Below are 112,033 nucleotides of genomic sequence, written 5' to 3'. Positions count from 1 at the left end.
GTTCTCACGATAGACGTAGATGCCTTGCGTCTTATTGCCGAGGCGAGCCAGGGCTGGGGCTCCCTCTCCGTGGGCTGCTTGGAGCTCTGTCTTTCGGGGCATCACGAAGGCTTTGAGGTGCATCGTCGTTGTCTTGTCCCCCAGATCCACGGGGATAGCCACGTCAAGAAGTCTGTCAGACCCAAATCCGAAAGGGTCCCAAGCATCGATAGGTATCTGATTCAGGGAAATTTTTACATTGCTCGCCCGGGTGTCGGCAGGATCGAGAAATCGCTGAAATACCATTGCCAAGTGGTCGCGGAGGGAAGATACATGTCTCTTAATAGCGCCTTGAGCTCGGTCTCCGGCAGGATCCTTGTAGTCGCGGATCAATCGGTCGATCTTCTCCCAGCGCACAACGGTACCTGTCCCTACGGTGTGCCTCTCCAGCAAACCAGCATCAATGGGGTCAGCCTTGGAATCGACGGATACTTGCCACCCCTGGCTTGGGACAAGGTCCAAGTCCCAGATAGCCGTGGCGGCTGGGGTACCGTTTCCTGATTTTGAAGTTAGCTTGAGTCGCCGTGCGAAAGAAGTGGAGGCAGTCTTGAGTCCTAGGCCGAATTTACCAAGGCTGGATGGATCGGGACGCCGCGCTGATCCGTATTTGAGAGCATTCACCAACCCGTTCCGATCCATTCCGACTCCATTGTCGGTGACGCTGAAGCGCACATTCCCTCGGGGGTCGAGTTTGAGTTCGACAGAAATAGAGTCGGCACCCGCGGCAATTGAATTATCGACAATGTCAGCAACGGCTGTGTTCAGAATGTATCCCGTGTCTCGCAGCGACTCAGTGATGCGTTCGGGATCGGGTGTGACTTCGAATAGTTCAGCAGACACTATTTCTTCCTCCTTGAAACGGCACTCCATGTGCCGGAGAGTCTGATTGTTTCATAGACGAAAGACGATTCTTGGACCGTCTCGACAGGGTGTGAACCTGAACTTTCGTGCGTCTCGGCTAGTGCCTTTGAGTGGACTATCTCGATCGTCCATCGTCCTGTGATTGTTCGACCAAGATGCAACGTATCCCCGACCGAGACTTCGTGCTTCTTGAAGTAAGGTGTTAGGCCGGTCAGCCGGTACTCGTTCCGAGTGGAACGACCATGAAGTTTCCCGTTGTAGTAGATAAAGTTCAGCGGCCACTCATCTATGCCGCCGGTTTCTCTGAATAGAAGCGCCTGCCTTGGATTGTATTCAGCCGCATCGAGGGAGGGAAAGAACGACAGCATGGCATCTTGTCTCGGGACAGCAATGCCCGCTTGGTGGGAGCCTGTCGTACCTATGTCATTGGGTGTCAGCACTTTGCTCACAGAAGTCGTCAACCCAACCGTCATATCGCACTCTCCTTTGGACTCCTCATGATCATTTCTTCAAGTTCGAGGTTACTCGGTAATTCCTCGGCCCCTTTCAACCCATGTGCAGAGAGAACTCGTTTTGCGTGGACACGTTCCAACATCAACTCTTCGATGGTGTCTTTATAATAGAGGGAATAAACAAATACGGGTTTGCCTTGGCCTCGTCTATATGAGCGCGCGGATGCTTGGTCGATGGTTGCGGGGTTCCATTCTGGGGTGAAGTGGATGACGTAGTTAGCCGCCTGAATATTTATTCCGACTCCAGCAGCTTTTGGATTGAGCACCAATATTGCAGGGCCCGCATAACGCGTAAATTCATCGATTGTCGGCTGTCGTGCACGGATTGGAACCTGGCCGTCGAGTCGAGATACGAAGGCAGAGGGAAAGCGGTTCTGTAGATCCGATTGAATCTCGTCGATGGTCGATGTGTAGGAGGCGAAGAGGAGGACTTTACAGTCGCGGCTGAACGCTTCGGAAATGATCTGTAAAGCCTGCTCGTACTTGGGGTTTCCGGTGGTTATAGGTGGGAAGCTGCCGTCCAAACACCGCAAAGTTGAGCAAATTTGTCGAAGGTAGCCGACCTTGGCTAAAGGGGGTATCGACCCGTCGAGTCGGATTCGTTCGTACTCTAGCGCGAGCAAGTTGCTGACGTGGATTGGTACCACAGAGTCGGTCCGCGTCGGAAGGTCACCGGCAACGTCGGTCACTCTCCTCCTGATAATCAGGGGAGCTACTCTTCGGCCCAGCTCGAGAGCGGCGTGAGCCTCGTCCGGATAGTGCCTTTTGAAGTCGTCAAGAGACGAAAGATGATCAGGGGCGACTAGCGCCATGATGGACCAAAGGTCGGTGAGCGAGTTCTCTATTGGTGTGCCCGTAATTGCGATGATCGTTCTTGAATCGAGACGTTTCAAAATCTGAGACCGCTGAGCTAGAGGATTCTTGACATTTTGCGCTTCATCAACCGATACCGACATCCATTTTATCGCTCGCAGAAGAAATTCATCACGAATCATAAGGTCAAATGACGTCACTACGACATCGAAGCCCATTAGAACCGACGGATCGCCTGTTCGTTTGGAACCCGTGTGTTCGTACGTGCTGAGATGGGGCGCAAATCGACTGAGCTCTCGGCACCAATTCGCCGTTGTAGACGACGGAGCTACGACCAATGATGGCGATCCACTGTTCTTTGTCATCCATGACATCAGGCCGATTGCTTGGATGGTCTTTCCTAGGCCCATCTCATCGGCAAGTAGACAACCTAGGTCTTGGGCGGCCATAGACGTGAGTTTTGCTATTCCCGTGGCTTGATAAGGGTACAAAGCGGCATCAACCAGCTGGCCGGGCGTACTCCGCACTTCGTCCGCCCTCGGCTGAACCACCACTCCAGGGTGTTCACCCTCGAAGTAATCGACGCCAAGATCGCTATGCCAGAGCAGCCACATTTCCTGCGCTTCGCTGAGTTCCAGTAACAGCTCAATTCCATGGGATCTAAGGGCTTTTGCCGTACGTTCGGTGTGATCCTGGCCGGTGGCGAACCATTGATTTCCGATAATTATTTGGTCCGCCGTTGGCCAATAGTCCAAAATAGGTTGACCAGCGGCATTTATTACGCGCAGAGCAACGCAAGTTCGTCCGGAGGCTGTGGAAAGCAGGACCGGCTGAAGCTCCAGCAGGTCGGCTGATAACTCCAGATGTGGCAGGTCGGACGACGGCCTGTTGCACTCGCTGCCCGCAATCTCGTTGAGGCCCTCGTATTCGGCCGACCAGACATCGATTCCTTTGACATCGACGACGCCAGACGCAGTCCTGAGCACCAACCTTTTGCCGTCAACGGTCTCCCATGTCCCCCCAATAGTCATTGCCTACGACGCCTCCGCTAGCCTATTTTTCGTGGCCATGATATCGAGATGCTGAACCATCTGTGTTGCCAGTGACTCTATGACGGGTACGACGACTGAGTTGCCGAACTGACGGTAGGCTTGCGTGTCGCTGACTGGGATCCGGAACGTATCAGGAAAACCCATGAGGCGAGCACATTCACGGGGGGTGAGCCGCCTCGGGTTCTCTCGCGGACCCCGCGATACGAGTATTTCGGACCCATCTTTGTGGTACCGAGCTGATAAGGTCCTGGTCGTGTTGCGGGGCTCTACAAGTCCGTAGCCAAATCCGTTGCCGGCAAGACGATGCTTTTCTGCGTAGGCCTGCAGGTACGACCAAAGATTGTCACTGAGAGTGTACCGATCGATTACTCCTCCAGTATCAGTATCGACATACGGCAGGTCCGCCTCCCCGGGGTTGCTCTCGGGGTGCAGGATCTGGCCCACTTCACCAACTCGATTTTGGGGCTTAATCATATTCCAGTCCCAATCGACTGAGGATTCAAATCCGACAATGTAGATTCGTTCTCTGTGCTGCGGTACGAATCCCTTTGCATCAACGACCTTGTACTGGACTGAATATCCCAGGTCTTTCTCAAGAACTTCTTTGATTACTGCAAAAGTGCGGCCCTTGTCGTGGCTAATTAGGTTTTTGACGTTCTCCAGCAAGAACGCTTTGGGTCGTTTTTTCTCTATTAGCTCCGCAACATTGAAGAATAGCGTTCCTTGTGTCTTGTCCAAGAATCCGTGATCACGTCCTAGCGAATTTTTCTTAGAGACGCCAGCTAGGGAGAAGGGCTGGCAAGGAAAGCCAGCGGCAAGTATTTCGTGGTCGGGGACGTCGGCGGCGTTAACTGAGTTAATGTCACCTAGGACCTGGTGACGAGAGTCGTGGTTGGCCATATATGTCTTGACGGCGAACTTGTCCCATTCACTCGTGAAGACGCATTCGGCGCCGGCGCGTTCGAGCCCGAGTCGGATTCCGCCAATCCCGGCAAAAAGGTCGACGAATCTGTACGTGCCAGGGGTGCTGGGAACGTCTGTAGGCCAAACGCCGTAGAAGCTGTCCAGCGCGGGGGCCAACAGAGCAGGAACCGGGGTTGTGTCAGCAATCCACCGCTCCACAGTCCTCGTGGAGTGCCCGAGTACTTGGGCGACCTCGCGGGTTCCATGTAGTTTCGCAAGGGTAGTGAGTCTCTGACGTGTTGCCGCGGATAGTTCGCTCTTCATAGTCATCTATTCTGGGCCCATGATCCGACATAATGTCGCAAGACGCTCCCAGCGTCGGCGTAACATTCGGTGATGCGCGTCTCGTAGGCGAGCAGGGGGAGATCGCGGTGCCAGAACTCCGTCCAGCCAGCGCCGCGAAACCATTTGACTTGGGTGAGACCCAAGGCGTCCCATCTGGTGTTTCCGCGGTAGCAGGCTAATGCATAACCTAGCTAGTCAGCAGACGGCGGCCGAACGCTCCTCCTGGCGGCTCGACTTATTAATCTCAGGACCCGGCCAGGAATCAACCACGAGCATTGTTGAAAACGGTTGTTATTAACTGGTCAACGTCCAAAGCTGTTCTTGGAAACGGCTTTCACTGTCAGCTACTGCCTGCCGACGGTCCAAAAAGCGTGTCAAAACTTTCGTGCCATCTCCGCAAACAAGTGTGGTCTAACCGACCTCCAGCCAGGATCCGTGCCGCGCCTGGCCGTGGTGCTTGCCTGCGCAGGCGCAGGCGCAGTCGTCCCCCTCTGCCGTTCGATAGCGCCGGTCGCTCTTCTCGGTTTGGCTGTAGTGCATGCAAATATCCAGGCGGCCATCACGAATGGCGATCGACTCTGCGACCTCAGTCAAGTGTTGTTCGGTTACTGGTTCAATAACCTGCCCAACCCGGTTGCCCCCTCCTCCGCCTCTAGCCAATTCGGCCGTATGGCTGCTCCGGCAGCATCCTCGAGTCGGATGCTGACCTAAAGTTGCAGGGAGATGCGGTGACGATGCCGCGTGCTGGAGCGCTAGCAATCCGCGCCTCGGCCTCGAAGAGATTTCGTTCACCTGCGGGCCGACGAGCGTGGTGTGCTGTCACATTGCAAAAAACTAGTGGTGGGGGATCGCCGAGAAATGATAGAACGAATAATCGTCCGAGGATATCGCTTGATCCGCGATTTCGAGATGGAACCGAATGCGGGTCTGAACATAGTTGTTGGTGGCAACGAGGCTGGAAAGTCGACGCTGTTGGAGGCAATTTCGCTCGGTCTGACAGGTCGGGTCAACGGCCGACGCGCTGAGGAAGAGTTGAACCCATACTGGTTCAACCGGAACATGGTGGATGAGTATTTTGCAGCCATCGCGGCGGGTGAGTCCCCCGCGCCACCTGAAATCCTCATAGAACTGTATCTGGACGACACGACTCCGGACGTACAGATGCTCCGCGCTGTTTACAACTCTCGCGCTCAGGATGCTCCGGGGGTGAGCGTGCGCATCATGCCATCGCCGGACTACGCCCAAGAGTTCTCGGCGTACATTCAGGCCGAGAACCGACCCGACATCATTCCTGTGGAGTACTACGAAGTGGTGTGGAAGGACTTTTCCGGCGCATCGATTCAACGTCGGCCCAAGGGCCTGGGAGTCTCGTTCATCGATGCTCGAACGATCCGCTCGAGTTGGGGCATGGATTACCACACGCGCGAAATGCTGGGCGACTTCGTAGAAGCGAAAGAGAGAGCAGCTATTTCTGTTGCGCATCGGAGTGCGCGCCACGAGATTTCTGCGACTGCACTCGCCAGTGTCAACAAACGCATCGCGGCCCAAGGAACCAGGCTGCACGACAAGAACCTTGGACTCCAGATGGATCAGTCGGCGGGCGCCTCCTGGGAAGCCAGCATCGTGCCCCACGTTGGTGACGTCCCGTTCGCTCTGTCGGGGCAGGGGCAGCAGGCTGCGATAAAAGTCGCTTTGGCGATGAACCGCTCGGCCGCTGACACTTCCTACGTGTTGATCGAGGAACCGGAGAACCACCTTTCGCACACCAGCCTCACTCGTTTGATTGCTCGTATCGAGACGCTCGCGGGTGGACGGCAAGTATTCATCACGACCCACAGCTCATACGTCCTCAACCGCCTCGGACTGGATAAGCTCCGTCTGCTCCATGCCGGCACTCCGACGTCGTTCTCTGCCATCTCCCAGGACACGGTGCGCTACTTCAAACGCCTGTCAGGATTCGACACATTGCGCATCGTCTTAGCTGCCAAACTCGTTCTTGCTGAAGGACCGTCCGACGAGATGCTCTTTGAGCGAGCGTTCGTTGACAAGCATGGAAAGACGCCCAGCGACGCGGGCATCGACGTGATGTCAATGTCCGGAGTTGCCCTAGCTCGGGCGTTGGAGCTGTCCGCGGTCTTGGAACGGCAGGTAGCCGGCATCCGAGACAACGACGGCAAACCGCCGACGCATTGGGAAAGCAAGGTGGCACAGTACCTCAAGCTCGGGAAGCGACAGCTTTTTATCGGCGATCCCGCGCTCGGGAAGACCCTCGAGCCCCAACTGCTTCATGTCAATGGCGATCCGACCTTGCGTGCGCTCTTTGACATTAAAGACACGACGAAGACCACGCTTGACTGGATGACAGACCACAAAACGGAGAGCGCACTACTGCTCGCCGAGTCAACAACAGCTATCACGTACCCCAACTACCTGATGAACGCTATCGAGTTCGTCGAATGAACCGGCTCACCCTTGCGGTTGCTGGTTCCCGTAAGACGCAATCAATTGTTGACGCCTGCGCTCTGGGTGCACCCGAGAAGCGCCGTCTCGTAATCACGTTCACGCAGACCGGGCAAGCCGAGCTCGAACGTCGCCTCAAAGCCGAGTGTCCGCCAGGATCCGCCCCAGAGGTGCTGGGTTGGTTCGCGTTTCTCCTGAGTCATTGTGTCCGTCCCTACTTGCCATTGCTGTTCCCGGATCGGCAGCTGCGTGGCCTCAACTTCGACGGGAAACCTGTTGGTGGCCGATACGCAACCGGCGTCACACGCTACTTTGACGCTGGAGGTCGCGCATACAAGCTGCACCTGTCCAAGCTGGCCTTGGACGTCCTTAAGAAGAGCGCAGGTTCAGTCACGGACCGGATCTCCCACATCTACGACGAGATATACATTGACGAGGTTCAGGATCTGACCGGATGTGATCTTCACATCCTTGAGCAGCTCATGCGGGCCCAGTCTACGGACCTTCATATGGTGGGCGACGTCCGGCAATCGGTGTTCGATACCAATCCCGAGGATCCCAACCTCAGGAAGTATCGAGGCGTCGCGATGCTGAACTGGTTCGCGCTGTACGAAAAGACGGGGCTACTCGATGTCTCACAGAAGGTCGAAACGTGGCGTTCGAATCAAGCCATTGCCGACTTCTCCGACCATGTCTTTCCGGCCGAGTTCACGTTTGCTTCAACAGTCTCACGACAGGATGCGACGACCGGCCACGATGGCGTGTTTGCCATCACCGCCGCCGACCTGCCTTCGTACATGCGCCAGTTTCAACCACAGCCTCTGCGGGAAAGCAAAACCATTGCTCGAAGCTCCAATTTGCCGTTTCGGAACTTCGGCAAGGTCAAAGGACTCACCTTCGACCGCGTGCTGATCTACCCGACGGGTCCAATTACCAAGTACCTGACGGATGGGACGGAGCTCAAGCCGAAAACCGCGTGCGGCCTGTATGTGGCAGTCACGCGCGCAAAGCACTCCGTGGCGTTCGTCGTGCCCAACCCAACCGCGACAGGGCTCACACCGTGGAGCGCCAGTGCTTAGTGTGACTTAGATTGACCCGCTAGATTGGGCGACTGCAAGGCGACAGAAGTCAGAGGCCGGAAGTTGGCGAAGGGCGATCTGTCGCGTAACTGAGGTGGGTCCGTAACTACATGGGTTACGTGACAGCCAGACGGGAATTCCTGGTAGCTACGAACAATCCACATCTTGGGGCCTAGCAGGGGCGTCTCGCTGAGTCGGAGCAACAACTTCGAATGAAGAAACGATTGTTCACACATAAATCTCGCTCGGTGGCGGGTTCGAAGCGCTTCTTAGAAGTCGACGCCGTGAGGGTCTTAGTCGCGTCCTCCGCGGCAAATCGGAGCGCGATCGGATCGAACAGCAAAACGATGTGTTGGGAACTGGGTGTGCGCTTCGCTTGGCTCTACCGAAGTATTCAAGCGTGCCTTCCCGGGCGACGAATGGCGTCAGCCCAGCGGACGTGCGCCCAGACGGTGGCCTCCTCCGCTCGCGACCGCAGCTCTCTTCCAACGACTCCGCTTCACCGAAGCGTATAGATGAGCCTCCCGGCCTTGACAAGTATGATCCCTGCAAACATGCTTGAGTTACCCGGAAGCCTTATCAATCGCTTTCAACCCAGGAGCGTCAGTGCTGCACATTACCGTCACTGCCAAGAAGTCTGTCAATCCTGAACAGGACGGTCTCGGCCGCCCGTACGTCGGTTATGAAGCCGGCATGACCCAGGATGAAATGTACGAGGCAAACCACGGCGAATGGGCGATAGGTGTCCGCGGTCAGAATGAGCGGTACGCACTGTTCTCCTTCGGACGGACGGTTATCCAAGCCGTAGAAATCGACTCACTGGAACGCACTACTCTGTACGGGCGGGATCCCGAGGAGAAGCGCGATGACCGCTATACGATTCACGGCAAGATCCTCAGCAAGGGGCACCCGGTCTTTGACAAGTACGTCGGCAGTGCGACCCCAGTCAGCATCGCCCGGAACCCCGTTCGGTACTTCGAGGACGCTGAATTTGACAGCGTAGCCGGACGGCCTTGCCGGTGCGGATGCGGTGAGATTTCGACCGGAGGCGACTTTGTTCCTGGTCACGATCAGAAGGCCATCCACGAGCGCATCGCGCGGATCGGGACTGTCGCCGAGTTCCTGGACTGGATGGACGTTGTTCGGCCGGCTTCCCTCAGTCGCTAGGACTAGAAAGGCACGCTGAAAGTGCGGTTGGTTCCGGCAAACGATCACCGGATTTGTTGGACAACTAGGACGCAGTATTCCCAGAACGCCCAGCCGGGCAGACCCGGCTGGACGTTCGACTGGCCCAACCACAGATGTGCCCCGGCACCCAGTGGCGGTTCGCGTCGCTGGTGAGGACAACGGAATTGCGGTCGTCCGCTTCAATCCAGCCTTGGGTGATGCGGGCGGCGCGAGGCGGCGAAGTTGTCCCGTCCATGAAGACGTGGTCGATCTGGGCGCGGCGTGCCTGTCTTTGAAGAAGACCTCAGTTGGCCGGCAAATTGATGTGGCTGCCTAGAACGTCTTTGATGTGGTCGCGCAGAAGCTTACTCCGCTGCTCGAAGAAGTCATTGAAATCCCGGACGTCCACGGGCAATGTCGGCAGCTTGTGGAGTTCCATATGCGTGCCAACATGTTCTGGTGAGTACCTAGACCTCAACCAAGTCGCGGGGTCGACGTCGGACTTGCCAATGTTTTCGGGTCCCTCGAGTAGCTCTAGATTGGCTAACATGTTGGTGCGCTGCTGTATGAGTTCAATTTCGTGGTCAGTTAGGCCAGCTTTCTTGAGACGGGGTCTGGCCAATAGAGCTCGAGGGTACACATGATCTACATGGTGAACATTTCTAGTGTTTACATGCGGAAACAGTATTGCCAGTGCTGCAAAAGTTCGTTGGTGCCCGTACGCCAGGCTAAGGAGATCATCGATTTCTTCATCATTCATGATGAGCGACTTGTTTCTTGCAGCCATTCGTTTCTCGATTTCGGCGACCGGATAACCGCCACCGGAGGCGCCGTCAATGGCACTGCGAAGGTCCCGCAGCAATGTATCCAGTCCTGCGCCCCATATCCCGCCGCTGACCTGACTGCGAAGCACCCATGATTTCAGCAAGGATCTGTCACCCCTATCTACGTTACTGGCGCGGTAGCTCTCCGAGAGCTGGCGCGTATGAACGTAATACGCGACCGGAATCAGCACCGAGGCGGCCGGCAACGTTTGCGATGATAGACCGAAATCGTAAAGCAGCTCAGTTGCTAGGGCCAGCGAGGCGCTGATTCCGTCCCACTCAGCTTCTAGCCGATCCATGTTTTCTGCGTTGAAGTTTTGGACTTTGAAACTAAAATCGGTGATGCCGGCAAGAACAAGGCCAGCTTTGAGGATCAAGTCTCGACGAAAATTGAAACCTGCCCCGATCCTGTTTAGACGATCAATCAGCGTGTTTATTTCCTTGCGTGCATCGCGAGTCTCCCATTGTGCAGTCGCAATCGAAAGCAGGAGGTCGGAGTGGGAAAGAACTGCACCCTGGGAGTTTACCCGAACGAAGATGTCGAGGACGCGCTCAATTTCTTGGGATTCCTCCTGATAGAAGGTAATGGATTGCTCTGTGTGTACCGCGCGGTGAAGCTCGTACACGCGCCTTCCTGCAGCCGCATCGTTACCGAGGCCGTGGTTGATCAGTAACTCGTGAACTTTCATCATCTCTATGTCGAAAACTTCACTGACCGGGATAAGTTGGCAGTCGCTGGTGCGGCTCGCGGCAACAGCCTGCTTCTCAGTCAGCATTCTGAAGTCGAATTCGCGGCCTCGCTCGTCCTGCTGAAGCTCGGCGAGTGCATTAAGATACAAGCGGCGCACAGGATATGAAGAGCCTTTTCCAACCCACTTGCCGGGGGTTCGGTCGGCAAATGATCCGCGGAGCCCAATGTTGAGAGCTGTGAGTCGTTGCTGGCCATCTAGCACCGCGACGACGGATTGTGTAGGTAGATCGAGCTGCTCATTATGTGGAGTATCCCACTCGTGAAAATTTCTCATGAAATCATAGAATTTGAACAGTCGTGAAGTGTCCGGTTCGACTTTCCACGAGAGGAACTGCCCGATTGGATATCCCCGCATGATTGAGTCAAAAAGCATCTCGATTTGAGAAGCATCCCATACAAATTCGCGTTGTATCGCAGGAAGGACGAGTTCCTTTTTCTGGATATCATTCAAAACTCGTTTAATGGTTGTTGACGGCTGGAACGGCACAGTATCTCCAATGAAAGTGGGACCTTGACTTGATTGTGCCAAACTCCGATCTGTTTCTGGCACAGGCACGCAAAAAATAATTTGTGATCTTGGTGTTCGCGTTGCCGTGCTGTTGTTGTAGGACGTCAAGTGCGGGCTCCAAGCCTCGCCGGATTCGCGGTAGTCGACCTTGAGGTCGTTGCCTCAGCTCCGGTGCACGTCGCCGTAAGCGAACGGGTCCCCACTTGCGGCGACCTCGAACTGCTCGGACGGTTCTGGAGTAACGTGCTCGGCGACCTCGAGCTGGACCGCAGGACGGTGCGATCGAGATCGGGCCTCCTGACGCAGGGTTCGGCGGTATGCAGCACACGATCGTCCTAAGCCCCAGCAACGACCTGCGGACTGGAAGACTCCCTCTGCACATTGACGTCGATCCCGTGGACCGGGACCGGGACCAGGACGCGGAGCTGGAGCGCTTGCTCGCCCAGGGCGCCCATCCTGCCGACGTCGGGCAGAGCGGCGATGAGCAATGGCACGTCTTGGCACGATCGGAGGGCAACGGGTTCTACCTCCTGCGCAGGCGGCAAGACCCCTGATCCGATTCGGCAACGCCGCTGGCCTGCACGGCAGATCCGACGGCCAGGTCCAGCTGGTCCCGCAGCAGCTGCACCGCCAGGACACCAGGTCGGCTATGCAGGGAAAGCGGCTTACGCCCCCAGCGCCTCCCCAACCCGCCCGTCACACATCAGCCGCAGCACCCGCGCTCATGGACGTCCCGCCGTCGTGCGTTCCCAACAGGGCCTCCGCCACCCGCACGGCGCACGACACCATCCGCAGCGTGTCCTCACTGAGGGTGTCCAGCGGCCCCGAGACTCGAGCACACCCAGCAGCCGGCCCGTGGCGGGGGCTGTGATGGGCGCCGCCGTGCAGGCCCACTCGTGGTGGGTGCGGACCAGGTGCTCGGCGGAAAACAACTGCACCGGCCGGCCGGTGACCAGCGACTCGCTAACGCCTGCCGATCCCTGCCTAAGACCAGTCGGCCCTTCGGAGAACTCCAGCCGGTCAGCCCTCCGCAGCACGTCCGGGTTGCCCACCCGCCACAGGATCTCGCCGAAGGCGTCAGTGAGCACCAGCCGGTGCTGGCGGTAACTGGAATCGTCGGCCAGCAGGCCGTGCAGCTGCCGCCGGCTGTGCTAGTCCGGGCTGATGCCCAGCGCCATGGACCGCCGCCAGGACTTCGCCAGCGGCATGGGGATCTCCGGGCGCGGGACGCCTGAGATGACTAGCACGTGCGCGCGGAGCGGGCACTGACTCGATAATCAGCCGAGCACGCAGCGGCGCTTGATCTCATTTGAAAAGCCCAGACGGCGTGCCTCAAACAGTTTCAGGCTGTCAAGGCGGTAACGCGCGTACGTTGGCAGGTCGGAGGGCAGCGCTGGCGATTCGGAGTTGTCGAAGGGGAGTAACAAGCGCACTGCACCACCCTCATCCAAGAAGTCGCCCAAAACGAAATGATCGACGTATCCCTAAAGGAGCCGAATAGCTCGAAGAAGTCCGCATGACGGTCAATGGTTAAAGCCAAGGGACTCGTGCCACCATCGTAAAAGCGCCGGATGGCTTCGAGAGTCAAGTCCCATCGGTCCTGTATCCGCGGATGAATGCCTCGAGTTTGGTTGAGACCGCCGCGCGAGACTGGGAAGACCATGAAGCCGCAGATGGTGTACGAGCGTCGCAGAAACACGTCATTGACCTTATCGGGCAGTTGCGCGTAGAGGCGGTGAAGTTTCCTTCGATGCCGCGTCGCAATCGTGTCGCTTCCGAGGACGAATCTCGTGCCGTTCGCTTGGTACACAAGATACGGTGACCGGGTGCGTCCGGCATGGAGTTCAAACGGTCGCCCATCAGGCAGAGGCTTGCTCCATGGGAGCTGGTGGTACCGCCGGAGTGTGGGACTGTGACTCTCGGGGTCCCTACCCGCCGGAGTGTCCTTGAAGAAGTTGTAGTCGACGTCAATCTCACAAAGATCCTCCATGGGGTGAAATAGCAGAGGCTGTGGCAAGCGAGCGGCTGCTGCCCTGGACACGCCGCACGTATTCGGTGCTGGATCTGACCGGCGGCACCGGGGTAGACGTCGCCTTCGAATGCGCCGGGGTGAATGCGGTGCTGGACACCATGCTCGACGCCGTCCGGCCCGGCGCCGTGGTGGTCAACGTGTCCATCTGGGTGGTCCCGTCACCATCGACATGCAGAAGCTGGTGCTCAAGGAGATCGACCTGCGCGGCACCATCGCCTACGTCCACGACCATCCGCGGTGATCAAGATGGAGCAGGCGGGCAAGGTGGACGTCAAGCCGCAAGTGCCGCTGTCGTCCTTCCCCTTCCTTCGCCTGGGGCGCCGTTGTAGTGTCGTGGCGTGATCGTCCCCGATATTTCCCAGAACGCCGTGGCGGTCGCGGATCACTACGACGAGCTCGATCCCATTTACCGCCGGGTGTGGGGCGAGCATGTCCATCACGGGCTGTGGACGACGGGCCGCGAGACACCCGGCGAGGCCGTCGAGGCGCTCGTGGATACGGTCGGCGACAGGCTGGGCCTTCTGCCCGGCCAGGCGTGCGTCGACATCGGCTGCGGCTACGGCTCCACCGCAAGGCGGCTCGCTGTGACGCGCGGGGTCCGCGTCACCGGCTTCACGCTGTCGACTGAGCAGGCCCGCTACGCCGCCGCGCATGCCGCACCGGAGGTAGACATCCAGGTCCGCGACTGGCTTGTCAACGGGCTGGCCGATGCCTGGGCCGATGCCGCCTGGGCGATCGAGTCGAGCGAGCACATGGTCGATAAGCCCCGGTTCTTCGCCGAGGCGCACCGCGTGCTCCCGCCCGGCGGCCGCTTCGTCATTTGCGCGTGGCTCGCCGAGACCGGTGCCAGCGGATGGAAGGTCCGCCACCTGCTCGAGCCGATCTGCCGCGAAGGGCGCCTGCCCTCGATGGGCACGCGCGAGGAGTACGAGGAGATGGCAAGGCAGGCCGGCTTTACGGTCACAGGCTATGAGGATGTCAGCCGCCGGGTCGCCCGCACCTGGCCGATCTGCGCCGGCCGCCTCATGAAGGCTTTGTTCACCGACCGCGGGACACGGCGGCTCGCCCTGGGCGCACGCAACCGCAGCTCGTTTCTGGGCATTCCCCGCCTGATCCTCGCCTACCGCACCGGAGCCATGCGCTACGGCATATTCACGCTTACCAAGGCTGGGGAGAACGGGCAGTAACCAGGCGCACACCGCAGCGGCGGGTTGATCGCGAGCAACCTGTTGGAGCTCTGCCTCAGGGCAGCGGCTGCCGTTCGCCCACGCTGACGGAGGACGGCGGCGGTGCGTACTCACGCCGTCGTCGTTCCATCCCGGCGCTGCTGGCCCGGCGATGGGATCCGGGCACGCTTGGCGCGGTTGCACCTGGCACAGGCCGCAACGAAGTTCTGCAGACTGGTGGAACCGCCCTCAGACCGTGGGTAAAAGTGGTCGCCGTGCTCGGCCGGGCGGGGCGCAGCGACGCCCGAACCCGGCTTCCAGCTCGCACCGGTCGCCTGCGCGGGCCATGCCTTCGCGGCGCTGCTGGCGCGTGAAACGGCGTGCAGGATCCCGGCGCCGGACGTCCCGGCCGGTGATGACGGCGGCGGCAACTTGAATCCTGAATCCGCCATCCTGCACCAGAGCCGCATTGTTCGTCGTATCTGGCCCTGCAGAGCTCAAGGCCCGGATGGAAGGGCTGCAGACCCGTGTACGAACTGCAGGCGAGCAACCACACCCCAGTCACCCGGACTGCCGTGGTTGGGCACAGCCGATACGTCTGCACCCAGCCCCGACAGGCCGCCGTCGACCCCTCAAACGCTCTATCATTTAAAGCAGGTTTCCTCAGGACCCTCTCGCACTTTAGCCGCCCGGCCAGCGTCGGGCACCCTGCCTCCAGTGAGTGCCGCTACTCCCGTTCCCGGCACGGACAGCCAGCCGCGGAGACTACAGCGTCTCGGGAATCGGCCTTCCCGGGAAGAGTGTCGCGTACTGCTTGCGGTACATCCTGCGGCCGATGAGGCGGTAGCCGAGACGGGCGGGGGCAGGAATCTCCGCAAAGAATATCTCCCTTCTGTCTTCGGGCGGGTTCGTCGCCAGAATCATTCCGAGGTAGGTGACCAGGAACTTCTTGTCGTGCTGCTTGACCCCGTGCTGAATCATCGCTTTCAGTTCCTCTTCCGTCATCACCCGGTCGACGGCGGGCATCACCTCGGTGACCTCGCGGCGCAGATGCTCCTTGAGAACGGACTGCACGTCTTCGTAGCCTTTTGCGAGGGCTTCCCTGTCCTCTGCGTCTGCGGTCTGCATCCAACGCCTACGGACGGGCTCGATACTCTGCACGCGTTCTCGAATCCGCCCGTGATGGTCAAGCATCTGCTCTACGTGTGGCGTACTTGCCGGTGCCCGCTCGGCCAGTTGCGGGTACATGAGCAGGTCCTGGCCCTCCTGGTGGATCAGGAGCACCTTGTCGAAGTTCCCGAGCACTTCCCCCACGTAGGCGGCGCGGGAGGTGTCTCCAGGGGCGGTGGAACGCACCAAGTTGGGCGCCTCTCCGTAGGCCCAGAGGAGGAAGCGGTGAACCCGCCGAATGCCAGTGGAGCCTGACGACAGGACCGGTCCCGGTGGCACAGGAACTGCGGTTTCGCCGGGATGCATGGTGAAGAAGTCGGTCATTTTGGTGATCTCCATTTCCAGAAATCAGACGAGACCCCCGTTCCCTCCGGGAGCATTCCAGGAAAGCTGGGCCAGACGGCGGATCAGCCGCGGTCTACGCCGCCATCCCCGGCACCGTACCGGATTGGGTCTCGGTCACATTGTGGTGGTTTTGTCCGGGCGTGCTGAGGACGCCGGTATGCGCCGCGGGCTCCTGATCGGACGAGCAGTTTATGACCCGCGGGAGTGCCCGGGCGCTGCACGGGAGGTGAGCACTGCGGGCTTCAGGATGACAGCTAAGCCTGCCATGGAGACAGGTTACTACTTATGTAGTGGAGATGTCACTACTTTTGTAGTATGGAGTATGTCCACTCGCGCACGGATCCTGGAAGCTGCCGTAGAGCTGCTTGGCACGCAGGGCCTGAAAGCCCTCACCCATATCAGGGTTGATGTGCTGGCAGGGGTTCCGAAGGGTTCGACGTCGAACTATTTCCGCACTCGTGCCGCGCTCCTGACTGGGGTGGTCGAGTGGCTTGCGGAACAGGACCTGGCCGAGCTGGTCAGCCCGCCAAGCCCGCCGGCTGATATTGAAGCCTTCGTCGCTCTGCTGGCCCACGCCGTCGAAACCGCAACCACCGCATCCCGGACCCGGACCATTGCCCGGTATGTCCTCTTCCTCGAAGGCACGCACAACGAAGACGTCCGCCGCCCCCTGCTCGCCGGACGCGCGCACTTCCGGTCCTTCGTCGAAACCACAATGGAGCGCCTCGGAGCGCATGATCCCGGGGCGGCGGCGACTGCCATCATGGCAGTGGGCGAAGGCATGATCATCCAGCGGGTGACTGTAGACCCGGATGCAGACGTGCTCGCACCGATTGATGCCGTCGTACAGGCGTTTGTACCGCGTCGGCACAACCGGGCATCGGACTGATACGCCGCCTGGCGCTGATACGGCGCACCGTCGATACCCTCGACGCGCCGTCGCCAACGCCCCGGAGGAGCGCCCCGCGTCAACTAGCATTGCCCCAATTGGCCAGCAACGGAAGGAAACCGTGTCATGCACTATGTCGTCCTGCAGGTGATTCTTAAAGAGAAACTCTGGGGAACCGGCTCGGGCAACCTGACCGCCCTGGAGAAGACGATCAACGATCAGGCCGCAAAGGGCTACCGACTCCACACCATCACCACCGCGAGTAGCGGGAGCAAGGGAATGATCGGCGGCGGTGACCGCATCCAGGCAACTCTTGTGTTCGAGAGCCTCGGATAATCGCACTCGTGGAAAGGTGGACCATGCTGCCTCGTCAACCGGCGGAGATCGGTATGGAGGACTACGCGGGTTTCTTGCCGCCTTCCCGAAGGAAGGCACTCGTGCCCCCTGCCTCGGAGTGGTGGCCGTGGCGGAACCATCGGGTCCACCTCCTCCGGTTACGGGATGCCAACGCCCCGGTTCGGATACTCGTCGTCCACGGCGCGGGAGCCCATGCGGCGGCGCTCTGGCCTGTTGCGTCCCTCCTGGCAGGCCGGGGCGTCGATCTGACTGCTGTGGACTTGCCTCTCTACGGGCGTACGGTGACAACATCGCGCGGAAAAGTGACCTACGAGGATTGGGTCGACTTACTGGTGGACCTCATTTCAGCTGACGACGACGGCCGTCCCGTCGTCCTCCTCGGGGCCAGCATCGGTGGCTTGCTCACGGTGGAGGCAGCGGCCCGTTCACGCCGCGTCGCGGCCGTGGTCGCTACTTGCCTGCTCGACCCACGCGAGAGGCGCGCCCGGTCAGTGATGACGCGGCTCGGCTCTTTCGCGCTGGCTTTCATGCCACTGCTCAAGCTGGTCCGCGGGCCGATCGCCAGGTTGCCCGTCAAGGTCTCCTGGATCGCCGATCTCAGGAGAATGGGGCGCGACCCCAAGCTGGGGCGGCTCTGCGCGAAAGATGCACGCGGAGGCGGCGCGTGGGTCCCTCTCGGGTTCCTCGCCAGCTATATGCAGCATGCACATTCCGAGGCCCGCACAGCACTCTTCCCGGTCCACCTGATGCACCCCGAGCTAGACAAGTGGACCCCAGTGGAACTCAGCGAGGGCACTCTGCGAACCTTGCCCGGCCCCACCACCAGCCAACTGCTGCGTGGGTGCGGCCACTTCCCCCTTGAAGATCCCGGTTTGCAGGATCTCCTGACCGGCCTCGAAAAGGTGGCAGCCGACGCAGGGTCAAGCATCGCGGGGTCGCCAAACTGACGGTGCAAGCGCTGCGGAGCCGGCACGCCGCCGTCGACCGCTCCAACGCTCTTGCCATCGGTGTTCTGACTGGAACGGAGAGGACGACGGCGGCGCGCACCCGCGTGCGTGCCGCCGTCGTCCGCGGGAAACCATTGCCCGGTCTCCTCGGGTGGCGGTACGCTCTTCGTCCCGGCCATGCCCTTGGAAGGATCGATGATGAAAGTCCTGGCTGCAGTCTCGCTGACAGAGCTGATTCTCCAGCTCATCGGAGCGCGGAAAGCCATCCGGGGCGGGATCCCCTACGACGCGCCGATTGGCCGGGGCAAGCCCGAGGACGTGGCGCGCGACATGTGGGCCACCGGCAGCGGGCTGTCGGCGCCGTGGCATACGCTGGCCGCCCACGCGGCAGGGACCGCTTTGCTGATTGCCAGGCCGCGGCCGTGGGTCAGGCAGGCGGTCGGCTTGCTGGGCGTCCTCTACATCCTGGGCATCTCGTGGGAGCGGATCACGCGGGAGTCGTTCCGGCACCCGGACCGGGAGACCACCCCGCTGATAGCTTCAGGACTTGCGTTGTCCGTTGCCATGGCACTGCTGGGGCTCAGACGGAAGCGGCGCTAGCCAGCCACACCCTTCGGCCTTCGCGCCGCCCCGGGGTTTTCAGAGGTCGTGTGGACAAATTTCAGTGCCCGCCAGCCCAGGCGTTCCTTGTCCGTATGCGGGCTCGTCCTCGCTTCCGGCCCAGACGATACCGCCTCCGGGGCAGGGCATTACCTCGAAGGCCAGGCCCTCATGGTGGGCCCGCAGGTGGCGCCCGTCATCCTCAACCACTTCCCAGCCCGCCTCCGGCAGCGCTGACCGATAGTGCTGCAGCACATCGACGTCTTCTGAGATCGCAAACCCGCGGCTACAGCCGACCACACCGCTCATGCCGCCACCGCTGTAAAGGCCAATGTGTTCGATGGAATCGAACGCTCGCTGGGCTTCGCGGTCTGCGCTGGCCATGGGCTCATCCGTGCCTTCGGTCACGCACTGGGGAGAGGAGTCGTACTTGCCGATCTTCTGCGCCAGGGCCAAGGGGGTGACAGCGAGCATCACGAGCAGCAGGAGGACCGGGATCGCCACTGCTGTCAGCCGCATCCACAGCCGTGGTGAGAGGACCAGACCGACCACGGCTACCACCGCGACCAGACCGAGCGCCATTCCGGAAGGACCCGCCGTCAAACCCCAAGTGAGCCCCTCGAACGCGGTATCGGCAACACGGCCGTACACCGCCATGAAGCCGCTGTGGATCAGCACGGCCAGCAGTGCCAGTCCTGCCTCGACGGCGAGCAGTACCACAACAGAGACAGCTCGGCCGGTCATGGGCATGGCTCATTGTAGGATTCGCCTGACCTGCTGTATATGGGCCGATGCTCAGCGAACACCGCCAGCCTGGTACAAGATATGTTGCAACCCCTCTTGACGTCTGTGCTGCTTGAGGCGACACTGGAATCACCAACCTCTCTTGCAACCTATCTTGGAGTCCAAACGTTCATTCCGATCACCGTCCACGTCCCCGAACACCGCGTTGAGGAGTTCTACATCCGATTTGGAGAATTCATCGCCGACGTCCCTGATCCGGATGCGCCCACCCGGCTGCCTTCGGGCACCGTCCCTTCATGGGTTGAGACCAACGAAGCACCCGCCCTCGCCGCCACCCTCTGGGAGAAGATCTCGCCGCAGGGACAAGAAGTTCTCCTTCACTTGGTCCAGGCGACCGAAGACGAAACCATGCACTTCCTTCCAGGGGAGATCGCCAAGGCGATCTCGCACCCGAAAGGCGCGTCTGGCGTCGCAGGCACTCTCGGTGGCGTGGGAAAGGCCATCCGTCGCGCGGGGCTTCCGATGTACACCACCCCCAAGGGCAAGTCCTGGCACTACATCTGGGATTGGGACGGTCAGCGGTACTACATGACCCCCGAGGTTGCCCGACTCTTGCGCGCGGCCGCCGGTAATTGACAGTAGTGAACCTTCCGGTGTGGTTGGCGGCATGGCCGCCAACCACATCCTCTTGCATACTCAACCAGGCCGGAAGCAATGTCCGCCCTGACGCGGGGCTTCTATGACCTATTCCTGGCCGAAGGAGGCAATTCGCTACGATGAGCCCGAGCCCGGACATGGCGGGTACCGATCTGCTTCGCCAAGTCGCGGCCCTGGGTGTGTGACCAGCCGGTGAATCAAGCGGTCAGGGGGGCGGCTGCCGTTCGCCGGCGCTGACGATCTCGCGATCTGTAGGGCCTGCGCGCCGCGGTCCAATTGGGCCAGGCGTAGTTCGATTCCTCCTTCGTGCTGACGAGGCATCACGGTGCCCTTGGCGGAGTGCGCGAGGCTTAGGTCGGTGGCTCGGGCAGGAGATTCGCTGCCAGGGTTCTGGCGATAAAGCGGCCGTAGCGCTCGACGCTCCAGCCGCGCTTGAGAACAAGGTTTTCGTAGAGCTCCGCCGAGGTGCACGTGAACATAACGTCGGCTACCTCCTCCTCTGTCAGGTCCGCCCTCAGGAACTTCCTGGCGAGGACCTGCCGGGCGTTGTGCAGCATCCGGCGGTAGCGCGCGTCGTCGACGTCGAGCAGGAGCGCGGCCATGTCCGGATCACCGCTCGCGGCGGCGTCCCTGATGAGAAGGAAGACCGGGGATCCGAGCGGGCTGACTTCGGTGGTGAACCGGCCGAGCCGCTCCATGAGTTCACGGGGGTCGGTGACGGTGGTTTGCGCGTTGTCCGACCGTTCCTCAGCAGGTGGCCCTCCGGCACCGAGCAAGCTCTGCTCGTAGATTGCCCGCACCAGCCCCGGCTTTCCGCCGAAGCCCTTATAGACGGATTCCTTCGAGACCCCGGCAGCCCGGGCGATCGCGGCAATCGTGGTCCGGCCGTACCCGCCCGCCAGGAACAATGTGCGCGACTCCGCGAGCACCCGCTTCCTCGCCTCCTCGGCTGCTTCCTGGCGACGGCGGGAGTCATAGGCGCGAGGATGGGGTGCCTGGCTGCGCGATTCGTTGACCACGGGTACCACCGGGTTTAGACTCCTTGTATCAGTTAATTACAGCTGACTGTATCAAATTAAGCATACCGGCGTCCCCGTCCAAACCGACGGATGAGCAAAGGAGCAGATAGTGGACGCTTCAGGAGTTGACCGCCTTCCCGAAGGCCCGGTGAAGCGCATGATGGCGGCCGCGAACCGCCACGACCTCGAGGAAATGGTGGCCGAGTTCGCCGAGGACTATGAGAACACCACCCCCGCCCACCCCGCCCGGAGTTTCACGGGCTCCGCCCAGGTGCGGAAGAACTGGGCAGCGCTCTTCGCCGGACTGCCGGACCTGACACTTACCGTGCACGACGCGACGACGGGAGCCAGCAATACGGTCTGGATGGAATGGAGCAATCGGGGTACCCGGCCGGATGGCTCGGTGACGTCCTCCGCGGGGGTGGCAATCTTCACCGTCCGGGATGACAGAATCGCTGCGGCGCACTTCTACCTTGAACCGGTGGAGCACGAGTCCGGGGACGTGAACGCCGCGGTGGCTATGGCTGTCCGCGGGGCAGCCGGAAGCGGTGACCGGTCATGATCCTCGTGGTGGGCGGTACGGGCCGGCTTGGCCGCGCGCTGGTTCCCCTGCTGGTGGAGGCCGGGCATCGGGTCCGCGTCATGGCCCGCGGCTCTTCCCAGCCCTTCCCCGATACTGCGGACGACGGCGTCGAGCTCCTGAGGGGCGACCTCGCCTCCGAAGCGGACTGTCGGGAAGCGGTGTCTGGCTGCACCGCGGTGGTGTTCGCAGCCTCCGGGTTTGGCATCAAGGACTCTGATCCACGCACCGTTGACCGTGATGGCGCCATCCGGCTCGTTCGCGCGGCGGACGCCGCCGGAGCCGAGCGCATAGTCATGATGTCGATGCACGGTGCCGCCCCCGACGCACCGATCGAGTACTTGCGCTGCAAAGCCGCGGCCGAGGAAGCCGTCCGCAATTCCGGCATGGTGTGGACAGTCATCCGGATGGGGGCACTCCTTGAGCAGCGCCTCGAGACTATGACTGCCCCGCTTGAGTCCAAGGGCAAGGTGCTGGTCTTCGGTTCAGGTTCTGCGCCGGTCACCTTCACAGCTGTCCAGGACGCAGCGACCCTTGTGGTCCGTGCGCTTTCGGATCCCGCCCTGGAGAACCGTGTCCTCGAATGGGGTTCGCAGACACTCACCGCTAACGAACTTGCCGAGGCTGTGCTCAGCCGGGCCGGCCACGGGTCAGTCCAGCGGATCCCGGTCGCGGCCGAGCGCGTCCTGTCCGTCGCAGCGAAGCCCTTCTCGCCCTTCCTCGCCCGGGTCGCACGGGCCGGGATTCTGGAGGAAACGGGAGCCGCTGGCTTCCAGTGGGCACCAGCGAGGGCGGAATTCCCCGACGTTCCCGTCACCGGCCTGCAACAGGTCCTCGAAACCGCGGTCCAGGGAAGGTAACGCCTCCGGCGGACCCTGGCTGGCAATGCCTAGTGTAGGCGTTGCCCGGTCCGGGGGACGCTCTTGGTCCCGGCCGTGCCCTTGGAAGGGTCAATCATGAAAGTCTTGGCCCCAGTCTCGCTGGCGCAACTGATCCGCTAACAAATTCATCGCAGCGAGCATGTATCGGCTAAGAAACAGAACCCATTTCCCTGCTGGTGCGACACACTTGGTCGGATGGGGGACAGGTATAGGGCATGAGGCACTTTTCGCATTCTCCCGATCGGGAGCGGACCTTCAGATCGACCTATGAAGCGGTCTATCCGGACCTGATCCGGTTCGTTCAGCGCCGGGCTCACCCGGACCACGCCGAAGATGTGGTGGCTGACGCGTTCCTTGTTGTCTGGCGCCGCCTCGATGACTTGCCGGTACTGCCTGAGGATGCCAGGGCATGGATCTATGGCATCGCCCGGAACATTCTGCTGAACACTAGCCGGGGCGAACAACGCCGCTCCACGCTCAGCGTGCGTCTGGCTGACGCCGCGGCCATGACGTACCCGGACGGGGACACTGACCCGATCATGAACCGCGTAGACCTCGCCAGAGCATGGCGCCTCCTCTCCGAAGTCCACCAGGAAGCGCTGAGCCTCGCTGTCTTTGAAGACCTCAATGCACCGCAGGCTGCGGCCGTGCTCGGCATTTCGCCGGTCGCGTTCCGTTTGCGGCTGAGCCGTGCCCGCCGGGCACTTCGGCTCCTTCTCGACCACCTCCCGCAGCCCTCCCGCACGCCAGAACCCTCCATTGGAAGGACAACCAGGCCATGACACGCAACCAAGACATCGACACCCTGCTCCGAACCATGGACGCCGCTGACCACGGTGGTTCAGCAGACTCGCAGCGGGCCCGCACTGACTTTCAACGCATCATCTCCACCGACCCGGCGCCCAAACGGTCAGGGCACGCTGACGCGTCAACCGTCGTCGATGTTGGTCGCCAGCCGGGAAACACCAGACCGACTGTCCGCAGGGTCGCATGGGTTGGAGGGATGGTCGCCGTAGCCACCGCGGGCCTGCTCCTCCTGCCGCCCATGTCCGGCGGGGACCCTGCCTTCGCCACGTGGACTGCCGCCCCCGCAGGCATGTCCGAAACGGACCGCGCCCGCGCAGCTGACCAATGCCGCGTGCACCAGAAGGACGTGGGCGGCGGCATGTACGCGGATGACGCGGAGGGTGCTGCCGTGGCGGTCGCTGAGCGCCGCGGAGTGTGGACAACGGTTGTGCTCGCCGGTGAGGACGGGTTTTCCGCCTTGTGCATCACCGATGATGCTGTTCACCTGTTCAGCAAGGGCATGATCGGTTCAGTGGGTAAACCCGCTGGTTACACCACGCCCGGACCCCGTGAACTGATGGCGACGGATCTGGGGAGCGGCAGCATGGGCGCCGGGGAAATCTCCTTGGCGGCCGGCGCGGCCGGGGCCGACATTATGGGCGTCATTTACAAGAGCCAGACCCGCGAGGACGTGACCGCAACCGTATCGCAGGGCCGCTTCGCTCTGTGGCTCCCCGGAGACGAACTGCAGGACGCCTCACGTACCGGCGTCGAGGTCGAAGTGACTTACGGGGACGGCACCACGGGAACCAGCCGCCTGAGTTTCTGAATGCTCGAAACAGACGTGGCCCCGTGGCCATTCTGGAGCGCGCCGCCGACTTCAGCACCGCAAATTAGAAGCCGAACAGTTGGGCTGCCAGCGAGTAGATTCCCCACAACCCAGCCGCTAACAGGATGCCCAGGTAGGCCAGGACCAGTCTCGTATCGCGGAGGTAGCACTTCGACTTCGTCAGGCCCCGCCGTCGCGCTTTCCAATAGCCGGCGAAGCCGACTGCGGCGAACACGGCCAGTGCCACCGGACCGGCTGCCCAGCCGAGCAGGGCAATGGTCGCGAAGATGCAGAGCCGCAGCGGATCGAAGGCAGGAGGGGACTGCGGATCTGTTTCAGGGTCGGGACTGTGTCCGCGCCGGCCTGCGAGCTTGGAGCGCACCAGCTGCGACGGCGACGGCCCGGCTGCGATGCGACGGGCGTCAGAAGCGGAACTCATGATTCCTCCCTATCGCTGACTTAGACCTGGCGGACTGGGAGAAGCTCCCGGCCTGTTGCTGTGCTCATTCGTTGCCTGGCCAGGGCCGGCCACGCCTGGACGGCACAGAACGGAGCGCACTGGTGATCGCCGGCGTCGCTCTTGGTGCCCACGTGGACGCAGCATTGGGTGAGCCGTTCCTCGATCATGGTGGAGATGTCCATGAAGGGTTTGACCATGATGCGGGTGATCCGTTCGGCGAGGAGCCTGCGCAGCCGCTGTTGCTGCCCTGGAAGCTTGCCGGCAGCCAGCGTGGTGAGCGTGCCGATGCCGAGGTCGCACTGGGTGCAGATGTTCTTCCAAAGGTCCATGGTCCGCGGGTGTGACAGCGAGGACTGTTCGCTCAGCAGGTCCAGCAGGGAGGACTTCATGAGGTTGCGCAGCTCGAGCGGGATCGCGCTGTCGGCGATGCGGTTGGCGATGCTGTCAGGGTTGAGTTCCAGCCAGGCGAGCAGCTGGTCGTGCCCGATGAGGGCTGTCAGTGAACGCCAGACTCCTGAGTCGTCCTTCAGCATGTAGCCCACGGACGCGCAGTGCGGATGCGAGCAGGGGAGTGCTGTCAGGTCGTGCCATGAGACCACCCCTCCGGTTTGCTCGGCGAGCCGTTCGAGGACGCCGGTGTGGGTGAGCCTGTCCGTGGGGTCGATGCCGTGGCCGCGTCCTGAACCGAACACCGGCTGCAGCGCAACCCCACCCACGAACGGGGTTTCCAAGGCCCTCATGACGACGGCGCCGACCTCACCGTCGTTGACGCCGAGTGTCGCTGTCATCGTCAGGGTGGTGAATACACCTGCCTCGGACAGGCGCGCGATGGCCATGTCTTTGAAGCGGGTCAGGTCTCCGCCTCGGTGGTGGATGGACGCTTCTTTGGACGGGCCGTCGTATTGGAGATACACCTCCACGCGGTCCCGGTGCCTGGCCAGCAGTGCGAGCAGTTCGTCGTCGGTGGCCATGAGCATGCCGTTGCTGTTCACCATGATCCGGACGATCGGCCGGGCGACGAGTTCATCCAGAAGTTCGGCCAGATGGGGATAAAGCGTCGGCTCGCCGCCGGAGAGCATCAGTACGTCCAGCCGTCCGTTTTCGCGGGCAAGCCGGGTGTCGATATTCTCGAGTACCTCGCTGAGCGGCGCCACTCCCTGCAGTTGGGGGCCGGAGGCGGTGAAGCAGGTGGGGCAGCGCAGGTTGCAGTGCTCGATGATGTCCTGCAGGAGGATGCACGTGTGCTGGGTCTGCATGGCGGGCAGCCCGTAGGCGTAGGCCTCCGGTATCTGGCGGTAGTTGCCGGCCTGGTCCGGGATGTGTTGCTTGGTCGGCGCCTGCCACTTCTCCAGGTAGCGCAGGATTTCCGGTGACTCGTCGTACAAGGTGCTGACGAGTCCGTGATCCGGGCAGCCGCGCTCGAGCCAGACCCGGTCATCGCGGACCAGCAGCACGCCGGAGAGGCGTCGCACCTGCGCGAGCGGAGGGTTTGACTCGTGGCAGCGGGGACAGAACGCTGTGACGTACCGGTGGATGCGGTCCCCGCGCAGCGGCTGGCCAGGGCCAGGCAGCGCCTGCCGGGAAGGGAACGGTAAAGGGTTCATCTCAGCCTCCCATCTGCACGAGGGCGCCGACGCAGACCCCACCGCCGAGCAGGGTGAATATCCCCAGGCCAATCAGCAGCCCCGCACCCCACCGGGATGTGGGCGGCCAGACCGCCAATATAATCGCTATCGCCAGATAGCCGGCGATGGGAACGAAGGCGGACGGCCCGGCCAGGAAACGCATGTTGTACGGTCCACCGAAAACTAGCGGTACCACGAGATAGAGGGCATAAAGGGCAGCAGTCCCCAACAGGATGCCGAACCCCATGGGGCCGAGCGCTGGTTCTGGGGGCTCCTCCTCTTCTTTTTGGCGCGGTGGGTTGTCCTTGCTCATGCCACTCTTCCTTCCACCTTCGGGCGGAGTGGTTTCCCGAAGACCCGCAGCATCCGCCAGGACAGCAGGGGGAGAATCATGAGGAGGAACCATTGGGGCCGGCTCATCCCCAGCCAGAGCACCTCGTTGCCGCGGACGAATTCGACTCCGAACCGGAACAAGGCGTAGGAAGTCACGTAGCAGATGAAGAGGTCGCCAGGACCAGGCAGGCGGTCCCGATAACGCCACATGAGCGCGAATGCTGCAACGTGGAACACGATTTCATAGGCAAAGGACGGATGGAGCCCTACACCGGGAAGTCCGCCCAACATCGCAGCCTGCCCGGGCGTGAGCGATATCCCCCACGCGCCGCCAGTCGGGGTGCCGGGCAGTTCCGTGAGGAGGCAGCCCACCCGCCCGATGACCATCGCCAAGGCGACCGCGGGCGCCAGCAGATCCCCGGTGGATTCGCGGTAACCTGTCAGCCGTTTACCCAAATGAACGCCCAGCCACGCGCCCACAAGGCCCGCGAGGATGCTGCGGTCGCCGTTGCCCCACCAGTCCGCCAAGGAGACCTGCCGGGAAACATCCCACGTGAGAACCCTAGAACCGATGGCCCCGAAGGCGACAGCGAAACCGGCAATGGGCCACAACCGTGGGTCGGACAGGCCACGCCGGCGCTTCTCATAGGCGTAGAACAGCAAGGCTGCGAGGATTCCCAGCCCTAACAGGCCGGCGTGCACCAGCCCGTCTCCCGCGAAGGGAAGCCCGATCATGAGCAGAGTGTAGCAGTGGCAATTCCTGCCCCTTCGGTCCTACATCTGGAGGTTCGCGGGCCATCCGGCGGTACGCTCCATGGGAGACATCTCTACTGGCGGGGGTGTGGGTGTTGAAGCGCCTGGAGGGTCCGTTGACTTCAACGGTCATGAGGTCCAGTCTCGCCTCATGAGAAGGCTCCAACTGGAAACGCGCACCGAGCTGCAGGCTCCGGCTTCAAAGGTCTTCGACTTCGTCGCAGACCACACGAACGCGCCCCGATGGCAAAGCGGCATCGATGAAATACACCGCATCACGCCGGGTCCGATCGGCGTTGGCACGGAGCATGAATTAACGCGGAGATTCGCAGGGATGAAGGTCGTCGCCCGTAACCGCTTCATCGCCTACGAGCCTGGCCGCTTCGTCGCCTTCGAGATTCCCTCCGGCAAGATGACCGGAGTCGCCTCCTATCTGGTCGAGCCCACTGGTGCCAACACCTGTCGGCTCATCAGCAACGTGGATTTCCAAGTGGCCGGGCTGGCCCGGTTCGCAGTTCCCCTTCTGAAGCTGATCTTCAAGCGAGACGACGAGAAGGCCCTGGCCAGACTCAAGGACTTGATGGAGCACCCGTGAGGCGTTGACCGATTCCGGTTTCGACGTACTACCACCTAGAAAGCCGACTCTGGGAGGCACACACGTCGGCAGATCCGGGCGTTGTGGCTGTTCTCCGCGGCGGAGCGGAGCCCGATCGGATCGAACCGCAATAGTTGGGTGAGAGGTCGAGCCGATGAACGAGGCTTGATGCGGAAGGGGGGAAACCGTGATCGCACTTCTGAACCAAGTCCTCGGTTACATCGAGGAGCATCTCACCGAGGAGATCGACGTCGCCGGTCTGACAAGCGGCCTCGGTACCACGGAGTATCACGTCCGCCGGATGTTCTCGTCGCTGGCTGGCATGCCGCTGTCCGGGTAAATCCGGCGACGGCGCATGACCGTCGCCGCGGCCGATGTCCTTGGAGGCAGCGATCTGTTGGGGACTGCGGTGCGCTTCGGCTATGGCTCCACTGAGGCATTCAACCGGGCTTTCCGTGCGGTGCATGGCGTCAGCCCGTCCGATGTGCGCCGGGACGGTGGCCCCCTTCGGACACAACCACAGCTCAGGTTCCGCCTGACGATCGAAGGGAACACCACGATGGACACCCGCACTGCAGATCAACCGGCCTTCCGGCTCGTCGGCCACACGGCCCGTGTGCCGCTCATTCACGAAGGCGCCAACCCGCACATCCAGGCGCATATCGCCGCGCTGCCCGATGCGGAGCACGTTCGCCTCAAAGAGCTGAGCAACACCGAGCCCGCCGGGCTGCTTCAGGTGAGCGCCGACGTCGACCCCGACTACACCGAGGTGAGCGAGCTGACCTACCTGCACGGCGTCGCCGTCAGCGAGGGAACGCCGGTGCCCGAGGACCTCGATGCGATCGACGTCCCGGCCGGCACCTGGGCGGTGTTCCGCACCGCCGGACCCTACCCGGCCGCCCTCCAGTCCACGTGGGCGGCGACGGCCTCCGATTGGTTCCCCTCCAACCCCTGGCGGCTACGGCCCGGGCCATCGGTCGTGGCCATTCTCGAACGCGCCGCCGACTTCAGCACAACCACCGAGTTGTGGCTGCCGGTGGAACGCGCCTAGCGGCGAGAGCCACGCGCCAGTCCGCGGGATCGAGCTGGAATGACGATGGCCCCGATTGCAGCCGAAGCTGCCATCGGGGCCATTGCCCTGCGTATGTTGGTGCGGGATTACGCCCGAGCCCTGGCATGCCCCTTCGTAAGCACCAGCGCCAGTGCCACCATGCCGACGCCGAGCAGTAGGTGCAGTCCGTTGTCGAAGCCGTTGAGCGGCACGAAGTTCCCGGCCGAATCCTGGGGGACCACCAGGCCGTAGACGAACAGGACCAGGTAGATGATGCCGCCGTAGAGCAGGAAGGAGCGGGCGCCGGCGGCGGTTCTGGCCAGGGCGATGCCTGCCGCGCCGAACAGCAGGTGGACGATGTTGTGCAGAGCCGAGACCTGGAAGAGGCCCAGCAGCATGGCCTCGGAGTGGTGGCCAGCGAAGTGCAGCTGGTCGAAGTTGGCCGTGATGCCCGGGACGAAGCCTAGGACGCCGACCAGCAGGAATACCGCGCCCACTGCCAGAGATGCCTTCTGGACGTTGCTGCGGGCCGCGATGCCAGTGCTGGTGTGTGTTGCCATGGTGATCTCCTGAATGCGATATGTGTTCCTGGGCCGGCCAGTTTCTGGTGCCAACCCAAGGGGTTATGCCAGCTATTCGGGCGATATCGCATGTCGGATGGGTTCGTTCGGCAAAGAAATTCCAAGCCAATGGCGGGCGGAGCACTCAAGGCGCGTGCCGCCGTCGTGCGTTACAGCTCCAGCCGGAACACCCACAGCACCGCCGACCCCTAGGGCCTGATCAGCGGCACCTAGATTTCAAAACTCCGCCCTTAGATTCACGTTTTCCGGCACCTAATTTTCCCCTTTCTCCACGTGGGCCCGTTCTCGCGGCTATAGCCTCGACGCACTCGCTCAAACCGGAAAGGGGGATGATTCTGTGCCAGTTAGCATCGTGGCTCCGAGTTATGATCCGCATACTGCAGGGAAATGCGTAAAACGAGGGACAGCGGTTTTGTTGGCGGGGGCCATATTCTTATCGGCTCCCGCCTCGGTCCGGTCAATGGGCAGCAGCTCGGTGGGGGCCGGTCCACAATCGGTGTCCGCAATAGCAGCGTCGCCTTCGAGTGTGCTTCAGCACGCGGGACCGGCCGCTGGCACAGGCGTACCTGTGACGGCTGGGGTTCTGGGGTCCGAAGTCCAGAAGCGTCTCAACATCCGACCGCTTATGGACTGGATTTGGAATAACGCGCGTTGGCTTTGGAACCAGCTTGCCAATGCTGCCGCATGGGGTTGGAACGCGTTCATCAACTGGTGGAACGGCCTGGCCGGATGGATCAGGACGACCATCAATTTCTTCATTAGCGGTGCGCTGTGGGATGCCTTCGTGGAAATCCGCCGGTATTTCGGCTGGTGGTGACTCGCTAATTTCAAGGCCCCCGTGGGGCGGGGTGGATACTTTTCCTTGCTTCGCTCCACGGGCGACAGACCTCAAGGACGATATTGAATTCTTCCGACTCAGGACCGCTTCGGCTGTCCGTCTGTTTGACCGGCTTCTTTCTTTCATTCGTAAGCGTCTACACCGTGGTGGCACTGTTCTTCGAGGCTTTCGGCGTTTTGAGCGGAGCGGTCGATATTGCAGCTGCGGCCTTGGCGGCGGCCGCATGCCTGGTGTTATGGAAGATACCGATACGGGGCGGATGCAGGCTCTTCAGCTACCGAGGCTCTACGTTCGGCGCCGCCATCTGCTGCATGGCGGCGACAATAGCCTGCGCACTGCAATGGCCTTCAGCCGGGCTGGCCCTGATCCCGGCAGTAGTGACGGCCGCGCACTCGGCGGTTCTCGAAGAGCTCGTATTTCGCCGGGCACCCGTAGAGATGCTGAAGCGTTCCGGTGGCCAGCGTATGGTCGCCAAGGCAGCGGTGGGAGCCATTTCGACAGGAGCCTTCGTTCTCTTACATCAGAATGCCGACTACTGGCTCGTCGCAGACAAAGTGATCTTTGGGCTGATTGCCTTTTGCCTAACGCTTATCACGACGAGCCTGCTGCTGCCGGTCCTACTCCACCTGACCTCCAACCTCGTGCTGCAATCCGCAGTGCAATTTGATCTGGGCGCAGGAAGCGGCGCACTACTGGCCATAGACAGTTTGCTCATGGGGGCCGTGGTCGCCGCGCTGTTTCTGAGAACCCGAATGCCGGAATACCTACCGAGGATGACAAGAACCCGATGAGCATAAAAGTCGAACAGGTTTCCAAAAGCTACGGATCCAAAACGGTACTTGACGAGGTTTCTTTCGAATGTCAGAAGGGGAAAATCACTGGTTTTCTGGGGCCGAACGGATCGGGGAAGTCGACCACGATGAGGATTATTTCGAATCTAACTTATGCGGACGTGGGACGCGTGACCATTGATGGTTCCTCATACTCGGGTTTACCTAACCCCGGACGCCGGATCGGACTGCTTCTGGACGCCTCAGCGCACCATCCGGGCCGGACCGTCTATGAAACCGTCCGGCTGGCCTCACTCATCATTGGGGCCGACCGGGAACGGGTTCATACTGTCCTCGGTGTGATGGGCCTGGACTCAGTTCGCAAGAACCGTGTCAAGGGCCTCTCTCTGGGTATGCGCCAGCGCCTCGGACTCGCAATGGCGTTCCTCGGCCAGCCAGACTATTTGGTACTTGACGAGCCCGCGAACGGCCTGGACGTGGAAGGAATCAGCTGGTTACGCGCGTTCTTGACGACCTACGCACACAATGGCGGCACCGTGCTCATCTCCAGCCATCTGCTCCACGAACTGCAGTCGTTCGTGGACCGCATTGTCATCATCGACCGGGGCAGAATCGTATCCGAAGGCGAAATCTCCGGGATACTCGATCACACCAGCGCGGAGGTTTCGACCCCGGACCCGGCAGGCTTGCAGGCCGCCCTCGCTCAGAAGGACATCTATTCGTCCCCCGGCTTCCACCCGGGCAGCCTGACGGTACAGGCGACACCAGAGGTGGTTGGCCGGACGGCACTGGAATCAGGCATCCTCATCACGCGCATCACGACCGGCGCTGGCAATTCACTGGAGCGTTTCTACCTGGGTCTGACCACTGGCGAATTTTCGGCCGGGGACGCCTCGTCACTTTTCCCGTCACGTCATGTAGACGCGAAAAACGGGCACTGACGTGAACAGTATGGGCAGGCTCGTCCTGATCGAGGCCCGCAAGATGACAGACACGCGCAGCACACGGATGATCATGCTTCTGATGCTGGTGGTGGGGTTGTGCACAGCCGTCCTGGTTATGGTCATTTCGGGATCCCGCAGTTTGGATCTGGAATTCTCAATGATTGTGACGACCCTTGCCTTTCCCGCGGCCCTCGGCGCGCCGATCATCGGGATTTTAGGCATGGTGGGGGACTGGCACCACCGGGATGTCATGACGTTTTTCGCACTGGTCTCCCGTCGATGGAGGCTTTTCGTGGCGAAGATTGCCGGTACGCTCGTGGTGTCGCTGGCGATCGTTCTCGCGGTCCTGACGCTGTCGATGTTGCTGTCAATGGTGATCGCACCGACCATGGAAATCGGCTGGACAGCGGGTGAGCTCGGCAACGCCATTTGGCTCCTGCTGTGCGCTACGGTTCTGGGCTCAGTGTGTGGGGCAGCGATCTCATCGGCGTTTCTCTCTGCGCCGCTGTCAATGGTCTTCATTATCTTGCAGACACTCCTTTTTGACACCCTGATAGGTCTCATCCCAGGGGACATTGCACCGTTCCTGCAGTCCGCGAGCCTAATTAATCACCTTACGGGCGACGGGCCCGTCGCGCCGGCGCTGACCTCACTGGTGCTGTGGATCGTCGTGCCCCTGTGCATTGGGTTCTGGCGCAACCAGCGCAAGGAAGTGTCCTGACTAGATAGCTACACAGACTAGTCGGTGTTACGATCTAGCTATGAGCGATGATCTGAAGTGGCCCAGCGATTGGACCCGGGCTGTCCTGGCACCCTGCGTTCTGCAGCTTGTGCGGAACCGGGACGAGTCCTATGGCTATCAGATTGTGCAGGACCTGAACGTACATGGCCTGCCCGGAATCGGCGGCGGCACCGTCTATCCCGTGCTGAACCGACTCGAGGCCGATGGTCGCGTTTGCTCCGAATGGCGCGAGGGGAATGGCGGCCCGGGCCGCAAGTTCTACAGGATCACTAAGGAAGGGGAAATTTGGCTGAGAGAGACGGCCGGGTCCTGGCAGGACTTCACGGCAAGGGTAGCGGCAGTACTGACATTGGAGGGAAGCCCGGCATGACGACATTGGGCTATTTCAAGAGCTTGGCCATGGAACTGCGCAAGCGCCGGCTTAGCGAGGACCACGTAGCCGACGTGCTTCGGGAACTGCAGAGCCACGTGCTGGAGACAGGAGAGGAGCCGGCAGAGGCCTTCGGTAGTGCGAGGGAATACGCAGCCCGGTTCCCACGCGGGACGACTGTCTCCCGAGGGTCCCGGATCGGCAACCTAGCCGCCGCCGTGCTGATTGTCCTTGTCGGCGTGAAGGTCGTCCTCGGACTCGTCCTCGGCATTTCCTTTGGTATCGCAGCGACGGTCATCTACCTTGCGGCGACCCTCCTCGTGACGGCCGTTCTGATCGGGTGGAGTGCCGCCCTGCAGCGGGAGCTTCCCGAGTCGATGACGCAGGAACTCAGTCGGTAAAATTGTCACCATCGTTCAACCGGTGAGGCGTCTTCAGAGGTCGTGTGGACAAATTTCAGTACCCGCGAGCCCAGGCGTTCCTTGTCCGAAGGCGGGCTCGTCCTCACTTCCGGCCCAGATAGCGCCGCCGCCAGGGCAGGGCATCACCTCGAACGCCAGGCCCTCATGCTCGGCCCGCAGGTGGTGTCCGTCATCCTCAACCACTTCCCAGCCCGCCTCAGGCAGCGCTGCACGATAATGCTGCAGCACATCCACGTCTTCTGAGATCACTAACCACCGGACACAACCGCCCACACCACTTACGCCGCCACCGCTGAAAAGGCCGATGTGTTCGATGGAATCGAACGCCCGCTGGGACTCGCGGTCTGCGCTGGCCATGGGCTCAGCCGTTCCCTCCATCACGCACTGCGGAGAGGAGTCGTACTTCCCCACCTTCTGCGCCAGGGCCAAGGGGGTGACAGCGAGCATCACGAGCAGCATAACTACTGGGATAGCCACGGCCGTCAGCCGCATCCACAGCCGTGGCGAGAGGACCAAACCGACCACGGCAACCACAACGACCACACCGAGCGCCATTCCGGAGGGACCGGCCGTCAACCCCCAGGTGAGCGCCTCAAGCGCGGTATCGGTGACATTGCCGTATACGGACATGAAGCCCTGGTGGACCAGTACAGCCAGCAGGGCCAGTCCTGCCTCGACGGCGAGCAGTACCACAACAGAGACAGCTCGGCCGGTCATGGGCATGGCTTATTGTAGGGTCCGACTGACCAGCTGTACATGGGTCGACGACTCGCGGGAGCGCGATCATCCCCCGATCAGATCCGCTCAGGCAAGGCGGGCGCCGTCGAGCAACTCGACGGAGAGCAGGTCACCGGTGGCGGTGCCGGGGAGGGCATGGACAGCGAATACGAGTGTCCCGGACTCTTCAGTCCTTGCCTCTGCGGGGACGGCGTAATCGGTAACCTCGGCCCCATGCTCGATACCGGAGCGCAAGGCCTCCGTCAGCGGCACTCCGTTGAGGCTGATCCGCTGTCCGCCTCCGGTGTCTGGCCGCATCCTCACCCGGACAATGGCAGCTTTGCCGCCGGAATCCTTAAGGACATAGGAGAACCAGCCCGTCGCGTTGCGCCAGTGCACTCCGTCCTGACCGCCTGCCCGTGTGGCATTGCCCGCGAAGAAGTGGTCGGACTCCGGCTGCTGCTCACCCGCGGCCACGGCATCGATAACATCGCCGCTCTTGCCCGCTGCCGCATCAATTGCGGCAAGCTCTGCCGTGCGCACCTCGGCGGAGGCACCTGTGGGCCAGTACACGGTGTAGCGCTCGTCGTGGATCCCGGCAAACGGCTCGAGCTTTAGCCGAACGGTTGCGCCGTCCCGGACGGCGGTCAGTTCCGCGGTGATGGCGGCCCGGTTGGACAGTTCGACGGCGGCCGCCGGGTCAGCTGAAACTACCACCGGTGTGCCGGCCAGGGGATCCAGGGGACCGGATGCAACATGGCCCATCCGCTCGTCCGGCGCCTCCACGGCCTGCACGCCGGCGGTTCCCTCCCGCGCGGCGAGGACCACGGGCCCGTAGAGGAAGGAAACCCAGGGAGAACCGTCAGGCAGGGCTTCCGCCAGGATTTCGGCCTGAAGCCGGACGGAGACAGTGGTGGTTCCCTCCCACACGCGATGGATGGTGTTTCGGCCCACCGCCTGTGGCGGCCCCCCGCCGGCCGGATGCACACTGACCTCCATGGCCGTTGCCCATTCCGGGCGGCGGAGCTGCAGGATGAAGTCTGTGGGGTTGTCCGCCGTGACGGTCAGCTGGACGGTGTCCGAGTAAGGAAAATCTGTCTCCATCCGGACCTTCACAGCGCGTTCGGCCCAGTTGAGTTCCGAGGCGATGTACAGGTTCACTGCCAGGTTGCCGCCGCTGTGGCTGTAGATCAGCTCGCCATAGCGGGCATGGTTTTCCAGGCCGGAGCCCACGCAGCACCACATGGATTCATGGACGGTGGAGTACACACGGTAGTGGGACGGACGCATCGGTGTGAAGTACACGAACCCGCCGCGCTCAGGGTGCTGCGAGGAAAGGATGTGGTTGAAGGTGGCGCGCTCGTAGAACGCCATCGCTGCGGGGTCGCCGGACCGCTCGAAGCGCAGCTTGGCGAGCTTGAGCATGTTGTAGGTGTTGCAGGTTTCCGGCCCTTCGACGTCGAGGATCATGGTCGTGAAATCGCGGGACGGGTGGAAATGCTCCCGGACGCTGTTGCCCCCGATCGACACCGTGCGCTCACGGGTGACGGTCTGCCAGAAGTAGTCGGACGCCTTGAGGTGCTCCTGGCTGCCCGTGGCCTGTGCGTACCGTTCGTACCCCACCACCTTGGGTATCTGCGTGTTGGCGTGGAGCCCGTCCAGCCGGTCAAGGCCTGCAGCAAGGGGTTCCAGGATGGCGCGGTGCGAAAAACGGCGGGCCTCGCGCAGGTAGTCACCCCGCCCTGTCAGCTCGGCAAGGGATGTCAGGGTGTCGTTCATTCCGCCGAACTCAGTGACCAGGACATCCTCGAATGCATCATCGTCCAGGCCGGCGGAAACCGTGAGCCACCAGTCCGCCAGTCGGGTGAGCATGTGCAGGGCGGATTCGGCCCCGGCATACATGTAGGCATCCAGGAGCCCGGCAAAGGTCTTGTGGAGGCTGTAAAGCGGGACCCAGCGTCCGTTAAGCGTGAAAACATCAGCATCAATTTCTCCGGCCCGGAGCTCTTCGCCGAGGCGGCGGCCGCCGGGAACCCCGCCCAGGTACCCGGTGCCCGCCGCGTTCTGGCACTCTTCGAACACATCCAGGACGTACTGCAGCCGCCCAAGCAAACGGGCATCGCCCGTTGCCGCAAACAATTGCGCACAGGCCGAGACGTAGTGCCCGCCGATGTGTCCTGCCAAGCCGTCCGATTCCCACCCGCCGTACGCCGCCGCCGTCGTCGGAAGTCCTGCTTCCCTGCGGTAGGGAGCACAGAGGCGGTCAGCATCCAGTGCCAGCACATAACGGATGCTGGTGTCCTGCGCGTTCTTGAAGTCGCTGGCCAGCAGCCGGACGCTGTTCAAGGCAAAGGACGACGGCGGCGCGGTGGTTTCCGCGGTGGCGGTGGTGGGGTGCATGGGAAGTGCGGCTTTCTTGGCTTGGGTCTGTGGAGAACGGGATGGCGTGATTCTTAGCTCTTGACGGCCCCCGCCACGAGGCCCCGCACGTAGTAGCGCTGGACGGCTGCGTAGAGGATGAGGCAGGGGAGCATGAGCAACACCGCGCCTGCGATCACGTAACCGTAATTCACCGTTCCGAACGCGCCGGAGGCGACGTTCTCCACCGCGACGGGCAGGGTGAAGAGCTCCTGCCTGGTCAGGAAAGTCAGTGCTCCCAGGAAGTCTCCCCAGGCGCCGAGGAACGCGAACAGGAAAACGGTCACGGCCCCGGGGACAATCATGGGCCTCAGCACCGAGAATAGAATCCGGAGGGGACCCGCGCCGTCGATCCGTGCCGCTTCCACAACCTCTGCCGGGATCTGGGCGAATGAGTTCCTCATCAGGAAGACGCCGAAGGGCAAGTTGAAGGTGAGGTGGAAGACGATGATGCCGGCCAGGGAGTCTGTCAGGCCCAGGGCGTTCATCTCCAGGAAGAGTGGCGTCAGGATGGCCTGGAAGGGGACCATCATGGTCAGCAGGATGAGCGCGAACGCCACGTTCGAACCCCGGAACGGGTAGTTGACCAAGGCGTAGGCGGCGAGGGTGGTGATGACCACGCTCAACACCGCGGAGCCCAGCGCAATGGTCAGGCTGTTCCAGATGTAGGAGCCGGCGCCGATGTTGTTGATGAGGCCGACGTAGTTCTCGAAGGACAGCTCAGTGAACGATTGCCCCGCCGCCGGGCCCGCAATCTGGGCGCCGGGCTGAAGGGAACGGAGAACGGACCAGAGAACCGGGGCAACGAAGAGTATCGATACGACGGTGCCAATCACCGCGTACAGCGCCGTCCTGATCCGTGCCGACGCAGGTGCTTTCTTGGCATGTGGGGCGTTGGGGGGAGTGCCGGGCAGCCGCGTAGTAACCGGCGGCGGCGCTTGGGTGGAAGTTGTCACGAAATCTCCTTTGATCGGACTCGGACGAAGAGTTTGTGCTGGTCAGTCCTCGCGCATGACGCGGAACTGGATGAGGGTGAGGCCTGCTGCGATGACGACGACGACAAACGACAGGGCGGTTGCGTAACCCACCTGCAGGTCGCCGAAGGCCTTGTTGTAGACGTAGAGCATGGTGGTGAGGGTGCCGGTTCCCGGGCCTCCGCCCGTGATGATGAAGAACTGGGTGAAGGCGAGGATGGCGCCGATGAAGCCCATCACCGTCAGCAGCCCGAGGTACCGCTTGAGTAGCGGAACGGTGACCAGGAATTCCTGCTTCCACCGTCCGGCGCCGTCTATCTGGGCGGATTCGTAGAGTTCCTCCGGGATGCTTTGCATGCCGGACATCAGGATGATCATGGTAAAGCCGGCGCCCACATAGGTGCCCAGGAGGACTATCAGCACGGTGGCGCTCGTACCGTCCAGGAGCCAGGCCGTGGGCGCCGAGGTGATGCCAAGGTTGAGAAGCAGCTGGTCGAGCGCGCCGCTGTCCGGCCGGAACTCCAGGATGGCCACGAAGCTTAATGAGGTGATGCCGATGACGTAGGGCAGGAACACTGCAGTGCGGATGAGCCCGGCACCTCGGCGGTTGGAGCGGACAAGCATGGCGAGCAAGTAGCCGACCGCGATCCCCAAGGCCGTGGAGACGACGGCAAAACCCAGCGTGTAGAGGATGGATCCCCAGAAGACGGTGTCGGCGAAGGCGGTGACGTAGTTTTCGACGCCGTTGAACTCCACTTCGCCGACGAGCGGCCAGTTGGTCAGGGAGATGACCACGGCAAAAACCAGCGGAACGATGACGAAAATAGCTACGAGGAGCACGGCCGGGGCGAGCATAAGCATCCCGGTGTACGCATCACGGCGCGATGCGCGCCGGGGTGCCTTCTTCCCGGTCTTCCCGGTCTGGAGTTGGGTCTGGTATGGGGTTGCGGTTGTCATGCCTGATTCACCTTCAGAACTCGGGCAGTCTCTTCATGCGCCCGCTGAAGTACGTCGTCGAGGGCGTTCTGGCTGAAGACTGCTTCGCGGAACATCGCAAGCCAGGGTGACTGCACGGTGTTGGTGAGCTGTGTGTAGAGCGTGGTGGGAGCGGCGAAGCCTTCGTTCATGCGCTCCATGCCCGGGACCATCAGGGGGAATTTCTCGGCGAAGCCGGTCTTGAGGATGTCGCTGCGGACCGGGTACCAGCCCAAGGCGGCCAGTTCGGACTGCTGTTCAAGCTCACCCACGAAGCGGATGAAATCCCAGGCGGCCCCCGGATTCGCGGCGCCCCGGGGAATGGACAGCACCGCTCCGCCGGAAAATTGCGAAACGTTTCCGTCAGGGCCTGGGAAGGCGCTGACGCCTAGCTTGTCCAGGAACTCCGGTGTGGCGCCCCCTACCACCAGGTCGTAGGACCCCGGAAAGAGCCCCACAGTTCCTTTGAGGAAGTCCTGCCCCCACGCCGCACCGGAGTCCGCCTCTGCCCCTGGCTGGGCGAATCCTTCCGTGTAGAAGCTGCGGTAAAGCTCCAGCGTCCTGCGGAGCGGCTCGTTGCCCAGCACCGCCGCCTCCTGGTGGCCCAGCGGCCCCTTGTAGAACGGGCTCTGGTCGGCCCAGAAATGCGGTTGGATGACGTAGCCAAGGATGCCGGCGGAGTTGCCGGTGAAGGTCACTCCGGAAACCCCGTTGATGGACTGAACCGCCGCGGCGTGCTCGAGGTATTCCGCGTAGTTGCTGGGACCCTTTTCCGGGTCCAGCCCTGCCTTCTCGTATAGCTCCTTGTTCCAGAACAGTTGCGAGACGTTGGAGAGCGCCGGGAGCCCGTAGAACTTTCCGTTGAAGGAGGCCACGTCAAGGAGTGGCTTGTTCAGGTACTCCGCGTAGGGGAGCTCGTTGATCAGCGGCGTGAGGTCCGTTAAGGCGTCCCGGGTGCTGAAAACGGGAGTCGTAACGGAGTCAGGGGCTACGACGTCCGGCACGGAACCGCCCCGGATCGCGGTGGCGAGCTTTGTTGTCATCTGGCCCTCCGGCAGGACGGTGAGTTCGATCCTCACTGCCTGCTGGGCCCGGTGGTATTTCTCCACGATGAGCTGGGCGGGCTTGAAGGCCGTGGCTCGGCACCAGAAGCGTATCGAGCCGGACGGGTTCTTCCCGAAGTTGGCTGCAGCAACATTTGTTTCCGGCAGGACAGCCGAGCATCCTGACAGGCCGAACGACGCTGCCACGGCTGCGGCTCCGAGCGTCAGTACAGAGCGGCGGCTGAAGTCCCGGCGGCCGCCGTCGGGGGAATTTTGGGCGCGGCCAAGGCCGGCCGGTGGGGAGTGCATCATTGGTCCCTCGTGGTCGTTGACGTTGGTGGGGCTGGATGGATGTTAGGTGGAATCGCGGACGATGAGCTGGCACGGCTGTGCTTCCACGCCGGTCCTGCTGTTTCCGCCGATGGCTTCAAGGACACGGGCTCCTGCGGCGCGGCCCAGTTCCTCAAGGTTCATGTCGACGGTTGTCAGGGATGGCCTGCAGTTCATGGCCGCTGCTGCCCAGTTGTCGAAGCCGATGATCGCGACGTCATGCGGCACCACAATGTTTGCCTCGCGGAGTCCGTCAGCCACACCGCGGGCGATCTCGTCACTGCCGCAGAGAACGATGTCCACAGGTTCCACCCGCTGGCGCAGCATCTGGGCGGCTTGCCTGCCCCAGGCCTCGGACCAGTTTCCGTAGAGAGGGCGGTCGCCCGCAAGGGTGAGCCCGAAGGCTCCGGCATGTTCCTGTACGGCCTCGGCGCGGATGCGGGCCGAGTAGTCCTGGCGCGGCCCCGCTACATAGGCGATGTTCTGATGGCCCAGGTTGGCTGCATGTTCAAGTGCAAGGAGTACGCCCTGCACCTGGTCAACCACCACTGACATGTCTTCGGGGTCGGAAGAATGTCCCATGACATAGACGATCGGGACCGATGTCGGGGGCAGAGGGGCGCGCGGGCCGGTGAGATTCGTCATGACCACGATTGCATCGACATTGCGGGCGGCCAGCGTCTCCACACAGTGGCGCTCGCGGACCAGATCGCCCCGTGAGTTGCTAATAAGCACCGATGCCTGCTCCGGGCCGAACGAATCCTCCAGCCCGTACATAACGGGAATGCTGAAGCGTCCGATGTCGTCCGACGTCACCAGGCCGATGGTGAGGACGTCGTTGTGGTTGCCTTCCGCAGCAGGCGCCTCGAAACCGAGTTCCCGAGCGGCAGCCAGGACGCGGACCCGGGTATCTTCACGAAGCTGGCCCCGCTTGTTGAGCGCCTTGGACACCGTGCCTATGGAAACACCGGAGGCGTTGGCGACGTCGGCCATGGTGACCCTGCGGGACGTGAAGCTCACGAATCCTCCTGGAAGTGATGAGATGTGCAACACGTTCAGAATAGGTTGCGGAAAGTTTTCCTGTCAATAGGAAACATTTCTGCGAACTCTTTTCCGGCCCAACATTTTCGGGATGTCCCGGCGAAAATCATCGCAGCGAGCTGTATAGGCTGGATAGATGCCCTCCGGTCCGCTAAGAATCGTTGTCCTCCTCTTTCCCAGAGTCACCCAGTTGGATTTCACCGGGCCGGCTCAGGTTTTCTCCAAGTTCCCGGATACCGAAGTCCACCTCGCGTGGCACGATCTGGATCCCGTCATCACTGACGCCGGCTGGTGCATCGTGCCGACGACGACCCTTGACGATTGTCCCCAGGCTGACGTCCTCTTTGTTCCCGGAGGCGCCGGGGCGTTCGAGATGTTCGACGACCCCAAGGCCCTCGAGTTTCTCCGCGTACAAGCACGGAAGGCCCGCTGGATCACGTCCGTCTGCACCGGATCATTCACCCTCGCCGCAGCGGGTCTCCTCACCGGCTACCGCGCCACCAGCCATTGGGCATCCCTTCAGATGCTCGAACACTTCGGCGTCGAACCGACGTCTGAACGGGTTGTCCGCGACAGAAACCGGATCACAGGTGCCGGCGTCACCTCAGGGATCGATTTTGCCTTCACGCTGGCAGCTGAGCTCTTTGGTGACGACGAAGCCCGGAAGATTCAGCTGGCCATCGAGTACGACCCGGACCCCCCTTTCGACCACGGCTCGCCCAGTAAGGCAGACCCCGAAACCGTCAGAAGCATCATCGCCGCCACGGAGAACCTCCGTATGACGACCGTTCTGGCGTCGGCTCATTCCCTGGCGGCCTCGCAGCCCACTTCGTAACCGGAGCCGCACCGCCCCCGAACCAGATTTTCCTGCTGGTGCGACACACTTGGTCGGATGGATCCACCTATGAAGTGGCCCACCCGGACCTGATCCGGTTCGTTCAACGCCGGGCCACCCGGATCATGCCGAAGACGTGGTTGCCGACGCTTTCCTTGTTGTCTGGCGCCGCCTCGATGAGGCGTGGAAGACTTCGACTATGGGCATCGAGCATTGGTGGACAAAACTACAGCCATCAACGCAGGAGTGGCTGATCGAGAACAACGGCGACGCGGTGCCGGCTGACATGGTGGCCGAGATTGCCAGCGTTGGAGGACCGGCCAGCGCCGATCCATGGTGGGCAGACCAGGCCGGAGAACCGGGCCACTACTTCCCTGACGAAGGCATCGACTGGGTCGAGGCGATCGCAAATGAGGAGAATCCGGGCTAGAACCACAGTGCCCGCTGCAGCCATGGGAGGTGGCCTTGAACGGAGTGCCGGGCCTGAGCGGACCGCACTGGCGCCGGGTCATGGCGGCGCTCGCGAACCGGGATGCGCGCACCGCGTATGCACAGATTGTGCTCGGTGAAGAGGTCCTCCCCGGTGTGAAGGAGCAGCGGCGCACCAGGGCCATCGCTGTCCTGCTGGAAGCCGGCCTGGCCGAATGGACCGGGAGCAAGGGACTGGAAGCGTCGGATGCGGTCTTCCGCGAGCTCCTGACCCAGCAGCCGAAGCGCCAGCCGAAAACAGGGGTGGACCGCTTCCTGCGCCTCGGCCGGATCGACAGGTACCCCGCGTCCCCGGCGGACCGGCGCGAGCTCCTGGGCTGGATCGTCGCGCAGGCGATCCAGCCGGGGGAGGATCTTAGCGAGCGGCAGGTCAACGAACGGCTGCTGAACTATGCCGACGACGTGGTGCTGCTGCGCCGCTACCTGGTCGACTTCGGATTGCTGGAGAGGACAGCGTCGGGTTCCTCGTACCGCCGGCCATCCGGCGAATCCAGGTCTTAGAAACAGCCGCGTGCGAGAATGACGCCATGACCCACCACCATCACGAACCTGCTGCGCTGGAACCACAAGCCGCCTCCGACTCGGCATTCGAAGCCGCCTACCAGGCCGCCCAAAAGAGCCTGGCGGAAGGCGGCATTCCCATCGGAGCAGCGCTCGCCCGGGACGGCCTGGTCATTGCCAGCGGACACAACGAACGGGTCCAAAACGCCGACCCGATCGCGCACGGAGAAATGTCAGCGCTCCGTACAGCAGGCCGGCAGAAGAATTACCGGGACACCACGCTGTACACCACCCTCGCCCCGTGTGCCATGTGCGCCGGGACCATCATTCAGTTCAAGATCCCCCGCGTGGTGGTGGGGGAGGCGCGTACGTTCGACGGCGAACTTGGGCTTTTGCGGTCACGCGGGGTTGAGGTGGTGGTCCTGGATGATCCGCGTTGCGTGGACATGATGCGCACTTTCCAGTCCGAGAACCCGGACCTGTGGGCGGAGGACATCGCGGAGTAGGAGGGCAGGCGGCACTCCTGCCGCCCACCACCCCTCCCGCTGGCTGCGATTCCCCGGCACGGAAGGAACGACGACGGCGGGAGGCATTCCCGCCGTCGTCGTTCCTGGGGCCCGTGCCCTCGATCGGATCGAACCGCAATAGTCGGGTGTGAGGTTGAGTCGATGGGCGAGGCTTGATGCGAAGGGGGAACCGTGATCGCAGTTCTGAACCAAGTCCTCGGTCATATCGAGGAGCACCTCACTGAGGAGATCGACGTCGCCGGCCTGACCAGCGGCCTCGGCACGACGGAGTATCACATCCGCCGGATGTTCTCGTCACTGGCCGGCATGCCGCTGTCGGAGTACATTCGGCGGCGGCGCATGACGGTCGCCGCGGCCGATGTCCTTGGAGGCAGCGATCTGTTGGGGACTGCGGTGCGCTTCGGCTATGGCTCCACCGAAGCATTCAACCGGGCTTTCCGTGCGGTGCATGGCGTCAGCCCTGCGGACGTGCGCCGGGACGGTGGCCCCCTTCGGACACAATCACAGCTCAGGTTCCGCCTGACGATCGAAGGAAACACCACCATGGATACCCGCATCGCAGATCAACCGGCCTTCCGGCTGGTCGGCCACGCCGCTCGCGTGCCCCTCATCCACGAAGGCGCCAACCCGCACATCCAGGCGCACATCGCCGCGCTGCCTGAAGCGGAGCACCTGCGCCTCAAGGCGCTGAGCAACACCGAGCCCGCCGGACTGTTGCAGGTGAGCGCCGACGTCGACCCCGATTACACAGAGGGCAGCGAGCTGACCTATTTGCACGGCGTTGCTGTCAGCGAAGGAACGCCGGTGCCGGAGGACCTTGACACGATCGACGTCGCGGGCGGCACCTGGGCGGTGTTCCGCACCAGCGGACCCTATCCGGCAGCCCTCCAGTCCACGTGGGCGGCGACGGCCGCTGACTGGTTCCCCTCCAACCCCTGGCGGCTGAGGCCCGGCCCGTCGGTGGTGGCCATTCTCGACCGCGCCGCCGACTTCAGCACCGCAACCACCGAATTGTGGCTGCCAGTGGAACGCGCCTAGCGGCGACTGCGCCGCACGGCAGTGGAGCTAAGCGTGCCCGGGTCGATAAGGCCGCCCGCTACCTGGGCCGAGGGAAGTCACTGGCCGCGTTCTCCAAGAAGGGCGCCAAGGCCACGGCCGATTGCCTGGGCGTGTCACTCCGGGCATCGTGGTGGGCAAGGTGGTCTCCGCCGGCCAGAAGTTCATTCAGTCCTGGGAAGACCTCAGCATTGATATGCAAAAGCACCGGGACCCCGATCAACTGGAACCGAAAAAGGCCTCGCGGGGTTGGTTCCCAGACGTCCGGACTATTCTGGGCTGATTGGTAGCCATTGGATTAAAGGGGGGGGCAGACGGGGCGGCTACCAACCAAAAGACCCCGCCTGCTCCCGGTCTATGAGCGACGCAGGTACTGCTTGATGTCCGTGAGGTCGTGGCCCACGTCCCACAGCGCGTTCGCTATATACGCATGGGCGTTCCCCAGGATCGCGGGGCTGTCCTTGAAGCGGGCCAGTCCGGCGTTGCAGTTGCGGCAGAGCAGACGCACTTTCCCGGTGACGTGGCAGTGGTCGAGCAGGAGACGCTCGCATGTATCCGCCTCCGCTGTGCGGCAGATGGCGCACTCGTGGTCCTACGCAGTGGCCATGGCTTCGTAGGTGGATGTCGATGCCGTACTTGCTGAGGTTGTAGTGGAGATTCACCACCGGCTGGCACGTGCCGCAGTGCCTCCTGCGGCTCCCGTTCCCAGCGACGAACTCCGTCGAGGGGTAGACCTCCTTACATCTGGGGCACACCTCCATCACGCACCTGCCTCGGGGGAAGTCACGGTCGTCCCGGTGTGTGTCCGAACCGCTCCCGCGCAGTTCGAGCGGACGTGCCAAGTGCGGCACCGATAGCCTCCCAGGAGTCTCCGTTCGCGCGGGCTGCGCTGACGGCGGCGTCGAGCTCGGCCTCGGCCTTCGCGGCAGCTGTCCGGGCAGCGGTGATCCGGCGGAAGTCCGCGGCGTCCCTATCAACGTGAGGCGCCGGGCTCAGGCGAAGAAGCGTGCCACCCACCCGCAGCGGCACGCCCAGGTGCTCGACGTGCAGGACGTAACCTTCATCGGGCTCGCGCTGTACGTAGACGGTGAGGACGACCTTTCCCTCGCTGTCATCAAAGTCCACTTTCCCGTAGCTCTCCCTCGGGCCAAGAGGCCATGGGCGCGGCGTCAACCGCTCTCCAGTTTCGTACGGTGTTGGCTCGTACACGGGCTCTCCGACCCGGAAGCCGGGGGTTTGCGCTTCGCGAGGGGTCATACTGACCGTTCTCCTTCAAGTTGTCTTGCCACAGCACCCCGATGCGTAGTGGCCGCAGCAAGGGCTCTGAGATGGACGATACTGCTTCATATTCGATTTCCCCATCCGCTTTGATCACTTGATGTTCGAAGCGGCAAGCGGGCAGCGCTCTAGTACAGATACCAGTACAAGTGACTGCGGGTTGAAGCGCACGAGTACCCGGTACTCGATTCTCCAGCCAAGAGGTAAACGACCATGCAACCGAACAAACGCAGGGAGACACGACGTAGTCCATGGGTGTTTGACCCCGGGCTACATGCGTGATTTCGAGCAGTCCACAGTTGGGGTCAATCCGGGTTATCCACGGCTGGAATCGGGAGCCATTGCGGGAGCTCCCTAAGCAGCAGTAGCGGTGGATAACCCATCAGGATTGTCCCTGACTGTGGGCAGCGGAACATGTCCAAACGGTCTCTGGACAATGGCGAAACACACTTTTGCACACCTGCCAACCCGCCTACCTGCGGAAGCTCATGACCGGGGCAGGCTCAGGTTTGGGTCTGAGACTGTTCGCTGGGCATCTGCAGGAACTGTCTTCCGGACCCTATTCTGCCGCTCTTTTCCTTGCTCCCTGACGACAGGTTGGGGTGTACCCGAACCTGGCGTAAGTAGAAGACATTGAGCCGGGTGATGCTTTGACCGAACCAGGTCTTCGATCACTCCATGCGCCAATCACTAGGCCGTCATCGAGCACCTCAATCACTCATCGATTCTGATCCCGTTCCTGCGAAGATTTCGAAGCGACATGTTGTGAAGGCATTCTAAATTTCTCGGCAGGGCGTGTATTCATGGGGTTCAGGTATCCGAAAAAAGGCAGGGCGGTTTCCAACCATCGTCGCAACAGGCTTGGTTTGAAGGTAACAGTATCCCTGTTGGCCTTGCGGGCGCCGCTGTGCCTTGGACGACTTACTGGTTCACTGCGTGTCGGAGGAAGATCCTTTTCTCGGTGCCATTCACTGGACAGGTTCTACGGGAAGGGAGTGTCGGCACCGGTCGCGAAATGGGCCTCGTGGTGAACGTCGTAGACAAACAGGGCCAGGGTCTCCGGAGCTCTGCGACGGCGCGCCCTGGACCCAACAGCCGGCCGCGCCAGCGGATGCCCAACGGGTGCGAGCCCTGCGAGCATGCCTATGCCCTGGTTCCCACGGATCCCTCCCAAGGCCGGCCCCTCGCCCTGCGCATCAGGAGAGCCACCGCCGGAACTGACCGGGAACAGCGGTCCGTTGCCAGCAACCACCAGCACGGGCCGGCCACCGGCGGCGGACCGCCCGCCCTGAGAACCACGGGCGCGCATAACGAGAAGCACCCACCTACTCGCTTGAGTAAGTGGGTGCCTCGGTTGCCCGCGTATCTTTGGCCGATGGTCCCGACAGGACTGACATTCCTGTTCGCGGGAAATTGGAGAAAGCGTCTGCTCAAGCGCCTGGGTTAAGGTACTGGAGCCAACCCGCAGATGATCATTACATGATCCAGAAATCCTTGAATTCCCCGGTGGCAGGAGAAGTCGTTTCCTCCACCTTATCCACTCGCCCTGGCGTCCTGTCCGACCTCAACCAGTTCCGAAACTGCAGCACGAAGTGCTGTGGACCCTCGACGACGACGGCAACGCTTCCGTCGTCCTTGTTGCTCACCGTTCCAATTAGGCCAAGTTCTTTAGCCTCCCGTTGCGTCCAGTACCGGAAACCTACCGCCTGGACGATACCCTCAACCCTTACCGTTAGCCGCACGTTCTCAACGGAGGAGTTCTGATCTGGCATGTTTATCATCCCTCCTTTGTTGGCAAGGTCCAGAATGATGCCGCCCCTGAGCACGTCAGCCACGCCGTTTGTTCCGGCCCGGGAAGCATTTGAATATTTCATTCGCTTAACTTTCTGATTGTGATTTGGTTGGGCGGCCGGAATACGGCCCCAACGGGAATAGCGGTCGACTCACCGATTTTCCGTCGAGGCAACCGGTCCGGACCGGGGTGGGCTTCAATTTGGCTGGCTAAAGATGCCCAACTGTAGGACAGTTTAGCGCCTCGACCTCCCTTCTGCATAGAAAAATGTTCTACTGTTGTACGATTCGTGTATGCGTCTTACTGATCACATCGACATCACTGGGACGAGTGTGAGCCAGAAGGTGGCAGACGGGCTGGTTCGGATGATTCTGGACGGCACCTTGAAGCCTGGAGAGCGGGTACGCGAAGCGGCGATCGCCACTGATCTTGGCCTGTCGAGGAACACCGTCCGCGAAGCGGTCCGCCTTTTGGAGAATACGGGTCTCGTGCGTTACATCTTCAACAAGGGCCTGGTGATCTGGAACCCCGTCGATGCTGACGTGATCGATGTCTACAGAGCCCGACAGCAGCTGGAGCTGGCGGCAGTGTCGTCCGTGGACGACGCCACAGATTTGTCATCCGTTTACGAGGCGTTTGAGCAATTCCTGGAGGCGCTCAAGACTCATGATGTGCGGACTATTGTTGAGGCGGACCTTGCCATCCACCAAGCCATTGTCGGGCTGATGGGCAGTGAGAGGCTCAACGGTTATTATGCCCAGCTAATGAATGAACTCCGGTACTTTCTGCTGGTGCTATCAATCGGCCACCGGGAATACGAGGACACCACCGACCTGGAAGAAGAGCATCGGGCCATTATCGATGCCCTCACAGTTAGGGATCCGGCGCATGCCCGCGAAATCCTGGGAAAGATCATAGAGGAAAACCGCGACGCGGTCCGAGAGATCCTGAAGAAGCGGACTAAGTAGATCGTCCGCTTCTTCAGGGGCGCTATCTACCGTCAGTAGCGCCGGCTCCACATCCCGGCCGAGTCCGATGGTTCGAACTAGCGCAGAACTGCTTTCATCACGATCTCCATGTTTTCAAGCAGCCTGTCAGCGTCCGCGATGGAGAACGGAAGCGGGGGGCGCACCTTGAGGGTATTTCCCTCGGGCCCAGAAGCTGAGATGAGCACGCGCCTGTCGCGCATGGCGTTGACGATGGCCAGTGCGGAGTCACCATCGGGAACATTGCTGGTTCGGTCATTGACGATGTCGACGCCGATGAAGAGACCCGCCCCACGGACTTCGGCGACCTGCTCGTAGCGGGCCGACAGTGTGCGGATGTTCTCAAGCATGTAATCCCCGACGCGGCGGGCGTTGCCCATGAGGTCCTCGTCCCTCATCACATCCAGGGTCGCCTGTGCGGCTGCGATGGAGACGGAGTTGCCGCCGTAGGTGTTGAAGTAGCGGATGTTACGTCCGAACTCTTCGAGAAGCTCAGGTCGGAAAACGGCGGCGGCAACCGGGATGCCGTTGCCCATGGGCTTGCCGGTGGTCATGATGTCGGGAACGATGCCGTGGCGCTGGAATCCCCACCAGGCATCGCCCGTACGGCCGAATCCGGGCTGGACCTCGTCCGCGATGTAAAGCCCGCCGGCCGCGTGGACCTCCTCGATGATCGGCTGCAGGAAGCCTGCCGGGTCACTAAAGATGCCGTCGGAGGAGAAGATCGAATCGGCGATGAACGCGGCCACACCGATGCCATGGCGAGCGAGATCGGCTATGGCTGCCCGCACCTCCTGGCGGAGGTGCTCGACGATTCCTTGACCGCTACCGAACCTGCGGTTGTCAGGGGCTGTGATCATGCGTACGTTCTGCCCCAGCGGCACCCCGACACCAAGCGAGGGCGAGAAGGAGGAAACGTCCGCGGTTAGGCCGTGGTAAGCACCCGAGGTGACGATTACGCCCTCGTTGCCGGTGGCGTACCGGGCGACTCTCATCGCCAGGTCGTTAGCCTCCGACCCTGTGCAGGTGAACATCACATGAGCAAGCTCCCTCGGCAGCGTATCGAGGAGATCACGTGAGTACGTCAGGATCGATTCCTGTAGGTAGCGTGTGTTGGTGTTGAGGGTTGCAAGCTGCCGACTGACAGCATCAACGACCCGGGGATGGCAGTGGCCGACGCTCGCGACATTGTTGTAGACGTCAAGGTAGTCATGACCATCCGCATCAAACAGCAACGTTCCTTGTCCCCGGACGATCTCAACTGGATTCTTATAGAAAAGTCGGTAGCCGGGACCCAGAAGGTCCTCGCGGCGTCTGATCTGATCTTGTGTACGCGCGGGTAGCGAGTTCATCTCGGCTCCATCAAAGCCGTTGACCATGGGTTGAGAAGGCTTGATCTTCGTATGTGCAGCCATATCCAGTCCTTTCAGTGGGAGGGCGAAAAAGTGTCTTTGTGGATGGCGGATCGAACCAGGTCTGAGGGAGCAGCCATGGCAGCGTACAGTCGCTCCCAATCGCCGGCGGAGTGGGAAAGCAGATAGTCACGGCTGTCTGGGGAGTGGGAGGCGCGCCACTCTGCGAGGAGTGCCCGGAGCAGCAACCTTGCGGGTGCAGTGATAGAGAGCAGCGCCGCTTCATCCGGTTCGAGCGGGTACTCACTGCGATAGCCGGCGAGCACGTCAAGGGCGTGCCTCCATGGTTCTTGGGGGTCCACTCCGAGCTGGTTGGCCATGGCGACGCTGACGTCGAAGATGACGGGGCTGCGAACCGTGTCGCCGAAATCTATGATCCCGACAACGTAGTCCTCAGAATTGGCATTGACGACGACATTGAACGGACTGAAATCCCCATGGAGGGCCTGGGACCGCAGTGAATTCATCAGCGGAGCCACCGCGTTCTCGAATTGGTCGAATATTGATTCTGCGATCGCCAGCTTGCGTGGGTCGACAAGGAGATCCAGCAGTCCCCTTAGGCGGTGGAAATGCTTCAGGTCCCAGATGAGCAGACGATCATCATGATCGTGAGAGAAATCCTTGAGTGCCTTGTCCAGGCGTGCCAGGGTCTTGCCCACCTGCCGAAGCTGGGCGCTCGACGGATCGTCGCCTTTGAGGAGGTCTCCTTGCATGTACTTCATCACGCGCAAAATGCGCAGGGTACCCGACGCCGGATCGGCTAACCGGGTCTCGAGTTTCCCGAACCTGTTACGGATGAGCGTTTGTACGGGCAGTCCGGGCGCGCGTTCCGCTGCGAAGGTCATCGCGCTCGACTGAAGGTTCACGACCCCAGCGTCCTCGCCGGGAGCAGAAATCTTGACCAGGTATTCACCCCCGACTGTTGTGAGGTGGAACGTGTCGTCCTTCTCGGTCGGGATCCGTTTGAGGTCGCCGCGAATGTCGTAGTGCGTGAGCAGGGCTTCCGATGCGGACTCAGGGGGGATGGCTTCGTGGACAACAGCCAGGCCAGAAGATAGGGCCGCTTCTTCAACGAAGCCACCGTCCTTAAACACGTTCACTCCTCAAGGCCGGCGGAGAGATACTGCGCCTGGGGGTAGCCGGGCATTCCCTCTGAGCGCTCGACCTGTTGTTTCCGGACGGCAACGGACGGCGAAATGGCTCTGAAAACCTCCATGATCAGCCGCGACGGGCTGTTACTGGGGATGGTCACAACGGAATCTCCTTGCTGGAAAAAGGGGACGCGACAAAACATCGTGCGCCAAAGTGTTCTACATTAGGACACCGTAGCAGTTTTGGTGGAGTTTGACTACAAAGTGTCCTACAGTAGGGCATGTAGTGCAGATGGAGTTCCAGAAAACTTACGGAACTCGGCAGTTCACGCACTCCCGCCCCAGCAAGGGCAGCCCAAATGCAACTTCCAAACGAACGGACGAATCATGGCAGACACGAACTTCCGGCCGAAGTACATCTCTTTTGATATCTACGGCACTCTCATCAACTTCGACATTGACCCCACCACCCGTCGTCTCTTGGATGGCCGTATCTCTGAGGAGCAGTGGCCCACCTTCAAGAAGCAGTTCCGCGGGTACCGGTTCGACGAGGTCCTTGGTGACTACAAGCCCTACGAGCAGATCCTTCAGGATTCCTTTGACCGGGTGTGCAAGCGCTGGGGCATTGGGCCGACCGAAGGCGCCGGCGCAGCGTTCGCCGAGGCTGTACGCGGCTGGGTTGCCCACGAAGACGTGCCGGCTCCGCTGAAGCTCATGGGCGATAACTACAAGCTGGTGGCTCTGTCCAACGCGGACACCAGCTTCCTGGACATCAGCATTCCCAAGCTAGGCGCTGACTTCCACGCCGTCTACACCGCTGAGCAGGCCCAGGCCTACAAGCCGCGCTACCAGGCCTTCGAGTACATGCTCGACACCCTGAACGCCAAGCCGGAGGACTTCCTGCACGTCTCCTCACACACCCGCTACGACATGCACCCGATGCACGACATGGGCTTCCGGAACCTCGTCATGCTGGACCGTGGCTATGACCCCATTGGCCCGGGCTACGACCTCACCACTGTTAAGTCCTTGGACGAACTCAACAAGCACCTCGGTCTCTAAAGGACTGATCAACAGGAAGCTCCAGCCTGTCTTCCGCTGTCCACGGTTGGGGTCAATTCGGGTTTTCCACGGCTGGAATTGGGAGCCGGTGGGGTAGCTCCCTGGTCGCCGTAGCGGTGGATATCCCTATTGAATTGTCCCCGGCTGTGGGCAGCCGAGCCGTGTTTTCAGTGCCATCGGAAACCGCCTTGCTCTGAAGTGCAGCAACGGTTTGGAGGGAAGCAAAGCGCGCGGCTGCGCTATCCCAGTCGAGGACGGCTCGCGGCCGTCCGTTGATCTCATCAGCGGCGAAGCGAACTTCAGCTTGTTCTACCGTGCTGAGGTCTGCACCCTTACGAAAGTACTGGCGGAGCAGTGGAGTGGTCCCCGGAAGTTGGACACCCAATCAAGGATCCTTCTTCAGGGAGTAGTCAGATGTACTTGAGAAGCACGTTGGGTCACTCCGATGCAGTGTCGGCTATTGAGTTGTTCGAGCAAGGGCTGACTGCGAAGTCCGCCGCGCTGACTCTTGATTTAGCACCCAACCCTGTCCAAATGTTGTATGAACGATGGCAGGTTCGAGGATCGGGTGCGCTGATGACAAGAGACCGTAAGCAGTACGACATCGAGACCAAGCTCTTGATCGTGCGGCGTCATCTTCAGGGCGTATCCGGACGCGTCCTGGCCAAGGAGTATGACCTTCCCTCTCCCGGCACCGTCACGAATTGGACCAGAATTTACCGGCGCGACGGTGAAGACGGCTTACGCCCGAAGAAGCGGGGCCGGCCACCAGTCAATCGCGAGAATCCACTACCCGAGAGCGAGGTCGAGCAACTCCGAAGGGAGAACGAGCGGTTACGTGCGGAGGTGGCGTACCTGGGAAAATTGCGGGCCTTGAGGGCACAGGAACGACGCTGAAAGTTCAAGCGATCGATGATCTCAAGGCCCACCACCGGTTACCGCTGTTGCTGCACCTGGCAAAGATTCCCCGGTCCACGTTCTACGACCACCGCAACCGGCTCACCCGGCCGGATCGGCACGAGAAACTCAAAGAAGCCATTCGTCAGGTCTTCACGCAGGCGCGAAGCGCTTACGGGCATCGACGCGTCCTGGCCATGCTGCTGCGACAAGGATGGACAGTGTCGAAGAAGACCGTGCTGAAGCTCATGCGTGGGCTCGGCCTGCAAAGCCCGGTGCGTCGCCGGCGCAGATACAACTCCTTCCGCGGCGAGGTCGGTAAGACGGCTGATAACGTGTTGAACCGCCAGTTCGAGACTGCGGTCAAACACACCAAATGGGCCACCGACGTCACGGAGTTCACGGTGGGTACTTCCAAGGTTTACGTCTCACCGGTCCTTGATCTCCATGACAACCGGATCGTCTCTGTCATGGCAGGTCCGTCTCCGAGCGTCAAAATGGTCACCGATGGCCTTCGCAATGCGATCAGCGGCCTCGCTCCGAACGAGCGACCCCTGGTCCATTCAGATCAGGGATTTCAGTACCGGCATCCGCTCTGGCAGGACACGCTCCGCGAAGCCGGGCTGACTCAATCAATGTCCCGTAAGGGCACCTGCTTGGATAACGCCTCCATGGAAGGGTTCTTCAGCCACCTCAAAGAGGAATGGTTCCGGATCCAGCAACCCAGGACCATCGAGCAGTTCCACATCGGGCTAACCGAGTATCTGCGTTGGTGGAACAGCACCCGAATACAACGGAGACTCGGCTACCTCAGCCCCGACGAATACCTCGCCCACAAGCTCGCCCCCCGTAACGTTTAATTAGGAGTCCAACATTTAGGGACCACTCCAGCAGGCCATTGGCATTCTCGTTCGAAGCACGTTGCCAGGGGCTGGCCGGATCACAGAAGTACACGAGCGTCCCCAGCGCCGCAGTGACTTCGGCGTGCTTGGCCATCTCGGAGCCACGGTCCCACGTCAAGGTCCTCCGCAACGTGGCCGGCAGGACTCTCAGGGCCTCAATGAGCTGGTCACGCATGTTATCGGACCTGTTGCCTGGGCGGAGCGCAAAGGCGATGAGGAGCCGGGAAGAGCGTTCCACCAGCGTCACTATCGCTGATTTGTTCCCCTTTCCCATGATGAGGTCGCCTTCCCAATGGCCTGCTTCTTTTCTGGTAGCGATGTGGGCTGGGCGGTCACCGATCTTCAGAGCATCAGCAATGTACTTGCGTGGCTTCACCTTGGTTCTGGACCGCGGCCGCCTGCTGAACTTACCCGAACGCAGCAACCGGGCAGACCCCGCTGGAACGGGGCGGATGCTCAGATGGTAAAGCGCACGGTAGACCGTTTCATGCGCCAAATGCCGGTGTTTCTCTCCCGGAAACCGTTCCTTCAGGGCCCGGCAGACCTGCTGAGGGCTCCACCGCTTCGACAGGCACTCCACGACGTATTGCCGCAACTCGTCATCGCCGGCAAGCTTGGCCAGCCTTGGCCGCGGCCTTCTCTTCTGTGCCATTTTCTGGGCGCGGAACGGATGATAGCGACGTGAGTCGGGACGATTCCGAGCCAGCTCCCTGCTGATTGTGGACGGTGACCGGCCAAGATCACGAGCGATGGATTGCAGACTCGCCCGAACCAGCAGACGGTCGGCGATGAAAATCCGTTCGTCCTCTGACAAATAGCGGCTGGACCCACCTGTCGCAGGAACCGCCTTACGAGGCCTCGGATCCAGGCCTTGCTGCACCAAGCCCTCCACCCCGTTGCGGCCATGCAACCACCGGTGGCCCGTGTTGGGGTTGATCCCAAGAATCTTGCATGCTGCCCGGTTGGAGTGCCCTTCTTTCATGAGCTGAACATACAAGGGCCTCTTCTCAACCAAGCCCGGAGGCCCCATTTTCCTCGATCGGCGCGTCGAACTGCGCATGAATCAACACCACTTTCCGTCGGTGTTGCGACGTTTGTGAGAAACCGCCCAGTTGAGACTGGTGTGCGTTTCCCTAAGAAAGCAAAGCCAAATCGCGGGCAACTGCTTTCCTCGCCTCCGTACGATTTACGCGGCCATCACCCTTCGGATTCCTTCGATACTTCGCGGCCTGGAAACCTCATCACCGTCGGGAGAAGAAACCGTTTGGCCCAGATGTCCATCGTGTGATTCGCATGGATGGATAACTGTTCAGGATCCGAGATAACCAGACCATCTGCAAGCGACAGACTGTAGCAGTCGAAGGATCCTGGCATTTGTCTGGCTGGCAACGGACGAATACCGTGATCGTGCCGAACGAGCCGATAGGAGGTAAGAAACGTCATTCGCATAGCTCAAGGCCGCATCAAATGCCGCGCGTTGGTCGAGATCGTCTTGGCCGAGGAGGCCAAAAATAATTAGAGAACCGCCGGTCCGGCTCTCGCTCGCTAGATTGACTCTGAAAAACTCCCAAGTACCACGTGCCCCTCGTCCCCCAAAAAGGGCATGTGGTTTGATGTAGACGACTTATCGGACATGAGGTCGAAAATGTCCTTTATTTGACGATCTTGCCGTTGGCTGTCCAATGTTTTTCCTCCATTAAGCGCACTAGCACCGAATTTTAGACTTCAGAACCTTCATCAGGTTCCGCCCAGTCGAGCGCGGCCACGAGGTGGCCCTCGTTTGGCAGGGCTTGCTGTTCAGCGATAGGAAGCTTGTCGTAGGTGTAGGCGGCAACAGCCATAGGCGAGGTGGAGCGGCCGAGGCTGTAGCGGACGCTGCGGTCGTTCTTCGTTCCACAGATGAGGATGCCGACGGTTTCGTTGTGGAAGTCGCGGCGGAGTACGTCGTCGACGAGGGCAACGTAGAAGTTGAGTTTCCCCGCGTATTCGGGCTGGAACTTACCCGTTTTGAGTTCGATGACGACGTAGCGGGATTGTTCAATGTGGAAAAACACGAGATCTACGTAGAAGTCGTCTCCGTCAACGTCGAAGTGCACTTGGCGGCCGACGAAGGAGAAACCGGGACCCAGTTCACGGAGGGTCTCCGTGATTCTGCTGGTAAGGGCATTCTCGAGGTCGCGTTCCGCGACTTCTCCGGAGAGGCCGAGGAATTCAAAGTTGTAGGGATCCTTGGCGACCTGCTGCGCAAGTTCCGAGTCTGGTCCAACAAGCCGTTGGACAAAGTTTGAGGGCGCCGCCCCGGTGCGCTCCAGGGCCTTGTTCATGATCATGTTCAGCAGGACGTTGCGGGACCACCCGTATTCAATGGCCGCTGAAGCGTACCAGGATCGGTCCTCCAGGGTGTCGAGTTTATCAAGCAGCACCGTGATGTGACCCCAAGGCAATTGTCCAACAGCCTGTTGGACAATTGATTCCGGCCAAGCCGCGGCGAATCCGCGCATGTAGAACAGGTTGGACCGAGAGAGGCCCTTCATCTCAGGGAATTCCGCCCGAAGATCATCGGCCAGCCGGCTCATGACCTTACTCCCCCATTCCTCGATCTCTTGGCGTTCCAAAATGGTTTTCCCGATGGACCAGTACAGCTCAATGAGCTGGGTGTTCACGGTGCGAAGTGCCTGTATACGGGCTGCCCGGACACGGTTCTTAAGCTCGCCGAGGAGATCGGTGTAGCCGTTGGGGAGGGCAAGGTCACGGGCGTCAGTCATGGTTTCGATCCTATCGATGGCCACGGACATGGCACGGCGGGTCCCCTTGCCGTTGGGTTACCGGCTGCGGCCGCCTTTACCTCGTTCTGCCCCCATGGCTGCCCCCATGGCTGCGCCGCTGCGGGTCTTTCTGGCCTTGGCGGCGCCATAACCCGGGGTGATGGCTGCGATGGGGTGTGTCCCCTCGCTTCGGGCCGCGGCTAGGCGGCCGCGAATCTGGTTTTCGTTGGCGCCGGAAATTGGCCGGGGATCCCGCGAATTTCTCGTGGTGCTCAGCGGAGCCGTAGTCGGCCGCCGACGTGGTCTCTGCTTTGAGGCCCTGGTCTTTGAGCCGGCTGCTGTCGTTGCCGGTGACGCGGTTCTCGATCTCGCGGCCGAGTCCTTCCATGCGGGTGAAGAGGTCCTTCTCGGCGCGTTCGTACCGCTGTTCCAGTGACATCCGCTCGGAGCCTTTGAAACCGCCCTCGGCCAGGAGCTTGGCCTCGTGCATCTCCTTGGCCGCCTTCACGAAGGCGGGATCCGCGAAGTGCGAGTCACCTGTGCTTGGAGTTCTTCTGCGCGGGCCGCTGCGAGCAGCTGCATGGCCTTCTCGTGTTCGGCGGCTGCTTTGCGCGTCTCTTCCTGGCCGCGGGCCAGGGCGGCCTGCCGGGCTTTCTCGGTGGTGATGGTCTGGATCCCTGACTCCAGGTAGGCGGAGTCAGCGCCGACGTCGTGTGTGTCGCTGCCGTAGCGCGTGTCCTCTGCAGGGGGCGCCATGTCAATGAAACTCACTTACGAGATCTGCCGTTTGACCTGCTCGAGCTCTTCTTTGAGCAGGTCTACGGTGGCGCGGTATTTTTCAAAGGCAGCAGCTCGGCGCCGAGCCACGGCGTAACTGACGACGGCGGCGACAACGGCGAGCGGGAACGCCAGCAGCAGGGCCCAGCCGGACACGGCCAGGAGGTCCAGCGCTATGGGGAGCGCCTGCTTGAATGCCAGGAACTCGTTGACGCCACCGACCACGCCGTTCAACGCGGAATCCAAGGGGCCCAGATACTGGCCCACGATTGGTGTCCCGGAGAACGAGGGGACGGTCAGCGGCGGTTCCCCTCCTTCGGACCAGCGAGAATCACGGAAATGGTTCAGGACATAGATGCCGGCACCCGCGTTGAGGGCTGCGAACAGCAGGACGGAACCAAGCGCAGTCCAATGAAGCCTGCGGGGACGCCAGAGGCCAGCCACAAGCGCGAAGACGGCGGCGGCAATCCACGGAATGATGCGGAGTTCGTCGCGGCCCAAGCCGCCCAATAGATCCAATGAATTCCCCGCCCCTTACAGCCGGAGCCAGGCGTGCCCCGGTCCCAAGCGAGCCTATCCCAGACGCCCTTGCTCGGCGGGCCAGGACGAAAGCGGCTCGCTGCGGCCGGGAGCCTGTTCTGCGCTTGCACTGTCTAGTCTGTCTTTGCCGACAGGCTGCGACAACTCAGGTTTCCGGCGTGTTTCCGTTCGAGGATTGAGTGTCAGCGTCAGCTTGGGGCGTCATGAGGTAACGCAAATCCATTCTTCGCTTGAGGACCGAAACCTTCGGCGTTGGAAATCCTGCTTCCCGTAGTTCATGTGCTTTCCATTCTGCACGGATGGCCCTTTTGAAGGAGTCGATATAACGTCGGCGAGCCTGATACAGCGACTGCTCCGCCTGGTGCATTGCCTTGAAGGTGGCCTGCACATCGGTGGCCAGTTCGAGCTGTTGCTCGATATCGACGTGTTCAGCCTGGCGGCGGCGCTGTAAGGTCTGGCGGAGGTACTCCAGTGGGTCTTGCCTGGTCATGACTTATGGTAGCGACGGCCGGTGGCCCCGGCCAGACTATGCGGAAATGGACTGCGTCCACCACCGACCTGGAGCGGCTGCGGTTAGCTCATTTGCGGGGCAGGACACCGCCCGTTAGCGGAGCGGCTGCCGTTCGCCGACGCTGACGGAACCATCGGGCGTGACGTAGTTCCGCCGTCGTCGTTCAATTCTTTCCTGCTGGCCAGGCGAGGGAATCCTGGCGCTCTTGGCACGGTTGCACCGCGCGCAGGCAGCGACAAAATTCTGCAGGCTGGTGGATCCGCCCTTGGACCACGGGTAGAAGTGGTCGCCGTGCTCGGCAGGCCGTGAACATCGGCGCCGGAACCCCGCCTCCATCTCGCACTGGCCGCCAGCCCGGGCCATGCCCTCACGCCGCTGCTGCCTGCTGAAGCGCCGAGCAAGGTCACGGCGCCGGACGTCGCGGGCATTAGTCACGGCGGCAACGACTGTGAGGAGCACGACGAACACGGCCGGGAGCATGACTGTGGCTGCGACGCCGTCGAAGAGGCCGCGCACAACACCGATTCCGGAGGACGGTCCCGACACGATGTCCCCACCCGCCTTTGGAATGACTGCCGAGACAAAAGTGAGGAACAACCAAATGGTCACCGCCAATAACGCGCCGCGAAGTGCCATCCGGCTCCAATAGATTCGCTTCAGTTCAACCATCGCGTCGTCCCCTCACAACCATGGAATGCCGACGAAGCGAGTGCCCGACGGTGAGACAGATCGTACCGCCCTGGCACGGCGATGGACGCCTAGGCCTGCCAACAGTCAGGCCGCACCCCCACAGGCTAAAGCGTTTCGGGAATCGGGCGTCCCGGGAAGAGCGTCGCGTACTGTTTCCGGTACATCCTGCGTCCGATGAGACGGTAGGCAAGGCGTACCGGTGCGGGGATTTCCTTGAACAGTTCCTTCCGGTCTGCCGGTGGGTTGGTAGCCAGCACCATCCCGAGGTATCCCACCAGGAACTTGTTGCTGACCTGGTTGCTCCCGTGCTCCGCGGCTGCCTTCATCTCCTCCTGGGTCATCACCCTGTCGACGGCGGGCATCACCTCAGTGACCTCCCGGCGCAGGTGCACGTTGAGGACAGTCGACAGATCCTCGTAGAGCCCGGCGAGTTCCTCGCCTGCCTCGGCGTCCGCCGTTTCCATCCAGCGAAGACGCAACGGCTCGATGACCTCGAGCCGTTGTGTGACCTGCCGGTGCTGGGCAAGCATCTGCTCTACGTGCAGAGCGCACGCCGGCGCCCGTTCGGCCAGTTGCGGGTACATGAGCAGGTCTTCGCTCTCATGGTGGATGTGGAGCAACTTGTCGAAGTTCCCCAGCACCTCGCCAACGTAGGCGGCGCGGGCCGTGTCGCCGGGCGCGGCGGAACGCACGAGGCCGGGCGCTTCGTCGTATGCCCACAAGAAGACGCGGTGAATGCGCCGCATGCCTGCCGTTCCGGTGCACAGCACTGGCCCGGGCGGCACGGGAGCCGCGATCTCGCCGGGATTCATGGTGAAGAAGTCGGTCAATTTGGGGGCCCCTTACGGTCGTTATCCGGCACCAAGATCTCTCCCCGGCAGCATGGTATCGCCTGCCCTTAACGCCGCACAATGGCCCGAGGCTAGCGGTGGCGCGCCGTGTCTTGCTGTTCGATAAAGCGAATATCCCAGGACGGTAGTGCAGGAGCAGTCGTAAGCTCTTGTCTAAGTCATACATGCGGCTGGATCGATGTGGAGGATCGCAGATGCACGCTGTGGATGTCGTCGTCGTGGGCGCGGGCCTGGCCGGCCTGAGTGCAGCCCGCAAGCTGGTTGCGGCCGGTAGGACAGTTGCCGTGCTGGAGGCGCGCGGCCGGGTGGCCGGCCGCACACTGGGAGGCTTTCTCAGCAACGGAGTGCCGGTGGAGATGGGCGGCCAATGGGTGGGCCCGACACAGGACGTTGTGCTCGAGCTCATCAACGAACTGGGCCTAAAGACCTTCCCCAGCTTCGACGAGGGCGACGCCCTGACCGTCTTCGACGGCCACGTGGTTCCAAACGCCGACGAGACTTTCGGCCTCCCGCCCGAGTCAGCGATGGAGGTCGGCCGGCTCTGGGAGAACCTGGAGATCCTCGCCTCGACGGTCGCGATTGAGGCACCGTGGGAAACTGATGGCGCCGAGGACCTGGACCGGCAGACGCTGGACGCATGGCTGGTCGCCAACACCGAAGACAACATTGCGCTGAGGTTCTTCCGCCTGCTCGTGCCGGTCCTGTTCTCTGCCGAATCTCCGGAGCTTTCACTCCTGCACTTCCTCTTCTACGTCAAGTCCGGCACCAGCCTTGAGGCGCTGATGACGATAACAGGAGGTGCCCAGGAGAGCCGCGTCGTCGGCGGCACGCACCAAATCTCCGAGCGGATGTCCGCCGAACTGGGCGACGCGGTCCGGCTCAATGCCGTGGTCCGGACCATCCGCCAGGATGGGACGGGCGTAGTTGTCGAATACGACGGCGGCAGCGTCACGGCCCAGCGCGTCGTCGTCGCCATACCGCAGACGCTGGCCGGCCGGCTGCGCTACGTCCCGCCGCTGCCAGCGCTGCGCGACGGACTCACCCAGCAGATGCCGGCCGGGGCCGTGATCAAGCTCCACGTCGGTTACGACGCCCCGTTCTGGCGCGAGGACGGACTGAGTGGAACGGTACTCAGCCTCGACGACGCGTTCAACATCGTCCTGGACAACAGCCCGGACGACGGCTCCTGCGGGGTGTTGGTCGGTTTCCTCGAGGGCGCCCACGCCCGCACCGCGAGCCTGATGACCGCAGCGGAGCGCCGGGAGCTCGTCATCGCTGCGCTGGTGAAGTACTTCGGCCCGAAAGCGGCTCACCCGTTCGACGTCGTCGAGCAGGACTGGACAGCTGAGGAGTTCACCCGCGGCTGCTACGGTGGGCGGCTCGGCGCGGGCGCCTGGACCCAGTACGGTCCGGCCCTCGCTGCACCTGTGGGCAGGATCCACTGGGCAGGTGCGGAAACGTCCACGGTTTGGAACGGCTATATGGACGGTGCCATCCGCTCCGGCCGTCGAGCCGCCGACGAGATACTCAAGGAACTCTCGTGACCAGCGTCCTCATCTATCCGGACAGCTTCTGGCCACACGCCCGATGAGCTGCTGCCCGAGGCACGGACTACTGCTGCCGTCCCAGGTCAAACCCTCGGCCCAAGTGGGATACTAAGCCATGGCTTCTTCCTCTGGCGGGAGTACTCCCGGTGTGGTTGCAGTGATCGGCGCGACGGGCCGGCAGGGGGCGGCTGTGGTCCGGCATCTCCTCAACGACGGATGGCAGGTGCGTGCCCTGACCAGGACTCCGTCCAGCGACGCTGCGCAGGCGCTGCTCGAGCTCGGGGCCGAGGTCCAGCAGGCGGACACCGAGGATCCAGGTTCTCTACGGCCGGCGTTCCGGGAGGCCTACGGGCTCTTCAACGTCCAGAACCCGCAGACAATCGGGGTCGAGGCAGAAGTGCGGCAGGGCCGGAACGTGGCGGAGGCTGCAGCCGCGGCCGGTATACGCCATGTGGTGTACGGGGCGGCAGGCGTCAGCGACCAACCGACAGGCGTTGGCTCCTGGGATTCGAAGCTGGTCATCGCCCAGCGCTTCCGCGAACTGGGACTGCCGCTCACCGTGCTGCGGCCCATGGCGTTCATGGAACTGATGACGGACAAAGGTTACTATCCGCAGTTTTCCACCTGGCATCTGATGCCAAAGCTGATGGGCCCGTCCCGGCCGGTGGGCTGGCTATGCGTTGACGATCTGGGTGCCATCGCCGCCCGGATGTTCGCCGACCCGGAACGGTGGAGCGGTGCAGTGCTGGGACTGGCATCAGACGTGCGGTCAATAGACGAGTGCCGCAGTATGTGGCAGGAACGGACTGGGCGAAGACCGCGTGGGTTACCGATGCCGGAGAAGCTCTTTGAACGGTTCGTGGGGAAGGACCTCACCACAATGTGGCGGTGGCTGCGGACAGGGCAGTTCGACATGAGCACCCAGGTGACCCGCGAGATCCTGCCGGAGGCCCGAACCATTAGGGACTGGCTGGCGCAACTGCCAAGGTAGCGGGGGAGCAGGACGCCGGCCGCATCGGTCACGGCGGGATTGGCAGCACTGCATGCACCCGCCCGCCCCGGGGGGTGCTCTCGGCGGAGAGCGTGCCGCCCAGCTCGGCCGCACGCTCGCCCATGGAGGCAATTCCGACGCCGGCCTGCCACGGCGCACCGGTGCTCCCGTCATCGGTGACCTCGATCTCCAGGGCCTCCTCGCGGACTGTGAGGCTGACCGTCGCGTTAGTCGACGTGGAGTGCCTGGCCACGTTGGTCAGCGCCTCGACGACGATGCGGTAGACCGCCACCTCGACGGCCGCGGGCAGCGCCTCCAACCGATCTGCGCGCAGATCGACTCGCAGTGGTGTCCCGTCAGGAGTCCGCAGGGCCAGTGCCTGCTGCCGCAGGGCGGTGACGAGACCGAGCTCGTCGAGCGCCGGTGGACGCATCGCGTAGACCAGCCCCCGGATGTCCTCGAGCGCGGTCACTGTCTCCTGGCGCAGGGTCCGCAGCAGGTCCTCTGCTCCGGAAGGGTCGGTGCGCAGGGTATTGCGTAAGGCGTCTGACGTGAACGCTATCCCGGAGAGCCGGGCGCCGAGGCCGTCGTGGAGGTCGCGGCGCAGCCGACGGCGTTCCTCCTCGATTGCGGTGATGGCCTGGCCGCGTGACTCCCTCAGTTCGTCGGCCAGTGCCCGGGCGCGCAAGGTCTGGGCCAGCAGAGGCGCGACCATGCTGAGCACGTGGCTGTCAGCCGCGGACAGGGTCAGGTCACCGGGCCGCAGCCCCACCGCGAGTTCCCCCTGCCGGTCCGGGCCCAGGGCCAGCGGGAGCGTCCTGGTGTGGGTGACCTCTGCCCCGGACTCGGCGACAGTTTTCCCGTCCAGACGGAGCGCAGAGTACGGGAGGACCAGTGCCTCGCGGATCGCCCGCAGTGCGAGCACCGGGTCATCGCCGATGTGGCCGACCACCCGGGTAGCCGCCCCCAGCGGGTCCGGCCGCGCCCCGAAGAGGAGCTCGTCGACAACGGCCCGCAGCACCACCTGCAGCGGATGAAACGTTGTCGCCGCGAGGGCGCCGATGATCGCCAGCGTGCCCGGAGGCGGGACGCGGCCGCCCAGGACCTCGACCAGCGACTCGACGGTCATGAAGAGGGCCACGTAGCCGACCACCGCGGTAACGAAAACCACGAACCGCACCATCAGGCCCCTGACATCGACCACCTCGGGCCGGCGGACCCCGACGTACAGCGCCGGCGCGACGGTGCTCATGGCGAGGTAGGCGATCACCTCTCCCACGGTGCCGAGCTGCAGGAACGGGGTGATGAACATGGTTATCACCACCAGTGACCCCGCGAGCGCCATCCACTTGAGGGCCCACCGGTCGCCGTCCGAGGCACGTTCGATCTTCCACCAGGTGTGCGCGATCAGGGCACAGGCGATCACCAGGACCATCGCGGTGCCAACCGCGTCGCTCTCTGCCCAAACTACCGCAAGGATGCCCGAACCTCCGATCACCACCAGCGAGACGAAGTCCACCGGGTGACGCCAGGCGAGGGCCGGGTACGCGGTCAGCGCGAGCGGCGCCAGCAACGCGCCGCCGATGGTGAAGGCCAGGCGCGGCGCGTTGCTTCCCCCCGTCGCTTCCAGAACGGCCCCCGAGATGATGGCCAGTCCTGCGAAGACCATGAGGACGGCGCTCGGCCGGACCCGCCGAACGCCGAGCAACGCCAACCCGCTGATGGCCGTGCTCAAACCAAGGGCGGCCAGCGCGAGCAGCCCAGGAGAGGCGGTCACGTGCCGAGCCCGCCTTCACGGGCGCGGATGATCGCGGCGGCCCGGTCCAACACCTCGAGCTTGGCGAAGATGCTGGTCAGGTGGTTGCTGACCGTCTTGGGGGAGAGGAACAGCGCCTCGGCGATCGCCGTCGTACGCCGTCCTGACGCCAGCAGGTCGAGAATCTCGCGCTCGCGCGCGGTGAGTTCCGGGAAGGGGGCGGGCCGTGGTGTGGGTGGTGCAGTGAAGTAGCCCAGTATGCGTGCCGCCACGCCGGGTCCGAAGATCGCCTGCCCGGTGACCACCGCGCGGATGGCGGCCACGATCTCCTCCTGCCCGGCTCCCTTGAGCAGGTAGCCACGGGCTCCGGCCTGCATCGCGGTGAAAACGGTAGCGTCGTCGTCGTACATGGTCAGCATGAGCACCGCCGTCTCCGGCACCGCGGCACGGATCCGGCGGGTGGCTTCCACACCGTCGATACCGGGCATCCGGACGTCCATGAGTACGACGTCGGGCCGCAGGAGTTGTGCCTCCCGCACGGCGGTCTCGCCGTCGCCTGCCTCGCCGGCCACCTCGAGTCCCTCCAGGGTTTCGATCAGCGCCCGGAGCCCGCCGCGGACGACAGGATGGTCGTCCGCGATCAGCACCCTGAGGTTCATGAACCCATTATGGGCGCGTACGCTCCCGGTTGATCCGGGAAATTCCTCCCTATCGCCGGGGATCCGCGGGAAAATGGACGGGGAGGCCGTCCCTCGTGGACGGAAGCGGCGCGAGCCGAGAGTGGAGTTGTCCGCTTCATCCATCCACCCGAGGAGCAACCATGAAAACCACATCGAAACGGCAGAAGGTCGGCCTCCTGCTGGCCGGCTTCTACAGCGTGCTGAACGTCGTCGGCGTGCTGTTTCCCCCTCCGGAAGGCCAGGTTGGCCCGCCGATCGGCATCCTCATCGTCGACTGCGGGCTCGGCCTGGTTGGCCTGGTCGCCGTGATCATCACGTGGCGTACCGGCAACCGCGCCGCGCTCCGCGTCGCGGCCGGCGCGATCATCATCATGACCCTCACCGCACTGCCGGCGTTCTTCGTCGACGTGCCAGCAGTTATCAAGCTGCTGGCTGGCGTAGCCGTGCTGCTCACGATCGCGGCCGTCGTGCTCATGTTCTCGCCGGGGCGCCGCACGACGCCGGTCCTGGACTGAGTCTGATCGCAGTCGCCATGGTCCTTATCGCCTTCGTGCCCGGCCATTGCTCCGGTCGCGAAGGCGGGATCGGCGCCGTGGTTGCTTCGCCGGACGGGTGCAGATCAAGCGGCTCTTCGCGGCTGAGGCCCGGCCCGTCGTGGTGACCATTCTCGACCGCGCCGCCGACTTCAGCACAGCAACCACCGCGCCGTTGCTCGGCCTGCCAGGACGAAGGCGGTTCGCTGCGCAGGCTACAGTGTCTCGGGAACGGGCGTCCCGGGAACAGCGTGAAGAAGTCCGTCATTGGATTGCCCTTGACGCTAGTCAGTGCGACCAGGACCCCTCCCCGGCAGGATTTTTGTCGTCCGCCCTCACACCGCACAATGGCCCTAACCTATTCGTCCGGAACGTGTTAGCGGCCCGACTGCGGGTCAGATCAGGTCAGGCCAGCCAACGCCACCAGCGTGACTTCTCCGGTTCCGGCGTCGGTTCCGGCTCCGGCTCCTCGCCCAAAGCCAGCGCGGCCTCGACGATGTCGTCCGCGGTGAGCGTCATGACGGCCTCACGATCAAGCGCGTCGAGACTTTGTTGCTCGTCGCGCGACAAACGCAGCGCCTGGCGGTTGAGCGCCTGCTCGAACAGCGTGCGGGCGAAGCGTGCGTTGCCGGAGTCCTCGCCCGCGTGGAGCCCGGTGAAGATGCGGCGCAGAATCTGGTCCGCACCCGGCTCCAGCGTGTACTCGTGCTGGGCCAGCATCTGGTGGAAGATCGTCTGGAGTGCGTCGACGGAGTAGTCGGGGAACGTGATCTCGCGCGCGAACCGGGAGCGCAGTCCGGGGTTCGAGAGCAAGAAGGACTCCATCAGCCGCGGGTACCCGGCCACGATCACGACCAGGCGGTGGCGGTGGTCCTCCATCCGCTTGAGCAGGACCTCGATCGCCTCGGGGCCGAAGTCCATCCGGCCGTCCTCCGGAGCAAGCGCGTAGGCCTCGTCGATGAACAGGACGCCGTCCAGTGCACGCCGGATCACCCGGTCTGTCTTGATGGCGGTCGCGCCGACGTACTGCCCCACCAGGCCTGAACGGTCGACCTCGACCAGGTGGCCTTTCTGCAGCAGACCAACCGCGCGGTACATCTCGGCCAGGAGCCGCGCCACGGTGGTCTTGCCCGTGCCCGGGTTTCCGAGGAACACCAGATGCTGTGATGTGGCCACCTCCGGCAGGCCGTGCGCCTTACGGCGGGCCTGGACCTGGAGCAGTGCGACGAGGGCCCGCACCTGTTCCTTCACGGTCTCCAGTCCGACCAGAGCGTCGAGCTCGGCCTGCACTTCGGACAGCGGCCGGGCCGGCCCGGGTCTCGCACCGATGAGATCGCCGACCAGGTCGTCAACGCGCTCCGAACCGTGCAGCCTGAGCTGGTCGGTCAGATGGCCGATGGTTTCGCGCAGGTCATCGAGCGGATTGCGGCTGGCAGCCATGCATCCACTGTAGTACTCGATGCCCGGCCGGGGGCGGGGTTGGCTTCACCAGCATCAACTAAGCCGAGCCTTGGGGCCGCGGTCTGGCCCCCTGCGTCCGGGAGGCCAGGGCGTCGAACTGCTCCTGCCAGAGGGACAGCTCGCGCTCCATGTACTGCCTGCGTGCCGGGGTCCACTTGGGCCAGATATCGGTCGCGACGTGGGCTTCCGGCCGGTCGCGGACAGAGGCCACAATCGGCTTCGGTCTGGCGTTTGCAACAGGCTTTCGGACAGCGGGCCTCCGCCGGGTGAGGCGGGGCTTGAGGTCCGCGATCCAGAGCACGAGATTGCCCAGGACCCAGATGATGCCGACGAGGACCAGTGCGGCAAGAAGGAAGCCGACGTATGCCAGCCACCCGAGGGCAAGAAAGACCAACATGGTCCATTTTACCCACCTGCCCCCCGCTTGGAGCAGGCCTCAGCGGCATCCTTTGGATGTACTGCCTGCCCTCGGAAAGTACGACGGCGGCGCTCACCCCCGGCGGTTCGGTCACCGTTCTGATTAGGTAGGGCGATCTGCCTGTTGCCCCTATCCGGCTGGGCATCTGTTGGAGCAAGATACCCCCATGAAAAGAACAGTTCTGGCCGGGTTCGCGGCGGCAATGATGGCCTTCGGTGCAATCAACTCGGCGGTAGCCGGTAACGCGGCACCGGCCGACCCATCACAGGTCGTTGGCCAGATCATGGTCAAATTCCGCGACCACCGCGCGGCAGCGGACACCCTGCGGCAGCACGGACTGAGCGAAGGGCCCGGAATCGGCAGCACAGGCGCCCAGCTGATCAAGGCTCCCGCCGGCAAAGAGCTTCAACTCATTGAAGCCCTGAACCGCAATCCCGCCGTTGAGTACGCCGAGCCGGACCACGTGGTCACTCCGGCCACAGCTGACCAGTACTTCAGCCGCCAGTACGCCCTGCAAAATACTGGACAGTCCTTCACCAACACCGCCGGCACACTGACCGTAGCCGCAGGCAAGGCAGACGGCGACGTGGACGCCGTCGAAGCCTGGACGTTCACGAAGGGGGCCGGGATAAGGGTCGCCGTGCTCGATTCAGGAGTCGCCAACGACAACCCCGACATCACACCGAAGGTTAGCGCCCGGGCCAACTTCACCACCGGTGAAACCGGCGATGACAACTACGGCCATGGCACCCACGTGGCCGGCATCGTCGCCGCCGCTCACAACACACAAGGCGTGGCCGGTACTTGCCCGGAGTGCACCATCCTGGACGGCAAAGTGCTGAACGACAGCGGGATCGGATCCAGCTCAGGGCTTGCAAGCGGCATCAACTGGGCGGTCAGCAATGGTGCCAAGGTGATCAACATGAGCCTCGGAGTGCGGGCGTCACGCACTCTCGAAACAGCCGTCAACAACGCATGGAGCAAAGGCGTGGTGCTGGTCGCCGCAGCCGGTAACGGAGGCAACCAGACCAAGATCTACCCGGGTGCCTACCCGAACGTCATCGCCGTCGCCGCTACCGACAACAAAGACGCCAAGGCATCCTTCTCAACATACGGCGCCAGTTGGGTGGACATCGCAGCACCTGGCGTCAACGTCTACTCAACGTTCCCCAACCACGAGTTCGTCCTTGAATCGCAATACAACCGGTCACGGGGTTACGACGTCGGCAACGGCACCTCAATGTCATCACCGATCGTCGCGGCCACAGCGGCTCTTGTGTGGAGCAGGAATCCTGACGCGACCAGCGCGGAGGTCCGGGCCAAGGTTGAATTAACGGCGGATGCCATTTCCGGCACCGGAACGCACTGGAAGCATGGCCGCGTGAACGCCTACAACGCCGTCCGGTAGTCGCGGGGCCAGCCGACCATTTGCCGCTGGGTTGCCCTAGGGGCAACCCCTAGATCGCGATAGAATGACGGGCAAATGACATCTCGGCGGTGAGGTGAATGCCCAAAAAGCAAGACGGGTCCGACGGCTTGGGAGTGGCGGTTTTTTGGTTCGTGGTGATCCTGATTTGGATCGTCGTCACCTATCCATGGCTGCTCCTGTTGGCGGCCGCGATCTGGTTCGGCATCGTCTTTACCAGCCAGCCGAAGCAAGTCCGCCGTCGACCCCGCCCACCGACAATCACGCCTCCGCGGGTGCCCAGAACAGTGGCCGCAAGGCCTCCCGCAAGGAAGCCGGCACCCGCCCCAACGCCAGCGATCATCCCGCCGCCGGTCAAATTCGCCCCTCCCGACTTCATTCGTAAGGACCGCGAATACAACCGGTTCCTGGCCAGGACATGGGACGAGGAGTTCGAGGCGCTTATAAAGAAGCGCGAGCAATACCCCCAGCCCTAAAGGCGCCATCTAAAACGCTGGCATTCTTCCCGCACGCCCGTCGTCCCTCTGCGGAGCTTAACCGCGCGCCACCAGCCCCGGCACCCTGTCCTGGATCTCGAAGGAGGCCTTCGTGCTGACGGGGGATCCCGGCGTCGTGACGTAGTCCAGGACCCGGAAATCAGCAGTCAAAGCGTCCTTAGTGATGCGCGTGTTCACGTATCCGCGATTGTCGTTGTAGAACTTCAGGTGCGGGTTCCAGGCCATGACCGGGTCGGTGGTGGAGCCAGTGCCGTTGCCGGTGGAGGTGATGGAGGTGCAGACGAGTTCCGAGCCGACCACGGGGGAGGCAGGGTCCTTGTAGTCGAGTTTGAGGTCGTTTGCCCAGTTACGGTGCACGTCGCCGGTGAGAACCACGGTGTTGCGGACGCCCGCATCCACCCAGCCCTGGGTGATGCGGCGCCGCGATGCGGCGTAGCCGTCCCACCCGTCCATGGAGACGTCGTCGACCTCCGGCGCCTGGGCCCGATCCCGTTCGGCGAAGAACACCTGCTGACCCAGAATGTCCCAGCGCTGGGTCGAATTCTTGAACCCGTCCAGCAGCCACTTCTCCTGCTCGGCGCCGGTGATGGTGCGGTCCTCGGCCAGGCGTTCGGCCACGTTCTTCTGCCAGCCGTCGCCGGCGAGCTGGTCGTCGCGGTACTGCCGGGTGTCCATCATGTGGAAGTTGGCCAGTTGGCCCCACTGGATGGTGCGGTAGATCTTCATGTCGAACCCGGCCGGCACGGACGAGGCACGCAGCGGCATGTTTTCGTAGTACGCCTGGAACGCTGCGGCGCGGCGCTGCCGGAACCGCTCGGTGGTGTCGTTCAGCTGCGCGGCGTCCGTGTTCTCCGGGATCTCGTCCGCCCAGTTGTTGTCCACCTCGTGGTCATCCCAGACCACCAGCCACGGCGCGATCGCGTGCGCGGCCTGCAGGTCGGCGTCGGACTTGTACTGCGCGTGCCGCTGCCGGTAGCCGGCCAGGCTGGACGTCTCGGGGCCCTGGTGGTCGCGCGGGTTGCCGCCGCCGATCACGTAGCTGCCCTTCTTGTACTCGTACAGGTAGTCGCCCAGGTGCAGCACGAGATCCGGGTGGTCCTCGGCGAGACGGGTGTAGGCGGTGAAGTAGCCGTGCTCGTACTGCGAGCAACTGGCGAACGCCATGGCCAGCGCCGTCGGCGTCTCGTGCGGCGCCGGGCTGGTGAGCGTGCGGCCCACCGCGCTGACGTGCCGACCGGTGCGGAACCGATAGAAGTATTCGCGTCCCGGCCGGAGGCCCTTCAGCTCCACGTGCACGGAGTGCGCGGTTTCGATCCTGGCGGTTTCGACGCCGCGGGCTACTACGGTGCGCATGCGCGCGTCCTCGGCCACTTCCCATTCGACGGCGACACTGCGGGAGGGCATGCTGCCCAGGCCGTCCTCGGCCAAGGGATCCAGCGCCAGCCGGGTCCAAATCACAAAGCCGTCCGGCCACGGCTCGCCGGAGGCGATGCCGAGCATGAACGGATCGGTGCGGAGACCGGCGTCGTCCGCTGTTGAAACGGCGACGGCGGCACTCGGCAGGGCGGCGACCAGCCCGGCCCCGAGGCCGGCGGAAATCAGGGATCTGCGTGAAATGTTGTCCATGGCTTCGAACATACGGAAGCCTGTTGGACGGTGTCTGAGGCCTTTGTGAATGGGTGGTTAACTGCGTGACAAGACCTGTCGACTCGCCCTTGCGGCATGACGAGCTTCGGCCCGTGGAAATCACAGGGCCCCGTTACACTTGCCGGGCTGCCGGACATTAACCGGGTATGAGCTTGCAAACGCATTTGGGGGAGCGCGTGGAACTGGACAGACAAAAGCGGTTCATGGCGGCCCACGCGGCCTGCCATGATCGCATCTACCGCTACTTCCGCCGCCGCACGGAGAGCCCTTCCACCGCTGAGGATCTGTGCGCGGAAGTCTTTAGGATCGCGTGGGAGAAATCGGGCGAGAAGGAAGAACTCTCAGCCATGTTCCTCTTCGGGGTGGCACAGAACGTTCTGCGCAATCACCTAAGGTCCGCCGTCCGATCGGCCAATCTCATGCTGTCGCTCCAGCTGGAACGAACGGAGCAGGCCCGCGACACCGACGGTTCCGTCCGGGATGCGCTGGGTCGCCTCAAACCCGACGAGCGGGAGGTCCTGTTGCTCACGTACTGGGATGGACTTACCTCCAACGAATTGTCCGATCTGCTCAACACCACCGCGACAGCCATCAGGATGCGCCTCCACCGGGCACGGAAAGCACTCGGCCGCCTGCTTCAGGCTGAACGAGAGTCAGAGGAGTACATGCGATGAAGGACCTTTCTGCTGCCGACGAGCAGCGCATCCTCTCCGCCGACCCCGCAGCGGACGTCACCGAGCCCGAACTGGCACGCAGCCGTTCCCGAAGCCTGGCGTTCATGGAATCCGACGTGACCCATATCTTTGCAGGCGACTCGGGAAGTTACAGAAGGCCTACCGCGAAGCGTTCGCGGACGGCTGGAGCTTTCCTGGCAGCAGCCGCAGTGGCCGCAGCCGTCCTCACGGCCAACTTCCTGCAAACGGCCCCGGTGGAAACACCGGCCGCCACCGAATCCGTCTCACCTCCCTCGCCGGCTCCCACCAACGCGCCGGAGCCGGCCCCTCCCGCCGGACCGTTTCACGACCTCTTCGTCTCGGCAGACGGAGTGCTTGTCCTGGAGGCACTGCCCAATGCGGCCCGGAAACTCGGGGCAGGGCTCGGCGTCGAACCCGTCAACGTGCGTCAGGTGCTGAAAGGCGATCTGGCCCCGGGTGAAACCACAGTTGACGTGGCACCAGCTGAGCGCGCGATCAATGGTTCGCTTCATTGGCGGGATAGCCAGGAGGAAGCACCCTTTACCTATCTGGGGTTCTTCGCCAAGGATGCCGACGGCGGGCTGCATCTGATGGAGGCACCTCATACGCTGCTGCAGATCCAGAACATCAGGACGGCCGCCACTGTGGATCCCGTCACCGACGAGCCGGTGGAGATTGGTGACGACCTGCGGGCGCGTATCAATGTGGCCCCCGTTGGGGACGTGCCCGTGGCCACCCACCCCGGCGGTTCCTGGGCTGCATCTGCCCCCGATACCATCTGGGGCACGCAGGCTGCAGACGGAACGAGGGACGGCGAGGTACGCGGATATGTTTCTCCCTCGGAGGCCTGTTTCACCTTTGCGAACAGTACTCAGAAGGTCTTCCTGCGCTGGCCGGAGGGGTTCACCGCGAAGGTCACACCGCTGATGGTCGACGCTGAGGGCCGCGTTTCCTACTACGGGACAACGCTGGCCAACAAGGCGGTCATCCTCAACGAATGGGGCTTCATCAACATGGCGGACCTTGATACGCGTCCACTGGTTAAGGGGCAGCTGACCGCCGAGACCGCGTCGTGCGGGGGTGAGACCCTTCCCGTTTTCGACGTTTGGCCGGAACGGGAAGGAGGCAGCCCGTTCCAGAAGGGCCGCGGTGTAGCGCTGCCCACGCCCTGATCCCAGGCGCCCCGGATGATGGTGTCAGCACCGAATCTTTGACAGGGCTCGCCATCGAGCTATTCAGTTCTCAGGGCCTCTGCGATCTGCTGGGCTACCTCGGAGGGCGTGAGGTGGGTGGTGTCGATGACCTCTGCTTCAGCGTGGAGCCAGGTTCGGGCAGCTTCGGCATATGGTTCCAGATAGCCGAGTCGGAATGGGGAAGGGATGGGATGGTCCGCAGCTATCCGGGCGTAAAGGGTGTCCTGGTCGGCATGGATCACGAAGTGCCGTACCGGAATGCCATGTTGAGCTAGGCCGTCGCTAATTTCGCGCCAGTACTCTTCTACCAAAACGGTCATGGGCATCACCAACGTGCCGCCAGTGTAGTCAAGTACGCGCTTGGCGGTCTCCACGACGAGGGGTCGCCATGGCGGCCAGTGCTGGAAGTTGTCCGTGGCGGGCAGGCCGGGAGAGATGTCCATGAGAGTTTCACCAACCTTTTCGGCGTCGAACACTCTCGAATCGGGAATGAGCTGCTGAACAAGGGCACTCGTTGTCGTTTTGCCGGCACCGTGGGTGCCGTTGAGCCATACGATCATGGCACCAAACGCTAACACCGAGCAGCCCAACACAAGGGCTGTTCACTACTCCCGGGGTCCCTCACGTCTACCGCCAGGCCTCGCTATGGACTGCCTTATTTGGGAGGCCTAACCTGAGAGAAGCGGACAAAGGAGTCGTCATGAAACGCTTGCTTATCGGACTTGCCACGGCGGCCATGGTGGCCCTGAGTGCAGCACCGGCCGGGGCCGCTCCCAACATTTACCACACCATTTCGTCGACGAATGCCTCTGCGGCGGTGGTCGAAACTGTCGGCTGCGAGCGGACGGAGATCTTCGTCTCCTCCATGTCGGGGATGTTCGCTGCCCAGCCCGGTCCCGTGAACAAGCAGGGCCTGACCAGCGTTTTCGTGCGCATCTCCGACGTCTGCGCGGCACCCGGCCGCGGGGTGGTGCTGTTCCAGGCTGACGGCCAGAACTTCGCACCCCTGGAGGCTGATCCGAGACTGACTAGCGCCTCCATCAACACGCAACTGGCTGGTACCGACGGCGACGGCAACCCCGTCACCATCAGCCTCTCGGCGACGTGGACCGGCACCGGCCCGCTTGAGCACAGCACCCTCAGCTCCCACGAGAACATCCCGGGTCTGGGCAACGTCAACTCTGTGGACAACAACCTCAGGCGCGCCGCCACGGCAACCGTGTCGGTCACGGTCAACGGACTGACGGTTTCGGGTACGGACAGCAACGCAGTGCTGGAACAAGTGAAGGCGCGCTGCATCGAAATCGCCCGGCCTGGTGTGGAGGAGTTCTTCCCCTGCTTTGGGTTCCCGGGGTAGCGGATACCGCACGAAAGCACGGAGCAATCCGTGGAGGGAGAGTGAACCAACTGCCGGTTACGGCCGGGAGCCCGCACCTGGCGACAGGACGTTCAGGCCCGCATCAACAGCGGCGGCCAGGAGTTCTGCATCGTAGGCCACGAGAAGATCAGCCTGCAGGCGGATTGCGCATGCCAGATGAATGGCGTCAGCGCTTCGCAGCCTGCCAGGCAGGGCAGCCGCATACATCAGATCGGACCGTGCGATGTCAACAAGATTGATGCCGCCGAGTGCCGCATTGACCAGCTCGCCTGGCAAACCACGCCGGTGCGCTGCGCAGTGGAGCTCCGTGTAGAGCAGCATTGAAGCCACCAGCCTGTCGTTCCGAGATCCAGCTGCCGATAAGTACTCCGCCGTGGCTGCCGATTCGCTTTCCTCCACCGCCACCTTGAGGACGGCCGAGGTATCCACGTAAATGATCAACGGTCGCCACGAAGGTCGTCTAGAATCTCCGCCGTGCTCGATTCTGAGGTAACGCGCGGCAGGGTGCGGAAGTCGACAGGCCCCATTGCCGGGCGGACCTGGCCTGCCAGGAGCAGACGTTCAAAGGGCGAGGCCGACGGCGGGATCAGCGTCGCAGTGATCTCGCCATTGTTAGTGACATCGATTGTTTCGCCGTTTTTTACGCGTTCGAGGATCTTGCTGCTCTGGTTACGGAGCTCCCGGTGCGGAATGGTTGTCATGATTGCCTCCGTAGCAATCGTAGCAACCGGAGGGGCCGGAATGTAAGTATCAGCATGTCCGCAGCATCTCAAGCCGCAGCCGGGCTCGATCCTTCCGCAGCCTCCCAGTGCCGCCGGAGCAAATCAGCCAGCCGCTCGGGCTCGATCCGGTGGGGTGGGTCGAAGTGATGGCGTTTGGGGAACACCTCCAGATGGAAGTCCGGGAAGAACACCCTTGCCAGCCGGCTGGCAATCTCGCCGTAGTCGTCGGGGTTGCTCAGGCCGCCCAGGGCGAGGAACACAGGCCGGGGAAAGGCGGCCAAGCGTTCCCGCTCCAAGTCATAGCTTTTGAAGGTCCGCAGGAACGCCTTTATTCCTGCAGGCCGTTTGGCCATCCACGGCGGCGGGGGATCCTCGGGCGGTGGCGGCAGGACGACGTCGGGCCTGACTCCCAGCCGCATGAAAGCGGACAGGAACTGCTCCGGCGGAAGTGCCTCCAGTTGCTCGTACTTCTTCCAGAGCTCCGCGTGGGCTGGGCTCCAGTCCCAGCTCCCGGCCCAGGCGGGCTCAAGCAGCGCCAGGCTGAGCAGCCTGTCAGCGTGCTTGGCGGCGAACGCCAGCGCCGCCGCGCCGCCACCGGAGTACCCCACCAGATGGAATGTCTCCCACCCGAGGGCATCGGCTTCGCGCAGCACGCCGTTAACCTCTGTGTCCAGGGTCCAATCCGCCGGAGGCTCGTCGCCTGCATAGAGCTCGAGGTCCTTGGCGACAGCCTGGACATCGGGCCCCAGCGCTTTGATCAAGGCGTTGTACGCCGGCTCTGCGGGGAGGACAGCACCCGGAAGCAGGATGACCCGGATCGGTTGCATCGCAGTTACTTCCCGGCGGCCTTGGGCTTGCGCGCTTTCGGTTCCTTGGGCGGCAGGGTAGCGACATGGTCGAACGCCTTCCCCACCCAGGCGCGGACCCGCGCGTCGTCGCCGTCGCCCTCTGCATTCCACACTTCCGGCAACCCGCTGTAGCCGGCCATGGGCCGCTCGGCCGGCCCGAACGGGACCGTCCGCTCCGTGCTTTCCAGCTCCACCCTGTCCGCCTCGGCGAGCTTCACGCCGATGACGGGGCCGAACAGCCCGGCGAACATGTTGCCGTTCACGAACGCCCCCAGGTTGCCGAACATCGGCTTCACCACCACGTCCGGATGGTCCGGAACCGCCGCCCGGAACCGTTCCTTGTCGGCATCGGACGCTTTGGGCATCTCCATGATTCTTCTCCCCGGGGTAGTGGTGCGCTGGATCTGTTGGCAGGATATGCCCGCGCTGCCGCTGCGTATAGGGCCCGACGGCGGTGCCTGGCCCGGGTGCCGGAGGCTCGGCACCTGCCGTGGATGGGCGGGTGGTAAATGCTGTCCGGAAACTCCTGTACAGTTGATTTTGTTGTTGTGTTTATGCAGTTGGTAGTTCAGGCAGTACGCGCGGTCGAAAGTCCGCGTTCTTCTGAAGTAGCGGTTTTGAACACCCCACACCGGAGGACCCGAAAGTCGGGACTTTTCCTCCATCTTCACGAAGGACAAAAATAATGGCTACTGGTACCGTCAAATGGTTTAACGCTGAAAAGGGCTTCGGCTTCATTTCCCCCGATGACTCCTCACAGGACGTTTTCGCACACTACTCTGCGATCGCTTCCTCCGGCTTCCGCTCACTCGAAGAGAACCAGAAGGTCTCCTTCGAAACCGAGCAGGGCCCCAAGGGTCCCCAGGCCGTAAACATCCAGTCCCTCTAATTCTTTAGAGAAACTGGGGCCTTAGGGTTTCATATTTCAAAAGCAGGGCCGGTCATTGACCGGCCCTGCTTTTTTGTTCGCCCACCGGCTTAGCGGCTGTGTCCTCCAGGGTGCTCTCACTCACCGCCCCTACGCACCGGCTCGAAGATGTATTCGACCTAATAATACTTTATTCGAATACATATCCACATAAGCACACTTGACTCTGGAGGGCGCCAGCCCACCCCCGTAGCTTGGAAACAACCAGCCGCAACATCCAAGGGGGACATGGACAGACATCCGGCGGGCGCTCTCGACCCAGCCTGATCCGGTACCTAGGGCCCAATACCTAGAAGCCAGGGCCCGCCCCCTGGATTCGGCATTTTCGGCCCCAGAAATCGGGTTTTCGCACACAGATTTGGGGGTCAAGCCACCCAAGGCCGACAAACGACACCTAGCCTCCACTTTGGAGGGCAAGCATTTCCCATGCAGGCATGGGCTGGCAGCGAGGTTGGCGGACGCCATTGGGTCATGCACCTATGACGGTGACCTGATCCTTTTCAGCTGGGATGAGGGGAACCACAGAAGGTTGGATCACGTGTTCGAACAGGAAGTGCAACGGACGCTGGACTACGTGGCACGCGGCATCGGCGTTCGGATCGACGGTGCACCTGGAAGCGGTCGAACAACCATTCTTCAAGAGGTCGTAAAAAGGCTGGAAAAGACCGGAGGTACGGTCTACATGTTCGCCGGGCTTCGCACCCATCGGAACATCGCTTTCGCGGGCGTCCACGGTCTTGGACTTGATATCCGATTGGGTATCCGGGGCGTGTTGGGGGCCGCAGATGCACTGACCGCATACCTGTCGAAGCCAGGTCAGCACGTCCTCATGGTCGACGACATCGAGTACGTCGATAACGAGTCGCTGGCCGTCATTGAGGCCGTCCTCCTGAGGACGAAAAGGCCCTTGGTGGTCACCGTGGACGATTCCAAACTGTACTCAAAGGCTCAACTGCGGGTCCTGAGCCGTGGCCCAGGAGCCCAAGTACAGCTCAATCCGCTGCGCTATGGGCAAGTCAACGAACTGATCCGTCACACTCTCGGTGCCGCAGCAGATGCGGACGCCACTGCACGGATTCTCACCAAATCAGCCGGAAACCCGAGGCTAGTGGTCCGCATTGCTGAAAGCGCCTCGCTGAGCAACCTGATGGCGCTCAGGGACGGTCAGTGGCAACTGACCGGAGATTCCCTGTGGAACGATCATCTGCGCGGCACTGTTGAAGCTCTTCTCGAGGGCCTCAATGCAGCCGAGCTCACGGCACTTCAAACGATGGCGATAGTGGGAACCTCGCCTATCGAGGTCCTGCAGAAAGTGATCCACTCGAATGTCCTGGAGACATTGGAGCGGCGTGGATTCGTCTCAGTCATGGAGGACCATCACGGCTGCACCTCCGCAGCGATCAGCCCGCCCGTGCTTGCAGACTATTTCCGCGCGTCTGGGCTCAGTGGCGGCCGGCAGGTCCTGCGGAACAGAATCGCACGGGCCCTGCGCACCTTGCCGCCACATCCACTCGGCGACCAAAGCGCTGCTGACTCGTTCAGGAGCGCCCTGAACGCATTGCATGGTGAGCGAAGTACCAACGACGCCGCAAGCACGCGTCACTTCCATGAGCAGATCCAGGTCAGGGAGCAGGCCCTATACCGGCTGTGGGAGGCCGAAAAATCCGTTTCGAGCGCGGTTGCCTTCCTGAGGGTGCACTGGGGTACGCCGATTGACGAACTGCGGATTGAACGCGTCTTCAGCCAAACCAGGACGGCTGACGGAGATCCGGGCGACCTCCTGTTCCTCGCTGTGACCAACGCCTTATGGACGATTTACTCCGGCCAAGGGGTGGCCGCGGCAGTCAGCACGCTAAGGCGCTTCGGGACGGAGCACCCCGGCTGGGAGGCTGACGCGGAAGCGTCGGCGCTCTTCCTCACGGCATCCTATGACCGGATGCCCCGCGACCTCGATGCAGCAATGGCCAGGTTGAAACTCACGCCCGGCGAAGGGGGGGTGGCCAATATTGCGTGGGGAATGCTGGACCTCTACAGATTCAATCCATCGGGTGCACTCGAGGCCATCAACTCAGCGAAGGGATTTGCAGTCTTTCCCCGCATGGAACCGTTCATCCGTGGAACCGCCTTGTTCGTCTCCGGGCGAATCGAGGAAGCTCTCACCTTTGCCTTGGAATGGCGTTCGGAATCACGCCGCAACCTCGACCAATTCGGGGTCGTTGCGAGCAGCTACATTGCTGCCCAGGCTCTCGTCTACTGCGGCTACTTCGACGAGGCTGAGTACCTGATGGGGAGTGTTTTCGCCATGGGCCGCCCTGGCTTCCTCGTCGACTCGCTGCACGATGCAATGCTGCGTCTGGCCGGCCTGCGTTCGGCAACAACGGCTAATCTCCCGAGGACAACCTTGGCCGCGCAATCGCGACGGCGGGCCCCGCAAGTAGGTCCGCTCCCCGGGATCGGAAGAGGCGTCTATGACCTTATCGCCGAGCGCCCCATCCAACCCGAAGGCTTCGACAGGCGGGCAGCCAGGCTCATAGAGAGGCAACTGGACCATGGCTATGTATTGGAAGCGGCATTCAGCGCGCTCTTCTCCACCTGTCTTCTTCCCGGCCGCAGGGTTCTCGAACTGCTGCGGCGCATAATGCGGGTAAGTGGCACTGCCTCCTATGACCAGTTGGTATCAATAGCCGGCGCCGTAGTCGAGGGAGACCACCAACTACTGGGTCTGCTGTTGAAGCACTATGAACCCGATGCACACACGTATCAAGTGGGAATGCTTCTGCGCGGAGCCTCCAAACGCCACCTCCTGCTTGGTGATAGCCGCGCAGCGGAAGCAATGGACCAGGCGTTCGCAGCATTTACGGCACGCTTTCCCCCTAACAGCGAGATTCTGGCCTTCAACGTTCCCGGTCATTTGCAGCTGACGGTTCGCGAAATTGAGATTTCGGCCTTGGCTGGCCATCGCACGAACACCGAGATCGCCGAGCATCTGGGCATCAGCACCCGGACAGTTGAGAACCACATTTCGAATGCGCTGCGGAAAACAGGGGCCACATCCCGGAGCGCGCTTTTTGACCTTGTGCGAAATTCGTACGCAGCCAAATAGGCCCTCAGGCCATGAAGCGGCGCCCATATGTACGGGACTTTTGAAAGTCACCACCTAATCTGCGCTAAAGACCACTCAAAAAGACCCAAACCGCCACCTAGGGCCCCAAAACCGGCCATAGTCTCCTTTTTGGTTGCACACGGCGCTTGTTTTGGGGGAGCGCTTCCGTCCCTTGCCGATGCACTGCCTTGGACCCAGCCGGCCAACGAACCGGCCCCTCGTGAAAGGAACCTTTCTTATGAAAAAGACCAGCACCGGACGCAAGCGCGCCTTCCTCACTGGAGGTGCCCTGCTGGGCGTGACAGCACTGCTGACTGCCGCTGCGTTCACCGACTTCGCCAACCTCAACATCGGCAACGGCACCGATGACTCCGGTCTTGGCGGCAACAACCGCTTCAACATCCAGGTGATTGGCACCGACGACAAGGGCCTGCCCGTAGCGGGAACGTGGCAGGAGGCCAATACGGCGGCTGGCGTGAACATCAAGGTTCCGGGCGCGGACCTCATCACGCCGGGAGACACCGTCTCGGTGGACATTCCGTTCCGCAACGAAAGCCCGGCCCTTAGCGCAGCGATCAACTTCTCGCTGAAGGATCGTGCGGGCAAAACGTCAAGTCCCGCTTTGGCAGCAGCGCTTCGCTACACCATCACCCTTAACGGTGTTGCGATCGCAACCAATGTGACTCAGGCTGCCGTCTCGGCGCTGAACCTGGGCACTTTCGTTCACGGTGCTGACGCCGTCCTCGGCGTCAGCATCAGCCTCCCGGACCAGGGCAGTGCTGAGGCCAACAACGCCCTGCAGGGACAGGTCTCCTACGTACAGGCCCACTTCGACGCCACGTCCGTAAAGCCGTAGTCGATGCGGGGCTGGCGGGATCTTTGGGGGACCCGCCAGCCCCGGTCTCTATCACGGAACACCCGGACCATGAAGGACACAGTATGAGGAATCATCGCCGCGGACGACTGCGGTTATTGCTTGCAACCGGATCCCTGGTTGCGGCGGGGGCCCTGATCACCGCGGCCTCCTTCACCGACTATGCCGATGTTGATGTGGCATTCGACGGTTCCCGCAACACTTTTGACATTGTGACGGCAGGGAAGACCGATCCTTCATGGCTGCCTACGCAGGCGGACTGGGAACAGGCAAATCCCCGTGCGCTGCGTATTGCCCTGACTCAGGACGGGAGCGGCTACACCATGGCTCCAGGAAGCGTCCTGGACCTGAGGATCGCAGCCAAGAACAACAGCCCGCGGCTCTCGGGAATCCTGAGCCTGAACCTGGTGGATCCGCTCCCGCGTGGCGCGGAAACCAACCCGCAGACGGGCACCTACGTCGAGCTATTCGACCAACTCGTGTTCACCGTGGCGGATCAGGGTGTCGTGCTTCTCGACCACGTTCCCGCAGACCGGCTCAGCACGCTCACCTGGCCGAAGCCTTTGGCTGCCGGCGAATACAAGCTTTTGGACGTCCGCATTGAACTGCCCCAGACCGTCGATAACCGTTGGCAGATGGCCTCAACCGATGTCCAGTTCAACTTTGAGGCGGTGACCCCATGAGGCACGGAACACTAAGGGGCAGCGGACGGAAGCGTCTCGCCCTGGCCTCCGGCGCGCTGGTCCTGGCCATCGGCGCGGGGGCGACCGCAGCGGCCTTCACGGACGTTGCCCGGCTTAATCTCGGAACCGGTGCCCCCGGTTCTGGTATCGGCAATCCCCAGCGGTTCGACATCGCAGTGAAGGACAGTACCGGCGTACTGCGAGACGCCGAGACACCGCAAGCAGCAGTTGTACTTCCGCTATCGGCTGGAACCGCCTTCTCCGAGACCACGCCGGTGCAATTCGACGTAACTGTCGCGAACCGGCAACCAGGGATCACCGGAGACCTGGCCGTCTCCCTCTACGATCCCGATCCCGTGAATCAGGATCTTTTCGGCCGGCTGCTGTTCACGGTCTATCTTGACGGAGCGGCCACGCCAGCAGTAGCCAATGCTTCAGCGGACCAAGTCAACCAGGCGGGCTTGGTTTTCCGGGGCGTCGCTCCCGGCCAGGAGCACCGCATCAGCCTGTCGGCAATTCTTCCAGCCAACAGCGGCACCCAAGTGATCGGTAAATCCACGCAGCTCGGCGTCCTCACCAATGGAGAAAGCAAATGATCGCGCTTCGCAGCGGCCGCGCGTTGGTCATCCTCTTGACAGCATTATTCATGGCGCTGGTTCAGGCGGCTGGTGCATCGGCAACACCAGCCGACCTCATCGAATCAACGCCCACTTCCGTGGCGATTGATGCTCCTGCACCAGGGGAGACACAGAGTTGGAATATGTCGGTGAGGAGCGTTGTGGACTCACCTTTGCCCCTCGGGCTGGAGATCAGCGGACAGTCTGATGTCCTTTTCTCGGGCCCGACGCCGATCGAGCTCACGGTGAAAACCTCCGACGGCGCCACCGTGGTTGATCGGGTACCGATAGGAGAGGTTCTCGGCCGGTCGCTGGCGTTGCCGGAGCTCCAGGGCGGGGCCTCCTACAACCTCACCGGCACTGTCACCCTGCCGCGGGCGGCCGGCAACGCCTACCAAGGCGCAGGCGGCATCCTGAAGTTCCGATTCGTCTCGATGGCCGATCGGCCTGTCGTCGCTCCCGTCGACCCGGTGCCGGACAAGCCGGCTGCCGGTCCTGGTCTCGCTTACACCGGCCTGAACAACTTGCTTCCTGTGGCTGCCACGGCAGCGGTCCTGCTTGCTGTTGGCGCTGGTTTCCTCCTCATTCGTCGAAAGAACCCCGCTCATGAGTAAGCCACCAATGATTCCGCGCCGGACCTACCTGGCTGCTGCAGGCCTGCTGGGGCTGGCAGCGTCTGTCGGTGCTGCACAGCTGCCAACAGCAACCAGTGCAGCGTACAAAGACCGCACGCATGCCCGTTCCGCGGCAATTCCTGTGAACGCAGGGCCTCCGTTGATGGCAGGTATCGCGAACGCACGCATGGTCGACACCGGGCTGGGCGTCGGAAATGACGGAAATGTGTATGTCTGGGGCCTCACGTACTACGAAATCAACGGTGATGTCCCCACCTCTGGATGGCAGAAACCGCCACAGAAGGTGGCGGGCATCCCGGAAGGCGCCGCGCGTCAGGTGACCGGTCAGATCTACAACGCCAACGCGCTTGATAAGGACGGCACTGTATGGGGCTGGGGATCAATTAACAATCGGGACGGTACAGACGCCGCGAAGCCCAACGGGAACGCCAAGCAAGTCCGTATCAACAGCGCTTGGAACGGTGCGGGCGTGGTTCTGGATAAGATCACCAAGATCTCGTCCACGGAGTACGCCGGCGCCGGCATTCGCAGCGATGGCACCATATGGCACTGGGGCTTTCCAACCGGGTATGGCGGAAACGCCGCGGCCGGCGCAAGCCAACTGATCGGACTTCCCGACCCCTCTGTTCCGGGCAACCGCCCTGCCTACCTGAAGGGCGCCTACACCAACTTCTTCGTGATCCTGGAGAACGGGGACGTGTACTACTGGGGTGGCGGCGGCGGGAATAGCCTGCCGTCACTCATGCCCAACGTCGATGCCAGTCCGCGCCTCGTCAGTGCACTCGCCCCCTGGTTCCGCCGCAACGTCTCGTCAGGTGCGCCGTTTATCGTGGCGGTCGACGGCGGTATCGGCATGGGTGCGGCGCTCCTGTCCAATGGCCAGGTAGTCAGTTGGGGATCGGACTACACACGAACCGGCAGGGGATCGACCCCGACGCCTCGTGAACCCGGGCTGGTTCCGGCTCTCTCCAACATCACATCTATGCAGTTCGGGTTCACTGGCGTTGCCATGATGAACAACGTCGGAGAGCTCTGGGGTTACGGAGCAAGCGATGACTATGGTCGGTTTCCGCAGGCCCCTATCCGAATCGATACCAATGTGGTCCAGTACGGATCGGGCCAGGGCTTCTACCTCTGGCAGAAATCTGACGGGACGTTCTGGGGCAGGGGCTACAACCCGCAGGGATCAATCGGATTGCCCACTGGACAAATCAACACAACCCGCCAGGTCTCGTGGAACCTCGGAATGGTGGCGAAATGAGGAAGCTGACAATGACTCGAATCCAGCAGCGATGGGCCGTTCCGCATACGGGTCGAATCAGGCTGGTCCTCACCGCAGGAATTCTCCTTGCAGCCACCATGGCCGGCACCAGTGCAGCCATGACTGACTTCGCACGGCTGAACATTATCGGCGACAGCCTGATCGAGTCCCCGGAGTTTGATATCGGCGTCGTGCGGGACAACGGCACCGTGGAACAGGCTGACACCGCTGCTGGCTTTGATTGGGCTGTGGCGGGAGCGGCTGCCCTGGTACCTGGCAAGTCAGTGGCAACCACCATTCCTGTCTTCAACAACACGTCGAACCTCAAAGCGGACACTACTTTCAAAATTGTTCTTCGGAACGGCGACGGGACAGTTGCAGCGGGAATTCCGAACATCCTGCCCTTCCTGCGTTTCACCGCAACGGATGAGGGTGGCAAGGCCATCTTCTCCAATGTCCCGTGGGATCAGGCGAGAGGGGCCCTCGGGGTGCTGGAGCCCCGATGGGGTGCGGTCCTTAACCAGGGCGACAGATACACTCGCGCGGCAGATGGGGCTGAGAAGAAGCTGAACCTGACCATTACGTATCTGGATGCTCCTGGCGTCGAGAACTACAACGGTGGGCAGGCTGCTATCGCGGTGCACTTCGACGCAACATCGGTGGCTCCGTGAGCCTCCCGCCTGAATTCTGGAAGGAGGACTTGGAGGACGACGCTACTGAAAAAGCCAGTCGGCCCCAACTGCATCCTGCGGTGCGGATCTACGCCTTCCTCCGTTCCGGGATCTTGTCCCTGGGTGCCGTGGTCGGCGTCGCATGTATCGCTGCTTTCGCGGTGTCGCTTCTCTTCGGTGTGCGTCCGCTTGTGGTCGTCTCGGGATCGATGGAACCCACAATCCCCGTTGGCTCAGTGGTCTTCTCCGCCCAAGTCCCCGCAGGTGAACTCAAGGAGGGTTCGATTGCGACGGTCGAACGGCCGCGTAACATCGGGCTGGTTACGCACCGCGTGGTCAAGTCCGTCGAGCCAGCGTCCGGGGTCTATGAACTGACACTCAAGGGCGACGCCAACGCCCAGGAAGATCCCGAATCCTACACGGTGCAAACCGCCGGCAAATATGTGTGGCACATCGTCGGCCTCGGCTACCTTGCCAGCTTCCTTCAGTCCCAAGACGGAATGATCTTTGCCCTTGCTGCCGGCTTGCTTGTCCTCGCCCTGTTCGTTCTTGATCCGGTGCGATCGAAGGGTGGACAAAAGGCTCGCGACGGAGCGACCCATGGAAAGCATTCCTGACTGGATTGCCAGATCGCGGAGTTCCCTCGGCCACGGGAGGCGACGCATGGCCACTTCCGTCGCAGATCGGTCTTCGATTGCGTTGGTCCAATACGCGGACAGGTCGTTGGCATCGTGCGGTGACACCATCTTCTTCACGGCGTGGATTCTGAACAACTCGGAAGAGACGCTCGCAGATGTGTCCCTGATGCACGGTTTCCTGACCGACGCAGTCTCGGGGAAACTGTCGTACGCAACTGCGCCGGTCTCCGAGGACTTGCGAATCCCTTCCTTGTCGCCCGGGAAGAGCGCGAAGTTTGGTTTCACCTATGTGGTTACGTATACGGATGTAGCCACGGGAGGGAAAATTGTGAGTGCCATGCAAGTCAGGGCGAGGTCTAATTCCGGGAATCACCGCGATGAATGCGATGCAACTGTCCGTTTCAAGTTTTGAATAGCCGAAACTTCACTAAGGAATCCTAAGCAACCTTCTAACCGCAAGGAATAATGGCTCGGATCTACGCAGGGAATGACCAGGATTCCCCGGTCCGGCAGCTTGCGAGCACCTAATTGCAGGATTGCACCACTCATTTCCGGGGAAATGACCACTCAGCCGTCTTTTTTGGCCATAGCGTTTTTGCTGAGGACCCCAGTGTCCTTGAAGGAGTGCCCCGCTATTTCCCCCCCGGAACGTGGGGCACGGGCTAAGCCTGTCGACTGAGACCCGGCAGGCATGCGGCCGGTCACCTGCTGGTGGCCGGCCGCACCTTGTCCGGTCACAAAGGCATTGCAAACGGCCAGACGCTTGCATCGCCGTGCCTCTGGGCTTCAATGTGGCATCACGTGAAATGAGGAGTTCCAGGTGTTCAAGGAAGAAACCCGCCGTGCGCTTGAATACGCGGCCCGAGGCATCAGTGTGCGCATCGTAGGGGGAGTAGGAAGCGGCCGCTCCACCGTGGCCCAAACGATCATCACAGAACTTGAAAAGACCGGTGCTGAGGTCTACCCACTCTTCGGCGCACGGCTCCTTCAAAAGAGTCCATTGGCGGGTGTCGGGCACCTTGGATTGGATATGCGCGCCCGGCTCAACGGACCTCTGGGCATAGCGGATGTACTGTCGGAGCGACTTGCCCAGCGGGGCACAAAAGTCATTGTTGTTGACGATATCGATTTGCTCGACAACGAATCACTCGCGATCGTAGACATCGTTCAAAAGCGGACCCAGCGGCCGTTGGTGATGACTATGGGCGACTCCAGCCTTTATTCGCGTTCGGACGTGTTTACTCCCGACCGCTGGCCCGAGGCGCAGATCCGGCTAAACCCCCTGCGCTACGACCAAGTGGACAAACTTGTCACAGATACCCTGGCAGCGCCGCCTGATGTCGATTCCACTGCGCACATCCTGATGAAGTCTGCCGGCAACCCGCGGCTTGTGGTCAGGCTCGTCCAGAGCGCAGTCCTGAGCAGGCTCCTCGTCCTCTCTGATGGAAAATGGCGGATGGCCGGTCATACGCTCTGGAACGAGCATCTCAACAGCACTGTGGAGTCGTTCCTCTACGGCCTCGGACCGGATGAACTTACGGCGTTGCACACCCTGTCACTGTTGGGAACCAGGTCCATGGAGTGCCTTCAGCAGACCATGGACCCTGACGTTCTGGACAGCCTCGAGCGGCGTGGTCTGATTGCGGTCATGGAAGACGCCAACAAAGACGTCTGTGTGGCTGTAAGTCCTCCTGTCATTGTCGATTACTTCTTGGATCACCACGTTCTTTCCTCGCGCAGGGTGCTTGTCGACCGTATTGCGCGGGTGGTGGACTCCCCATTGCAGCGAGCCCCAGCAAGTGGCCAACTAGCCCCACAGCTTGCCGGGATGGTCGATGAGCTGAGACGGGAAGCCGGCACCGGGGGTGCAGCTGCAGCGCAGCATTTCCAGGACCAGCTTCAAGTGCTCGAGGAAGCCCATTATGGCGTGTGGAAGGCCGATAAAACCCTGTCCAACGCGGCTGAGTTCCTCAAGTTCTACTGGGGCGGACCGATCGACCCAGAACGCATCGAGGAAGTATTCAACAACACCGAGACAGTGGGTTCTGACCCGGCTGAGTGCTTCTTCTTCACGATGACACGTGCCCTCTGGGCCATCGCTTCTGGCGCTGGCCTTTCGGCCGCCACTGGAATGATCTGCGAGTTCGGAAGAACACACCCTGATTGGCAGGCTGAAGCAGAAGGGTTCGCAGCGTTTCTGAACGCGTCCTATGACCGTATGCCGCCCAATCTGGACGAGATATTGAGCGGACTGACGAGCAGCCAACATACGAGCGGCGTCTTGCCCGTCATCCGCGGGATGCTGGAGCTCTACCGTTTTGACGCCCAGGCAGCCCTCGTCGCCCTTGATTCGGCGGAAGGATTTGACCTGGTGGCCAACGTTGAGCCGTTCGTTCGCGGACTTGCCCTCCTGGTTGCCGGGCGGTCGGATGAAGCACTGAACTTTTCCCTGGTGCAGCGCGCCACCGCCCAGCAGTCATTGAACCAGTTCGGGTTCGTGGCGAGCAGCTACGTCGCCGCGCTCGCACTGACGCGGAGAGGGTTCAGCGTGGAGGCTCATTACATGATGAGCAGCGTTTTCGCGTTGGGACGTCCCGGCTTCTTGGTCAACTCGCTTCATGATGCAATGCTGAGAATCGCCGGGCTTCAGGCGCCAACAGGCGCAGGACGGAAAGTCGTTTCCTTGGGAGCACAGGCACGCAAGGACGTCGCCGACGTCGGGCCTCTGCCCGGAATCGGGAAGGGCGTCTACGAGCTCTTTTCGCAGCAATACGACGACGCTGCCACTTTCGATGAAAAGGCCGTCACCCTTCTCGAACAACAACTTGACCACGGCTACGTCACGGAGGCTGTCTACTCGGCCCTTTTCATGCTGTGCCTGCTTCCCGGGCGACGCGTCCTGGACAAGTTGCAAAGCCTGCTCAGCGGCCCCGGGGTCACCTCCCATGACCAACTCCTGGCCATTGCAGCTGCAGCCATCGACGGCGACTACCAACTGCTGGGGATCCTCCTTGACCAATACGAACCCGACTCCGACCTCTTCTCGGTCGGCATGCTGCTCAAAGGTTCATTCAAACGTCGGCTCCTCGAACGGGACCACGATGCCGCCGGAATGATCCAGCAGATATCCCGGGCTTTCGAGGTTCGCTTCCCCTTGCCCGGACAACACCTGACACTCAGTACATCAGTGGATGAGCCGCAGCCGCTCTCGCCCCGCGAGACGGAGATTGCGGTCCTCGCGGGCAGTCAAACCAACCCCGAGATCGCCAGTCGGCTGGGGATCAGCACCAGAACGGTCGAAAACCACATCTCCAAGGCGCTGAGGAAGTCCGGGACGTTCTCGCGCAAAGACCTTTACGAATTCGTCCGCAGCTCGCGGGGCTGACCAAGCGCCGGGGAGATCCGGTTGTTGCGGCCTGCACTCAGGTCGCCGGGCAAGGACCACTCAATTCCGGTGCAACTCCCACATGTTTCAAGGCTTGCAGACACCCAGTGCCGACTTCGGGACCCTATTCTCGCCAAGACGCCAAGTTCCTCGAACGTGCACATGGGAGACCCTTATGACCAAACTCTTCGGCGGATTGTTCCGCCTCTTTCGTTCTTGGGGTACAGGTCCGTACATGACTTTGGACTGCCGGGACGCCAACCACGCTGCATGCGAGACGTGCAGCTGTAGTTGCCACGGCGGATCTGTTACGCCCAGACCAGATGGGCATACCCATGCCCACATTTGACGGGAACGAAGTTCCCCTGGTTTCCCGTGACGTTCTCGACGCCCTCGAGCAGGAGCTTGAGGACCCCGAGGCGTATGCAACGTACGTCCGTCTCAACCACGGGCTGTGGCCTGCCCGGCATCAACGATTGGTGGAGGCCATCCGAGCAGGGGATGCCACCGGCGCCATGGACGCGGTGCTAAGCCTCAAGTCAGCCAGCCAAATGATCGGAGCCATGCAACTTGCGGAACTGGCCCTGACGGCAGAGCACGCACTGCGGGACGGACGACTCCGTGAGGCAGAAGAGCTCCTGCAAGATCTCGAGGTATGTGGAACGGCCACGATGAAACAGATTAGCCGCGAATACTCCCTTGGGGCATCCAATCACTTAGACGACATCGACTGGACAGAATTGGCAGGCAAGACGGTTGAGATCCAGTCTCCGAATGGCGTCACTGACTACGGCGAGGTCGACGCCGTTACCGTGGACGGTTGCATTCTGTGGTTGAAGCTGCACGGCCCACTGCCGCGCCGGATCGTGGAGAAGGCGGCCGGCGTCCGAGTTCGCATCATCCGATGAGCTCCCGGAGAATTCAGGCCCCCAGGGGCTATAGAGCGTTTCGCCGAAGACTGAGATCTGTTTGGAAATGGTTAAACCTTTCGGAACACACTTTCTCATCCATGCTGATTTCAGGGGTACTTTTTGCCTGCTTCCTCCTCTGGGGCGACTGGCTTCAATGGAACAACCTGGGCGCTTCCGATACGAGGCCTGCTTCATTCCTTCGCCCCCGGGCCATCTCCGACACCATCGGAATCCTTTCGGGCCTGAGCGCCGTCGCGATCGGCGTTCAGGTACTGGCGCGAACGTACCAGACGGACCCTGAGAACTCCGTGGAGGAGATCGCGCGGCGGGAATTGTTGGGGTACATCGTGCTGACAGGTGCTTTTGCCAGCGTGATCACGGGCACGTATGCAGCTGTTACCCAAATTGTCTCCGGCTTTCCGGACTTAGCATCGCTTATCGCCGTATTGGCGTTTGTTGCCAGCAACTGTGTGGTCACCGTAGATGCCGCGGCCCGAATTCGCCTTCAAGGCAAGGTCGCGGTCGAACAGCAGATCATTCGTGCACGCCGGAACCTTTCACATTTCCGGCGGCAGCGGCTGCCTCAGGCAAATCGGAAAAACAAATGGCGAGTTGCTTGGGTGGCCTGGCAACTGATCAGCTGTGCGGCGCCGGGGATGGTGCTCACCGCGATCGCAGTTCGAAGGCCCCTATCAGCGGGCCCTATATTGGCCATCGCCGGGATGGTCGTCGCGGCTACGGCCATCGTATTCGCAGCATTCATTTGGCTCACTCGCGAATTCCGGAAACCTGACGTTTCGGACAGGATCAGCGCCGGCCTGATGGCCCTGATGGGGATCACCGCTGTCTTATTGCTGAGTCTGACCGTCGCGGTGGAATCCGCGGTGGGTGGTGCAGCTGTGCTTGCTGTTAGCACGACGCCGGTAGTGGCCGGGTGGATCAGTCTGCGGACGCGTTTCGCACCCAGACAGCATGCCAGCCCACAGAGGGCTTGGCTCCTCAGCTCGGACTGGTGGCCAGGGGCCTTGGTCCGCGTTGTGCTCTCGGGAATTCTGCGCCGGTCTCTTCTGCGAACCACTAAAACCCTGCGGAGCCTCAAGAAGGAACTGAGGGAGCACGACAGGAACGTTCATTGTCAGACCCCGCAGCTACCGTAGCGCTCATTCCACGCCGCAGGGGATCGCGACCGCGCATCCCCAGATCATTCAAAGGAAGGAAAAGACATTACCCAGTTCCAGAACTACGTATGGTGGTTTTCCGTCTTCGTCGGAATCGCCCTGATGCCTGCATGGATTATCAGTGTCATCTTCCTCCGTGCGAGCGTCGGGCCGATGGAGTACGAACTTACGAAAGCTGAGAGACGGTTTACGTGGTTGCCCGGGTGGATTCCGGGAGTCGTTTCCCGGCCTCTGCCGGAAGTCATCGAGACCGGTCCTCGCTGGATCGCATTGGAGCGAACCTACGGAGCATCCTTGCGCCTGGCATCCCGGTGGAATGACTCGGTGACTGCATTCCCGATGATTACTGCAATGGGCATCTTTCTGTGCGGAAGTATCCAAGTGACGTCGGCCTTGGCCGTGGAAATCAACGGAACTTCAGGCAATGTCGAGCTCGGCTCTTGGTTCTTCGTTTGCCTCGGAATCTTCATTTTGGCGTACATTCCACTGGTGGCGACGTATGGCGCGCACGACAAACGGTGGCGAGCGAGGGCGCCATTTGAATGGCTCTACATCAAGCAAAGCCTGTGGCTCCTGTACCACCTGCAGAAGGCTTCCAAGAAACGCGAATACCGTGCCACACTCAATTCCCTCGACGACCTTGAAAGACTGCTGGTCAACAGGTTCCTGCCACTGCCTGCCTCTACGCCGCCCAGTTTGAGGCTGGCCAATAATTGGTGGCAGGCGAGGATGCGGCCGTTGATATCGGAAAAGGCCAGCTTTTACGGAAGTCCCCACAACATGCAGACTCCGGAGGCCATCCAAAAATGGATTGAGAAATCCGCAGAGCTGGTTTCCACCCCTATCAACGCGCGGCCTGCCCATGGATTGTTACGGGGAATTCCTTGGATGCCGCAAGGTGAAAGGACCGAGCTGGCCGAGTCGGCGCTCCCCGAGCCACACTCCATGACCCGTATTCTTGGGATTCTCATCTTGATTGCGGCGCTGATGTTCGCTTTCGCTGTACTGTACGAGTCGGTCCAGGGGAGGGCTCCGACACTTCAGGGAACGGAGCAAGCAGTAAAAATTGTCAGCGCAGTCACGGCCTTCGTGGTGCCTGTTGCATCCCTCTACGTCACTTGGAAGCAGCGGAAGAACTAGCCCACTGCGGGCCTGACAAGCAAAACCGCTGACATCTCGAACAGTCAGCCTGCGTTTCCGTGTTCCGGGCAGTCCGGATCCGTCGGTTTGGGGTACCGCGGATGGTACCGCCACGGTGGGCAGGTGCAGCCCGGGTACCGGTTGGTTTTTCGCTCCCAATGGCTTAGTGCCCCGACCGCAACGGCGTCGTTCTGATTCTCGGTGTCGTAGTGGGACATTGCGGTGTTACTTCCTACAGGCCGGCGGCTCTTCCCGGCCACGCAGTAACGAGCCGCGGCCTTCTGAATGCACAATATTGCTCCCAGCCGCCCCTAGGTGGTTCCCCGGACCAGATTGAGTGGCCGAAACCTCTGAATTAGGTGGTAGCAGGCACGGTGCTGTGCTCCGCAGGGCTTTTCGTACGGGTCCAGTTCATGCTGGACAAGGAGACTGCCAGAATCGAGGCGAGGATCAGCGCAGATGCGGGCGCGGCGACGGCCCAGGGCGCACGTTCAACGTAGTTAATTCCCTCGGCAAGGACAAGACCCCATTCTGGCGTTGGCTGGTGTGCGCCCAATCCAAGGAAACCCAGCGACGCAAGCGCCAACGCCGTTCCGGGTATCCGAAGCATTGCATGCCGAAACACTGGCCCCAGGACCGCCGGCAGGACATAACGCCAAAGAACCCGGCCCCGCCCGACGCCTAAGACCGGAAGGATCCCTACGTACGGCTTGGCCCTGGCCTCTTGCACCAAGGCCGCCGTATGCGCCGCCAAAGGTGCCCAGCTCACCAGAGTGACTGCCAGGGCCGCACCATGTGCCGACGGACCGGTGATTACTGCGACCACCAGGCCGGCGAGAATCGGCGGGGCGGCATTTGTAACCTCCAGGGGTCCTGTTGCCGCGAGCGGGAAGAGCCCAATGAGGACTCCGATGGCCAGGCAGGTGAGGACCACCAGCAGCGATGTTCCTAAGGTGGACAGCGCGCCGTGTCCCACCCGGGCGAGGAGATCCCGTCCGCTGGCGTCCGCGCCAAACGGCAACGCCAGGCTCGGGCCAGCAAGCCTTGCATGGTTCGAGGTGAAGGGATCCCGCAGTAGTCCGGCGCCTACGATGAGGAGCAGCGCCCCGGCCGCAACGAGCGGCACAGCCGCATCACGTCGTCGTGAATTCCGGGGAGCTTCCGGGACGGGCATCGTCCCGGACCGGAGGGAAGCTCCTATCAGCAGCTGCCGCACTATGGCCGCGATGGAGCCGAAAACAACTGCCAGAAGCAGGAGAGCCAGCACGCCTGCCTGCAGCGCCGGGATGTCCTGGGCGCTTGCCGCCCCCAAAACGGCGCGGCCAAGCCCTGGTATTGCGAACACCTTTTCCACGGCCACCGCGCCGCCTGTGAGGCCGATAAGGACAAGGCCAATCTGGCTCATGACGGAGGGCGTTGCGCGGCGAAGTACGGCGGTGGTGAGCTTGCCCCGCCCGGCGCCTGCCATGGCCCAGGTGCCCACCCATTTTTCGGCGAACGCCAAGGTGATGGCATCGGACAGCAGGCGACCGATCAGTCCACCTGCCGGAAGGCCCAGGGAAAGTGCAGGAAGCACCGCATAGTGCAGCCCTTCCCAGCCGTAAGGCGGGAACCATTTTAACCAGATGGCACCAACCACGAGCAGCATGGCGGCCAGCAGGAACTCCGGGAGTGCGGTCAGCGCCGCGGCAACCGCGCCGGCTCCATTCCCAGGAGTGCCGCTGAGGCCTCGGAACACCGAAGGAATGCACAGCAGCACCGCGACAACGCCCGCCACCAGAACAGCGCAGGTCATCAGGGTCAGGGAAACACCGAGGCTCTGGAGTGTTCCGGGACCGACCGGGGTGTTAGTAATCCAAGACGTTCCCAGGTTGCCTTGCATGAGCCCTCCTGCCCACGTCAGGAGAATGTGCAGTGGTCCCTGGTCGAGCCCCAGCTCCGCGCGGATCATTCCCAGCGTTTCTTCGGTCGCTTCCCGGTCCGCGTAGCGTGCGCGCAGAATGGTGTATTCGGGGCCCTGCCCTGAAAGCCACGGGAGGAGCCCGATCAGGGCGAGAACTGCGACAAGTGCCAGGGCACGCGAGAACGCGGTCTTGATCAACGCGGAGCGGGGCATTACTTCGAGATTCCTGTCTTGCTGGTGATCAAAGCGCGTTCGCGCGGGTCCCGTTCAACGTCGCGGATCCTGGCAGACTCACCCTGGATGACCCGTTCGTGCAACAGCGGCACCGCAGCATCATTGGCCAAGATCAGCGCCTCGGCCGCTGCGATGGCAGCCCGCCGCTCAGGTCCGGCGGGGACGGCCGCCGCCTTTGTCAGCGCCGCATCGACGTCGGCATCGCAGAATTGGGAGATGTTGAAGGAACCTTTGCACGCGAAATCGCTGAACATGTAGGCCACAGGGTCACCTGAGTCCAGCACCGTGGCGCGGGAGAGGATGAAGGCGTCGAACTTGCCGGCGATGGCGTCCGCTTCGATGTGCTGGTATTCGCGAACGTCCTGTTCGACGATGAAGCCTGCGGCCTCGAGCTGTTGTTCAAGCTGGACGGCGACTTCGGGGAGTTCGGCCCGGTCGGTGAAGGTGCCCAGCTTGATGCGGATACCGTTGGCGGGGCCGGCCGAGGCTCGCTTCTTCAGCGCCTCGGCATAGGAATCGTTCTTGCGTTCTTCGGCTGCCCAGGGGAGGGCCGGTCCGAGGAGCCCTTCAGCAAGGTCCGCCCGGCCTTCATAGACACGCTCGATGATTTGGGCACGCTCAATGGCCTCGCGTGCGGCAGCCCTGACCGCGGGATCAGCGAACGGTCCGGATTCGGAATTCAAGTACAGGGTGTTCGTCCGCGGCATCGGCACCTCATGGATGAGCTGTGCGTCAATTTGCGCCACCTGTCCCACGGGGATGGCTTCGACGACGTCGGCGTTACCCGTCCTGAGTGCTGCCGCGCGCGCTGTGCCATCGGGGACATATTGGACATCGACGCCGCTGCTTGCAGCCTTCTCTCCCCAATAGCCGTCGAAGCGGTTGAGGGTCGCGGAGGTGGTTCCGTCCGCGGCCGCGAGGACGTATGGCCCGGTCCCGGCATTAATGGGGCTCACTACGCCTCCGGGCTTATAGGCGGACGCGGCAAGGATGGCCAGCTGGGGGCTCGAGAGCCGCTGCGGGATGAGCGGGTCTTCATTTTGGGTCGTGACGACCACAGCGTTCCCGCCGTCCGTCCTGACCGCCAGCTGGACGCCGTCGAGGATTCTGGGCTTGGGACTCGCGTTGGCCGCCGCCGTCAGGGAAGCTGCAACCTGCTCGGCCGTCAGGGACGTTCCATCGTGGAACTTTACGCCCGAACGAAGCTCAAACCGCCAGTTCTTGCTGTCCAACTGGTTCCAGGCCGTCGACAAGGAAGGCTGCGCGTCGCCTAGGGAGTCGAGCACAATCAAGGTTTCCGCGGTCTTCCAGCGCGAAAGCTTGAAAGCATCGTCACTGAGGGGAGTGAGCCCCGAACGCGGCGGCTGCAGCATTGCCACCTTGATGCGAGCATCTGCATTTGCTGCCGGCTGGGCATTGCCTGGAGCGAAGCATCCGCTTAGGCCGGCCGCCATCACGGACGCAAGGAGTATGGTGGCGGCTGTTTTTGGGCGTGAAAGGGCCATGTTGATTGCCTGTCTTTCTTGGTAGTGGCGGTGGTTGACGCTAGGTGCGCTGAAGGTCTTGCGGGCAGGCTGGTAGAACCGGTGGTGCTGCCGGCGGAAGGAAGCGGCCAATTGTCAGTGCCGACGTCGCAGCCAAGAGAGCCAGCAGCAGCCACGGAATGGCTGCGGCCAGTGAGGACGCTGAGGCGTGTTCATAGAGCGGACCCAGGACCATGTTCCCCGCGAGGGCCGCTAGTCCTCCGCAGCTGGAGAGCAATCCGTAGAACGCGCCAGTGGGACGCCCGGCAGCGAAATCGAGCACCAGGCCCATGGCCACGGGAGCCACGCACATGTGGCCGAGCGACAGGGCCGTGACCATGACTCCGGCAGGCAGGAAGGGCACCGACTCCGGTGGAGGGACAACGGCCATGGTGGAAAGTGAGGCGAAGCCCGCCGCCTGCAGGGCAAATCCCGTGGTGAGCGCGCATCTGGCCCCGGTCCGGCGCATGAGCCGCGCGATGGGCCACTGAAGCGTAATGGTCAACACCGAGGCATAGGCAAAGATTGCTGCAAGGGCGGAAGTGCCTGCTCCACTGCGTTCCAGTTCGACCGGCAGCCCGAAATAGAGCTGGTTGTATGCCAGGAGGTTGACGCTGAAGAACGCCGCGAAAGCCAGGAACCGTTTCTCCCGTAGGCAGGACCAAACGTCCGACGCCGGTACCGCCTCCCGCCGTTGCACGGACGTGCGCGGCAAGAAGCGGTGAAAAATGACTGACATGGCTGCAAAGACGCCGGCTCCGGCCAGCAGGGCGGCGTCAAAACCGACGCCGAGAAGGAGCGCGCCAAGAAGCGGACCTGCCACGGCTCCGATTTCGCCGCAGATGACCAGGAGGGCAAACAGGTTTGGTTTGTGGCTGGTGGAGTTGTTGGTGTTGCGTTCTGCCCGCGCAACCAGGCTTTCGAGCGCCGGTGAGAACAGGGCGCCGCCTATGCCGGACACCACCGCACCGACCAGAAACAGTGGGAAATCTGACGCCGTGGCCAGCAGAAGGTAGCCGATGATCCTCACCCAGCAACCGATGATCATTCCGCGCCGTGCTCCCCACCGGTCGGCCATCGCGCCGCCGAGCAGGAACAGGCCTTGCTGCGCGAAAGTCCGGGCGCCGAGGACGACCCCGATCGCCAGCGCTCCCATACCGAAGTCTTCGCGCATGGAGACAGCAAGGAATGGAATCACCGAGTAGAAGCCGAGGTTGAAGATGAGCTGGGTGGCCAGCAGGAGCTGAGGGGCGGGTTCCTTGGCGGAGGAGGCCGCGAGGAGGGGTTTCCCGGGGAGGCGATCCGCCGTGGAGGTTTTGCCGACGACGCCGGACGCCGCCGTCGTCGTCATTTGTTGCCTGCTTTGCTACCACGGCGGGGGATCGACGCGATGAGCTCCCGCGTAGCCGCGTGCCGTGCATCGCGGAATAGTTCCGCCGTGGGGCCCTGCTCAACTGTCCTTCCCCCTGAGAGGACCACCGTCCGCGAACAGAGCAGGGACACCGCGCCGAGATCGTGGGAAACGAACAAAAGGCCCAGCCCGTCGCGGTTAACCAATTGTCCGAGAACAGCCAGAACCGTGTTCCTCAATGGCAGGTCAAGGCCGCTGACGGGCTCGTCCGCAAGGAGGATGCTCGGTGACGGCACCAATGCCCGGGCGATGGCCACCCGCTGATTTTGGCCGCCGGATAATTGCCCAGGCTTGCGGCGGAGCACTCCAGGTTCCAGTTCAACCCGCTCCAGCGCACGGTTGATCATGGTGTGGTGATCCCCGGCAATGCCAAGCTGCTTCAAAGGCTCCAGCAGCAGGCGGCGAACGTCCATGCTTGGATCAAGGCTGCTTGCAGGGTTCTGCGGCACATATTGCACCATCCTCCGGTACCACCTCAACGAACTGGCGGAGCCAGGAGCGACGGGTCTTTCATTGAAAACCACAGTGCCGGAGGCTGGCCTCTCCAAGGCAAGCAAGGAACGCAAGAGTGTCGATTTACCGGCACCGGAACTGCCCACCAAGCCGATGCTGTCGCCGGCAGAGACCGTAAGGGAAAGGTCGTGGAGGGCTGGCAGTGTCCGGCGCCGGCCGCGGAATCCATGGCCGCGATAATGGTGCGTAAGGCTGCGGGCGCTGAGGGTCGCGCTCATGCGCTCGCCTCGATGCGGTTGGCGCCGAGCCCTGCCCAGGCAGCTTCCACGAGCTGGGTGGTGTAGGAATGTTCCGGCTGTTCCAGCAGGATTTCCATAGGTGCTTCTTCCACGATCCGTCCGGCCCGTATGACCAGGGCCCGAGTGCACAAGGTTTCGGCAGCGGCGAGATCGTGCGTGATGAACAAGATCGCTTGTGCTGCAGCTGAGGGCCCTGCAAGCACGTCAAGGACCTTGGCCTGGGACACGACGTCTAGGGCCGTAGTGGGCTCATCGGCGATCAAGACTGAGCCGCGGCAAGCCAAAGCCAAGGCGATGCAGACGCGTTGCAACTGGCCCCCGGACAATTCGCCGCTGTAGCTGGACAGGATGCGTTCAGGGTCCTCGATGCCCACTGAAGTGAGTAGCTCAATTGCCCTTTCGTGCGTCGACTGGGATGAGAGCCCGGCCTTCTTCAGGGGGATTGCGAGTTGGCTGCCCAACCGCACCAAGGGGTTGAGTGCGGCGAGGGGATTTTGATGGATCGCCGAGAGCCCGCTGGCTTCTGTTGGCTTTCGGCGCAGTGGGAGGTATCGGCCGTCTATTCTCAGCGAGCCGGACACGTCCATGTTTCGCGGGAGCTGTCCCAGTAGGGCAGAGGCAGTGAGGGACTTGCCAGAACCCGAGGCACCCAACAGGGCGACCTTTTCGCCGGGTTCGATCGCGAAACTGACCCCATTGACCAAGGGCAGTCCCTGCAAGGACACCGTCAGATTCTCTACCAGAAGTGCGGGGGTCATAGTCAGGACTTTCAGGAGGGTCGATGGGGATCAGTTCATGATATCAATAATCATTCGCATTAGATTCCTGTGTCGACTCGATGGCGGTGCCATCGTGCCGGTCAGAGCGAAATTGAGTGGCTAGGTTGTCATCGACTAGGTGGAGCTTCACGATTTCGGGCGAACGCTCTCCCGCTTTGTTCTTGGAACACCCAGCTTTGATGGGAAGTCCACTCAGTTTTGTCGTTGGCGCCACTTATGGGTCTATTTCGGTCTTAGCGTTCCGTGTGGGGGAGTACGTACGCCCCCGGAACCACGCTCCAAATGTCAGCCGGGCTGAGGATCGACGATTTGGCGGTTACCGCATGCAACCGACCACCCAACCCGGCCGGGTACCCACAGCAAGGAGTAAACAATGAAGATGAAACCAATCTGCGAAAGGGCCGGAAGCTCGACGGCGCTGAGCGCGGTGACAGCTCTCGCCGCGACGATGTTGGTCGCTCACCCAGCGGGAGCCTTGGCGGTTGACGATTCTCAGGCCACGCCAATTCTCGTCGCACAGTCGCTGGCGAGCGTTGAGCGATTCAATGACTTGCTTCTCGTCGAGCCGACGGAGCCGGCGAAGGCCCCGGTTGGCGAGATCGAACTCAGTGCCGGATCCGTTGAGGTCCCGACAGTTCTCGAGGAAGGCGTCACCCTAACCGATGAAGCGGGTGAGAGTATCGGGATTGGACTCCCGAACGCAGCCGAAGCCGGAATGGCCACGGCGCTCGGTGATGGGGTCGTAACCTTCCCTGGAGAGGAGAGCGCCAACTCCATCATCGTCGGCGACGTCGGAGTACAAATGCTCACGACGATTGCTGGGGCGGATGCTCCTACCCGCTACTCCTACGAGGTCTCCTTCAAACCAGGGCAGCATCTTGAGCTCACTGACAGCGGTGCCGCCGTCGTGAACGGAGACGGAACCGTTGCGCTCGCAGTGGCGTCGGCATGGGCGAAGGACGCGAACGGGAAGAACATTCGGACCAACTACGAGATCAACGGGTCGACATTGACTCAAGTCGTCGTTCACACAGCACACGAGGGGATCGCGTATCCGGTTGTGGCCGACCCGATCTGGATTGCCCCGTGGGTGTACCGGTGCCTGATTGGTATCGGCCTTAATGGCCCGCAGATCGCAAGGATCGCCCAGACGGGCACGCCGAGCGCGATTCTCGCGGCGTTCGGCTACGGCGCATTCCGCTGCATCATCGGGAGGTGATGATGTTCCATCGTGAGTCGCTTGAAGGACTGAAAGCCAAGCTTGACGCCGTCGACGCTGAGATCGCCTCGCACCCGCTGTCATCTGACCGGGTGAAGACCGCGCAGGCTATCGTCGAGGCGCGGGCGAACAAGGACACCGAGGAGGTGTCCCGAGAGCTGGCAGACCAGAATCTGCCCAGCTTGGAAGAACTCGGGAAGATTCAGGTCAATGGCACTGTCAGCTGGTGGAAACTGCACCGCAAGAGGAACAACCTCGTGAAAAAGATCGACCGCTCGAAGTGATAGCCGAACCGGCGTCGGCTCGCAGGCACCCGCTCTCTGGATACAACGGAGCGGGTGCCTGCGTGCTGCGGAGGGTCCACGATGCCGTCGAAACACACTCAGGTATCCATTTCGGCCCGCCTGAAAATGAAGGAATGGTCTAAGGACAATCCCTCCGGGACGGTGTGGGAAACGAGGACTATTACCTTGGACCCTGCCCACTCGTTCAGTTCGCCTATGAGGGCCTCAATACCTTGGGCGTCCATGCCGTTGAAAGGCTCGTCGATGGCAACAACAGGGGTATCCGCGACTGTGCACATGAGAAGCCAGAGCTTGCGAAGGTTTCCCGTGGACAAGGACGCCGCGGGCTGTTCAGACCAGTCATGCAGCCCGTATTTTTCGACCCGGTCCCGGCTGGCCTTCGGGTCTGTCCGCCGGCTGCGGGCGGCGAAGGTCAAATGGTCCTGGACGGTCATGGAAGGGTACACCGCCGGCGTCGTTCGGCACACGCTGCGCAGGCGCCTTGCCTGGGGAGAAGCGGCGTCAACCCCGCACAGCCGAACGCTGCCTTGCCAGGGCTGCAGGAAGCCGCTGAGAAGTTCAAGCAGCGTTGATTTACCACTGCCGTTACTGCCCGCCACCCGGTACAGCCCGGGCGCGTTCATGGAGAGACTGAGCCCGTGCAGGATCGGGGCATCCTGCCGATAGCCGGCCATTACGCCGTCGAGCTCGATCGAAGCTTCAATAGGTGCGTGCGCAGGCATGCGGCGGCTCCCAGAGTTAAGAGGATGGAGTAGCCCAACAACAGCAGGGTGCCGTATTCGGGGCTGAGGACAAGGATGAGCGAGCACGGAGAAACCAGCAGCAGCGTGAAAAGTGCGTCCATTACGTCATTGGATTTCGTGCCGTCGGTGCTGACGGGTGGCCGGGAGAGCGTCTCTGCGATGATTCCTGAGGCCGTGACGACGATTCCCACAAAGACGGTGCCCGGAGCCGGAACGCCAAACATCAGGAATGCGCAGCAGAAGATGAAGACGCCAATAATTCCTCCGAGGAGGAGATACACCCGGATGACAGAGGCGACAACGCTTCCGGCCGAGCTGCCGTTCTCCCAGGCAAAGCGAAAATGATAGAGCTTCGCAGTGGGTCCGATCCGGTGGAGCATCGGTTCGGTGATCCCCAAGCTGAGCAGCACCGTCATGCCTACGAGGGATCGTTGCAGGTCCTGGCTGTTGAGGGATGTGGCCAGTGGCAGGACGCCGCCTGCTCCAAGAAGGAAACCTACGACAGCGATCCACGCCAAAATGATGCTGCCGACTACGGAACCTTGCTTGCTGCCCAAGAGGTCCAACAACAGGAATCTTGTGAGAGTGCCTGATTGGCTGCGGTGCTTACTCAGCTGGGCGGCCAGGAGTACCCTTCGGTAGCCGAGGGCGCGCCACTTCCGGATGCTGCCCAGTAGAACCAACCCGGCAGCGGCGCAGGCGAGCAGTGACATTAGCGGCAGGTAGTCCGGGACTATCCCGACGGAAATGGCGGATGGCCCGGGCCGGGAACCCAGGACCCCGGTGACAGTTCCAAGAACGAGGCCCAGCAACAGCATCAACCCGCACGCCGGCCAACGTACACTCATTCGCCGTGCCGGGGCCGAAGCGAAGTGAAGAACCGAGTACAAGCACGCTGCGGACGACAGGGTAAGGACGCTGACTGCAGCCGCAACAATATTTGAGTAGTTCGCCGTTGGCTCGAAGAAGACGGTGAGGAACAACGCTGCCGCGTAGTAGAGCACGGCCATCCGCCGGAACAGTGGTATCGCGCCATACCTGACAACTACTTGCCGGAAGGGAAGTTCCAAGGACCTGAACAGCTCAAGGTGCGGTGTGCCCGAGACCGCCAGTCTGCGGCTGGAGACGATTTCGCTAAACACCATCGCGGCTGTGGAGTAAAGGATCGCGAGGAGCCCCCAAACGAGTACACCGGCCGAGTCATCACGGAACGGGCCATCGCGGAGAACTGACATTGCCGACACAAATGCGAGGCTGCCGACCACTACCAAGGCTATCGAACCGAAGGCAACGAGGACCCTGAAACTGTCCAGTGTGAGCGACAGACGCAGGGCATTGACTATCTCGAACACGCGGAAGTCGCGCAACGTCCTGTAATCGGCGAACCACTCGGAGGCAGTCAGGCCAGACGTGCCCCCAGGGAGACTCCCGACGTCAGCAGCGTTAAGTTTCGCGCTCACCAGGGTCTAGAACTTGCTCTGCGGGTTCTTCTTCTGGACGGAGTCCATGAAGGCCAGAATGCTGACGACCGCCAAGCCGAGCCCGCAGGCGACGGCAATGACCGACGCCGTATCTTGAAACGGGACCGCCAGCTCCGGGCTGAGCGCCACCGCGTTGGTCAAACCCGCGACGGCGAACACTGCGGCTTTGAGAACGAGCCACCGCAAGGCGGGGGTGAAGATGGCAGCCAACGGCATAACAACGCCAAGGAATGCGAGGATGAGGACAATGGTGGCCTTCAGAGCCACGGGGTCGATGTTCTTGAGCCCGGTGGGAGGCGGCGCGGCCCACAACAGCGCCACAGAAATACTGGAGCAGGCGGCAACCACGAAACCTAGGATGCTGAGTAAGTGGCGGTAGTACTGGCTAATCATGAGGCTTTCAGTCCTGGAGAGTTGGGTTTGAAGGCGCTAGCCGAGGGCAAGGATCGTTGAGAGCCCGAGAGCCGAAATCACAACGAGGCACTTCCTCCCAGGCCGGAAGCCTTTCCAATGGCGGTAGAAGAGTGCCAGCGCGAGTATTGCCATAGACGGGAAATAGAACCAATATCCGGGGACGTCCCGCGGCTGGACGATGCCCAGCGCCAGGCTGAACAGGTTGACCGGAACGGTGGCGAGCACAGGGATCACAAAAAAGACGCCGACCTTGAAACTGCCACCGATGACCGCTTTGGCGGGGACCAGCCGTTTGTCGAGGAAACCGGCAAGTGAGAAGTAGAGGCACATGATCACGGCGTACACCAGGAAGAACAGGACGGTACCCACGGTCATCGAGAGGCTGAGCAGGCGATCGTCACCCAGCCCGGCCTTCACCTCCACTGGCACTTCTGCCGTGAGGTGTTGACGGACCAGGGGGAGCCGCAGGCCTATCAACACCATGATGACGACATACGCCCCGATCCACAGCACCCGCGACGTTGAACTTACCTGGCTCCCTGCGGACGGCTCCGATCCTGTTTTCGGGGCTTGGGGTACCGGGATGACGGTCTCGGATCGCGCAGCATTCTCCTCGTTGTTCATTGGATTCCCTTAGGTTTTCAGGTGGATCAAGACGCTCTCGATGGCCGCGCCGATGACTATCAGGGCGACGGCGATGAGCAAGGAGCCCAGGGAGCGTGCGATGGAGTCGACGAACGAGCCCACGCTCACGGGCTTGTTCTTCATCAGGCGGCCCGCCAGCCCTGCGGCTGGCTGGAGTCCGGCAGTCGTCGCCAACACCAGGCCGAAGAATTCGAACGGGACGTACCAAATCACGTCGGCGAAGAGGGTTGCCCCGCCAACGGAATTCAACCCAAGGGACAGGGTGGCCCCGACGTACAGGGCCAGGATCCCCGCTCCGATTATGGTGGTGAGCCCTAGCGTCACAACGCCCGAGTAAAGCACCAACGCAGCGCCGATATTCCGCGCCAGGATCTGGAAGAAATCCGTACCGTAAAGCGGACTGCTGCCCGGTCCCTTGGCGTCACGGACCCAAGACACATCGACCGCGACGTAACCGAAGACGGCTATGGCAGCCATGATCAAACCCGTGCTTGAGAGCAGCCCTTTCGGAATGCTCCCAAGCACGCGCGCCATTCCCGGAAGCATTGATTTAGGCGACAGCCTGTGCCCGGCCGACGCGGAAAAGGATTGCCCGGGCTGTCGCGATCAGTGCGCCCGTGATCCCGGCACCGAAGACAGCGCCGATTGCGACCAGCGCCCAGCCTCCGACCTCGATGGCCCTAACGATCTGGGATGCCGCCGCAGCTGAGATGCCGAGTGATCCCGCGATCCAAGAGACGGCGAGGCTGGCGCCAAAGATGCCAGCGACGGCGAGGGCCATTGCCGTCGCGGCCTGCAGCCCTGTCTTTTTCGTGATTGTTGATGCCACTTTCAACTCCTGTTTGTCGACGTAACCGACCAGCCGCGCAGCTGGTCCTGAAAGGTGTAGGCCGTGAATCAGCGCCCACGCCTCTCATCGTCCTGCTGAACGTGGTGGCTAGGTGGCGGATCGGTCGAAAGCCGTGTGGGAAGGGCTAAAAATGGGGCCGGAACTGCCGAATCTGGGTGTTGGGTCGACAGGACCGTGCAACGGTCCCTAAGTGCCGTCAGGGCACTGGCAACAGGATCGGCGGCGTAGTGACAGGCCCTCCGCACTGTTCGGTTCCGCCCACCCTCGTCCAGACAAGCTCTTGCTCCCGCTCTGCCAGCACTCTGCCGTCTGCGGCGTGGGCCCGCACAGTGACCTTTGCCGGATCGCCAGAGCTCACAGTGAAAACCCAGGTGTCCTGATCTTCCCGGCGGCTGTGGAACGGCGGATAGGTGACGGTTGGCTGCGGCTCGGGGGAGAACTCCGTGACCACGGTCTTCATGGGGACCGGCGTGCCCGCCGTAGGCCCCGGTTCCGAACATCGCGTCTCGTCGCACAGCTTTACATCGCTGACGGCCGCGATATTTCCTTCGATGTGCACCGTCAGGGTTCTGACATAGCCGATGGCGGGGCACGCAACCACGGTGCAGCCAGTGGCCGGCACAATCCCGACTGCCAGCGCAGCAAGCAAACCCAGGATCCCCCAATCCGATTTCATGCTGCGAGTCTACGCCCGAGCCGTTTCCGCGCGGCCCGGTCTGGCACAATGGCCTGAACCATGCCTAGTCCACGGTCACCAGCTCCGGAGTGCCGGCTCTCCGGAAACTCCTGTGCCGCAGAATGAAGAACATCGCAGCTGCAAGACCCAGGAATCCCGTCCCCAGCTGTAGCCAGCCGCCAAGCCCCTGGTTGACCACCGTGAATGTCAGGATCAACGGCGCCGCCATGACGCCGAGGGACGTACCGAAGGAGAATACTCCCTGGTAGGCGCCGAGCCTGCGCTGATCCGCCAAGGCGTAGCTGAGGGTCCAGCCGGCGGCGGAAAATACCACCTCCGCCACGGACAACGTGGCCACGCCCAGCAGCAGCGCAATGATGGCGAGTACGGTGTTGGACGACCCGGAGGCGCTGAACAGAACCGTGGCCAAGGCCAGTGCCCCTCCGGACAGCAGGCACTGCCGGACGGCGGCCTCGTAGCCGGACGCCATGGCGGCAAACCGCATCTGCAGCGACACCACCAGGACAGTGTTCAGGATGACGGCCGCAGAGATCATGAAGGTGGGCATAGACGTCCCGGTGGTGATCCACATTGGTAGGAGGAAATCCAGGACGAGGTAGAGGACAGACATCAACCCCGCCAATAATGCGAAAGTCAGGTACTTGCCGTCGCGGGCAACCATGCTCACGGGGAAGTGACTTTTTGCGGCAGGGGCGGGGCGATCGGCGCCGACCCGAAGGAGAAAGCCGCCGGCGAGGGCCTCGAGGGCGGCCATCACGGCAAAAGCTGCCACATACCAGGGAGCCGTGGAGGCAAGGAGAACGGGTACTGCCGCAGCCGCCCCCAGTGAAATGCCAATGTTGCCCACCGTGCGCATGAGAGCCCTTGTAAGGACCGAGTAATCACCTGGAACGGCAATCCCGGCGAGCGTGGCGTTGCTGGAACTCGATACACGATCAGCAAACGTTGCGATGCTGAGGAGAACAACAAAAACCGATGCATGCGGGAAAACAGCCAGCCCGGTGAGGGCCGCGGCTGCAAGAAACGAGGACACAGCGGCTACCGTCCGCGGATGCCACCGGTCCGACAGGAAGCCGCCCAGGAGGGACCCCATGAGCCCGAGGCCGCCGGCAATAGTGAAGGCCCATGCCGTTTCGCCGGCGCTCAGTTTCACCTGGGTGGTGGCGAACAGTACAGACACCGCCACCAGCAGCCCGCGCGCCAGCGCCTTGAAAAAGGCACTGTACGTCATGGACGCGAGCGTCCTGCGGTTGGCCGTGCCGAGCTGGGGATCGCTAAGCCACGCCATGCCGACAATTTCCAGGAACCTGGGTTTCATCGGTCCAGCCCCACGTAGGTCCGGTCGCCGGCTGCGGACTCCGGGAAGTGTTTCCGCTGCCACTGGCGCAGCTCCGCCACATCCTGCGTAACCGGCACCACTACCGACGCCTCGTGGAACCATTCCTGCAGGGCACGGATGCTGGCTTCCATCTCGGCGTCTGTGCGGGACACCACCAGCGCCTCGGCCGACCTGATGTGAGTTCCATGGCCTTCGCCCTGGGCAACCACCGATCCCGGCGGTGAAAAGACGCGGGCGAACTTAACGTCCGGTTGCGCCTCGATGTCCAGATAGCTCGGACTGGACAGGACCGTGCCCGGCACGTTCAGCAGCTGCGTGGTGCCAACAGCCGAAGGCGAGGAAACGGTGGCGCAATCAGGCCGTTCCCCCAAGCAGCACCTCAAGGCCGCTTCAACGATGTTGAAGGAGTACTTGGCCAGCAGCTGTTCGTAGGTGAAGGCACCGCCCCGGCGGATGCCGCATTCACCGAAAATGGCTGTGCCATCGCCTGGCCGGTAGAAGAACTCCATGTGGAATGCCCCGTTCAACGCCCCAAGGGCAGCGAGGGCATCGTGGACGAAGGGCTTCAACCGCTCCACATGGACCCGGTGCATGCCATGGTCCAGTTTCTGCATTGTCATCGCCCGGCCGCCGTCGAGGGAATCAAGGCATGGCTCGCCGTAACGGCTGAAGGACAGGAACTCGATTTTCCCGTCGAAGATGATTCCGTCCGCTATCCACTCTTCGCCGGTGACAAACTCCTCGACGACGTAGTTCAGGTCTTCGGCCCGGGTGCCGCGGATCCGGCCGACCGCTTCCGAGAACTCCCCGGCGCTGGCGACTTTCGCCGTATGCATGGTCCCTGCACTGGCTACTGGCTTGAGGACGTGTGGCCCGGACCAGTCCAGGGACGCCGGGTCAAAAGCCAGGATGTCGTGGACATGGACAGCCCTGGCGGTCCTCACCGTGCTCCCGCTGAGTGACATCTTCTGCACGGCCTTGTCGCGGAACTGGATCACCGATCCGTTCGACGTCATTCTGGGCGTACCGGCGAGCTCTGCCAGCCGATCAGCCGCGCCGATGGAGAACTCGTCGGTGGTGTACACGCCGCCGAACGATTCCAGGTCAAGCCCCGCAAGGCTGATGGCAGACAGGCATTGGTCGATCACCGACTGGTCCTCCACCAGCAGAGGCGAAACCTCTGCCCGGTGGGAGCGGAAGGAAGCTTTCCACGCCTTGCTGGAGCAGATGACCACAACGTCCAGGCCCATCCGGGCAGCGGCATCGATGGCCGGCCAGTCAAGCCCCACCATGAGGACACGCTGGGTTGGGCCGCTTCCAGAATTTGCCTCGCTCATACCGGCTCCTTCACCCGGGTCAGCGACAGGTACCAGTCGCGAATGCGCCCGGCAATCACTGGTGGGGAATACGTTGTTTGGTTGATCCGGGCCACCGGCAGGATCTCGTAGGCAGTTCCGCAGACAAACACCTCAGTGGCTGTGTCCAGCTCCGCGACCTGGATGTCGCGGATGTGCGTTTTCAGGCCCAACTCCGCCGCGCCGTCGAGAATCGTTTGCCGGGTGATCCCCGCCAGGAAGGAGTCACAGTCCGGCGTGTGCAGTTCGCCGTCGATGACCAGGAAGATGTTGGCCCCCGTGAGATCGGCTACAAATCCCCGGTGGCTGAGGAAGAGGGCGTCATCGAATCCTGCCTGGCTTGCTTCCGACGCGGCCAGCGTGCCGATCGTGTAGAGGTTTGCGCACTTTGCTTCGGTGGGCGCAGACTCAGGCGAGGGCCGCCGCCACCGCGAGACCTGGACGGAAATGCCGTTTTCAACCTGCCGGGTGGAGAACGGCGAAGGCCATTCCCAGGCGGCGACGGCGAGATGGACGCTTGACCGTTCGCCCCGCACGCCAACGGATTCCTCACCGCGCCAGACCACCGGGCGGACGTAGGCATCCCGAAGGCCGTTCCGGCTCACCACAGCAGCGACGGCGTCCTGCATTTCCGGAATGGTGTACGGAAGGTTGTAGCCCAGGATGTTCGCTGACGCAGCCAACCGGGCCAGGTGCTGCTCACATTTGAACGGCACGCCGTCGTAGACCCGGATTCCCTCGAAGGCCGAGCTTGCATAGTGCAGGCTGTGGCTCATCACGCTGATGGCGGCTTTGTCGGCCTGGACCAATCGTCCGTCAAACCATATGTTGTCCGCTTCAGCGATCACTGGAAAACCACCTTGATCCGGTCGTCGAGCTGCCGGTGGAAAACTTCAAGATCGTCAATGTCGTCATGGCGGGACAACACAAACCCCGGGTAGCCGCTGAATTCGGGATAGGGCTTGACCAAGTGTCCGCGCCGCATGGTGGAAACTACGAGGTCGACTCTGGGGTCGGTACCGATCTCGGACAGGCCTTCGACCTCTTGGAAGACCCCGGACCCCTGGCACTGCACGATGTAGTTGCCGGCGGCCGCCAAGGTCCGGATTTCTGGCACATTCATCACTTCTGGTTCGCGGCCCACTGCTGCCGCGAGGACTTCTCCGAAGTAGTCCACACCGGTCGATGCCTGCACGATGTAGTGCGAGACCCCGGACCCGCCCACCCGTCCGCCGATCTCGAGGATGTACGGCTGTCCACCCGGACCGAGCCTGAGCTCCGTATGCGTGGGTCCCCAGCCAATTCCGAGGTGCCTGTGGGCGGAAACTACTTCGTTGCGCACGAGCTCAAGGAGTTCTTCGTCCAGCCGGGCGGGCGCCTGATAGACGCTTTCTTCGAAGTAGGGCCCGGCGGGTTGTCCCTTGAACCCGATGGCGAGAATCTGCGTCTCGCCCGCGTAGCTCAGTGACTCTACGGCCAGCTCCACGCCGTCGAGGAATTCCTCCACAACCAGGCGTTGCGCGGTGATGCCGAGTTGTTCGCGGAGCGGCCGGGCTGCCTCCTGGCAACTGGCGATGGCCTCCGGCAGCAACTCATGCCGGTCAACCCTGATCACCCCTGCGCTGGAGTACCCGTCCACCGGTTTCACAACCGCCGGAAACCGCAGACTGGCACTTGCTTCGAGGAGTCCGTCCTCCGCAGTTCCGGCGGCGAAGCGCGGAACGTTCAACCCGCCGTCGTCGAGCGCTGACCGGAAGGTTCCTTTGTCGCGCAGAATGTCCGCGGTTGCCGGGGAGATGCCTGGCAGTCCGCAGGCTTCCGCCAGGCGGGCTGCGAGGGCCACGGAATCCTCGTGGCAGGCGAGTACTCCATCGATGGCGTGCTCGGCAATAACCGTGGCCAAGAAGCCGACAAGGCGGTCAAGGTCCTGCGTGTAGTCGGCCCAGACGACGTCAGTGACGCACGGCGGCAGTTGGTCGCGGCTGACCGATTTCTCCGTGTCGAGCGGCACCAGGACAACGTCAAAACCGGCAGCTGTTGCGCTGTTAAACAGCCACGCGAGGCTCGTACGCTGGTGCAGGGCCAAGACCTTTGGCCGTTTTGTCGACCCGGGGTTAGCTCCCTCAACGGTCATCGGGATCACAGGACGGGATTGGAGAAGTCGAGAGGTGCCTGCTCAGCGAGGTGGCTGCTCCTGGAGCGCAGGATGTCCTGATATGGCAGGAACCTGTACCTGCGGCCGTCCTCGCCGGGGGCCAGGTACTCATAGACAAAGGCTTTGGCCGCTGCTTTGTATTCGTCCGGCGTATCCGCACTGTTTTCAACGGCTTCGATCTCACTCACCAGCCGGGGGAGCAGTGCGAGCACAGCCTCACGGTCGATTGCCAGGCGGCCATCGGAGACCTGAAGGGCTCCGGCGGCATGGAACCAGGAATACAGGAAGACGCCCGTTGCCGCGTCAAAATTCGATTCCGCTTCCTTTTCCAGCGGGTACCGGAACAGCCGTTCGACAAGAATCATGGCGAGCAGTTCGTTCGCATAAGGCATTGATGTCGAGTGAGCCAAGAGGATTGCTTTGGCATCAACCTTGATCTCTTCAAGGACCCCGATGAACCAATTCATCTTCAGCAGTGTGTAATCGCCAATAGGCCATTTGCCGCTGAAGTGTGCCCTGTCGTGCAGGTACCCCCAGAGGCTGCGGGCTTCGTAGCACCCGTAGGGGTCCATGCCCCCGGAATCGAGGATGACGGATTCGGGCGTCATCACCTCGCGGGCAGCTGCCACCCCGATTTCCTCATGGATGGCTTGGAACTTGCTGAAGAAGAACACGGCATAGTTCTGCTCCTTGATCTTTTCTGCCGCGGCAATATTTTCCGGGAAGAAGACAAGGCAGTTGCCGCGGGTAAAACCTTCGCTCCCAGCGAGGAGAATGACCTCCTGCACCACATTGTTCGGGTGGGGATATTCCTCGGCTATCGACGTCACAAAGGTGGGCTCGTGGCGCTGCGCGTAGAAGTAGTCCAACCGGTGGCCGCAGGGCTGTTCGCTGTTGGTGGCGTAAACAGCCCCCAGGAAGAACATCTCAGCATTGTTCGGGACCACGGTGAAGGTGTCCCGGCTGCGGTCAAAGGCGGGTTTGGCGTCGAGGCCAGCGTCAATCCAGGCGTCGATGTCCTCGCGGAGGGCACGTGCCTGCTGGTCCCTTCCCATTTCGCGAAGGAATGTACTTGCCACGTCTGCGATCTCCCGAAGGAGCGTTACATCGCTGTCATCGGGCCGTTCGATGCGTCCGTCAAGTTCCTGCCGGCGCCGGAACCTGTCCACGAGGGGGGACAGCACGCGCCGCAGATAGTCGGCGCGGCCTTTGTTCGCGTCTTCGACAAAACTCCCGAGAGTCTTGGGGGTTGTTGTTGTCGGGTTCATTTTTTCTTCCTCAGTTCCAAGTCTTTTCCAGCAGTCTCTGATGCGGTGCGATGGCTAGGGCGCGGCATGCAGCGTAAAGGCCATGGGCACCGGCCCGAAGTCACGAATCACGGACATTCCATGTCGCCGGGCGGAGACATCGGTGGTTATGCACGCATCTGCCGATCCGCTCAGGCAGTCCAGTGCTGCCTGCGAGTTGCTGGTGCTTTCGATCCAGCGCACGCCTTCTGGCAGGAGGGAACTGGGCGCGCGGTGACTGGCGCAGGTCGATATGGCACTGCTGCCGACGGCGGCCAGAACCATGTTGTGCGTCGGCATAATGAAGCTGTCGACGATTTCCAGGGTCGAGAGGTTCCGGAACACAATGTCGTGAAACTTTGGATAGGCGGCGCACGCCATGATTGCTTCGTCTTTGCCATCGGTCTTTTCGATGGCGTCCTCAACGCTTGGATGCAGCACAACAGTTCCGGCGATCCCATTTCTGCGGAACCATTCATGTGCAGCGGCCTCGAGATTTGATCCCTCCGGACCGAGAGTTCGTACAGTTTTATAGTCCAGATTCCCCAATTTGGTCCCATTTCAATCAGCCGGAGCCCACGCGAAAAGTGCCACCAAATACTGTCACCTTTGGTGCCGAGATAATCGCGAGGTCCGGAAAGTCTTTGGCGGTGGATGGCGTTGCATCCATGCTTATCCAACGAGTGGACATATTGCATCGGGATCGACCCTACGGAAACAAGCCCGGGCTTGCAGTTTGTTACGGACCAGCCCACATCTGTATGACGCGCGGTTGCCAGCACTGGGCAGGGCCGGTCAGCGACCGGCCCTGCCCAGTGTCAGTGCCCCAGGGCTACTTGTCCGGG

The 112,033-nt window shown here is 62.1% G+C and carries 116 protein-coding genes and 4 pseudogenes (2 of these 120 running past the window's edge); 55 read left to right on the top strand and 65 right to left on the bottom strand.

Features of this window, described 5'->3' with window-relative positions:
• The 4 genes in view from V9L17_RS01755 to dcm are tightly spaced (at most 3 nt apart) and all read right to left on the bottom strand, a layout consistent with a single transcriptional unit that may run on beyond the window.
• Window positions 1-879, bottom strand: the 5' portion of a protein-coding gene (locus V9L17_RS01755; protein ID WP_337350217.1) for an ATP-binding protein. Its footprint begins 702 nt before the window's first position; 879 of the gene's 1,581 nt are visible here — the first part of the coding sequence; its start codon is at window positions 877-879; its stop codon lies off the left edge, out of view.
• Window positions 879-1,373 (bottom strand): EcoRII N-terminal effector-binding domain-containing protein, encoded by a 495-nt coding sequence (locus V9L17_RS01750; RefSeq protein WP_337350216.1) that lies wholly within the window; start codon window positions 1,371-1,373, stop codon window positions 879-881. Before V9L17_RS01750 ends, V9L17_RS01755 begins: the two co-directional genes overlap by 1 nt.
• Complete coding sequence (locus V9L17_RS01745; protein ID WP_337350215.1) at window positions 1,370-3,256, bottom strand: DEAD/DEAH box helicase; 1,887 nt, start codon at window positions 3,254-3,256, stop codon at window positions 1,370-1,372. The genes V9L17_RS01750 and V9L17_RS01745 overlap by 4 nt, the downstream gene beginning before the upstream one ends.
• Window positions 3,257-3,259: 3 nt before the next feature.
• Window positions 3,260-4,504, bottom strand: coding sequence for a DNA (cytosine-5-)-methyltransferase (gene dcm, locus V9L17_RS01740; protein WP_337350214.1), 1,245 nt, complete (start codon window positions 4,502-4,504; stop codon window positions 3,260-3,262).
• An 879-nt stretch (window positions 4,505-5,383) separates the two neighbouring features.
• Between dcm and V9L17_RS01735 the strand changes: the two genes are divergently transcribed.
• From V9L17_RS01735 to V9L17_RS01725, 3 genes are all read left to right on the top strand, one after another.
• A complete protein-coding gene (locus V9L17_RS01735; protein ID WP_337350213.1) occupies window positions 5,384-6,985 on the top strand; it encodes an ATP-dependent nuclease in 1,602 nt (533 codons plus the stop codon).
• Window positions 6,982-8,064 (top strand): UvrD-helicase domain-containing protein, encoded by a 1,083-nt coding sequence (locus V9L17_RS01730; protein WP_337350212.1) that lies wholly within the window; start codon window positions 6,982-6,984, stop codon window positions 8,062-8,064. Before V9L17_RS01735 ends, V9L17_RS01730 begins: the two co-directional genes overlap by 4 nt.
• Window positions 8,065-8,670: 606 nt before the next feature.
• Window positions 8,671-9,231, top strand: a complete 561-nt coding sequence (locus V9L17_RS01725) for a hypothetical protein (protein WP_337350211.1) — start codon at window positions 8,671-8,673, stop codon at window positions 9,229-9,231.
• 304 nt (window positions 9,232-9,535) lie between these two features.
• Here V9L17_RS01725 and V9L17_RS01720 read toward each other — a convergent pair whose 3' ends face one another.
• Window positions 9,536-11,422, bottom strand: coding sequence for a DUF262 domain-containing protein (locus tag V9L17_RS01720; RefSeq protein ID WP_337350210.1), 1,887 nt, complete (start codon window positions 11,420-11,422; stop codon window positions 9,536-9,538).
• Between the two features lie 63 nt (window positions 11,423-11,485).
• Here V9L17_RS01720 and V9L17_RS01715 point away from each other — a divergent pair.
• Window positions 11,486-11,868, top strand: a pseudogene (locus tag V9L17_RS01715) (VOC family protein).
• A gap of 723 nt (window positions 11,869-12,591) precedes the next feature.
• On the opposite strand, the pseudogene V9L17_RS21260 reads toward V9L17_RS01715, so the two are convergent.
• A pseudogene (locus tag V9L17_RS21260) lies at window positions 12,592-13,304 on the bottom strand (DUF6994 family protein).
• A 65-nt stretch (window positions 13,305-13,369) separates the two neighbouring features.
• Between V9L17_RS21260 and V9L17_RS01705 the strand changes: the two are divergent.
• A pseudogene (locus tag V9L17_RS01705) lies at window positions 13,370-13,625 on the top strand (zinc-binding dehydrogenase); the annotation flags it as partial.
• 59 nt (window positions 13,626-13,684) lie between these two features.
• Window positions 13,685-14,533, top strand: a complete 849-nt coding sequence (locus V9L17_RS01700) for a class I SAM-dependent methyltransferase (RefSeq protein ID WP_337350208.1) — start codon at window positions 13,685-13,687, stop codon at window positions 14,531-14,533.
• A gap of 110 nt (window positions 14,534-14,643) precedes the next feature.
• Here V9L17_RS01700 and V9L17_RS01695 read toward each other — a convergent pair whose 3' ends face one another.
• Together V9L17_RS01695 and V9L17_RS01690 are read right to left on the bottom strand one after the other, a co-directional pair.
• On the bottom strand, window positions 14,644-14,964 hold the full coding sequence (locus tag V9L17_RS01695; RefSeq protein ID WP_337350207.1) for an HNH endonuclease: 321 nt from the start codon (window positions 14,962-14,964) through the stop codon (window positions 14,644-14,646).
• Between the two features lie 313 nt (window positions 14,965-15,277).
• Window positions 15,278-16,021 carry a hemerythrin domain-containing protein gene (locus tag V9L17_RS01690; protein WP_337350206.1) on the bottom strand — a complete coding sequence of 248 codons (744 nt, stop codon included), beginning with the start codon at window positions 16,019-16,021 and terminating at the stop codon, window positions 15,278-15,280.
• Window positions 16,022-16,349: 328 nt separating this feature from the next.
• Here V9L17_RS01690 and V9L17_RS01685 point away from each other — a divergent pair, with 328 nt between their 5' ends.
• The 4 genes from V9L17_RS01685 (at window position 16,350) to V9L17_RS01670 (ending at window position 18,820) form a co-directional block, all read left to right on the top strand.
• On the top strand, window positions 16,350-16,916 hold the full coding sequence (locus V9L17_RS01685; protein ID WP_337350205.1) for a TetR/AcrR family transcriptional regulator: 567 nt from the start codon (window positions 16,350-16,352) through the stop codon (window positions 16,914-16,916).
• 126 nt (window positions 16,917-17,042) lie between these two features.
• The gene (locus V9L17_RS01680; protein WP_337350204.1) at window positions 17,043-17,252 is read left to right on the top strand and encodes a DUF4177 domain-containing protein; all 210 of its coding nucleotides are present in this window, start codon (window positions 17,043-17,045) and stop codon (window positions 17,250-17,252) included.
• Between the two features lie 101 nt (window positions 17,253-17,353).
• Window positions 17,354-18,220 (top strand): alpha/beta hydrolase, encoded by an 867-nt coding sequence (locus V9L17_RS01675; protein ID WP_337350203.1) that lies wholly within the window; start codon window positions 17,354-17,356, stop codon window positions 18,218-18,220.
• A 195-nt stretch (window positions 18,221-18,415) separates the two neighbouring features.
• Entirely contained in the window at window positions 18,416-18,820 is a 405-nt protein-coding gene (locus V9L17_RS01670) for a hypothetical protein (protein WP_337350202.1), read from the top strand.
• 39 nt (window positions 18,821-18,859) lie between these two features.
• On the opposite strand, the gene V9L17_RS01665 is transcribed toward V9L17_RS01670, so the two are convergent.
• Window positions 18,860-19,564 (bottom strand): hypothetical protein, encoded by a 705-nt coding sequence (locus V9L17_RS01665; RefSeq protein ID WP_337350201.1) that lies wholly within the window; start codon window positions 19,562-19,564, stop codon window positions 18,860-18,862.
• A gap of 81 nt (window positions 19,565-19,645) precedes the next feature.
• Between V9L17_RS01665 and V9L17_RS01660 the strand changes: the two genes are divergently transcribed.
• Entirely contained in the window at window positions 19,646-20,200 is a 555-nt protein-coding gene (locus V9L17_RS01660; protein ID WP_337350200.1) for a hypothetical protein, read from the top strand.
• A gap of 371 nt (window positions 20,201-20,571) precedes the next feature.
• On the opposite strand, the gene V9L17_RS01655 is transcribed toward V9L17_RS01660, so the two are convergent.
• On the bottom strand, window positions 20,572-21,240 hold the full coding sequence (locus V9L17_RS01655) for a TetR/AcrR family transcriptional regulator (protein WP_337350199.1): 669 nt from the start codon (window positions 21,238-21,240) through the stop codon (window positions 20,572-20,574).
• A 109-nt stretch (window positions 21,241-21,349) separates the two neighbouring features.
• Here V9L17_RS01655 and V9L17_RS01650 point away from each other — a divergent pair, with 109 nt between their 5' ends.
• From V9L17_RS01650 to V9L17_RS01635, 4 genes are all read left to right on the top strand, one after another.
• A complete protein-coding gene (locus V9L17_RS01650) occupies window positions 21,350-21,802 on the top strand; it encodes a nuclear transport factor 2 family protein (protein WP_337350198.1) in 453 nt (150 codons plus the stop codon).
• Entirely contained in the window at window positions 21,799-22,680 is an 882-nt protein-coding gene (locus tag V9L17_RS01645; RefSeq protein ID WP_337350197.1) for an SDR family oxidoreductase, read from the top strand. The genes V9L17_RS01650 and V9L17_RS01645 overlap by 4 nt, the downstream gene beginning before the upstream one ends.
• A gap of 236 nt (window positions 22,681-22,916) precedes the next feature.
• Window positions 22,917-23,483, top strand: coding sequence for an RNA polymerase sigma factor (locus V9L17_RS01640; RefSeq protein ID WP_337350196.1), 567 nt, complete (start codon window positions 22,917-22,919; stop codon window positions 23,481-23,483).
• Window positions 23,480-24,316 (top strand): hypothetical protein, encoded by an 837-nt coding sequence (locus tag V9L17_RS01635; protein ID WP_337350195.1) that lies wholly within the window; start codon window positions 23,480-23,482, stop codon window positions 24,314-24,316. The genes V9L17_RS01640 and V9L17_RS01635 overlap by 4 nt, the downstream gene beginning before the upstream one ends.
• 64 nt (window positions 24,317-24,380) lie before the next feature.
• Here V9L17_RS01635 and V9L17_RS01630 read toward each other — a convergent pair whose 3' ends face one another.
• From V9L17_RS01630 to V9L17_RS01615, 4 genes are read right to left on the bottom strand one after another with little or no spacing between them, the layout of a single operon-like run.
• Window positions 24,381-24,755 (bottom strand): hypothetical protein, encoded by a 375-nt coding sequence (locus V9L17_RS01630; protein WP_337350194.1) that lies wholly within the window; start codon window positions 24,753-24,755, stop codon window positions 24,381-24,383.
• A 20-nt stretch (window positions 24,756-24,775) separates the two neighbouring features.
• A complete protein-coding gene (locus V9L17_RS01625; RefSeq protein WP_337350193.1) occupies window positions 24,776-26,380 on the bottom strand; it encodes a radical SAM protein in 1,605 nt (534 codons plus the stop codon).
• Window position 26,381: 1 nt separating this feature from the next.
• Entirely contained in the window at window positions 26,382-26,714 is a 333-nt protein-coding gene (locus tag V9L17_RS01620; RefSeq protein ID WP_337350192.1) for a hypothetical protein, read from the bottom strand.
• Window positions 26,711-27,469, bottom strand: coding sequence for a prolipoprotein diacylglyceryl transferase (locus tag V9L17_RS01615; RefSeq protein ID WP_337350191.1), 759 nt, complete (start codon window positions 27,467-27,469; stop codon window positions 26,711-26,713). The genes V9L17_RS01620 and V9L17_RS01615 overlap by 4 nt, the downstream gene beginning before the upstream one ends.
• 169 nt (window positions 27,470-27,638) lie before the next feature.
• On the opposite strand from V9L17_RS01615, the gene V9L17_RS01610 reads away from it, so the two are divergent.
• Window positions 27,639-28,082 (top strand): SRPBCC family protein, encoded by a 444-nt coding sequence (locus V9L17_RS01610; RefSeq protein ID WP_337350190.1) that lies wholly within the window; start codon window positions 27,639-27,641, stop codon window positions 28,080-28,082.
• A 187-nt stretch (window positions 28,083-28,269) separates the two neighbouring features.
• Window positions 28,270-29,133, top strand: a pseudogene (locus tag V9L17_RS01605) (AraC family transcriptional regulator).
• Window positions 29,134-29,240: 107 nt separating this feature from the next.
• Here V9L17_RS01605 and V9L17_RS01600 read toward each other — a convergent pair.
• Window positions 29,241-29,693, bottom strand: coding sequence for a DUF4383 domain-containing protein (locus tag V9L17_RS01600; RefSeq protein WP_337350189.1), 453 nt, complete (start codon window positions 29,691-29,693; stop codon window positions 29,241-29,243).
• A gap of 646 nt (window positions 29,694-30,339) precedes the next feature.
• Between V9L17_RS01600 and V9L17_RS01595 the strand changes: the two genes are divergently transcribed.
• The 6 genes from V9L17_RS01595 (at window position 30,340) to V9L17_RS01570 (ending at window position 33,800) form a co-directional block, all read left to right on the top strand.
• The gene (locus V9L17_RS01595) at window positions 30,340-30,531 is read left to right on the top strand and encodes a hypothetical protein (RefSeq protein ID WP_337350188.1); all 192 of its coding nucleotides are present in this window, start codon (window positions 30,340-30,342) and stop codon (window positions 30,529-30,531) included.
• 83 nt (window positions 30,532-30,614) lie between these two features.
• Window positions 30,615-31,343, top strand: coding sequence for a CPBP family glutamic-type intramembrane protease (locus V9L17_RS01590; RefSeq protein WP_337350187.1), 729 nt, complete (start codon window positions 30,615-30,617; stop codon window positions 31,341-31,343).
• Complete coding sequence (locus tag V9L17_RS01585; protein WP_337350186.1) at window positions 31,340-32,284, top strand: ATP-binding cassette domain-containing protein; 945 nt, start codon at window positions 31,340-31,342, stop codon at window positions 32,282-32,284. The genes V9L17_RS01590 and V9L17_RS01585 overlap by 4 nt, the downstream gene beginning before the upstream one ends.
• Before the next feature lie 10 nt (window positions 32,285-32,294).
• A complete protein-coding gene (locus V9L17_RS01580) occupies window positions 32,295-33,008 on the top strand; it encodes a hypothetical protein (RefSeq protein WP_337350185.1) in 714 nt (237 codons plus the stop codon).
• A gap of 40 nt (window positions 33,009-33,048) precedes the next feature.
• Complete coding sequence (locus tag V9L17_RS01575) at window positions 33,049-33,399, top strand: PadR family transcriptional regulator (protein ID WP_337350184.1); 351 nt, start codon at window positions 33,049-33,051, stop codon at window positions 33,397-33,399.
• Window positions 33,396-33,800, top strand: a complete 405-nt coding sequence (locus V9L17_RS01570; protein ID WP_337350183.1) for an HAAS signaling domain-containing protein — start codon at window positions 33,396-33,398, stop codon at window positions 33,798-33,800. Before V9L17_RS01575 ends, V9L17_RS01570 begins: the two co-directional genes overlap by 4 nt.
• A gap of 33 nt (window positions 33,801-33,833) precedes the next feature.
• Here the strand turns inward: V9L17_RS01570 and V9L17_RS01565 are convergent, their stop codons facing one another.
• The 6 genes from V9L17_RS01565 to V9L17_RS01540 all read right to left on the bottom strand — a co-directional run bounded on the left by V9L17_RS01565 (window position 33,834) and on the right by V9L17_RS01540 (window position 41,298).
• A complete protein-coding gene (locus tag V9L17_RS01565; protein WP_337350182.1) occupies window positions 33,834-34,538 on the bottom strand; it encodes a hypothetical protein in 705 nt (234 codons plus the stop codon).
• 87 nt (window positions 34,539-34,625) lie between these two features.
• A complete protein-coding gene (locus V9L17_RS01560) occupies window positions 34,626-36,938 on the bottom strand; it encodes a beta-L-arabinofuranosidase domain-containing protein (protein WP_337350181.1) in 2,313 nt (770 codons plus the stop codon).
• Window positions 36,939-36,991: 53 nt separating this feature from the next.
• A complete protein-coding gene (locus V9L17_RS01555; protein ID WP_337350180.1) occupies window positions 36,992-37,912 on the bottom strand; it encodes a carbohydrate ABC transporter permease in 921 nt (306 codons plus the stop codon).
• A gap of 42 nt (window positions 37,913-37,954) precedes the next feature.
• Window positions 37,955-38,887 (bottom strand): carbohydrate ABC transporter permease, encoded by a 933-nt coding sequence (locus V9L17_RS01550; RefSeq protein WP_337350179.1) that lies wholly within the window; start codon window positions 38,885-38,887, stop codon window positions 37,955-37,957.
• On the bottom strand, window positions 38,884-40,260 hold the full coding sequence (locus tag V9L17_RS01545; protein WP_337350178.1) for an ABC transporter substrate-binding protein: 1,377 nt from the start codon (window positions 40,258-40,260) through the stop codon (window positions 38,884-38,886). Before V9L17_RS01545 ends, V9L17_RS01550 begins: the two co-directional genes overlap by 4 nt.
• 42 nt (window positions 40,261-40,302) lie before the next feature.
• Window positions 40,303-41,298: a LacI family DNA-binding transcriptional regulator gene (locus V9L17_RS01540; protein WP_337350177.1), complete on the bottom strand. Its 996-nt coding sequence runs from the start codon at window positions 41,296-41,298 to the stop codon at window positions 40,303-40,305.
• 157 nt (window positions 41,299-41,455) lie between these two features.
• On the opposite strand from V9L17_RS01540, the gene V9L17_RS01535 reads away from it, so the two are divergent.
• The 5 genes from V9L17_RS01535 (at window position 41,456) to V9L17_RS01515 (ending at window position 44,709) form a co-directional block, all read left to right on the top strand.
• Window positions 41,456-42,154, top strand: coding sequence for a DJ-1/PfpI family protein (locus tag V9L17_RS01535; RefSeq protein ID WP_337350176.1), 699 nt, complete (start codon window positions 41,456-41,458; stop codon window positions 42,152-42,154).
• A 199-nt stretch (window positions 42,155-42,353) separates the two neighbouring features.
• Window positions 42,354-42,584 (top strand): hypothetical protein, encoded by a 231-nt coding sequence (locus tag V9L17_RS01530; RefSeq protein WP_337350175.1) that lies wholly within the window; start codon window positions 42,354-42,356, stop codon window positions 42,582-42,584.
• A gap of 29 nt (window positions 42,585-42,613) precedes the next feature.
• A complete protein-coding gene (locus V9L17_RS01525) occupies window positions 42,614-43,144 on the top strand; it encodes a DUF2087 domain-containing protein (protein ID WP_337350174.1) in 531 nt (176 codons plus the stop codon).
• 26 nt (window positions 43,145-43,170) lie between these two features.
• The gene (locus tag V9L17_RS01520; RefSeq protein ID WP_337350173.1) at window positions 43,171-43,650 is read left to right on the top strand and encodes a nucleoside deaminase; all 480 of its coding nucleotides are present in this window, start codon (window positions 43,171-43,173) and stop codon (window positions 43,648-43,650) included.
• A gap of 192 nt (window positions 43,651-43,842) precedes the next feature.
• Window positions 43,843-44,709 carry an AraC family transcriptional regulator gene (locus V9L17_RS01515; protein WP_337350172.1) on the top strand — a complete coding sequence of 289 codons (867 nt, stop codon included), beginning with the start codon at window positions 43,843-43,845 and terminating at the stop codon, window positions 44,707-44,709.
• A 373-nt stretch (window positions 44,710-45,082) separates the two neighbouring features.
• Here V9L17_RS01515 and V9L17_RS01510 read toward each other — a convergent pair whose 3' ends face one another.
• From V9L17_RS01510 to V9L17_RS01495, 4 genes are all read right to left on the bottom strand, one after another.
• Complete coding sequence (locus V9L17_RS01510) at window positions 45,083-45,304, bottom strand: endonuclease domain-containing protein (RefSeq protein ID WP_337350423.1); 222 nt, start codon at window positions 45,302-45,304, stop codon at window positions 45,083-45,085.
• Window positions 45,305-45,510: 206 nt separating this feature from the next.
• On the bottom strand, window positions 45,511-45,984 hold the full coding sequence (locus tag V9L17_RS01505) for a hypothetical protein (RefSeq protein WP_337350171.1): 474 nt from the start codon (window positions 45,982-45,984) through the stop codon (window positions 45,511-45,513).
• Window positions 45,985-46,987: 1,003 nt separating this feature from the next.
• Window positions 46,988-47,326, bottom strand: a complete 339-nt coding sequence (locus V9L17_RS01500) for a hypothetical protein (protein WP_337350170.1) — start codon at window positions 47,324-47,326, stop codon at window positions 46,988-46,990.
• A gap of 154 nt (window positions 47,327-47,480) precedes the next feature.
• On the bottom strand, window positions 47,481-47,879 hold the full coding sequence (locus V9L17_RS01495) for an acylphosphatase (protein ID WP_337350169.1): 399 nt from the start codon (window positions 47,877-47,879) through the stop codon (window positions 47,481-47,483).
• 211 nt (window positions 47,880-48,090) lie between these two features.
• Here V9L17_RS01495 and V9L17_RS01490 point away from each other — a divergent pair, with 211 nt between their 5' ends.
• A complete protein-coding gene (locus V9L17_RS01490; protein ID WP_337350168.1) occupies window positions 48,091-48,765 on the top strand; it encodes a GntR family transcriptional regulator in 675 nt (224 codons plus the stop codon).
• Window positions 48,766-48,842: 77 nt separating this feature from the next.
• Here the strand turns inward: V9L17_RS01490 and V9L17_RS01485 are convergent, their stop codons facing one another.
• From V9L17_RS01485 to V9L17_RS01475, 3 genes are read right to left on the bottom strand one after another with little or no spacing between them, the layout of a single operon-like run.
• Entirely contained in the window at window positions 48,843-50,198 is a 1,356-nt protein-coding gene (locus V9L17_RS01485) for an aspartate aminotransferase family protein (protein WP_337350167.1), read from the bottom strand.
• Window positions 50,199-50,209: 11 nt separating this feature from the next.
• The gene (locus V9L17_RS01480) at window positions 50,210-51,289 is read right to left on the bottom strand and encodes a phosphotransferase (protein ID WP_337350166.1); all 1,080 of its coding nucleotides are present in this window, start codon (window positions 51,287-51,289) and stop codon (window positions 50,210-50,212) included.
• A 2-nt stretch (window positions 51,290-51,291) separates the two neighbouring features.
• A complete protein-coding gene (locus V9L17_RS01475) occupies window positions 51,292-51,447 on the bottom strand; it encodes a hypothetical protein (protein ID WP_337350165.1) in 156 nt (51 codons plus the stop codon).
• Window positions 51,448-51,673: 226 nt separating this feature from the next.
• Between V9L17_RS01475 and V9L17_RS01470 the strand changes: the two genes are divergently transcribed.
• The 3 genes from V9L17_RS01470 (at window position 51,674) to V9L17_RS01455 (ending at window position 54,105) form a co-directional block, all read left to right on the top strand.
• Window positions 51,674-52,348 carry a haloacid dehalogenase type II gene (locus V9L17_RS01470; RefSeq protein ID WP_337350164.1) on the top strand — a complete coding sequence of 225 codons (675 nt, stop codon included), beginning with the start codon at window positions 51,674-51,676 and terminating at the stop codon, window positions 52,346-52,348.
• 414 nt (window positions 52,349-52,762) lie between these two features.
• Window positions 52,763-53,245, top strand: coding sequence for a helix-turn-helix domain-containing protein (locus V9L17_RS01460; RefSeq protein WP_337350163.1), 483 nt, complete (start codon window positions 52,763-52,765; stop codon window positions 53,243-53,245).
• A 47-nt stretch (window positions 53,246-53,292) separates the two neighbouring features.
• The gene (locus V9L17_RS01455) at window positions 53,293-54,105 is read left to right on the top strand and encodes an IS3 family transposase (RefSeq protein ID WP_337350162.1); all 813 of its coding nucleotides are present in this window, start codon (window positions 53,293-53,295) and stop codon (window positions 54,103-54,105) included.
• On the opposite strand, the gene V9L17_RS01450 is transcribed toward V9L17_RS01455, so the two are convergent.
• The 8 genes from V9L17_RS01450 to V9L17_RS01415 all read right to left on the bottom strand — a co-directional run bounded on the left by V9L17_RS01450 (window position 54,056) and on the right by V9L17_RS01415 (window position 60,260).
• A complete protein-coding gene (locus tag V9L17_RS01450) occupies window positions 54,056-55,129 on the bottom strand; it encodes an IS30 family transposase (protein WP_337350161.1) in 1,074 nt (357 codons plus the stop codon). The genes V9L17_RS01455 and V9L17_RS01450 overlap by 50 nt on opposite strands.
• Window positions 55,130-55,865: 736 nt before the next feature.
• Window positions 55,866-56,912 carry a PDDEXK nuclease domain-containing protein gene (locus tag V9L17_RS01445; RefSeq protein ID WP_337350160.1) on the bottom strand — a complete coding sequence of 349 codons (1,047 nt, stop codon included), beginning with the start codon at window positions 56,910-56,912 and terminating at the stop codon, window positions 55,866-55,868.
• Window positions 56,913-56,988: 76 nt separating this feature from the next.
• Window positions 56,989-57,420, bottom strand: coding sequence for a hypothetical protein (locus tag V9L17_RS01440; protein WP_337350159.1), 432 nt, complete (start codon window positions 57,418-57,420; stop codon window positions 56,989-56,991).
• On the bottom strand, window positions 57,417-57,668 hold the full coding sequence (locus tag V9L17_RS01435) for a hypothetical protein (protein ID WP_337350158.1): 252 nt from the start codon (window positions 57,666-57,668) through the stop codon (window positions 57,417-57,419). The genes V9L17_RS01440 and V9L17_RS01435 overlap by 4 nt, the downstream gene beginning before the upstream one ends.
• A 15-nt stretch (window positions 57,669-57,683) precedes the next feature.
• Window positions 57,684-58,208 (bottom strand): hypothetical protein, encoded by a 525-nt coding sequence (locus V9L17_RS01430; protein WP_337350157.1) that lies wholly within the window; start codon window positions 58,206-58,208, stop codon window positions 57,684-57,686.
• Window positions 58,209-58,374: 166 nt separating this feature from the next.
• Window positions 58,375-58,719 (bottom strand): hypothetical protein, encoded by a 345-nt coding sequence (locus V9L17_RS01425; protein WP_337350156.1) that lies wholly within the window; start codon window positions 58,717-58,719, stop codon window positions 58,375-58,377.
• A 114-nt stretch (window positions 58,720-58,833) separates the two neighbouring features.
• Window positions 58,834-59,409, bottom strand: coding sequence for an HNH endonuclease (locus V9L17_RS01420; protein ID WP_337350155.1), 576 nt, complete (start codon window positions 59,407-59,409; stop codon window positions 58,834-58,836).
• 125 nt (window positions 59,410-59,534) lie between these two features.
• On the bottom strand, window positions 59,535-60,260 hold the full coding sequence (locus V9L17_RS01415; protein ID WP_337350154.1) for a hemerythrin domain-containing protein: 726 nt from the start codon (window positions 60,258-60,260) through the stop codon (window positions 59,535-59,537).
• Between the two features lie 215 nt (window positions 60,261-60,475).
• Between V9L17_RS01415 and V9L17_RS01410 the strand changes: the two genes are divergently transcribed.
• Both V9L17_RS01410 and V9L17_RS01405 read left to right on the top strand, forming a co-directional pair.
• A complete protein-coding gene (locus V9L17_RS01410; protein ID WP_337350153.1) occupies window positions 60,476-61,825 on the top strand; it encodes a flavin monoamine oxidase family protein in 1,350 nt (449 codons plus the stop codon).
• Window positions 61,826-61,943: 118 nt separating this feature from the next.
• Window positions 61,944-62,819 carry an NmrA/HSCARG family protein gene (locus V9L17_RS01405; RefSeq protein WP_337350152.1) on the top strand — a complete coding sequence of 292 codons (876 nt, stop codon included), beginning with the start codon at window positions 61,944-61,946 and terminating at the stop codon, window positions 62,817-62,819.
• A 28-nt stretch (window positions 62,820-62,847) separates the two neighbouring features.
• On the opposite strand, the gene V9L17_RS01400 is transcribed toward V9L17_RS01405, so the two are convergent.
• Window positions 62,848-64,596 carry a sensor histidine kinase gene (locus V9L17_RS01400; RefSeq protein ID WP_337350151.1) on the bottom strand — a complete coding sequence of 583 codons (1,749 nt, stop codon included), beginning with the start codon at window positions 64,594-64,596 and terminating at the stop codon, window positions 62,848-62,850.
• The gene (locus V9L17_RS01395) at window positions 64,593-65,234 is read right to left on the bottom strand and encodes a response regulator transcription factor (RefSeq protein WP_337350150.1); all 642 of its coding nucleotides are present in this window, start codon (window positions 65,232-65,234) and stop codon (window positions 64,593-64,595) included. The genes V9L17_RS01400 and V9L17_RS01395 overlap by 4 nt, the downstream gene beginning before the upstream one ends.
• Before the next feature lie 161 nt (window positions 65,235-65,395).
• Here V9L17_RS01395 and V9L17_RS01390 point away from each other — a divergent pair, with 161 nt between their 5' ends.
• Window positions 65,396-65,770 (top strand): hypothetical protein, encoded by a 375-nt coding sequence (locus V9L17_RS01390; protein WP_337350149.1) that lies wholly within the window; start codon window positions 65,396-65,398, stop codon window positions 65,768-65,770.
• A 423-nt stretch (window positions 65,771-66,193) separates the two neighbouring features.
• On the opposite strand, the gene V9L17_RS01385 is transcribed toward V9L17_RS01390, so the two are convergent.
• Complete coding sequence (locus V9L17_RS01385) at window positions 66,194-67,228, bottom strand: AAA family ATPase (RefSeq protein ID WP_337350148.1); 1,035 nt, start codon at window positions 67,226-67,228, stop codon at window positions 66,194-66,196.
• Between the two features lie 58 nt (window positions 67,229-67,286).
• On the bottom strand, window positions 67,287-67,646 hold the full coding sequence (locus V9L17_RS01380; RefSeq protein WP_337350147.1) for a hypothetical protein: 360 nt from the start codon (window positions 67,644-67,646) through the stop codon (window positions 67,287-67,289).
• 187 nt (window positions 67,647-67,833) lie between these two features.
• Here V9L17_RS01380 and V9L17_RS01375 point away from each other — a divergent pair, with 187 nt between their 5' ends.
• Both V9L17_RS01375 and V9L17_RS01370 read left to right on the top strand, forming a co-directional pair.
• Entirely contained in the window at window positions 67,834-69,075 is a 1,242-nt protein-coding gene (locus V9L17_RS01375) for a S8 family peptidase (RefSeq protein ID WP_337350146.1), read from the top strand.
• A 98-nt stretch (window positions 69,076-69,173) separates the two neighbouring features.
• Window positions 69,174-69,569 (top strand): hypothetical protein, encoded by a 396-nt coding sequence (locus V9L17_RS01370; protein ID WP_337350145.1) that lies wholly within the window; start codon window positions 69,174-69,176, stop codon window positions 69,567-69,569.
• 57 nt (window positions 69,570-69,626) lie between these two features.
• Here V9L17_RS01370 and V9L17_RS01365 read toward each other — a convergent pair whose 3' ends face one another.
• Window positions 69,627-71,216 carry an alkaline phosphatase D family protein gene (locus V9L17_RS01365; RefSeq protein WP_337350144.1) on the bottom strand — a complete coding sequence of 530 codons (1,590 nt, stop codon included), beginning with the start codon at window positions 71,214-71,216 and terminating at the stop codon, window positions 69,627-69,629.
• Between the two features lie 167 nt (window positions 71,217-71,383).
• Between V9L17_RS01365 and V9L17_RS01360 the strand changes: the two genes are divergently transcribed.
• Window positions 71,384-71,911 (top strand): RNA polymerase sigma factor, encoded by a 528-nt coding sequence (locus V9L17_RS01360; RefSeq protein WP_337350143.1) that lies wholly within the window; start codon window positions 71,384-71,386, stop codon window positions 71,909-71,911.
• Window positions 71,908-73,104, top strand: a complete 1,197-nt coding sequence (locus V9L17_RS01355) for a hypothetical protein (RefSeq protein WP_337350142.1) — start codon at window positions 71,908-71,910, stop codon at window positions 73,102-73,104. Before V9L17_RS01360 ends, V9L17_RS01355 begins: the two co-directional genes overlap by 4 nt.
• Before the next feature lie 59 nt (window positions 73,105-73,163).
• On the opposite strand, the gene V9L17_RS01350 is transcribed toward V9L17_RS01355, so the two are convergent.
• Window positions 73,164-73,685: an AAA family ATPase gene (locus tag V9L17_RS01350; protein WP_337350141.1), complete on the bottom strand. Its 522-nt coding sequence runs from the start codon at window positions 73,683-73,685 to the stop codon at window positions 73,164-73,166.
• Window positions 73,686-73,825: 140 nt separating this feature from the next.
• On the opposite strand from V9L17_RS01350, the gene V9L17_RS01345 reads away from it, so the two are divergent.
• A complete protein-coding gene (locus tag V9L17_RS01345) occupies window positions 73,826-74,482 on the top strand; it encodes a hypothetical protein (protein ID WP_337350140.1) in 657 nt (218 codons plus the stop codon).
• A gap of 57 nt (window positions 74,483-74,539) precedes the next feature.
• On the opposite strand, the gene V9L17_RS01340 is transcribed toward V9L17_RS01345, so the two are convergent.
• From V9L17_RS01340 to V9L17_RS01325, 4 genes are all read right to left on the bottom strand, one after another.
• Entirely contained in the window at window positions 74,540-74,944 is a 405-nt protein-coding gene (locus V9L17_RS01340) for a type II toxin-antitoxin system VapC family toxin (RefSeq protein WP_337350139.1), read from the bottom strand.
• Window positions 74,941-75,204, bottom strand: coding sequence for a type II toxin-antitoxin system Phd/YefM family antitoxin (locus tag V9L17_RS01335; protein ID WP_337348376.1), 264 nt, complete (start codon window positions 75,202-75,204; stop codon window positions 74,941-74,943). Before V9L17_RS01335 ends, V9L17_RS01340 begins: the two co-directional genes overlap by 4 nt.
• A gap of 68 nt (window positions 75,205-75,272) precedes the next feature.
• The gene (locus V9L17_RS01330) at window positions 75,273-76,052 is read right to left on the bottom strand and encodes an alpha/beta fold hydrolase (RefSeq protein WP_337350138.1); all 780 of its coding nucleotides are present in this window, start codon (window positions 76,050-76,052) and stop codon (window positions 75,273-75,275) included.
• Window positions 76,053-76,057: 5 nt separating this feature from the next.
• Window positions 76,058-76,444, bottom strand: a complete 387-nt coding sequence (locus tag V9L17_RS01325) for a TfoX/Sxy family protein (RefSeq protein ID WP_337350137.1) — start codon at window positions 76,442-76,444, stop codon at window positions 76,058-76,060.
• A gap of 314 nt (window positions 76,445-76,758) precedes the next feature.
• Here V9L17_RS01325 and V9L17_RS01320 point away from each other — a divergent pair, with 314 nt between their 5' ends.
• From V9L17_RS01320 to V9L17_RS01260, 13 genes are all read left to right on the top strand, one after another.
• Window positions 76,759-76,962, top strand: a complete 204-nt coding sequence (locus tag V9L17_RS01320) for a cold-shock protein (protein ID WP_066274236.1) — start codon at window positions 76,759-76,761, stop codon at window positions 76,960-76,962.
• Window positions 76,963-77,539: 577 nt separating this feature from the next.
• A complete protein-coding gene (locus V9L17_RS01315; protein WP_337350136.1) occupies window positions 77,540-80,104 on the top strand; it encodes a helix-turn-helix transcriptional regulator in 2,565 nt (854 codons plus the stop codon).
• A gap of 238 nt (window positions 80,105-80,342) precedes the next feature.
• Window positions 80,343-80,960, top strand: a complete 618-nt coding sequence (locus V9L17_RS01310) for a hypothetical protein (protein ID WP_337348372.1) — start codon at window positions 80,343-80,345, stop codon at window positions 80,958-80,960.
• A gap of 83 nt (window positions 80,961-81,043) precedes the next feature.
• Window positions 81,044-81,661, top strand: coding sequence for a hypothetical protein (locus V9L17_RS01305; RefSeq protein WP_337348371.1), 618 nt, complete (start codon window positions 81,044-81,046; stop codon window positions 81,659-81,661).
• Complete coding sequence (locus tag V9L17_RS01300) at window positions 81,658-82,257, top strand: SipW-dependent-type signal peptide-containing protein (protein WP_337350135.1); 600 nt, start codon at window positions 81,658-81,660, stop codon at window positions 82,255-82,257. The genes V9L17_RS01305 and V9L17_RS01300 overlap by 4 nt, the downstream gene beginning before the upstream one ends.
• A 182-nt stretch (window positions 82,258-82,439) precedes the next feature.
• The gene (locus V9L17_RS01295) at window positions 82,440-82,892 is read left to right on the top strand and encodes a hypothetical protein (protein ID WP_337350134.1); all 453 of its coding nucleotides are present in this window, start codon (window positions 82,440-82,442) and stop codon (window positions 82,890-82,892) included.
• Entirely contained in the window at window positions 82,885-84,174 is a 1,290-nt protein-coding gene (locus V9L17_RS01290) for a hypothetical protein (RefSeq protein ID WP_337350133.1), read from the top strand. Before V9L17_RS01295 ends, V9L17_RS01290 begins: the two co-directional genes overlap by 8 nt.
• An 11-nt stretch (window positions 84,175-84,185) precedes the next feature.
• Window positions 84,186-84,845 carry a hypothetical protein gene (locus V9L17_RS01285; protein ID WP_337350132.1) on the top strand — a complete coding sequence of 220 codons (660 nt, stop codon included), beginning with the start codon at window positions 84,186-84,188 and terminating at the stop codon, window positions 84,843-84,845.
• A complete protein-coding gene (locus V9L17_RS01280; RefSeq protein ID WP_337350131.1) occupies window positions 84,842-85,462 on the top strand; it encodes a signal peptidase I in 621 nt (206 codons plus the stop codon). The genes V9L17_RS01285 and V9L17_RS01280 overlap by 4 nt, the downstream gene beginning before the upstream one ends.
• Window positions 85,463-86,303: 841 nt before the next feature.
• The gene (locus V9L17_RS01275) at window positions 86,304-88,868 is read left to right on the top strand and encodes a helix-turn-helix transcriptional regulator (RefSeq protein ID WP_337350130.1); all 2,565 of its coding nucleotides are present in this window, start codon (window positions 86,304-86,306) and stop codon (window positions 88,866-88,868) included.
• Window positions 88,869-89,203: 335 nt separating this feature from the next.
• The gene (locus V9L17_RS01270; RefSeq protein WP_337350129.1) at window positions 89,204-89,776 is read left to right on the top strand and encodes an Hpt domain-containing protein; all 573 of its coding nucleotides are present in this window, start codon (window positions 89,204-89,206) and stop codon (window positions 89,774-89,776) included.
• A gap of 101 nt (window positions 89,777-89,877) precedes the next feature.
• Window positions 89,878-90,936: a hypothetical protein gene (locus V9L17_RS01265; protein WP_337350128.1), complete on the top strand. Its 1,059-nt coding sequence runs from the start codon at window positions 89,878-89,880 to the stop codon at window positions 90,934-90,936.
• Between the two features lie 345 nt (window positions 90,937-91,281).
• The gene (locus tag V9L17_RS01260) at window positions 91,282-92,097 is read left to right on the top strand and encodes a hypothetical protein (RefSeq protein ID WP_337350127.1); all 816 of its coding nucleotides are present in this window, start codon (window positions 91,282-91,284) and stop codon (window positions 92,095-92,097) included.
• A 355-nt stretch (window positions 92,098-92,452) separates the two neighbouring features.
• Here V9L17_RS01260 and V9L17_RS01255 read toward each other — a convergent pair whose 3' ends face one another.
• The 5 genes from V9L17_RS01255 to V9L17_RS01235 are packed head-to-tail and all read right to left on the bottom strand — an operon-like array spanning window position 92,453 to window position 98,678.
• The gene (locus tag V9L17_RS01255; protein ID WP_337350126.1) at window positions 92,453-94,213 is read right to left on the bottom strand and encodes an ABC transporter permease subunit; all 1,761 of its coding nucleotides are present in this window, start codon (window positions 94,211-94,213) and stop codon (window positions 92,453-92,455) included.
• Window positions 94,213-95,739, bottom strand: a complete 1,527-nt coding sequence (locus tag V9L17_RS01250) for an ABC transporter substrate-binding protein (RefSeq protein ID WP_337350125.1) — start codon at window positions 95,737-95,739, stop codon at window positions 94,213-94,215. Before V9L17_RS01250 ends, V9L17_RS01255 begins: the two co-directional genes overlap by 1 nt.
• A gap of 40 nt (window positions 95,740-95,779) precedes the next feature.
• Complete coding sequence (locus V9L17_RS01245) at window positions 95,780-97,108, bottom strand: MFS transporter (protein WP_337350124.1); 1,329 nt, start codon at window positions 97,106-97,108, stop codon at window positions 95,780-95,782.
• Window positions 97,105-97,899, bottom strand: a complete 795-nt coding sequence (locus V9L17_RS01240) for an ABC transporter ATP-binding protein (protein WP_337350123.1) — start codon at window positions 97,897-97,899, stop codon at window positions 97,105-97,107. Before V9L17_RS01240 ends, V9L17_RS01245 begins: the two co-directional genes overlap by 4 nt.
• Entirely contained in the window at window positions 97,896-98,678 is a 783-nt protein-coding gene (locus tag V9L17_RS01235) for an ABC transporter ATP-binding protein (RefSeq protein WP_337350122.1), read from the bottom strand. Before V9L17_RS01235 ends, V9L17_RS01240 begins: the two co-directional genes overlap by 4 nt.
• A gap of 394 nt (window positions 98,679-99,072) precedes the next feature.
• Between V9L17_RS01235 and V9L17_RS01230 the strand changes: the two genes are divergently transcribed.
• Both V9L17_RS01230 and V9L17_RS01225 read left to right on the top strand, forming a co-directional pair.
• Window positions 99,073-99,918 carry a hypothetical protein gene (locus V9L17_RS01230; RefSeq protein WP_337350121.1) on the top strand — a complete coding sequence of 282 codons (846 nt, stop codon included), beginning with the start codon at window positions 99,073-99,075 and terminating at the stop codon, window positions 99,916-99,918.
• Window positions 99,918-100,202: a hypothetical protein gene (locus V9L17_RS01225; protein ID WP_337350422.1), complete on the top strand. Its 285-nt coding sequence runs from the start codon at window positions 99,918-99,920 to the stop codon at window positions 100,200-100,202. The genes V9L17_RS01230 and V9L17_RS01225 overlap by 1 nt, the downstream gene beginning before the upstream one ends.
• A 98-nt stretch (window positions 100,203-100,300) precedes the next feature.
• Here V9L17_RS01225 and V9L17_RS01220 read toward each other — a convergent pair whose 3' ends face one another.
• The 14 genes from V9L17_RS01220 to ctaD all read right to left on the bottom strand — a co-directional run.
• Window positions 100,301-100,945 (bottom strand): ABC transporter ATP-binding protein, encoded by a 645-nt coding sequence (locus V9L17_RS01220; RefSeq protein ID WP_337350120.1) that lies wholly within the window; start codon window positions 100,943-100,945, stop codon window positions 100,301-100,303.
• On the bottom strand, window positions 100,897-102,426 hold the full coding sequence (locus tag V9L17_RS01215) for a hypothetical protein (RefSeq protein ID WP_337350119.1): 1,530 nt from the start codon (window positions 102,424-102,426) through the stop codon (window positions 100,897-100,899). Before V9L17_RS01215 ends, V9L17_RS01220 begins: the two co-directional genes overlap by 49 nt.
• 6 nt (window positions 102,427-102,432) lie before the next feature.
• Complete coding sequence (locus V9L17_RS01210; protein WP_337350118.1) at window positions 102,433-102,840, bottom strand: hypothetical protein; 408 nt, start codon at window positions 102,838-102,840, stop codon at window positions 102,433-102,435.
• A 36-nt stretch (window positions 102,841-102,876) separates the two neighbouring features.
• Window positions 102,877-103,485, bottom strand: a complete 609-nt coding sequence (locus V9L17_RS01205) for a hypothetical protein (RefSeq protein ID WP_337350117.1) — start codon at window positions 103,483-103,485, stop codon at window positions 102,877-102,879.
• 9 nt (window positions 103,486-103,494) lie between these two features.
• Window positions 103,495-103,983 (bottom strand): hypothetical protein, encoded by a 489-nt coding sequence (locus V9L17_RS01200; protein WP_337350116.1) that lies wholly within the window; start codon window positions 103,981-103,983, stop codon window positions 103,495-103,497.
• Window positions 103,984-104,056: 73 nt separating this feature from the next.
• Complete coding sequence (locus V9L17_RS01195) at window positions 104,057-104,335, bottom strand: uberolysin/carnocyclin family circular bacteriocin (RefSeq protein WP_337348349.1); 279 nt, start codon at window positions 104,333-104,335, stop codon at window positions 104,057-104,059.
• Window positions 104,336-104,552: 217 nt separating this feature from the next.
• Window positions 104,553-105,032, bottom strand: coding sequence for a hypothetical protein (locus V9L17_RS01190; RefSeq protein WP_337350115.1), 480 nt, complete (start codon window positions 105,030-105,032; stop codon window positions 104,553-104,555).
• A gap of 64 nt (window positions 105,033-105,096) precedes the next feature.
• Window positions 105,097-106,341 carry an MFS transporter gene (locus V9L17_RS01185; RefSeq protein WP_337350114.1) on the bottom strand — a complete coding sequence of 415 codons (1,245 nt, stop codon included), beginning with the start codon at window positions 106,339-106,341 and terminating at the stop codon, window positions 105,097-105,099.
• A gap of 26 nt (window positions 106,342-106,367) precedes the next feature.
• The gene (locus V9L17_RS01180) at window positions 106,368-107,729 is read right to left on the bottom strand and encodes an ATP-grasp domain-containing protein (protein WP_337350113.1); all 1,362 of its coding nucleotides are present in this window, start codon (window positions 107,727-107,729) and stop codon (window positions 106,368-106,370) included.
• Window positions 107,726-108,595 (bottom strand): branched-chain amino acid transaminase, encoded by an 870-nt coding sequence (locus tag V9L17_RS01175; RefSeq protein WP_337350112.1) that lies wholly within the window; start codon window positions 108,593-108,595, stop codon window positions 107,726-107,728. The genes V9L17_RS01180 and V9L17_RS01175 overlap by 4 nt, the downstream gene beginning before the upstream one ends.
• The gene (locus V9L17_RS01170) at window positions 108,592-109,881 is read right to left on the bottom strand and encodes an ATP-grasp domain-containing protein (RefSeq protein WP_337350111.1); all 1,290 of its coding nucleotides are present in this window, start codon (window positions 109,879-109,881) and stop codon (window positions 108,592-108,594) included. The genes V9L17_RS01175 and V9L17_RS01170 overlap by 4 nt, the downstream gene beginning before the upstream one ends.
• Window positions 109,882-109,886: 5 nt before the next feature.
• Window positions 109,887-111,170 carry a DUF6421 family protein gene (locus V9L17_RS01165; RefSeq protein WP_337350110.1) on the bottom strand — a complete coding sequence of 428 codons (1,284 nt, stop codon included), beginning with the start codon at window positions 111,168-111,170 and terminating at the stop codon, window positions 109,887-109,889.
• 54 nt (window positions 111,171-111,224) lie between these two features.
• Complete coding sequence (locus V9L17_RS01160) at window positions 111,225-111,737, bottom strand: hypothetical protein (RefSeq protein WP_337350109.1); 513 nt, start codon at window positions 111,735-111,737, stop codon at window positions 111,225-111,227.
• Between the two features lie 283 nt (window positions 111,738-112,020).
• Window positions 112,021-112,033, bottom strand: the end of a protein-coding gene (ctaD, locus tag V9L17_RS01155; protein ID WP_337350421.1) for an aa3-type cytochrome oxidase subunit I. Its footprint extends 1,736 nt past the window's final position; 13 of the gene's 1,749 nt are visible here — the last part of the coding sequence; its start codon lies off the right edge, out of view — the gene reads right to left on this strand; its stop codon occupies window positions 112,021-112,023.

Source organism: Pseudarthrobacter sp. CCNWLW207 (assembly GCF_037203945.1).
Lineage (GTDB): Bacteria > Actinomycetota > Actinomycetes > Actinomycetales > Micrococcaceae > Arthrobacter.
The sequence above is the reverse complement of the archived record's forward strand: the minus strand, read 5'-3'. Positions and strand labels throughout refer to the sequence as shown.

Coding starts and splice junctions, on each gene's coding strand:
- V9L17_RS01225 (WP_337350422.1), top strand. CDS start 99,918: ATGATGTTCCATCGTGAGTCGCTTGAAGGACTGAAAGCCAAGCTTGAC.
- V9L17_RS01530 (WP_337350175.1), top strand. CDS start 42,354: ATGGGCATCGAGCATTGGTGGACAAAACTACAGCCATCAACGCAGGAG.
- V9L17_RS01180 (WP_337350113.1), bottom strand. CDS start 107,729: ATGAGCGAGGCAAATTCTGGAAGCGGCCCAACCCAGCGTGTCCTCATG.
- V9L17_RS01395 (WP_337350150.1), bottom strand. CDS start 65,234: ATGAACCTCAGGGTGCTGATCGCGGACGACCATCCTGTCGTCCGCGGC.
- V9L17_RS01240 (WP_337350123.1), bottom strand. CDS start 97,899: ATGAGCGCGACCCTCAGCGCCCGCAGCCTTACGCACCATTATCGCGGC.
- V9L17_RS01630 (WP_337350194.1), bottom strand. CDS start 24,755: ATGAGTTCCGCTTCTGACGCCCGTCGCATCGCAGCCGGGCCGTCGCCG.
- V9L17_RS01690 (WP_337350206.1), bottom strand. CDS start 16,021: ATGGAGATCACCAAAATGACCGACTTCTTCACCATGCATCCCGGCGAA.
- V9L17_RS01230 (WP_337350121.1), top strand. CDS start 99,073: ATGAAGATGAAACCAATCTGCGAAAGGGCCGGAAGCTCGACGGCGCTG.
- V9L17_RS01365 (WP_337350144.1), bottom strand. CDS start 71,216: ATGGACAACATTTCACGCAGATCCCTGATTTCCGCCGGCCTCGGGGCC.
- V9L17_RS01185 (WP_337350114.1), bottom strand. CDS start 106,341: ATGGCGTGGCTTAGCGATCCCCAGCTCGGCACGGCCAACCGCAGGACG.
- V9L17_RS01190 (WP_337350115.1), bottom strand. CDS start 105,032: ATGAAATCGGATTGGGGGATCCTGGGTTTGCTTGCTGCGCTGGCAGTC.
- V9L17_RS01460 (WP_337350163.1), top strand. CDS start 52,763: ATGTACTTGAGAAGCACGTTGGGTCACTCCGATGCAGTGTCGGCTATT.
- V9L17_RS01255 (WP_337350126.1), bottom strand. CDS start 94,213: ATGCCCCGCTCCGCGTTGATCAAGACCGCGTTCTCGCGTGCCCTGGCA.
- V9L17_RS01560 (WP_337350181.1), bottom strand. CDS start 36,938: ATGCACCCCACCACCGCCACCGCGGAAACCACCGCGCCGCCGTCGTCC.
- V9L17_RS01425 (WP_337350156.1), bottom strand. CDS start 58,719: ATGACCAGGCAAGACCCACTGGAGTACCTCCGCCAGACCTTACAGCGC.
- V9L17_RS01645 (WP_337350197.1), top strand. CDS start 21,799: ATGATCCTCGTGGTGGGCGGTACGGGCCGGCTTGGCCGCGCGCTGGTT.
- V9L17_RS01360 (WP_337350143.1), top strand. CDS start 71,384: ATGAGCTTGCAAACGCATTTGGGGGAGCGCGTGGAACTGGACAGACAA.
- V9L17_RS01470 (WP_337350164.1), top strand. CDS start 51,674: ATGGCAGACACGAACTTCCGGCCGAAGTACATCTCTTTTGATATCTAC.
- V9L17_RS01545 (WP_337350178.1), bottom strand. CDS start 40,260: ATGATGCACTCCCCACCGGCCGGCCTTGGCCGCGCCCAAAATTCCCCC.
- V9L17_RS01250 (WP_337350125.1), bottom strand. CDS start 95,739: ATGGCCCTTTCACGCCCAAAAACAGCCGCCACCATACTCCTTGCGTCC.
- V9L17_RS01265 (WP_337350128.1), top strand. CDS start 89,878: ATGCTGATTTCAGGGGTACTTTTTGCCTGCTTCCTCCTCTGGGGCGAC.
- V9L17_RS01600 (WP_337350189.1), bottom strand. CDS start 29,693: ATGGCAACACACACCAGCACTGGCATCGCGGCCCGCAGCAACGTCCAG.
- V9L17_RS01220 (WP_337350120.1), bottom strand. CDS start 100,945: ATGCCTGCGCACGCACCTATTGAAGCTTCGATCGAGCTCGACGGCGTA.
- V9L17_RS01520 (WP_337350173.1), top strand. CDS start 43,171: ATGACCCACCACCATCACGAACCTGCTGCGCTGGAACCACAAGCCGCC.
- V9L17_RS01285 (WP_337350132.1), top strand. CDS start 84,186: ATGACTCGAATCCAGCAGCGATGGGCCGTTCCGCATACGGGTCGAATC.
- V9L17_RS01730 (WP_337350212.1), top strand. CDS start 6,982: ATGAACCGGCTCACCCTTGCGGTTGCTGGTTCCCGTAAGACGCAATCA.
- V9L17_RS01610 (WP_337350190.1), top strand. CDS start 27,639: ATGAGAAGGCTCCAACTGGAAACGCGCACCGAGCTGCAGGCTCCGGCT.
- V9L17_RS01620 (WP_337350192.1), bottom strand. CDS start 26,714: ATGAGCAAGGACAACCCACCGCGCCAAAAAGAAGAGGAGGAGCCCCCA.
- V9L17_RS01445 (WP_337350160.1), bottom strand. CDS start 56,912: ATGACTGACGCCCGTGACCTTGCCCTCCCCAACGGCTACACCGATCTC.
- V9L17_RS01695 (WP_337350207.1), bottom strand. CDS start 14,964: ATGGCGGATTCAGGATTCAAGTTGCCGCCGCCGTCATCACCGGCCGGG.
- V9L17_RS01270 (WP_337350129.1), top strand. CDS start 89,204: ATGCCCACATTTGACGGGAACGAAGTTCCCCTGGTTTCCCGTGACGTT.
- V9L17_RS01735 (WP_337350213.1), top strand. CDS start 5,384: ATGATAGAACGAATAATCGTCCGAGGATATCGCTTGATCCGCGATTTC.
- V9L17_RS01490 (WP_337350168.1), top strand. CDS start 48,091: ATGCGTCTTACTGATCACATCGACATCACTGGGACGAGTGTGAGCCAG.
- V9L17_RS01625 (WP_337350193.1), bottom strand. CDS start 26,380: ATGAACCCTTTACCGTTCCCTTCCCGGCAGGCGCTGCCTGGCCCTGGC.
- V9L17_RS01660 (WP_337350200.1), top strand. CDS start 19,646: ATGTTGCAACCCCTCTTGACGTCTGTGCTGCTTGAGGCGACACTGGAA.
- V9L17_RS01635 (WP_337350195.1), top strand. CDS start 23,480: ATGACACGCAACCAAGACATCGACACCCTGCTCCGAACCATGGACGCC.
- V9L17_RS01310 (WP_337348372.1), top strand. CDS start 80,343: ATGAAAAAGACCAGCACCGGACGCAAGCGCGCCTTCCTCACTGGAGGT.
- V9L17_RS01685 (WP_337350205.1), top strand. CDS start 16,350: ATGTCCACTCGCGCACGGATCCTGGAAGCTGCCGTAGAGCTGCTTGGC.
- V9L17_RS01335 (WP_337348376.1), bottom strand. CDS start 75,204: ATGACAACCATTCCGCACCGGGAGCTCCGTAACCAGAGCAGCAAGATC.
- V9L17_RS01550 (WP_337350179.1), bottom strand. CDS start 38,887: ATGACAACCGCAACCCCATACCAGACCCAACTCCAGACCGGGAAGACC.
- V9L17_RS01380 (WP_337350147.1), bottom strand. CDS start 67,646: ATGTTGGTCTTTCTTGCCCTCGGGTGGCTGGCATACGTCGGCTTCCTT.
- dcm (WP_337350214.1), bottom strand. CDS start 4,504: ATGAAGAGCGAACTATCCGCGGCAACACGTCAGAGACTCACTACCCTT.
- V9L17_RS01435 (WP_337350158.1), bottom strand. CDS start 57,668: ATGGCGCCCCCTGCAGAGGACACGCGCTACGGCAGCGACACACACGAC.
- V9L17_RS01205 (WP_337350117.1), bottom strand. CDS start 103,485: ATGAACAACGAGGAGAATGCTGCGCGATCCGAGACCGTCATCCCGGTA.
- V9L17_RS01670 (WP_337350202.1), top strand. CDS start 18,416: ATGATGAAAGTCCTGGCTGCAGTCTCGCTGACAGAGCTGATTCTCCAG.
- V9L17_RS01370 (WP_337350145.1), top strand. CDS start 69,174: ATGCCCAAAAAGCAAGACGGGTCCGACGGCTTGGGAGTGGCGGTTTTT.
- V9L17_RS01300 (WP_337350135.1), top strand. CDS start 81,658: ATGAGGCACGGAACACTAAGGGGCAGCGGACGGAAGCGTCTCGCCCTG.
- V9L17_RS01320 (WP_066274236.1), top strand. CDS start 76,759: ATGGCTACTGGTACCGTCAAATGGTTTAACGCTGAAAAGGGCTTCGGC.
- V9L17_RS01290 (WP_337350133.1), top strand. CDS start 82,885: ATGAGTAAGCCACCAATGATTCCGCGCCGGACCTACCTGGCTGCTGCA.
- V9L17_RS01665 (WP_337350201.1), bottom strand. CDS start 19,564: ATGACCGGCCGAGCTGTCTCTGTTGTGGTACTGCTCGCCGTCGAGGCA.
- V9L17_RS01535 (WP_337350176.1), top strand. CDS start 41,456: ATGCCCTCCGGTCCGCTAAGAATCGTTGTCCTCCTCTTTCCCAGAGTC.
- V9L17_RS01200 (WP_337350116.1), bottom strand. CDS start 103,983: ATGGCTGCCATAGCCGTCTTCGGTTACGTCGCGGTCGATGTGTCTTGG.
- V9L17_RS01640 (WP_337350196.1), top strand. CDS start 22,917: ATGAGGCACTTTTCGCATTCTCCCGATCGGGAGCGGACCTTCAGATCG.
- V9L17_RS01615 (WP_337350191.1), bottom strand. CDS start 27,469: ATGATCGGGCTTCCCTTCGCGGGAGACGGGCTGGTGCACGCCGGCCTG.
- V9L17_RS01245 (WP_337350124.1), bottom strand. CDS start 97,108: ATGACGACGACGGCGGCGTCCGGCGTCGTCGGCAAAACCTCCACGGCG.
- V9L17_RS01680 (WP_337350204.1), top strand. CDS start 17,043: ATGCACTATGTCGTCCTGCAGGTGATTCTTAAAGAGAAACTCTGGGGA.
- V9L17_RS01375 (WP_337350146.1), top strand. CDS start 67,834: ATGAAAAGAACAGTTCTGGCCGGGTTCGCGGCGGCAATGATGGCCTTC.
- V9L17_RS01235 (WP_337350122.1), bottom strand. CDS start 98,678: ATGACCCCCGCACTTCTGGTAGAGAATCTGACGGTGTCCTTGCAGGGA.
- V9L17_RS01410 (WP_337350153.1), top strand. CDS start 60,476: ATGCACGCTGTGGATGTCGTCGTCGTGGGCGCGGGCCTGGCCGGCCTG.
- V9L17_RS01420 (WP_337350155.1), bottom strand. CDS start 59,409: ATGGTTGAACTGAAGCGAATCTATTGGAGCCGGATGGCACTTCGCGGC.
- V9L17_RS01575 (WP_337350184.1), top strand. CDS start 33,049: ATGAGCGATGATCTGAAGTGGCCCAGCGATTGGACCCGGGCTGTCCTG.
- V9L17_RS01485 (WP_337350167.1), bottom strand. CDS start 50,198: ATGGCTGCACATACGAAGATCAAGCCTTCTCAACCCATGGTCAACGGC.
- V9L17_RS01350 (WP_337350141.1), bottom strand. CDS start 73,685: ATGATCGTATGGCTCAACGGCACCCACGGTGCCGGCAAAACGACAACG.
- V9L17_RS01565 (WP_337350182.1), bottom strand. CDS start 34,538: ATGACCGGCCGAGCTGTCTCTGTTGTGGTACTGCTCGCCGTCGAGGCA.
- V9L17_RS01450 (WP_337350161.1), bottom strand. CDS start 55,129: ATGAAAGAAGGGCACTCCAACCGGGCAGCATGCAAGATTCTTGGGATC.
- V9L17_RS01505 (WP_337350171.1), bottom strand. CDS start 45,984: ATGACCCCTCGCGAAGCGCAAACCCCCGGCTTCCGGGTCGGAGAGCCC.
- V9L17_RS01165 (WP_337350110.1), bottom strand. CDS start 111,170: ATGAACCCGACAACAACAACCCCCAAGACTCTCGGGAGTTTTGTCGAA.
- V9L17_RS01170 (WP_337350111.1), bottom strand. CDS start 109,881: ATGACCGTTGAGGGAGCTAACCCCGGGTCGACAAAACGGCCAAAGGTC.
- V9L17_RS01210 (WP_337350118.1), bottom strand. CDS start 102,840: ATGATTAGCCAGTACTACCGCCACTTACTCAGCATCCTAGGTTTCGTG.
- V9L17_RS01750 (WP_337350216.1), bottom strand. CDS start 1,373: ATGACGGTTGGGTTGACGACTTCTGTGAGCAAAGTGCTGACACCCAAT.
- V9L17_RS01595 (WP_337350188.1), top strand. CDS start 30,340: ATGGACTGGATTTGGAATAACGCGCGTTGGCTTTGGAACCAGCTTGCC.
- V9L17_RS01405 (WP_337350152.1), top strand. CDS start 61,944: ATGGCTTCTTCCTCTGGCGGGAGTACTCCCGGTGTGGTTGCAGTGATC.
- V9L17_RS01385 (WP_337350148.1), bottom strand. CDS start 67,228: ATGGCTGCCAGCCGCAATCCGCTCGATGACCTGCGCGAAACCATCGGC.
- V9L17_RS01390 (WP_337350149.1), top strand. CDS start 65,396: ATGAAAACCACATCGAAACGGCAGAAGGTCGGCCTCCTGCTGGCCGGC.
- V9L17_RS01495 (WP_337350169.1), bottom strand. CDS start 47,879: ATGAAATATTCAAATGCTTCCCGGGCCGGAACAAACGGCGTGGCTGAC.
- V9L17_RS01330 (WP_337350138.1), bottom strand. CDS start 76,052: ATGCAACCGATCCGGGTCATCCTGCTTCCGGGTGCTGTCCTCCCCGCA.
- V9L17_RS01305 (WP_337348371.1), top strand. CDS start 81,044: ATGAGGAATCATCGCCGCGGACGACTGCGGTTATTGCTTGCAACCGGA.
- V9L17_RS01345 (WP_337350140.1), top strand. CDS start 73,826: ATGAAACGCTTGCTTATCGGACTTGCCACGGCGGCCATGGTGGCCCTG.
- V9L17_RS01325 (WP_337350137.1), bottom strand. CDS start 76,444: ATGGAGATGCCCAAAGCGTCCGATGCCGACAAGGAACGGTTCCGGGCG.
- V9L17_RS01585 (WP_337350186.1), top strand. CDS start 31,340: ATGAGCATAAAAGTCGAACAGGTTTCCAAAAGCTACGGATCCAAAACG.
- V9L17_RS01580 (WP_337350185.1), top strand. CDS start 32,295: ATGGGCAGGCTCGTCCTGATCGAGGCCCGCAAGATGACAGACACGCGC.
- V9L17_RS01355 (WP_337350142.1), top strand. CDS start 71,908: ATGAAGGACCTTTCTGCTGCCGACGAGCAGCGCATCCTCTCCGCCGAC.
- V9L17_RS01745 (WP_337350215.1), bottom strand. CDS start 3,256: ATGACTATTGGGGGGACATGGGAGACCGTTGACGGCAAAAGGTTGGTG.
- V9L17_RS01570 (WP_337350183.1), top strand. CDS start 33,396: ATGACGACATTGGGCTATTTCAAGAGCTTGGCCATGGAACTGCGCAAG.